At 59.5% G+C, this 115,343-nt stretch carries 98 protein-coding genes and 4 pseudogenes (2 of these 102 cut by a window edge); 39 read left to right on the top strand and 63 right to left on the bottom strand.

What is annotated here, in order from left to right:
- On the top strand, positions 1 to 1,278 hold the end of the coding sequence (locus ACZRN6_RS20930) for a DUF8038 domain-containing protein (RefSeq protein WP_464008756.1). Its footprint begins 2,490 nt before the window's first position; 1,278 of the gene's 3,768 nt are visible here — the last part of the coding sequence; the start codon falls outside the window, past its left edge; the stop codon is at positions 1,276 to 1,278.
- 97 nt (positions 1,279 to 1,375) lie between these two features.
- Positions 1,376 to 2,722: a cation:proton antiporter gene (locus ACZRN6_RS20925; protein WP_322145092.1), complete on the top strand. Its 1,347-nt coding sequence runs from the start codon at positions 1,376 to 1,378 to the stop codon at positions 2,720 to 2,722.
- 3 nt (positions 2,723 to 2,725) lie between these two features.
- Here the strand turns inward: ACZRN6_RS20925 and ACZRN6_RS20920 are convergent, their stop codons facing one another.
- From ACZRN6_RS20920 to ACZRN6_RS20910, 3 genes are all read right to left on the bottom strand, one after another.
- Positions 2,726 to 2,866 carry a hypothetical protein gene (locus tag ACZRN6_RS20920; protein WP_464008755.1) on the bottom strand — a complete coding sequence of 47 codons (141 nt, stop codon included), beginning with the start codon at positions 2,864 to 2,866 and terminating at the stop codon, positions 2,726 to 2,728.
- Between the two features lie 11 nt (positions 2,867 to 2,877).
- Positions 2,878 to 3,090, bottom strand: a complete 213-nt coding sequence (locus tag ACZRN6_RS20915; protein WP_464008754.1) for a hypothetical protein — start codon at positions 3,088 to 3,090, stop codon at positions 2,878 to 2,880.
- A 74-nt stretch (positions 3,091 to 3,164) separates the two neighbouring features.
- Positions 3,165 to 3,710 (bottom strand): hypothetical protein, encoded by a 546-nt coding sequence (locus tag ACZRN6_RS20910; protein WP_322145089.1) that lies wholly within the window; start codon positions 3,708 to 3,710, stop codon positions 3,165 to 3,167.
- 425 nt (positions 3,711 to 4,135) lie between these two features.
- On the opposite strand from ACZRN6_RS20910, the gene ACZRN6_RS20905 reads away from it, so the two are divergent.
- On the top strand, positions 4,136 to 5,545 hold the full coding sequence (locus tag ACZRN6_RS20905; RefSeq protein WP_464008753.1) for a circularly permuted type 2 ATP-grasp protein: 1,410 nt from the start codon (positions 4,136 to 4,138) through the stop codon (positions 5,543 to 5,545).
- 2 nt (positions 5,546 to 5,547) lie between these two features.
- Complete coding sequence (locus ACZRN6_RS20900) at positions 5,548 to 6,498, top strand: alpha-E domain-containing protein (RefSeq protein WP_322145087.1); 951 nt, start codon at positions 5,548 to 5,550, stop codon at positions 6,496 to 6,498.
- A 67-nt stretch (positions 6,499 to 6,565) separates the two neighbouring features.
- On the opposite strand, the gene msrA is transcribed toward ACZRN6_RS20900, so the two are convergent.
- The 3 genes from msrA to msrB form a co-directional block, all read right to left on the bottom strand.
- Positions 6,566 to 7,261, bottom strand: a complete 696-nt coding sequence (gene msrA / locus ACZRN6_RS20895; protein ID WP_464008752.1) for a peptide-methionine (S)-S-oxide reductase MsrA — start codon at positions 7,259 to 7,261, stop codon at positions 6,566 to 6,568.
- Between the two features lie 160 nt (positions 7,262 to 7,421).
- Positions 7,422 to 9,179, bottom strand: coding sequence for a cytochrome c biogenesis protein DipZ (locus ACZRN6_RS20890; RefSeq protein WP_464008751.1), 1,758 nt, complete (start codon positions 9,177 to 9,179; stop codon positions 7,422 to 7,424).
- A 29-nt stretch (positions 9,180 to 9,208) separates the two neighbouring features.
- Positions 9,209 to 9,721: a peptide-methionine (R)-S-oxide reductase MsrB gene (gene msrB, locus ACZRN6_RS20885; protein ID WP_464008750.1), complete on the bottom strand. Its 513-nt coding sequence runs from the start codon at positions 9,719 to 9,721 to the stop codon at positions 9,209 to 9,211.
- A gap of 301 nt (positions 9,722 to 10,022) precedes the next feature.
- Here msrB and ACZRN6_RS20880 point away from each other — a divergent pair, with 301 nt between their 5' ends.
- A complete protein-coding gene (locus tag ACZRN6_RS20880) occupies positions 10,023 to 10,733 on the top strand; it encodes a response regulator transcription factor (RefSeq protein WP_322145083.1) in 711 nt (236 codons plus the stop codon).
- Positions 10,730 to 12,196, top strand: coding sequence for a sensor histidine kinase (locus ACZRN6_RS20875; RefSeq protein WP_464008749.1), 1,467 nt, complete (start codon positions 10,730 to 10,732; stop codon positions 12,194 to 12,196). Before ACZRN6_RS20880 ends, ACZRN6_RS20875 begins: the two co-directional genes overlap by 4 nt.
- Here the strand turns inward: ACZRN6_RS20875 and ACZRN6_RS20870 are convergent.
- Both ACZRN6_RS20870 and ACZRN6_RS20865 read right to left on the bottom strand, forming a co-directional pair.
- Entirely contained in the window at positions 12,159 to 13,100 is a 942-nt protein-coding gene (locus tag ACZRN6_RS20870; RefSeq protein ID WP_464008748.1) for an alpha/beta fold hydrolase, read from the bottom strand. The genes ACZRN6_RS20875 and ACZRN6_RS20870 overlap by 38 nt on opposite strands.
- Positions 13,057 to 14,019: an AraC family transcriptional regulator gene (locus tag ACZRN6_RS20865; RefSeq protein WP_464008747.1), complete on the bottom strand. Its 963-nt coding sequence runs from the start codon at positions 14,017 to 14,019 to the stop codon at positions 13,057 to 13,059. The genes ACZRN6_RS20870 and ACZRN6_RS20865 overlap by 44 nt, the downstream gene beginning before the upstream one ends.
- Positions 14,020 to 14,116: 97 nt before the next feature.
- Here ACZRN6_RS20865 and ACZRN6_RS20860 point away from each other — a divergent pair, with 97 nt between their 5' ends.
- A complete protein-coding gene (locus ACZRN6_RS20860; protein ID WP_464008746.1) occupies positions 14,117 to 15,076 on the top strand; it encodes an oxidoreductase in 960 nt (319 codons plus the stop codon).
- 160 nt (positions 15,077 to 15,236) lie between these two features.
- Here ACZRN6_RS20860 and ACZRN6_RS20855 read toward each other — a convergent pair whose 3' ends face one another.
- On the bottom strand, positions 15,237 to 17,525 hold the full coding sequence (locus ACZRN6_RS20855) for an ATP-dependent DNA helicase (RefSeq protein ID WP_464008745.1): 2,289 nt from the start codon (positions 17,523 to 17,525) through the stop codon (positions 15,237 to 15,239).
- Positions 17,522 to 19,171, bottom strand: coding sequence for a VRR-NUC domain-containing protein (locus ACZRN6_RS20850; RefSeq protein WP_464008744.1), 1,650 nt, complete (start codon positions 19,169 to 19,171; stop codon positions 17,522 to 17,524). Before ACZRN6_RS20850 ends, ACZRN6_RS20855 begins: the two co-directional genes overlap by 4 nt.
- Before the next feature lie 188 nt (positions 19,172 to 19,359).
- On the opposite strand from ACZRN6_RS20850, the gene ACZRN6_RS20845 reads away from it, so the two are divergent.
- Both ACZRN6_RS20845 and ACZRN6_RS20840 read left to right on the top strand, forming a co-directional pair.
- Positions 19,360 to 19,584, top strand: a complete 225-nt coding sequence (locus ACZRN6_RS20845; RefSeq protein WP_322145076.1) for a YgdI/YgdR family lipoprotein — start codon at positions 19,360 to 19,362, stop codon at positions 19,582 to 19,584.
- 119 nt (positions 19,585 to 19,703) lie between these two features.
- Entirely contained in the window at positions 19,704 to 19,979 is a 276-nt protein-coding gene (locus tag ACZRN6_RS20840) for a hypothetical protein (RefSeq protein ID WP_464008743.1), read from the top strand.
- Positions 19,980 to 20,054: 75 nt separating this feature from the next.
- Here the strand turns inward: ACZRN6_RS20840 and ACZRN6_RS20835 are convergent.
- The 8 genes and pseudogenes from ACZRN6_RS20835 to ACZRN6_RS20800 all read right to left on the bottom strand — a co-directional run.
- Positions 20,055 to 20,354: pseudogene (locus ACZRN6_RS20835) on the bottom strand (hypothetical protein); the annotation flags it as partial.
- 67 nt (positions 20,355 to 20,421) lie between these two features.
- On the bottom strand, positions 20,422 to 21,759 hold the full coding sequence (locus ACZRN6_RS20830) for a TolC family outer membrane protein (protein WP_464008742.1): 1,338 nt from the start codon (positions 21,757 to 21,759) through the stop codon (positions 20,422 to 20,424).
- Between the two features lie 2 nt (positions 21,760 to 21,761).
- Complete coding sequence (locus ACZRN6_RS20825; protein ID WP_464008741.1) at positions 21,762 to 23,096, bottom strand: HlyD family type I secretion periplasmic adaptor subunit; 1,335 nt, start codon at positions 23,094 to 23,096, stop codon at positions 21,762 to 21,764.
- A gap of 97 nt (positions 23,097 to 23,193) precedes the next feature.
- Positions 23,194 to 24,942: a type I secretion system permease/ATPase gene (locus ACZRN6_RS20820; protein ID WP_464008740.1), complete on the bottom strand. Its 1,749-nt coding sequence runs from the start codon at positions 24,940 to 24,942 to the stop codon at positions 23,194 to 23,196.
- Positions 24,943 to 25,043: 101 nt separating this feature from the next.
- Complete coding sequence (locus ACZRN6_RS20815) at positions 25,044 to 25,415, bottom strand: AprI/Inh family metalloprotease inhibitor (RefSeq protein ID WP_464008739.1); 372 nt, start codon at positions 25,413 to 25,415, stop codon at positions 25,044 to 25,046.
- 74 nt (positions 25,416 to 25,489) lie between these two features.
- Positions 25,490 to 26,923 carry a serralysin family metalloprotease gene (locus ACZRN6_RS20810; protein ID WP_464008738.1) on the bottom strand — a complete coding sequence of 478 codons (1,434 nt, stop codon included), beginning with the start codon at positions 26,921 to 26,923 and terminating at the stop codon, positions 25,490 to 25,492.
- Between the two features lie 364 nt (positions 26,924 to 27,287).
- Entirely contained in the window at positions 27,288 to 28,388 is a 1,101-nt protein-coding gene (locus ACZRN6_RS20805; RefSeq protein ID WP_322145069.1) for a DmpA family aminopeptidase, read from the bottom strand.
- Positions 28,389 to 28,397: 9 nt separating this feature from the next.
- A complete protein-coding gene (locus ACZRN6_RS20800; RefSeq protein WP_322145068.1) occupies positions 28,398 to 29,762 on the bottom strand; it encodes an APC family permease in 1,365 nt (454 codons plus the stop codon).
- A 196-nt stretch (positions 29,763 to 29,958) separates the two neighbouring features.
- Here ACZRN6_RS20800 and ACZRN6_RS20795 point away from each other — a divergent pair, with 196 nt between their 5' ends.
- On the top strand, positions 29,959 to 30,753 hold the full coding sequence (locus tag ACZRN6_RS20795) for a helix-turn-helix transcriptional regulator (RefSeq protein WP_464008737.1): 795 nt from the start codon (positions 29,959 to 29,961) through the stop codon (positions 30,751 to 30,753).
- 204 nt (positions 30,754 to 30,957) lie between these two features.
- Here the strand turns inward: ACZRN6_RS20795 and ACZRN6_RS20790 are convergent, their stop codons facing one another.
- The 5 genes from ACZRN6_RS20790 to ACZRN6_RS20770 all read right to left on the bottom strand — a co-directional run bounded on the left by ACZRN6_RS20790 (position 30,958) and on the right by ACZRN6_RS20770 (position 35,287).
- Positions 30,958 to 31,416: an REP-associated tyrosine transposase gene (locus tag ACZRN6_RS20790; protein WP_464008736.1), complete on the bottom strand. Its 459-nt coding sequence runs from the start codon at positions 31,414 to 31,416 to the stop codon at positions 30,958 to 30,960.
- A 90-nt stretch (positions 31,417 to 31,506) separates the two neighbouring features.
- A complete protein-coding gene (locus ACZRN6_RS20785; RefSeq protein WP_464008735.1) occupies positions 31,507 to 32,586 on the bottom strand; it encodes a polyamine ABC transporter substrate-binding protein in 1,080 nt (359 codons plus the stop codon).
- 60 nt (positions 32,587 to 32,646) lie between these two features.
- Positions 32,647 to 32,988 carry a cupin domain-containing protein gene (locus tag ACZRN6_RS20780; RefSeq protein WP_177045246.1) on the bottom strand — a complete coding sequence of 114 codons (342 nt, stop codon included), beginning with the start codon at positions 32,986 to 32,988 and terminating at the stop codon, positions 32,647 to 32,649.
- A 27-nt stretch (positions 32,989 to 33,015) separates the two neighbouring features.
- Complete coding sequence (locus ACZRN6_RS20775; RefSeq protein WP_464008734.1) at positions 33,016 to 34,422, bottom strand: NAD(P)/FAD-dependent oxidoreductase; 1,407 nt, start codon at positions 34,420 to 34,422, stop codon at positions 33,016 to 33,018.
- A 49-nt stretch (positions 34,423 to 34,471) separates the two neighbouring features.
- Positions 34,472 to 35,287 carry a helix-turn-helix transcriptional regulator gene (locus ACZRN6_RS20770; protein ID WP_464008733.1) on the bottom strand — a complete coding sequence of 272 codons (816 nt, stop codon included), beginning with the start codon at positions 35,285 to 35,287 and terminating at the stop codon, positions 34,472 to 34,474.
- 260 nt (positions 35,288 to 35,547) lie between these two features.
- Here ACZRN6_RS20770 and ACZRN6_RS20765 point away from each other — a divergent pair, with 260 nt between their 5' ends.
- Positions 35,548 to 35,820 carry a DUF1652 domain-containing protein gene (locus ACZRN6_RS20765; protein ID WP_322145063.1) on the top strand — a complete coding sequence of 91 codons (273 nt, stop codon included), beginning with the start codon at positions 35,548 to 35,550 and terminating at the stop codon, positions 35,818 to 35,820.
- Positions 35,821 to 35,950: 130 nt separating this feature from the next.
- On the opposite strand, the gene ACZRN6_RS20760 is transcribed toward ACZRN6_RS20765, so the two are convergent.
- Complete coding sequence (locus ACZRN6_RS20760) at positions 35,951 to 38,419, bottom strand: UvrD-helicase domain-containing protein (protein WP_464008732.1); 2,469 nt, start codon at positions 38,417 to 38,419, stop codon at positions 35,951 to 35,953.
- 218 nt (positions 38,420 to 38,637) lie between these two features.
- Here ACZRN6_RS20760 and ACZRN6_RS20755 point away from each other — a divergent pair, with 218 nt between their 5' ends.
- Positions 38,638 to 39,333: a pirin family protein gene (locus ACZRN6_RS20755; protein WP_464008731.1), complete on the top strand. Its 696-nt coding sequence runs from the start codon at positions 38,638 to 38,640 to the stop codon at positions 39,331 to 39,333.
- A gap of 127 nt (positions 39,334 to 39,460) precedes the next feature.
- Here ACZRN6_RS20755 and pgm read toward each other — a convergent pair whose 3' ends face one another.
- The 4 genes from pgm to ACZRN6_RS20735 form a co-directional block, all read right to left on the bottom strand.
- Positions 39,461 to 41,107 carry a phosphoglucomutase (alpha-D-glucose-1,6-bisphosphate-dependent) gene (gene pgm / locus ACZRN6_RS20750; protein WP_322145060.1) on the bottom strand — a complete coding sequence of 549 codons (1,647 nt, stop codon included), beginning with the start codon at positions 41,105 to 41,107 and terminating at the stop codon, positions 39,461 to 39,463.
- Positions 41,108 to 41,208: 101 nt separating this feature from the next.
- Complete coding sequence (locus ACZRN6_RS20745) at positions 41,209 to 42,621, bottom strand: aminotransferase-like domain-containing protein (protein WP_464008730.1); 1,413 nt, start codon at positions 42,619 to 42,621, stop codon at positions 41,209 to 41,211.
- Between the two features lie 24 nt (positions 42,622 to 42,645).
- Positions 42,646 to 44,064, bottom strand: coding sequence for a hypothetical protein (locus ACZRN6_RS20740; protein ID WP_464008729.1), 1,419 nt, complete (start codon positions 44,062 to 44,064; stop codon positions 42,646 to 42,648).
- 649 nt (positions 44,065 to 44,713) lie between these two features.
- A complete protein-coding gene (locus tag ACZRN6_RS20735; protein ID WP_322145057.1) occupies positions 44,714 to 45,736 on the bottom strand; it encodes a zinc-dependent alcohol dehydrogenase family protein in 1,023 nt (340 codons plus the stop codon).
- 248 nt (positions 45,737 to 45,984) lie between these two features.
- Between ACZRN6_RS20735 and ACZRN6_RS20730 the strand changes: the two genes are divergently transcribed.
- Both ACZRN6_RS20730 and ACZRN6_RS20725 read left to right on the top strand, forming a co-directional pair.
- Positions 45,985 to 46,899: a LysR family transcriptional regulator gene (locus ACZRN6_RS20730; protein WP_003217142.1), complete on the top strand. Its 915-nt coding sequence runs from the start codon at positions 45,985 to 45,987 to the stop codon at positions 46,897 to 46,899.
- Positions 46,900 to 47,052: 153 nt separating this feature from the next.
- Positions 47,053 to 48,321: a tyrosine-type recombinase/integrase gene (locus tag ACZRN6_RS20725; protein WP_464008728.1), complete on the top strand. Its 1,269-nt coding sequence runs from the start codon at positions 47,053 to 47,055 to the stop codon at positions 48,319 to 48,321.
- 846 nt (positions 48,322 to 49,167) lie between these two features.
- Here ACZRN6_RS20725 and ACZRN6_RS20720 read toward each other — a convergent pair.
- From ACZRN6_RS20720 to ACZRN6_RS20710, 3 genes are all read right to left on the bottom strand, one after another.
- Entirely contained in the window at positions 49,168 to 50,943 is a 1,776-nt protein-coding gene (locus ACZRN6_RS20720; RefSeq protein WP_464008727.1) for an acyl-CoA dehydrogenase C-terminal domain-containing protein, read from the bottom strand.
- A gap of 194 nt (positions 50,944 to 51,137) precedes the next feature.
- Positions 51,138 to 52,079 carry an electron transfer flavoprotein subunit alpha/FixB family protein gene (locus ACZRN6_RS20715; RefSeq protein WP_464008726.1) on the bottom strand — a complete coding sequence of 314 codons (942 nt, stop codon included), beginning with the start codon at positions 52,077 to 52,079 and terminating at the stop codon, positions 51,138 to 51,140.
- A 1-nt stretch (position 52,080) separates the two neighbouring features.
- Complete coding sequence (locus ACZRN6_RS20710) at positions 52,081 to 52,830, bottom strand: electron transfer flavoprotein subunit beta/FixA family protein (RefSeq protein ID WP_464008725.1); 750 nt, start codon at positions 52,828 to 52,830, stop codon at positions 52,081 to 52,083.
- Positions 52,831 to 53,061: 231 nt separating this feature from the next.
- On the opposite strand from ACZRN6_RS20710, the gene ACZRN6_RS20705 reads away from it, so the two are divergent.
- Genes ACZRN6_RS20705 through ACZRN6_RS20695 form a run of 3 tightly spaced genes read left to right on the top strand, consistent with a single transcriptional unit; the run spans position 53,062 to position 55,514 of the window.
- Positions 53,062 to 54,204: a CaiB/BaiF CoA transferase family protein gene (locus ACZRN6_RS20705; RefSeq protein WP_464008724.1), complete on the top strand. Its 1,143-nt coding sequence runs from the start codon at positions 53,062 to 53,064 to the stop codon at positions 54,202 to 54,204.
- A gap of 26 nt (positions 54,205 to 54,230) precedes the next feature.
- Positions 54,231 to 54,614 carry an aspartate 1-decarboxylase gene (gene panD / locus ACZRN6_RS20700; RefSeq protein ID WP_464008723.1) on the top strand — a complete coding sequence of 128 codons (384 nt, stop codon included), beginning with the start codon at positions 54,231 to 54,233 and terminating at the stop codon, positions 54,612 to 54,614.
- Positions 54,615 to 54,641: 27 nt separating this feature from the next.
- Positions 54,642 to 55,514, top strand: a complete 873-nt coding sequence (locus ACZRN6_RS20695; RefSeq protein ID WP_464008722.1) for an SDR family NAD(P)-dependent oxidoreductase — start codon at positions 54,642 to 54,644, stop codon at positions 55,512 to 55,514.
- A 192-nt stretch (positions 55,515 to 55,706) separates the two neighbouring features.
- Here ACZRN6_RS20695 and ACZRN6_RS20690 read toward each other — a convergent pair whose 3' ends face one another.
- Positions 55,707 to 58,463 carry a LuxR C-terminal-related transcriptional regulator gene (locus tag ACZRN6_RS20690; protein ID WP_464008721.1) on the bottom strand — a complete coding sequence of 919 codons (2,757 nt, stop codon included), beginning with the start codon at positions 58,461 to 58,463 and terminating at the stop codon, positions 55,707 to 55,709.
- A gap of 367 nt (positions 58,464 to 58,830) precedes the next feature.
- Here ACZRN6_RS20690 and ACZRN6_RS20685 point away from each other — a divergent pair, with 367 nt between their 5' ends.
- The 14 genes from ACZRN6_RS20685 to ACZRN6_RS20620 all read left to right on the top strand — a co-directional run bounded on the left by ACZRN6_RS20685 (position 58,831) and on the right by ACZRN6_RS20620 (position 73,342).
- A complete protein-coding gene (locus ACZRN6_RS20685; RefSeq protein WP_464008720.1) occupies positions 58,831 to 59,571 on the top strand; it encodes an SDR family NAD(P)-dependent oxidoreductase in 741 nt (246 codons plus the stop codon).
- A gap of 14 nt (positions 59,572 to 59,585) precedes the next feature.
- Positions 59,586 to 60,638: a phosphotransferase family protein gene (locus tag ACZRN6_RS20680; RefSeq protein ID WP_464008719.1), complete on the top strand. Its 1,053-nt coding sequence runs from the start codon at positions 59,586 to 59,588 to the stop codon at positions 60,636 to 60,638.
- A 55-nt stretch (positions 60,639 to 60,693) separates the two neighbouring features.
- Positions 60,694 to 61,737: an alcohol dehydrogenase catalytic domain-containing protein gene (locus ACZRN6_RS20675; RefSeq protein WP_464008718.1), complete on the top strand. Its 1,044-nt coding sequence runs from the start codon at positions 60,694 to 60,696 to the stop codon at positions 61,735 to 61,737.
- Between the two features lie 46 nt (positions 61,738 to 61,783).
- Entirely contained in the window at positions 61,784 to 63,004 is a 1,221-nt protein-coding gene (locus ACZRN6_RS20670) for an acyl-CoA dehydrogenase family protein (protein WP_464008717.1), read from the top strand.
- 78 nt (positions 63,005 to 63,082) lie between these two features.
- The gene (locus ACZRN6_RS20665) at positions 63,083 to 63,856 is read left to right on the top strand and encodes an enoyl-CoA hydratase/isomerase family protein (RefSeq protein ID WP_464008716.1); all 774 of its coding nucleotides are present in this window, start codon (positions 63,083 to 63,085) and stop codon (positions 63,854 to 63,856) included.
- Positions 63,857 to 63,952: 96 nt separating this feature from the next.
- On the top strand, positions 63,953 to 65,260 hold the full coding sequence (locus ACZRN6_RS20660; protein WP_464008715.1) for an MFS transporter: 1,308 nt from the start codon (positions 63,953 to 63,955) through the stop codon (positions 65,258 to 65,260).
- Positions 65,261 to 65,269: 9 nt separating this feature from the next.
- Positions 65,270 to 66,550 (top strand): MFS transporter, encoded by a 1,281-nt coding sequence (locus ACZRN6_RS20655; protein WP_464008714.1) that lies wholly within the window; start codon positions 65,270 to 65,272, stop codon positions 66,548 to 66,550.
- Positions 66,551 to 66,562: 12 nt separating this feature from the next.
- Entirely contained in the window at positions 66,563 to 67,333 is a 771-nt protein-coding gene (locus ACZRN6_RS20650) for an SDR family NAD(P)-dependent oxidoreductase (protein ID WP_464008713.1), read from the top strand.
- A 34-nt stretch (positions 67,334 to 67,367) separates the two neighbouring features.
- Positions 67,368 to 68,153, top strand: a complete 786-nt coding sequence (locus ACZRN6_RS20645) for an SDR family NAD(P)-dependent oxidoreductase (protein ID WP_464008712.1) — start codon at positions 67,368 to 67,370, stop codon at positions 68,151 to 68,153.
- A 70-nt stretch (positions 68,154 to 68,223) separates the two neighbouring features.
- On the top strand, positions 68,224 to 69,492 hold the full coding sequence (locus tag ACZRN6_RS20640; protein ID WP_464008711.1) for an acyl-CoA dehydrogenase family protein: 1,269 nt from the start codon (positions 68,224 to 68,226) through the stop codon (positions 69,490 to 69,492).
- Positions 69,489 to 70,649, top strand: coding sequence for a CaiB/BaiF CoA transferase family protein (locus tag ACZRN6_RS20635; protein ID WP_464008710.1), 1,161 nt, complete (start codon positions 69,489 to 69,491; stop codon positions 70,647 to 70,649). The genes ACZRN6_RS20640 and ACZRN6_RS20635 overlap by 4 nt, the downstream gene beginning before the upstream one ends.
- A 47-nt stretch (positions 70,650 to 70,696) precedes the next feature.
- Positions 70,697 to 71,755 (top strand): phosphotransferase family protein, encoded by a 1,059-nt coding sequence (locus ACZRN6_RS20630; RefSeq protein ID WP_464008709.1) that lies wholly within the window; start codon positions 70,697 to 70,699, stop codon positions 71,753 to 71,755.
- Between the two features lie 41 nt (positions 71,756 to 71,796).
- Positions 71,797 to 72,495, top strand: a complete 699-nt coding sequence (locus tag ACZRN6_RS20625) for a nitroreductase (protein WP_464008708.1) — start codon at positions 71,797 to 71,799, stop codon at positions 72,493 to 72,495.
- A 133-nt stretch (positions 72,496 to 72,628) separates the two neighbouring features.
- Positions 72,629 to 73,342 (top strand): hypothetical protein, encoded by a 714-nt coding sequence (locus tag ACZRN6_RS20620; protein ID WP_464008707.1) that lies wholly within the window; start codon positions 72,629 to 72,631, stop codon positions 73,340 to 73,342.
- Positions 73,343 to 73,345: 3 nt separating this feature from the next.
- Here the strand turns inward: ACZRN6_RS20620 and ACZRN6_RS20615 are convergent, their stop codons facing one another.
- The 26 genes and pseudogenes from ACZRN6_RS20615 to ACZRN6_RS20490 all read right to left on the bottom strand — a co-directional run.
- Positions 73,346 to 73,771 (bottom strand): MaoC/PaaZ C-terminal domain-containing protein, encoded by a 426-nt coding sequence (locus tag ACZRN6_RS20615; RefSeq protein ID WP_464008706.1) that lies wholly within the window; start codon positions 73,769 to 73,771, stop codon positions 73,346 to 73,348.
- Entirely contained in the window at positions 73,768 to 74,223 is a 456-nt protein-coding gene (locus ACZRN6_RS20610; RefSeq protein WP_464008705.1) for a MaoC family dehydratase N-terminal domain-containing protein, read from the bottom strand. The genes ACZRN6_RS20615 and ACZRN6_RS20610 overlap by 4 nt, the downstream gene beginning before the upstream one ends.
- A gap of 13 nt (positions 74,224 to 74,236) precedes the next feature.
- A complete protein-coding gene (locus ACZRN6_RS20605) occupies positions 74,237 to 75,232 on the bottom strand; it encodes a VOC family protein (protein ID WP_464008704.1) in 996 nt (331 codons plus the stop codon).
- A 30-nt stretch (positions 75,233 to 75,262) separates the two neighbouring features.
- On the bottom strand, positions 75,263 to 76,063 hold the full coding sequence (locus ACZRN6_RS20600; protein ID WP_464008703.1) for an enoyl-CoA hydratase/isomerase family protein: 801 nt from the start codon (positions 76,061 to 76,063) through the stop codon (positions 75,263 to 75,265).
- A 29-nt stretch (positions 76,064 to 76,092) separates the two neighbouring features.
- Entirely contained in the window at positions 76,093 to 76,983 is an 891-nt protein-coding gene (locus ACZRN6_RS20595) for an SDR family oxidoreductase (protein ID WP_464008702.1), read from the bottom strand.
- 34 nt (positions 76,984 to 77,017) lie between these two features.
- On the bottom strand, positions 77,018 to 77,818 hold the full coding sequence (locus tag ACZRN6_RS20590; RefSeq protein WP_464008701.1) for an enoyl-CoA hydratase-related protein: 801 nt from the start codon (positions 77,816 to 77,818) through the stop codon (positions 77,018 to 77,020).
- 28 nt (positions 77,819 to 77,846) lie between these two features.
- Positions 77,847 to 79,259, bottom strand: coding sequence for an MmgE/PrpD family protein (locus tag ACZRN6_RS20585; RefSeq protein WP_464008700.1), 1,413 nt, complete (start codon positions 79,257 to 79,259; stop codon positions 77,847 to 77,849).
- Between the two features lie 67 nt (positions 79,260 to 79,326).
- Positions 79,327 to 79,602: a hypothetical protein gene (locus ACZRN6_RS20580; protein ID WP_464008699.1), complete on the bottom strand. Its 276-nt coding sequence runs from the start codon at positions 79,600 to 79,602 to the stop codon at positions 79,327 to 79,329.
- A 248-nt stretch (positions 79,603 to 79,850) separates the two neighbouring features.
- A pseudogene (locus tag ACZRN6_RS20575) lies at positions 79,851 to 80,102 on the bottom strand (NADP-dependent oxidoreductase); the annotation flags it as partial.
- 71 nt (positions 80,103 to 80,173) lie between these two features.
- Positions 80,174 to 81,181 (bottom strand): NADP-dependent oxidoreductase, encoded by a 1,008-nt coding sequence (locus ACZRN6_RS20570; protein ID WP_464008698.1) that lies wholly within the window; start codon positions 81,179 to 81,181, stop codon positions 80,174 to 80,176.
- Positions 81,182 to 81,230: 49 nt separating this feature from the next.
- Positions 81,231 to 82,409, bottom strand: coding sequence for an acyl-CoA dehydrogenase family protein (locus tag ACZRN6_RS20565; RefSeq protein ID WP_464008697.1), 1,179 nt, complete (start codon positions 82,407 to 82,409; stop codon positions 81,231 to 81,233).
- The gene (locus ACZRN6_RS20560; protein ID WP_464008696.1) at positions 82,410 to 84,233 is read right to left on the bottom strand and encodes an AMP-dependent synthetase/ligase; all 1,824 of its coding nucleotides are present in this window, start codon (positions 84,231 to 84,233) and stop codon (positions 82,410 to 82,412) included.
- 173 nt (positions 84,234 to 84,406) lie between these two features.
- Positions 84,407 to 85,207, bottom strand: a complete 801-nt coding sequence (locus ACZRN6_RS20555) for an enoyl-CoA hydratase-related protein (RefSeq protein ID WP_464008695.1) — start codon at positions 85,205 to 85,207, stop codon at positions 84,407 to 84,409.
- Between the two features lie 71 nt (positions 85,208 to 85,278).
- Positions 85,279 to 86,361 (bottom strand): acyl-CoA dehydrogenase family protein, encoded by a 1,083-nt coding sequence (locus tag ACZRN6_RS20550; protein ID WP_464008694.1) that lies wholly within the window; start codon positions 86,359 to 86,361, stop codon positions 85,279 to 85,281.
- A gap of 12 nt (positions 86,362 to 86,373) precedes the next feature.
- Entirely contained in the window at positions 86,374 to 87,546 is a 1,173-nt protein-coding gene (locus tag ACZRN6_RS20545) for an acyl-CoA dehydrogenase family protein (protein ID WP_464008693.1), read from the bottom strand.
- 2 nt (positions 87,547 to 87,548) lie between these two features.
- Positions 87,549 to 88,328 (bottom strand): crotonase/enoyl-CoA hydratase family protein, encoded by a 780-nt coding sequence (locus tag ACZRN6_RS20540; RefSeq protein ID WP_464008692.1) that lies wholly within the window; start codon positions 88,326 to 88,328, stop codon positions 87,549 to 87,551.
- Positions 88,329 to 88,459: 131 nt separating this feature from the next.
- The gene (locus tag ACZRN6_RS20535; RefSeq protein ID WP_464008691.1) at positions 88,460 to 89,026 is read right to left on the bottom strand and encodes a DUF2889 domain-containing protein; all 567 of its coding nucleotides are present in this window, start codon (positions 89,024 to 89,026) and stop codon (positions 88,460 to 88,462) included.
- 42 nt (positions 89,027 to 89,068) lie between these two features.
- Positions 89,069 to 90,229 (bottom strand): acyl-CoA dehydrogenase family protein, encoded by a 1,161-nt coding sequence (locus ACZRN6_RS20530; RefSeq protein ID WP_464008690.1) that lies wholly within the window; start codon positions 90,227 to 90,229, stop codon positions 89,069 to 89,071.
- 44 nt (positions 90,230 to 90,273) lie between these two features.
- The gene (locus ACZRN6_RS20525; protein ID WP_464008689.1) at positions 90,274 to 92,079 is read right to left on the bottom strand and encodes an acyclic terpene utilization AtuA family protein; all 1,806 of its coding nucleotides are present in this window, start codon (positions 92,077 to 92,079) and stop codon (positions 90,274 to 90,276) included.
- Between the two features lie 40 nt (positions 92,080 to 92,119).
- A complete protein-coding gene (locus ACZRN6_RS20520) occupies positions 92,120 to 92,971 on the bottom strand; it encodes a MaoC/PaaZ C-terminal domain-containing protein (RefSeq protein WP_464008688.1) in 852 nt (283 codons plus the stop codon).
- Positions 92,972 to 92,987: 16 nt separating this feature from the next.
- On the bottom strand, positions 92,988 to 93,764 hold the full coding sequence (locus ACZRN6_RS20515) for an SDR family NAD(P)-dependent oxidoreductase (protein ID WP_464008687.1): 777 nt from the start codon (positions 93,762 to 93,764) through the stop codon (positions 92,988 to 92,990).
- Positions 93,765 to 93,803: 39 nt separating this feature from the next.
- On the bottom strand, positions 93,804 to 94,679 hold the full coding sequence (locus tag ACZRN6_RS20510) for an SDR family oxidoreductase (protein ID WP_464008686.1): 876 nt from the start codon (positions 94,677 to 94,679) through the stop codon (positions 93,804 to 93,806).
- Between the two features lie 150 nt (positions 94,680 to 94,829).
- Entirely contained in the window at positions 94,830 to 95,639 is an 810-nt protein-coding gene (locus tag ACZRN6_RS20505) for an enoyl-CoA hydratase/isomerase family protein (protein WP_464008685.1), read from the bottom strand.
- A 19-nt stretch (positions 95,640 to 95,658) separates the two neighbouring features.
- On the bottom strand, positions 95,659 to 96,477 hold the full coding sequence (locus tag ACZRN6_RS20500; protein ID WP_464008684.1) for an SDR family NAD(P)-dependent oxidoreductase: 819 nt from the start codon (positions 96,475 to 96,477) through the stop codon (positions 95,659 to 95,661).
- Between the two features lie 254 nt (positions 96,478 to 96,731).
- On the bottom strand, positions 96,732 to 97,937 hold the full coding sequence (locus ACZRN6_RS20495; protein WP_464008769.1) for a methyl-accepting chemotaxis protein: 1,206 nt from the start codon (positions 97,935 to 97,937) through the stop codon (positions 96,732 to 96,734).
- 129 nt (positions 97,938 to 98,066) lie between these two features.
- Positions 98,067 to 98,378, bottom strand: a pseudogene (locus ACZRN6_RS20490) (hypothetical protein); the annotation flags it as partial.
- A 52-nt stretch (positions 98,379 to 98,430) separates the two neighbouring features.
- Between ACZRN6_RS20490 and ACZRN6_RS20485 the strand changes: the two are divergent.
- From ACZRN6_RS20485 to ACZRN6_RS20450, 8 genes and pseudogenes are all read left to right on the top strand, one after another.
- A complete protein-coding gene (locus ACZRN6_RS20485; protein WP_464008683.1) occupies positions 98,431 to 100,248 on the top strand; it encodes a hydroxymethylglutaryl-CoA synthase family protein in 1,818 nt (605 codons plus the stop codon).
- A 13-nt stretch (positions 100,249 to 100,261) separates the two neighbouring features.
- A complete protein-coding gene (locus ACZRN6_RS20480; RefSeq protein WP_464008682.1) occupies positions 100,262 to 101,467 on the top strand; it encodes an acetyl-CoA acetyltransferase in 1,206 nt (401 codons plus the stop codon).
- Positions 101,464 to 102,720 carry an acetyl-CoA hydrolase/transferase family protein gene (locus ACZRN6_RS20475; RefSeq protein WP_464008681.1) on the top strand — a complete coding sequence of 419 codons (1,257 nt, stop codon included), beginning with the start codon at positions 101,464 to 101,466 and terminating at the stop codon, positions 102,718 to 102,720. The genes ACZRN6_RS20480 and ACZRN6_RS20475 overlap by 4 nt, the downstream gene beginning before the upstream one ends.
- 95 nt (positions 102,721 to 102,815) lie before the next feature.
- Complete coding sequence (fadB, locus tag ACZRN6_RS20470) at positions 102,816 to 104,966, top strand: fatty acid oxidation complex subunit alpha FadB (protein WP_464008680.1); 2,151 nt, start codon at positions 102,816 to 102,818, stop codon at positions 104,964 to 104,966.
- Between the two features lie 41 nt (positions 104,967 to 105,007).
- Complete coding sequence (locus ACZRN6_RS20465) at positions 105,008 to 105,790, top strand: SDR family NAD(P)-dependent oxidoreductase (RefSeq protein ID WP_464008679.1); 783 nt, start codon at positions 105,008 to 105,010, stop codon at positions 105,788 to 105,790.
- Between the two features lie 44 nt (positions 105,791 to 105,834).
- A complete protein-coding gene (locus ACZRN6_RS20460) occupies positions 105,835 to 107,013 on the top strand; it encodes an acetyl-CoA C-acetyltransferase (protein ID WP_464008678.1) in 1,179 nt (392 codons plus the stop codon).
- Between the two features lie 24 nt (positions 107,014 to 107,037).
- A complete protein-coding gene (locus ACZRN6_RS20455; RefSeq protein WP_464008677.1) occupies positions 107,038 to 107,487 on the top strand; it encodes a DUF3237 domain-containing protein in 450 nt (149 codons plus the stop codon).
- 170 nt (positions 107,488 to 107,657) lie between these two features.
- Positions 107,658 to 109,080 (top strand): annotated as a pseudogene (locus ACZRN6_RS20450) (IS1182 family transposase).
- Positions 109,081 to 109,287: 207 nt separating this feature from the next.
- Here ACZRN6_RS20450 and ACZRN6_RS20445 read toward each other — a convergent pair.
- The 5 genes from ACZRN6_RS20445 to ACZRN6_RS20425 form a co-directional block, all read right to left on the bottom strand.
- On the bottom strand, positions 109,288 to 109,752 hold the full coding sequence (locus tag ACZRN6_RS20445) for a VOC family protein (protein WP_464008676.1): 465 nt from the start codon (positions 109,750 to 109,752) through the stop codon (positions 109,288 to 109,290).
- A gap of 90 nt (positions 109,753 to 109,842) precedes the next feature.
- On the bottom strand, positions 109,843 to 112,242 hold the full coding sequence (locus ACZRN6_RS20440; protein WP_464008675.1) for an efflux RND transporter permease subunit: 2,400 nt from the start codon (positions 112,240 to 112,242) through the stop codon (positions 109,843 to 109,845).
- 13 nt (positions 112,243 to 112,255) lie between these two features.
- The gene (locus tag ACZRN6_RS20435; RefSeq protein ID WP_464008674.1) at positions 112,256 to 113,410 is read right to left on the bottom strand and encodes a WD40/YVTN/BNR-like repeat-containing protein; all 1,155 of its coding nucleotides are present in this window, start codon (positions 113,408 to 113,410) and stop codon (positions 112,256 to 112,258) included.
- Between the two features lie 147 nt (positions 113,411 to 113,557).
- Complete coding sequence (locus tag ACZRN6_RS20430; protein WP_464008673.1) at positions 113,558 to 114,898, bottom strand: DUF1329 domain-containing protein; 1,341 nt, start codon at positions 114,896 to 114,898, stop codon at positions 113,558 to 113,560.
- Positions 114,899 to 114,952: 54 nt separating this feature from the next.
- Positions 114,953 to 115,343 carry the 3' portion of a DUF1302 domain-containing protein gene (locus ACZRN6_RS20425; RefSeq protein WP_464008672.1) on the bottom strand. 1,448 nt of this gene lie beyond the right edge of the window, so only the last 391 of its 1,839 coding nucleotides appear in the window; its start codon lies beyond the right edge, outside the window — the gene reads right to left on this strand; it ends in the stop codon at positions 114,953 to 114,955.

Below are 115,343 nucleotides of genomic sequence, written 5' to 3'. Positions count from 1 at the left end.
ACACGCAGGGACTTTGATGAAGTGCAGCCCAAGGGTGACTACACCCCCGGGCTGACCGATGAAAAACCGAACAGCTACGCGACTCCCAACAGTTTCAACAGCGAGAGAACTTCATACATCGCCGACGCCTTGGTGCAAGACGCCGATATACAGTCGTTGAGAAACGAAGCCCATGGGGTGACCACCTTTGCTACCGAAGTGCCCTTCTACAAAAAAACCAAAGAGTTTTTGCTTAACCTCATTCCGTTAAGATCGGCGATTGTCAATTTTCAGAACGGTGAATTAGGGGCTGGCGTGCGGGACCTGGTCATGGATGTATTTGGTTTCGCCGCCGGTATTGGCACGACGGCAAGAGCCGGCAAGGCATTGCAGGCCGGCGCGTCAGCCTTCAGCACGTTCGTTCACGCATCAAAGATTGTCGGGCGGGCGGCCCTGGGCAGCCTTAATCCAATCAGTGGCCTGGATGACATTGCCAAGGGTGCATTGAAGCTGGGCCGCAAGACGCTGACCGCCGGACGTAATGGCCTCCATCATGTGCGTGGCACCTTGCGCAGTGTCGACGTGACCTCACTGGTTAAAAAGCCCGGAATCAGTGAAGGCGTCATCAAGGCAGCCAACACAGCAGATGAGGTCAAGGTGTTTGCAAAATTCGATGACGCCACGGGCAATTGGCATGCCCTGAACTTGAAAACAAAGCAGCCTTATGGAGCGCCCCTGGAGAACTTCAAACCCAATAAAGTGCCGATGGAGACACTTCATAACAACACCGATTTACTGCATAAAAAACTGGGGGCGCCTTCTCAGATCTGCTATGAAAAATCATTGCTGGTGGGCCAGGCAGAAAACGCACTGCCGCTTAAAACGCGCCAAACAGTGCTGGCCAGCATGAACCGGTCGGCAGGTTCCACTTCAAATTACACCCCTCGCTATAACGAGCTTATGGGTATTACGCCCGGTAACACCGGCAACGTATTTAATCCGGCGGACTTTACCGAATCGGGCATTATCAACTTCATGGACAAAAATAGAGGTGGGGTGATCGTTCATACCGCTTATGTACAAAAAACCAGCGACGGAAAGTTATTCCTCTACAACACCAACCAAACCACGCTGGATGGCGCGATGGTCAAAGCCACCGGAACCATAGATCAATCTGCCGGGGCATTGGTGCACAACCTCGATAACCAGGGTTTGCAGAGTTGGCTCGACACGGGATACGACTTCGCTTTCACCCCCAACAGCACCCTCAACGCCAACATAAAACGCCTTGCGGCCTGATAGACCGTGCATTGCCCGGGCACGCATGCGCGTTTTTTGAACCTCTGTGTCCCGGCAAACCTCCAACGTTCACACAGACCAGGCCCGGGACTAATCAATGACGTTCATTCTATGGATGGCCGTACTGGGCGCGGTGCTGCTCACCCTCGCCCTCACCTCCTCCTACCTGCGCTGGATGCCGGTCACCACGTCGGCCGTTTGCCTGCTGCTGGGTATCGGCATTGGCCCGTTGGGCATGGACCTGCTGCACCTGGACATCAAGGGTTCAGCCCGCTGGATGGAACACCTGACGGAAGTCGCGGTGCTGTTTTCGCTGTTTGTCAGTGGGTTGAAGCTGCGCCTGCCACTCAAGCATCGCACCTGGCGCATCGCGTTTGGCATGGCGGGCCCGGTGATGCTGCTGACGATCGTGGGCACCTGCGCAGTGCTGCATTGGGTGTTCGACCTGTCGTGGGGCGTTTCGCTGTTGGTGGGGGCGATTCTTGCACCCACCGACCCGGTGCTGGCGGGTTTGGTACAGGTCAACAATGCGCAAGACTATGATCGGTTGCGCTTCGGCTTGTCCGGCGAGGCGGGTTTAAACGACGGTACGGCGTTCCCGTTCGTGATCTTCGCGTTGATCTTCATGCAGCACGGCGGTTTCGACGGTGACTGGCTGGGCGGCTGGGTCCTGAAAAACCTGCTGTGGGCGGTCCCGGTTGGGCTGTTGACGGGGTACTGGATGGGCCGGGGTATCGGCCGCGTCACCCTCAAGATGCGTATCACCAATGCTGACAGCACCCTCTCACCCAATGATTACCTGACCCTGGCCTTGATCGCCTTGGCCTATGTAGTGGCCGAAGCCATTGGCGGTTATGGCTTCCTGTCGGTATTTGCCGCCGGCCTCGGGCTGCGCCAGGCAGAGTTCAAATCTACCGGCAACTCCAAGACCCCCGCCGAGCATTTGGCCCAGCCGGTAGTCGGCCATATGGAAGTAGAGCCGGCAAAGGCGCTGCATGGCAATGTGGGGCAGTTGCAAGACACGCAGATCGCCGCCGGGGTGATGATGGGCGACATGCTCGCCTTCGGCGGCCTGGTGGAGCGCTCGATGGAGGTATTTTTGGTCACCCTGTTGGGCGTGGTGCTGGTCAGCCACTGGGACTGGCGGGCGCTGGCGGTAGGCGCATTGCTGTTCTGCGTGATTCGCCCATTAAGCGTGCTGTCCATGCCCTGGGGCACGCTGCTGGATCGCAATCAACGCGGGCTGATGGGGTGGTTCGGGATTCGCGGGATCGGCAGCATCTACTACCTGTTCTATGCCATCAACCATGGGTTGGTGGGCACCAGCAGCGTGGTGGCGGTGAACCTCACGCTGTCGGTGATTGCCCTGAGCATCGTCGTTCATGGCCTCAGCACCCAACCGATGCTGGCGTGGTATGAACGGCGTGCCCAGGCACAACAATGACGCTTATTCCTGGCTCTCGGTGTGGCCGACGTCAGCGGCATCATCCAAATCGTTAAGCGGCACTTCGGCATCATCCATCAAGGAGCCCGGGTCTTCGTTGCCCGGGTCATTGAGTTCATCGTCTACTTCTATGTCAACTGACATGACCGTCTCCTCTAACCGCCTTGGGTATCGATATCGGCATCGGTTTCAGGCTTGGGCTCGCGCTCGGGCTTGAAGTCTGGACTGTAGTCGTTTTCTTTGGCTTTTGGGTCGGCGGCAGGTTTGGGATCCTTGGGTGCCGCAGCACCTGTGCCCGGTGCCGGTTCGCCGCGGTCAATGGCGGGGTCGTTACGGTTGCTGGTTTGCGGGTCGTTGTCTGTGCTCATGGCTCACCTCTGTTGGAAAAACGCAGACTGCGTAAAGTGTAAGGTCGTGTGCGGGTCGGTGAAGTTCCAATTGCTTATGAGCCAGGATTGTCCACCTGGATATAAAACGCGTAGGCACCCAGCAGCACCCAGAACACCATGAACAACCAGGGCGCGCGCATCGAGAACAACAAGGATTTGCGATAGCCCTTGTGGGACGACTCCGTTTCGCTGAACAGCGGCGATTCGTCGTAGGCCATGCCCATCACCGGTTCACTGCGCAGCAGTTCGCTTTGCTTGTAGTGCCAGTGATCGATGATTTCGTAGGCCGCCCGAATGCCCGGCCAGGCATTCAGGGAACTGAGGATGCCGAGCATCGCCAGGAATACCGGCACCACCAGGGTGAACAGCTTGCCCCACTCAGGGTTGAGGTTGCCCATGCCGGAAACGAAGGCAATCACCAGGAACGACTGCGCCGTGAGGTAGGCGTCGGTGCGGTTCGCCAGGATGCTGGTTTCGTATTGGATCTCGCGCCGGTAGAAGTCGAGCCGGTCCTTGGGGGAGCCGAAAATCTTCGCGGAGTGCTCGCTGTGGTCAGTCAGGCTCGATTCCGGGGTGTCGGGTGAGATGATTCTGGGCACGTCCGTGCTCCGTGCTGGCATATGAAGCCCTTTAGAAGAACTGGCCTGATGCAAAGTTCAAGTAATCAGTGCACCGTTTTGGAGCGGCCGGTTCTATATATGGCGAGGCCGCTTGCCCCCGCCGGACCGGGCTGGCGCTGCACACGTGGCGCTCTTATTCTTTTTTGGGGCCGCTGCGCAGCCCAGCGGGAGCAAGCTCCCTCGCCACAAGGTGTGGTGGCACAGGCATTGCTTTAATCCTTCAATCACCCACCTGCCCCGCCTGAATACAGGAGCAATCGTTACCTCCCGACCCAGAGCCCAGCCCAAAAGAAAGTAAGGACCAGACCCGCTGGCACCATCAGCCACGGGCCCATAAAAAAATGCGTTTTATAAAGCGGCAGTGCCCCCCAAAGCATATTCCCGGGCACTGACAAGGTATTGGAATGGCTCGATCTTTCTTTGATGAAATGAATGACGCACAAGGCGTTTGTCGTGCGCACTATCAGGAATTCTCCCGCTGGCTGGCCAATACGCCGCCAGAGCTGCTGGCCCAGCGCCGACGTGAAGCCGACCTGCTGTTTCACCGCGCCGGGATCACCTTCACCCTGTATGGCGACGAGCAAGACACCGAGCGCCTGATCCCCTTCGACATCATCCCCCGCAGCATCCCCGCCAGTGAATGGAGCATCATCGAGCGCGGCTGTATCCAGCGGGTGAATGCACTGAACATGTTCCTCGCCGACATCTACCACGACCAGCGCATCATCAAGGCCGGGATCATTCCTGCCGAGCAGGTGCTGGGCAACGAGGGTTACCAGAAGGCGATGGTCGGCCTGGACCTGCACCGCGATATCTACTCGCACATCTCCGGGGTCGACCTGGTACGCGATGGCGACGGCACCTACTACGTGCTCGAAGACAACCTGCGCACCCCCAGCGGCGTGAGCTACATGCTCGAAGACCGCAAGATGATGATGCGCCTGTTCCCGGAGGTGTTTGCCAAGCAGCGCATTGCCCCGGTGGACCACTACCCCAACCTGCTGCTCAAGACCCTCAAAAGCTCCAGCCGCCTGGACAACCCCAACGTGGTGGTGCTGACGCCTGGGCGCTTTAACAGCGCATTCTTCGAACACGCGTTCCTGGCCCGGGAAATGGGCGTGGAACTGGTGGAAGGTGCCGACCTGTTCGTGCACGACCTCAAGGTGTTCATGCGTACCACCGATGGCCCTAAAGCCGTCGATGTGATCTACCGTCGCATCGACGATGCATTCCTCGACCCGCAGGCCTTCAATCCCGACTCGATGCTCGGCGTACCCGGCCTGGTCGCGGCCTACTGCGCGGGCAATGTGGTGCTGGCAAATGCCATCGGCACCGGCGTGGCGGATGACAAATCCATCTACCCGTACGTGCCGGAGATGATCCGTTTCTACCTGGACGAAGAGCCGGTCCTGCAAAACGTGCCGACCTTCCAGTGCCGCAAACCCGACGAGCTGTCCCACGTACTCGCCCATCTGCCAGAGCTGGTGGTGAAGGAAACCCAGGGCTCCGGCGGCTACGGCATGCTGGTGGGTCCGGCTTCCAGCGCTGCCGAGATCGAGGATTTCCGCCAGCGCATCAAGGCCCGGCCCCACGCCTACATCGCCCAACCAACCTTGAGCCTGTCCACCTGCCCGACCTTTGTCGAAAATGGCATTGCGCCGCGGCATATCGACCTGCGGCCCTTCGTGCTCTCGGGCAAGGAAACCCGCCTGGTGCCCGGTGGCTTGACCCGTGTGGCACTGCGTGAAGGTTCATTGATCGTCAACTCGTCGCAAGGCGGCGGAACCAAGGACACCTGGGTGGTGGAGGGCTGAGTATGCTGAGTAGAACCGCCGCAGATTTGTATTGGATGTCGCGTTACCTGGAGCGTGCCGAGAACCTGGCGCGCATGCTGGAAGTCAGTTATTCGCTGTCGTTGATGCCCCAGGCCGGGCGCAGTGACGGGCTGGACGAGCTGGCCATGTCGTTGCTCTGCAGCGGTACCCTGGAAAGTTACCTCGAGCGCCATAAGCAGTTGGACGCCGAGCGCATGTTGCACTTCTTCGCCCTCGATGAGGAAAACCCGGCGAGCATCTATAACTGTTTGCGGGCTGCTCGCGGGAATGCCCACGCGGTACGCGGGCGGATCACCGCCGACATGTGGGAGAACCTCAACGCCACCTGGCTGGAGATGCGCAGCATTGCGGCCGGTGGGTTGGCGCGCCATGGCATCAGCCACTTTTGTGACTGGGTAAAGCAGCGTTCGCACCTGTTTCGCGGGGCCACGTCCGGGACGATCATGCGTAATGACGCGTATCGGTTTATTCGGTTGGGCACGTTTGTCGAACGGGCGGATAACACGTTGCGCCTGCTGGATGCGCGGTATGAGATGTTTGGCGAGGAGTCCGAAGAGGTCAGCGACTTGTCGGCACGCGGGTATTACCAGTGGAGTGCACTGCTGCGGGCGTTGTCGTCGTTTGAGGCGTATACCGAGCTGTATCCGAATGCGTTGAATGCGCGGTCTGTGTCAGAGCTGTTGCTGTTGCGCAGTGACGTGCCCCGCTCGCTGCATGCATGCATTGAGGAGTTGAGCCATATTTTGGCGGACTTGCCCGGGAGTTATGGGCGTACGGCGCAGCGTTTGGCGGCGGAGTTTGAGGCGCGGCTGCGGTATACCGGGATTGATGAGATTCTGGAGGATGGGCTGCATAGCCGGTTGACGGAGTTTATCGATACCGTGCGGCAGTTGGCGCGGGCGATTCATAGCTCGTACCTGGAGGTGGTCTGAACACCGCTGCAAACCCATGTGGGAGCTGGCTTGCCTGCTCCCACCTTTGAAGTGTGCAGGGGTTGGGTTATTGGTTTTTCACCAATACGGGCTCGGCGCGGTATTGGTCGGGAAACAGTTTTTTCAGCTGTGCCACCTTGGGCAGGTCGTTGATTACGATGTAGGGGTACGAGGGGTTTTCGGTCAGGAAGTCCTGGTGGTAGGACTCTGCCGGGTAGAACGCTTTGCCCGTTTCAACTTTGGTCACGATCGGTTTGTCGAAGGCTTTGGCGCCGTCGAGTTGGTCGATGTAGGCCTGGGCGACTTTTTGCTGGTCGGCGTTCTGGGCAAAGATCGTCGAACGGTACTGGGTGCCGCTGTCCGGGCCCTGGCGGTTGAGTTCCGTGGGGTTGTGGGCCACCGAAAAGTAGATCTGCAGCAGCTTGCCGTAGCTGACCTTGCTCGGGTCGTAGGTCACGGAGACGGACTCGGCGTGGCCGGTATCACCGCCGCTGACGCTTTCGTATTGGGCGGTGCTGGCCGCGCCGCCGTCATAGCCAGAGACGGCGTTTTTCACCCCTTGCACGTGCTGGAACACACCCTGCACACCCCAGAAGCAACCGCCGGCGAACACGACGGTTTGCTGGGTGCTACCGTTTGCCGGCAGGTCCATGGCCGGTGGCGCAATGGCCACGGCGTCGTCGGACGGGCCGAAGGAGAAGGCCGAGCTGTGGCCGACGAAGGCAGCGAACGCCAGGGCCGGTAAGTACTTAAGCAGTTTCATCTCATTCACTCCGAAACATCAGAATAAACACGGTCAATTGTGGGAGCTGGCTTGTCGGGTCGCCGCATCGCTGCGATGGCGGTGGTGAATTCAACATCGCCATCGCAGGCAAGCCAGCTCCCACATTGATCGGGTTAACCATTCAAAATTTCGCTATGGGTTAGCCGAAGGTGAAGGCGTAGGCCGCCACTTGTGGGTCCAGAAACTCGATGGTGAAGGTCCGATCCTTGACCGCGCCAGGCTGGCGCACCAGTTGGTACAAGCGTTGTTCGGTCACCGTACCGCTGCCATCCGGGGCGACGTCGGTGCCGTGGGAATCCCCGGGCGCCTGGCCGTCGACGCTGACTTTGAAGCGCGCCGGCTTGCCGTCGGCGCCAGGGCCCAGCACCAGGTGCAGGTCACGGGCGTGGAAGCGGTAGACGATCTTGCCGTTGGCCGCCGCAAGGGTGGCTTGCTGGCCGCCGACGTTCCATTGGCCTTCGAGGGTCCAGTTGTTCAGCGCGAGATTGCCGGCCGCCGGGTAGTTGGCGACCTTGTCGGTGGCCAACGTGCCGGTGGAGACGAAGTTCTCGGCGCGCTGGAAGCCCAGGTAGGTTTCCGGCGACTGCACTTCGTTCATGTCCGGTGCAGCCTGGATACCCTTGGCATCGGCTTCGATCAAGCCGCCTGCGACTTTGGTGGCGCCCGCCTCACGCAGCAGTTGCTGGATAACCCGCTCGGACTCGGCGTAATCACCCTCGCCAAAGTGGTGGTAGCGAATCTGGCCCTTGGCATCGGCAAAGTAATGCGCCGGCCAGTACTGGTTGTTGAAGGCACGCCAGATCTTGTAGTCGTTGTCGATGGCCACCGGGTAGGTGATGCCCAGGTCCTTCATGGCCTTGGTGACGTTATTCACGTCGCGCTCAAAGGCGAATTCCGGGGCGTGCACGCCAATCACCACCAGGCCCTGGTCGCGGTACTTCTCGGCCCAGGCCTTGACGTACGGCAAGGTGCGCAGGCAGTTGATGCAGGAGTAGGTCCAGAAATCCACCAGCACCACCTTGCCTTTCAAGGCCTCGGCGGTCAGCGGTTCAGAGTTGAGCCATTGCACGGCGCCGTCCAGCGCCGGCAACTGGCCTTCCACGGGCAGTGTGTCGCTGTGGTTGGCGGCCATCATCGCGCCACCGGCCATCATCGCCCCGCTCTTCTGTTCAGGCTTGGCGCTGAGTTTTTCCACCAGGCTTTGTTCCAGGCCGCCAGTGGAGGCCGTCGACAAGCGCGCCAGAATCCCGGTGTCCAGGCCCAGGGCAATGGCTGCCACACCGGCCAGCATCAGCGCACCAAGACCACGACGCAGCCATTCACCGGCACCGAGCGAGCGCTTCATGAAGCCAAAGACTTTACCGCCGACCAGCAGCGCCAAGGCCAGGGAGGTGGCAGCGCCGGCCGCGTAGGCCAGCAAGAGCAAGGTAGTACCGATACTGGCGCCCTGCAGCGCGGCGCCCGTCAGCACCAGCCCCAGGATTGGCCCGGCGCACGGCGCCCATAGCAGCCCGGTGGCCACGCCGATCAGGAACGAGGCGCCCGGACGCGGCCGCGAATCGGCCCCGGCGGCTTGCGACAGGCGACTGCCCGCCGCCACCAATGGCCGGGTCAGGCGCTCGGACAGGCTTGGCAGCAGCAGCGTCAGCCCGAATAGCGCAACAAACAGCAACGCGAGCCAGCGACCGTACTGATTGACTTGCACCACCCAACCGCCGCCCACCGCCGCGAGTGAGGCGACCAGAGCGAAGGTCATCGCCATCCCCAGCAGCAGCGGCAAGCCACTGCGCAAAAACGGCTGCCCGGTGCGAGCGAAGACAAAAGGCAGGACCGGCAGGATGCATGGGCTGACAATCGTCAACACGCCGCCCAGATAAGCGAGAACCAAAAGCCACATGGGGTATTCCCTTATAAGAAGACATCGAATTAAGCCGCAGTGAACGTCATGGCTGCGCCGTTCATGCAGTAGCGCAGGCCGGTGGGTGCGGGGCCGTCATCGAACACATGGCCCTGGTGACCGCCGCAGCGCTTGCAATGGATTTCGTGGCGTTCCACACCGAAGGAGGTATCGACGTGGCTGGCCACGGCGTTTTCCAGGGGTTTCCAGAAACTCGGCCAGCCGGTGTGGCTGTCGAATTTGGTGGCTGAGGAGTACAGGGGCAGCGCGCAACCGGCGCAGGCGAAGGTGCCGCTGCGGTGTTCGTCATTGAGGGCGCTGCTGTAGGGGCGTTCGGTGCCCTCTTCCCGCAGGATCGCGTATTGCTCGGCGGTCAGCAGGGTGCGCCATTGCGCATCGGTGTGGCTGACTTCGAAATTTTCGGCGGCTTCGGCTTCGGCGATCAGGGTGGGACCGGCGTTGATTTTCTGCAGCAGGCCACCGGCGATTACCGCAAGCCCCAGGCCGCCGCCGGCGAGCAGGATCTGTCGACGTGAATACATGAGTTTCTCCTCACACAAATGCTTATAGCCGGCAAATAACCCTGTGGCTGACAAATAACCTGTGGCGAGGGAGCTTGCTCCCGCTGGAGTGCGCAGCGCTCCCGATTTTTTGGGGCCGCTGCGCGACCCAGCGGGAGCGAGCTCCCTCGCCACAATGGGGATGCGTACGTATGCCATTGCGATGAGTGAAGGTTAGGCCTTGGCTGGTCGCGAAATCCTCACGCAGAGTTAAACAATTCGTGATAACTACACTGGTGCAAAAGCCGCACAATGCGCGAATCACGAAGACAGGTTTCTATCAATGGATCAGCCCAAACGTGTCCTGGTGGTCGAGGACGATGCCCATATTGCCGATTTGATCTGCCTGCATCTGCGGGACGAGCTGTTCGAGGTGGTCCACAGCGCCGACGGTAACGAAGGCCTGCGCCTGCTGGAGCAAGGTGGCTGGGATGCGCTGATCCTCGACCTGATGTTGCCTGGCGTCGATGGTCTGGAAATTTGCCGGCGCGCCCGGGCGATGACGCGCTATACGCCGATCATCATCACCAGCGCCCGCTCCAGCGAGCTGCACCGCATCCTCGGCCTGGAGCTGGGGGCCGATGACTACCTGGCCAAGCCGTTTTCCATGCCCGAACTGGTGGCGCGGGTCAAGGCGCTGCTGCGCCGGGTCGACGCCATGGCGCGTAACTTGAAGATGGACGCCGGCAGCCTCGACCTGGGCCAGTTGTTCATCAACCCGTTGACTCGCGATGCCACCCTGCAAGGCCAGCGGCTGGACCTTACGCCCCGGGAATTCGACCTGCTGTACTTTTTCGCCCGCCAGCCAGGCAAGGTGTTTTCGCGCATGGACCTGCTTAACGCGGTATGGGGTTACAGCCACGAAGGCTATGAACACACGGTCAACACCCATATCAACCGCCTGCGGGCCAAGGTCGAGGCCGACCCGGCCAACCCTGCGCGCATTCTCACGGTGTGGGGCCGTGGCTACAAATTTGCCGAGCAATCGACATGAGGCTGACCCTTACCCAACGCCTTTCCCTGGTGTTCGCCTTGTTGCTGCTGATTTGCAGCGGCACCTCGGCCTGGCTGCAAGTGCGCTCCAATCACATGCACGAACTGGAAGTGGTGCAAGGCCTGTCCCGCGACCTGGCCGCGCACATCGCCCGTGATACCCAACTGATGGATGCCGACGGCCTCAAGCCAGATGCCGTGCGCAACCTGTTCAGCCAGTTGATGCTGGTGAACCCGAGTGTCGAGGTGTACCTGCTGGATATTAACGGCCGTGTGGTCGGCAACGCGGCGCCGAGCGGCCATCTGCGCCGGGACCAGGTCAACCTGGAACCGGTGCGTCGCTTTCTCAGCGGTGCGATGCTGCCGATCCTCGGCGACGACCCGCGCAGCGTCGATGGCCTCAAGGTATTCAGCGCCGCGCCGCTGCGGGTCAACGGCCAGCAGGCCGGCTACTTGTATGTGGTCCTGTTGGGCGAGGCCCATGATGTGTTCGACGCCCGGGATGCCACCGGCATGGCGCTGAACATCGCCCTGTGGTCTATCGCCCTGGTGGCATTGCTGTGCCTGTTGGCGGGCTTCGCCGCCTTTGCCTGGATCACCCGGCCCCTGCGGCAGTTGACCGAAAAGGTCGGCCAGTTCGATATCAACGGCGCACCGAAAGTGCCACAGGCCGTGGCGCCCGGGGTCGCCAGCCAGGATGAAATCGCGGTGCTCGACCACGCCTTCGTGCAGATGGAGAACCGCTTGGGCGAACAGTGGCGGGCCATTACTCATCAAGAGCAGGAACGCCGGGAGATGGTCGCGAATATTTCCCATGACCTGCGCACGCCGCTGGCCTCACTGCATGGCTACCTGGAAACCCTGTCCCTGAAAGACGCCAGCCTTACGCCGCAGGAACGCCGGCGCTACCTGGGCATCGCCCTGGACCAGAGCCGCAAGGTCGGTGGGCTCGCCCAGTCGCTGTTGGAACTGGTTCGCCTGGAACACGGGTTTGTGCAGCCGGTCATCGAAGGTTTTTCGTTACCCGACCTGGTGCAGGACATCTTCCAGAAGTTCGAACTGACCGCCGAAGCCCGCGCGATTACCCTCACCGCCAGCCTGCCGCCGGTGGTGCCCACGGTATTGGCAGATCTGGGCCTGATCGAACGGGTGCTCACCAACTTGCTGGACAACGCCTTGCGCCACACGCCACTCAATGGCGAAGTGGAAGTGACGCTGATGCCCAAGGCCGGCTTTGTCGAAGTGACTGTGAGCGACAGCGGGCCTGGGATTGCCGCTGATCTGCGCGAAGGCCTGTTCCTGCGCGCGTTCACCATTGGCGGCGCCCGTCGCGATGGCGGTCTGGGCTTGCGCATCGTGCACCGCATCCTGCAGTTGCACGGTCGGGAAATCCGCCTGATCGATGTGCCCGGACGCGGCGCAACGTTTACGTTCGCCCTAGAAACCCGAGCAGCAGTTCGTTGACCTTGGCCGCCTGCTCGTTCTGAATCCAGTGGCCGCAGTTGGCCAGGACGGCCTGTTGCAGGTTCGGCACCGATTCGGGCATGCGCTTGAGGGTGTGGGCTTCGAAGACGCCAACCGGGTCGCGGTCGCCGATCAGGAACAGCGTCGGTTGCAGCACCTGCCTGCCGGCGAGGAACTCGGTACGCTGCCAGTTGCGCTCAAAGTTGCGATACCAGTTCAGCGGGCCGCGAAAGCCGTTACCGGCAAAGGTGTGCACATACACCTGGAGGTCCTGTTGGCTGCACCAGGCCGGTAGCTCGCCTGGCAGGGCAACACCGTCGAGCAGTGTGGCGTTGGCGGGTTTTTTCTGCAGGAACACGTCCTGGTCCTGCATGAACAGGCGCAAGGTGCGCTCGATATCCGCGTCCAGTTCCTTTTCGGCGACCCCTGGCGCCTGGAAGTACAGGATGTAATTGAAGCGATCGGCGTACAGCTCGCGCATGATCTCGATCACCGGCCTGCGGGCGCGCCCGGCAAAAGGCACCGACATCGCCACCAGCCGGGTGACTCGCTCAGGCTCCAGCAACGCCAGGTGCCAGGCCACCACAGCGCCCCAGTCATGCCCGACCATGACGACCTGGCGATGACCGAACAGGTCCATGGCGCCCTGGATATCGGCACACAGGGTCAGCAGGTCATAGTCGGCCACTTCCGGCGGCGCGCTGGATTCTCCATAACCGCGCATTTGCGGTACAAACACCCGAAAACCCTGGGCCACCAGCGCCGGAATCTGCTCGCGCCAGGAGTGCCAGCACTCGGGAAACCCATGCAGCAACCACACCGGCGGGCCGCTCTCGGGGCCGGCGATGTGTATGTTCAGTTCAATGCCGTTGACCTTGACCTTCTGCTGCTGGATTTCGCTCATCACTGGGTTCCTTGTGTGGGGTTCGCTCGCGGTATTCCCGGGGAGAACAAGCCATCACGCGCTTGAAAGCACTGCTGAAAGCGCTGTCTGACTGATAACCCAGGGACTGGCCGATCGTGGACACGCTGTTGTCGCTGGCTTTCAGGGCCTGTACCGCCAGATGCATGCGCCAGCGGGTCAGGTATTCCTGTGGTGCCAGCCCTACCCGTTGCTTGAAGTGCAAGGCAAAGGTGGAGCGGGATTGATTCGCCACATCGGCCATTTCACTCAATGTCCAGCGCCGGGCTGGCGCGGCGTGAATTTCCCGCAACACCGGGGCCAGCCTCGGGTCGGTCAACGCACCCAGCCAACCAGTGGTGCTGGTGCCCATGGAAGATTGATAGAGCCGCAGGATTTGCACCAGCATCATTTGCGCCAAATGCTCGGTCATCAATGCCGCACCTTGCAACGGGCTGGCGTATTCGCGGGCCAGGCGATCCAGGCACCAGCGCAATACGGCGGCCTGTTCGGAGTTGGCACTCACGCGCACCACCGGCGGCAGGTTGTCCAGCAGCAACCGGGCGTCATCCCCATAGATAAAACGCCCGGCGATCAGAAACAGCTCCTCAGTGTCCCCCACTGTGGCGATGCCGCCCACCGCATCGGCGTACACCTCGCGTGCATCAATACCTTCAGGCGACAGATTGCTCGACAGCCGCCACGGACGCGCCTGGGTCAATAGAAAACAATCGCCCTCATACAAACGTATGGGTACCGCCAGCCCTTCCACTTCCAACCAGCAACTGCCCTCTACGACGGCGTTGAACTTGATCCCATCCGGCGCCGTAAAGTTAATGGCCCAGGTGCCGCCCGCCTTCAGGCCCGCGAAGGTCGAACGGTGGCTTTTTAACAGTGCCAGCACATCGGAAAGCGTATCCATAAAAGCTCCGGACGATCGCGACAGAAACACAGACGTTAGGGTATTCCGCGTCCGGGCGCCAGCGAGGGAAGCTAGGCCTCCCACAAGGAGATCTTTTATGACTGACGCACAAACCTCGATCGACAGCGGCTTCGACGCCAGCACTACGGCCCTGCAAGCCTTGGCAGGCTGCGACCTGCGTGGCAAGACAGTGATTGTAACCGGCGGCTATTCCGGCATTGGCCTGGAAACTGTGCGCGTGCTGGCGGGTTCCGGTGCGCAGGTGATCGTTCCTGCGCGCGACCCTCAAAAGGCCGAACGTAACCTGTCGGCAATTGCCGGTGTTGAACATGCCAGCCTCGACTTACTCGACCCGGTTTCCATTGACCGTTTTGCCGAAAATTTCCTCGCAAGCGGACGGGCCTTGAACCTGCTGATCAATAGCGCCGGCATCATGGCCACGCCACTGCAACGGGATGCGCGCGGCCTCGAAGCGCAGTTTGCCACCAACCACCTGGGCCACTTCCAGCTCACCGTGCGGCTCTGGCCCGCACTGTGCCAGGCCAACGGGGCACGGGTAGTTTCGGTGTCGTCCCTCGGCCATCGCCTCAGCCCTGTGCATTTCGATGATCCGCAATTTGAGCGCCGCGCCTATGACAAGTGGCTCGCCTACGGCCAGTCAAAAACTGCCAACGCGCTGTTCGCTGTGGCGCTGGACCGACGCGGTAAAGCACAGGGTGTGCGCGCATTCTCCGTGCATCCTGGGGAAATTCTCACCGACTTGATCCGTTATCTGGATAAGGACGACCTGGCCTTCGTCGGTGCCCTCGATGATCAGGGTAATATCCGCCGCGCCAGTCACTACAAGAGCCCCGAGCAAGGCGCCGCAACCTCGGTATGGTGTGCGGTCAGCCCGCAGCTGGAGGGTGTGGGCGGACTCTACTGCGAAGATTGCGATGTGGCCGCGCCGTCGCAGGATGACACCCGGCGCAACGGAGTACGACCCTGGGCTGTCGACCCGGAGCAAGCCGAACGTTTGTGGATCTTGAGCCAGCAACTGTGCAGTGTCTCGTTGTAGATTGCAGCCCTCTACCAGACGCCTTGTGGCCTTCGCCGCCTCGCTTTGTACCTCCCTCGCCTGCGCCGATAGCCACGCCCCGCTGCTCGCCCAGCGGGTGGACGCGGTGGTCGACAGCGCCATTGCCGACAAGCGTCTGGTGCGCACAGTGGTGCTGGTCTCAGCCGCCAGTTGCGGGGTGCGGTGTATCCGCCGCAGTGATCGACCACCAGCGCGGCAGCAACTGGCGCACCCGTGCTTCGCCAAAGCGATCATCAATCAACATCACCACGCCCCGGTCCTGCTGGCTGCGGATCACCCGGCCTGCGGCCTGCACCACCTTCTGGATGCCGGGGTACAAATAGGTGTAGTCGTAACCGGCACCGAAAATCGCGCCCATCCGCAGTTTGAGTTGCTCATTCACCGGGTTCAGTTGCGCCAGGCCCAGGGTCGCGATAAACGCACCGATCAGCCGGGTTCCCGGCAGGTCGATACCTTCGCCGAATGCGCCGCCAAGCACGGCAAAACCAATGCCCTGGCTGTGCTGGGTGAACTGGTCGAGAAACGCCTGGCGCTCGGCCTCGGCCATTCCCCGCGACTGGTGCCACAGCGGAATGTGCGGGTGGCGCTCGGCCAACAATTGCGCCACTTGTTGTAAATAATCAAAGCTGCTGAAAAACGCCAGGTAGTTGCCCGGTGCCTTTGCAAACTGGGCGGCAATCAGCTCCACGATGGGCTCCAGGGACGCGTGTCGATGAACAAACCGGGTGGAGATCCGGTCGACGATATGCACCTGCAACTGCTCGGCCTTGAACGGCGACTCCACATCGACCCAGGCTGTGTCGGGCGGCATTCCCAGCAAGTCCGCGTAGTAATGCCGCGGGCTCAAGGTCGCGGAAAACAGCACGCTGCTGCGGGCCGCTGTCAGCCGGGGCCGAATGAACTCGGCGGGCACCACGTTGCGCAGGCACAGGCTTGATGAGCTGCGCTTGCCGCTGAGTTCGCGCTTGCTGATATCGAAGATGAAGTGTTCGTTGAACAGTTCGGCGACCTTGGCAAACTGCAAGGCTTCGAAGTAGAAGGCTTGCAGCTCGCCATTGAGCGCTTCGGGGTGATCGTTGAAATATTCGCCCATGGCGCTGGTGCACAGGCTCAGGGCTTGCAAAAGTTTGTCGGGTTTCTGGGCGTAGGCCTGATACGGCGCCACTTGCTCCTTGTGCAGAGCGTTCCACTCTCGGTTCAGGCGCAGCAAGGATTTCTTCAGCGGTTCGGGTGCGATCTCGCGCAGGGCCTTGAGCGTGTACTGGTCGAGGGCCGCGCTGTACATCGAACGGCCGCGTTCCACCAGGTTATGGGCTTCGTCCACCAGTACCGCGACCCGCCATTGGTTGAGCTGCGCCAGGCCGAACAGCATGGCGCCGAAGTCAAAGTAGTAGTTGTAGTCGGCGACCACCACGTCGGCCCAACGCGCCATTTCCTGGCTCAGGTAATAGGGACACACCTCATGGGCCAGGGCCACTTCCCGCAGGTTGCGCTGGTCCAGCAGGCGCACGCGGGAAGCGGCCTCGCGGGCTGCCGGCAAGCGGTCATAAAAGCCCTTGGCCAGCGGGCACGAATCACCGTGACAGGCTTTGTCCAGATGCTCGCAGGCCTTGTCTCGCGCCACCAGTTCCAGCACCCGCAGTGGCAGCTCCGGGCTGCTGTCATACAGCACCTGCGCCGCATCCAGTGCCAGCTTTCGGCCCGGGGTCTTGGCGGTAAGAAAGAACACCTTGTCCAGTTGCTGGGGCGCCAGGGCCTTGAGCATCGGGAAAATCGTGCCGACGGTCTTGCCGATACCGGTGGGTGCCTGGGCCATGAGGCAGCGGCCGGTGCTGACGGCTTTGTATACCGTTTCCGCGAGGGAGCGCTGGCCCGGGCGAAACGCTGCATGCGGAAAGCCCAGGGCAGTTGCTGCAGCATTACGGGCTTGGCGCTGGTGCATTTCCTGCTCCGCCCAACCGAGGAACAGAGCGCATTGCTGATTGAAGAACTGCTGCAGATCGGCGGCCTGGAAAGACTGGTTCAAGACAGTTTCGTGCTCACCCACAATGTCGAAATACACCAGTGCCAGGACAATCTCCGACATCCCCAGTTTCTGGCACATCAGCCAGCCGTAAACCTTGACCTGGGCCCAGTGCAGTTGCCGGTGGTTGGCTGGCTGCTTGTTCAGGTCGCCGCGATAGGTTTTCACCTCTTCCAGCTGGTTGCGGTCCGGGTCGTAGCCATCCGCCCTGCCCCGCACTTTCAACTGCTGGTATTCGCCCTCCAGTGCGACTTCGTTCTGGTAGTGGGCGCTGCGCCGCGACGCCACCGTGCGATGGCCGACAATCCCTTCCTGGGCACTGGGAGACGGAGTAAAACGCAGGTCGAGGTCGCCGACCTTCGCGGTGAACTCACACAGCGCACGCACCGCAACGCTGTAGCTCAAGCCTCCTGCCCTGCCCAGCGCACATAACATACGGTGACCGGCATCTGGTGCTCGCCGCAGAACTCCAGCCAGCGCAGTTGGTTGTCTTGCAGGCGATCACCGGGACCTTTGACTTCGATCATGCGGTAGGTTTTTTCCTCGGGCCAGAACTGGATCAGGTCGGGCATGCCGGTGCGATTGGCGCGGATATCCAGCAGCAGGCGCTCGAACCAACGCCGCAGATGCGCGGCGGGCAGGCAATCGAGGGCTTGGTCGAGCAGGTCTTCGCTCAGGACGTTCCAGAACACGAAGGGCGACTGAATGCCCCATTTGTCCACGTACCGCTGGCGGATGGTGTGTTTGTAGCGCTCGTCACCCAGTTGGTCCAGGCACTCGGCAAATAATTCGGCACGTCGCTGATGAAAGTCCTCGCTGTGCAGGTCCACCGGCCCTCGCTGGAACGGGTGGAAAAACGATCCCGGCAACGGTGCAAAAATCGCCGGCCAGCACAATAGGCCAAACAGTGAGTTGATCAGGCCGTTCTCGACGTAATGCACCGGCGCGCCGTGATCGCTCAAGTGTGCCTGCACGCAGTACTCCACCGACATCAGCGGCTCCGGGGACGGCAGTTCAAGGTCCAGGCGCACGATGTCGCGGGGTTTTACCTTGGGCAGCGCCGGTTCCCCCAGTTTGCGCCGCAACCTGGGTATCGCGCGTAACAGATGCTGCTGTTCGGCGGCACTTTGCGGTGCCAGTTGCGCTTCACGGGCCAGCAGCATCGCTTGGGCAAAGTCTTCCTGGCGCTCCAGTACCCGGATCAATCGCGCCCGCGCACCGGGATAGGTGCAGCTTCGGTAAATCGTCTCGGCCAGGGCCAACTCTGCGCTGCGCTCGCAATATTGGCCCACTTGAAACAACAGTTTGGCCCGACGCTTTTCCAGCCAGGGGTTGTCGGTGCGCAGGGTGGCGATGTGTTCCAGTACCCCTTCCAGGGCATCGCCTGCTTCAAAAGCCTGCTGGCACTGGTGCAGGAACAAAAACCCGAGCACATCGTCACGGCTGCGCAAACCCCGGGACTCGGCACAGAACTCGACTTTCTCGTAGGTAAAAATCCCCAGGTCAGCCAGCACAAACTCCGACCAGTCCTGATAGAGATTGCCGAAAAACATCAGCCGCAAGCGGTCGCACAGGTCCATAACGGTCAGGCTGTAAAGCTGATCGGACAGGTCCGGGCACCAGTGTTGGAAGCGGCGCAGTTCGCCGAACTGCACCGATAACGCCGCCAGCCAGTCACTCTTTTTAGCCTTGGGCTGCTCGATCCAGGGTTTGAACGCCGCGAGGATTTCGGCTTTCTGCAACAGGCCAAATAGCTCCTCAAACGACAACAGGCACTGGTCGCTCACCCAACCCTGCTGCAGCAAAGGCACCACCGCCTCCTGCACCGCACCGATCTCGCCATAGTTGAGCTTGCCCGCCCTGAAATGCGCGCCCTTGCGCATCACCATGCGCACCAGCAAGGCCTGGGACGCCTGCGGCAAGCTGTCAAATTGCTGAATGAAATGCGCTTCGTCCGGGGCCAGTAAATCGGCATAGCGCTGCCCCAGCCAGTCGAGCACTTGGCGGAAGTTATGCAGGTAATAGAGCGGGTCTTCAAGGGGATTGGACATGTCAGGCACTGGATCAAACACTGTTTATGCATACAGAGTGCCGTCCCTGACCGGCTGTTGCAATCAGTAATAGATCAAAGGCACACGCAACTTTTTGCGTAATAATGATCAGATGGCTGTCAGCCACATTAATCAGGTTTCCTCCGATCGCTCAGGCTCGGGGTTTTTGAAGGGTCAAGGCAAGGGTTATGAGTATGAAGAATTTGGGTCTTGCACTGGGCATGTTCACGTTGCTGATAGTGGCCGGTTGCTCCACGCAGACCGTGGTGACGTTGCAAAACGGCACCCAATATTTGACCAGGGACGTACCGAACGCGAAGACGGCCGATGGGTTCTATGAATTCACCGACATCGCGGGCAAGCATGTTCGGATCAAGGCCGCCGACGTTGCGACCGTGATCAAGGAGAAATAGAAACCGATCATCGGGGTGCACAAAATAAACAATATTTTACCGAAGGATTTGCCCCGTTCCTGCGTTTAACCGTTCAACCGCCTTCAACTTCGAAAGCGGTACGACGGAGAACCATGGCCATGGCATTCATGTCCCGAGCGGTGCGCGCTCTGCTACTTATTCCCGTGATGTGGGCTGCGCTGGCGAGTACGCCGGCGTTTGCCGACACCCTCATCATCCGCCAGGCGCCATCGCGTGTGGTGATCGTGCAACCCCCTCCTCCCGGCCCGCGTTACTACGGCCACTGGGGTTACGGCTACGGCCCACGAGGCTACTGGCCACGCGACCATTACTATGGCTACGGCTACGGCCAACCCCATCGCCCGTACTGGAACCACGGCCATTACTGGAGATGACCCGTCCGCCCAATGCTGACTAACCTTGTGGTGAGGGAGCTTGCTCCCTCACCACAAAAGCGGCGCTCTACTTAGATGCTGGGCGTACACCGGCTGGTCGAAGATCCCCAGCTTCACGCCCTTGCCGGTGTAGCCGGCGGCGTAGGCAGCGTCTGCATGCACGGCGCCCAGGCCCCAGTCGGCCTTGAACTCATTGCTGCGCCAGCTGGCAGCGTCCCCCAATTTGCCGGTTTCGACGTAGGGTGCGGCCTGGGCGGTACCCAGGCTGGCCAGGCAACACAGCAACGCGCCGTATGGCACGCCGCTCAAGGTCTTGAGCGGGTAGCCCGAGCCTGTTGGGATGGCGGATTGAAACCCTCGTTTTGTTGTTTTCACGGTGACCTTCCTTAGTTTTTATTGCACTTGTGTAAATCACATTCCCCCAAGCGGCGCTGCACCAGCATCAGCGGCTCATAGGGCCAAACGCCTCATCCACCTTGGCCAGGTCGGTGTCGCGCAAGTTGCCCGCGTAGTAATGCAATTTGGTCCAGGCCATCAGGTAGTCGTACCGCGCCTGGGCCAGGTCGCGACGGGTGCTGTATAGCTGCTGCTCGGCGTTCAGTGCGTCGAGGTTGACCCGCTCGCCGCCAAGGATGCTTTGCTTGGTCGACACCACCAGTGCCTTGGCCGAAGTCAGCGCCTTTTGGTAGGCGCGCAGCTTGCTGACCCCCGACAGGCACGCACTGAACTGGCGACGCAGTTCGATCAGGGTTTCGCGGGTCTTGCCTTCCAACTCGTACTCGGCCTGCTCCATGGCGCGACTGGCCTGGCGGGTGGACGCCGAGACGCCCCCACCGGCATACAGCGGCATGCTGATTTCAACGCCGATGGTGTTGGTGTCGTAGCGCTGGTTGTAGGTGTTGCCGCTGTCGGACTCCTGCTGCCGCGAGCTGGCGTACGCCGTGACCCGTGGCAGGTACCCGGCGCGGTTGCGCTCTATTTCATAACGCGCCACCTCCACGGACTGGCGTTGCGAGGCCAGGTTCGGGTTGTTGGTCAGCGCCAGTTCATGCCAGGTGTCGTAGTTGGCCGGGGCCAGGGTGAACGCCGTAAACCCCGGGTTCAGCGGCGCCAGGTCGTTGATGTTGACGCTCTGTACACCGATCAGCGCCCCCAACTCTCGCAGCGAGGCATCTTGCTCGTCCAGCGCCTGGATTTCCTCGGCCGTGGCCAACTCGTAGCGCGACTCGGCTTCCAGGATATCGGTGCGGGTGCCTTCGCCCTGCTGGAACAAGTGCTGGTTCTGCTGGAACTGCTGCTCGTAAGCCTTCTTCTTGGCGCGGGCAATGTCGATCTGGTCCTGGGCAAACAACGCCTGGGTGTAATAGGTCAGTACCCGCACCAGCAGCGCCTGGCTCTTGTCGCGAAAACTCTCGTCGGCAAACAGCGCCTGGGCCACACCCTTGCGGTAGTTGGCATAGGCTTCGTAATCAAACAGCGGCTGTTGCAGGCTGAAGGTGGAGCCGTAGCTGTTGTAGTTGCGGTCATCGTGATAATTGCCGCCGCGCCCGTCGGGCAAGGTGGCCTGGGAGTTGTTGCGGCCCTTGTTGTAGTTGTACGACAGCTTGGGCAGCAGGCCGGCGCGGCCGATGGTGCGGTTTTCCAGGCCGGCGTCACGCTCCTTGATGGCCCCGAGAAATACCGGATCGTTGCGCAGGGCCTGTTCGTAGACATCAAACGGGCCCATCGCGGCCTGGGCGCTGCTGCAGGCGAGGAACAAGGCGAGGAACATCGGCTTCATGCTCATTCCTCGGTCAACGCCGAGCCGGCGCGGTCCAGCAGCGGCTTGAACAGGTAGTTGAGCAAGGAGCGCTCGCCGGTACGGATGAACATCTCGGCGGGCATGCCCGGCTTGATCACCAGGCCATGGAGTTTTTCCAGGGCATTGCTGCTGACGACGGTGCGCAGCACGTAGTAAGGCATGCCGGTTTTTTCGTCGAGCATCTGGTCGGCGGAAATCAGGCTCACCTCTCCCGGCACCCGCGGCGTACGGCTCTGGTTGAAGGCGGTGAACAGGATATCCACCGGCAGATGGGCACCGACCTTGTCCACCAGGTGCACCGGCAGGCGCCCTTCCACTTCCAGGCGGGTGTCCTGGGGCACGATTTCCAGCAAGGTTTCACCGGCGCGCACCACGGCGCCTTCGGTGTGCACGCCCAGGTTGACCGCGATGCCATCGGCCGGTGCGTTGATCTCGCTGTGCTGCAGGTCGAAACCGGCGGAGGTCAGTTGCTGCTCCAGGGTCAAGCTGCGCAGTTGCGCGTCGGCCAGTTGGCTGCGGACTTCCTTTTGATACTCCTCGCTGTGCTGCTGCAACTTGAGGCGCGACTCAAGGATGCCCTGCTCCACCCGGCCACTTTCACCGGTGTTCTGCGCCAGGTCCTGCTGCACCTGGGACAGTTGCCGCTGGTATTCCATCAGCCGGTTGCGTGGGATGTAGCCGTTGTCGGCCAACGGTTGCAGGTTGCTCAGTTGGTCGCGCAGGGATTGCGCCTGCGCGGTCAAGTCACTGCGGGCGCGGCGCATGCCATTGAGCTGCGCCGTGGCGCCTTCGATGTTCGCGCGAATCCCGGCCTGTTCCCGGGCAAAGGCTTCACGGCGGCTGCTGAACAGTTGGCGTTGGCCTTCCAAAACCAATGCCAGGGCTTGATCCGGGTTACCGCTCAGTTCCGCTGGAAAGGTAATCGTCGATTGGTTATCGCGCTCGCTCTGCCACCGCGCCACGCTGGCCCAGGCCATACGGTATTGGGCTTGCAGGGAATGCACGTCGGCCTGGTTTTGCGTCTGGTCGAGCCGGAACAGCGGCTGGCCCTGCTTCACCACCTCGCCTTCACGCACCAGAATCCGGCTGACCACACCGGGGCTCAGGGTTTGCACGGCCTTGCGCTTGCCCGAGACCACCACCGTGCCCTGCACCGCAATGCCCTGGTCCAGCGGCGCCAGGCTGGCCCACAGGAAAAAGCCGCCGGCGCCGATCACGGTCAGCAGCCAGCCCATGCGGGCAAAGAAACGCGCGTCGTGTTCGGGGTGCGTCTGTTCGTAATCGCGGTTGATTTGAATGCTGCTGTCGCTGCTCATGCGCCTGATCCTTGCGGCTTGATGAAAAACTGTAGGAGCGAGCTTGCTCGCGAAGAACCTGAGAGCACTGCTGGGTGTCAGGTTTCAAACGTCATCGTTAACGACCATCGCGAGCAAGCTCGCTCCTACAGCTGAGGCTGACCCCGGCCTTTTCTCGCGGTGCTTCCTGCTGGCCGGAAAGTGCCCGCAGCACATCCTGGCTTGGGCCAAACGCCTGCAAGCGGCCTTCGTTAAGCACCAGCAGCTTGTCGGCCTGGGCCAATGCCGAGGAACGGTGAGTCACCAGCACCACCGTGCTGCCCTGGGCCTTCATCTGCATGATCGCGCTGGCCAGGGCGGCCTCGCCCACGGTGTCGAGGTTGGAGTTGGGCTCGTCGAGCACGATCAGGCGCGGCCCGCCGTACAGCGCGCGGGCCAGGGCCACCCGTTGTTTCTGGCCACCGGACAGGCCGCTGCCTTCGTCGCCGAGCACGGTGTCGTAGCCGTGGGGCAAACGCAGGATCAGTTCGTGCACGCCGGCTTGTTGGGCCGCCTGCACCACCCACTGCGGGTCGGCTTCGCGAAAGCGTGCGATGTTGTCGGCGATGCTGCCGCTGAACAGCTCGATGTCCTGAGGCAGATAACCGATATGCGGGCCGAGGTCATCGCGGTCCCAGCGGTGGATGTCGGCGCCATCCAGGCGCACGGTGCCGGCCAGGGTTGGCCAAACACCCACCAGCACCCGGGCCAGGGTCGACTTGCCGGAGCCCGACGCGCCCAGCACACCGAGCACTTCACCGCCAGCCAGGTTGAAACTGACCTGATGCAAGGTCGGCACACGCCGCCCCGGCGGCCCTGCACTGACCTGCTCGAAACTCACGTGGCCCTTGGGCGCCGGCAACGCCATCTGCTCGCCCTGCGGCGGGAACTCACGCATCAGGTTGTCCAGGCGCTGATAGGCCAGCTTGGCCGAGCTCCATTGCTTCCACACGGCAATCAATTGGTCGATGGGGCTCAACACCCGGCCCATCAGGATTGAGCCGGCGATCATCATCCCCGCCGTCATGTCGCCCTTGATCACCAGCAACGCGCCCAGGCCCAGCACCAACGATTGCAGGCACAGGCGCAGGGATTTACTCAAGGAACTGATGATCGAACCGATGTCGCTGGCCTTGTTCTGTAACCCCAGGAACTGCGAATGCACCTTGAACCAGCGCTTGCGCAATGCACCGAGCATGCCCATGGCCTGGATGGTTTCGGCGTTGTGCAAATGGCTGGTGGCCAGTTGGGTGGACTGCTGGGAATAGCCGCTGGCTTCACCCAAGGGCTTTTTGGTCAGGTATTCGTTGAGGCACGCCAGCCCGATCAGCAGCACGGCCCCTGCGCTGGCCAACACGCCGAGCCAGACGTTAAACACAAAGATCACAAACAGATAAATCGGAAACCACGGCGCGTCGAAAAACGCGAACAGCGCAGGCCCGGTGATGAATTGGCGGATGTGGGTCAAATCCCCCAACGATTGCCCGCCGTGACCTTCGCCCCGTTGCAGGTTGCGTTCGAAAGCGGCCTTGTACACCCGCAGGTTGAAGCGCCGCTCCAACTGGCTGCCGATGCGGATCACGATAAAACTGCGGATTACTTCCAGCACACCGATAAACGCAAAGAACCCCACCACCATCAACGTCAACATCACCAAGGTGGTTTCGTTCTGCGAAGACAGCACGCGGTCGTAGACTTGCAACATATAAATCGACGGCACCAACATCAACACGTTAATCAATGCCGTGAAGCAGCCAATACTGATCAAAACACTTTTGTAGTCGCCAAGCGTTTTAAACAATGGTGCAGCGGGAGTGGTCTTCGCCATGTTGCCTGATCTTCCCTGAGCCGAATGACGCGCACTAGTTTGCCGGGCGCCCCATTCAGGGGCGGGCAAACATTAAAATCGGGTTATATCGTTATAACGAGCTATTGGGGGGCACGTTTCAATATCACTACCGCGCCGGCGTGTGTGCGGCCTTGATATTCGCCCTCTTTCTGGCGATTCAAATGGGTTATTCCGCTGCCATCGGCATTCATCAACCAAATACCATCGGGTGTCGGTGCCCAACTAACGGGGGCTTCACCCAGCCATTGTCTGGCGCACTCGATATCGCCTTTCAACGCGTTGGCCTGTTCAATCAAATCCAGCGCGCATACCTGTTCTTGCTGGTGCAACGCCCAATGCCCGGCCAACTGCGCGGACGTGGGTAAAACCAGACTGCTCGCCATTGCTGTGGCTCCTGCCGACATAAGCAACGCCTGGACACACCAGGCAACTGTACTGCGAAATAGCGTCATCACCTTCGCCCGTTCAGGGGGTGGATGCAAGGGCAGAGGGCGGCGCGTGCGCGCCACCCTCCTTTACGCCTTAGTCAGGCCACGATGTCGCTGACCGCTGCCTGGCCGACGGTGGTGACGAGGAAATCCGCCACGCCGTGCCCGGAGAAGTCCACTGCCAATGTGCCCAGGTTGGTGCCCGAAGCGTAGGACAGCACCGCGTCGCCGGCGTGACCGGTGAACGCGTTGACGAAGGTCAGGCCTGCACCCTTGGTGATGCCGGTGAGGTCGATCTTGTCCGAACCCGAGGTGAAGTCGAAGATCTTGCCGGCCGCACCGGGCTTGGAGTCCGAGCTGGCACCGAACACGAAGGTGTCGTTGCCGGCACCGCCCCACAGTTGGTCTGCACCGCCGCCGCCGTAGAGGATGTCGTTGCCGGCACCGCCCTTGAGGACGTTGGCAGCGGCGTTACCGATCAGCAGGTCGTTGCCCGAGCCGCCGAACGCGTTCTCGACGGTCACGCCCTTGGCAATGGAAACGTTGCCCACCAGGCCGCCAACGTCGGAGAACGAGGCTTCATTGAGGTTGATCTTCTGGTTTTGGGTAAAACCGGAGAAATCCAGGGTGTCGTTGCCGCCACCGTCCCACACCGAGAACACCAGCTTGTCGGCCGATGAGGTGGCGCTGAGGAAATCACGCCCGGTGTTGGAGTTGAAGCCGTAGGTGGTGTCGCCGGCGCGGGTGTTGTAGTTGGCGCCGTAGAGCTTCTGGATCGCGGCGATGTCGTCGATCAGCGGGCCGGACGCATAGGCCTCCACCCCGCCTTTGCTGAAGTTCTGGTTGGTGTTGCTCTCGCTCCAGTAACTCATGACGCTGTAGCCGCGCGTGTCCTGTCCATAGGTCGCGTCGTTGTAGGTCGGGTTGCCGTTCCCGGCGTTGTAGTCGCCAGGGTGAGCCAGGCCCAGGGTGTGGCCGATCTCGTGCGTCAGGGTCTGCCGGCCGTAGTTGTTCAGGTCCGGGGTCTTGTTCGGCGTGTAGCTGCTGTTGGTCAGGTACCACGAGGTGCCGTCGTAGCCAGCGCCGGTGCCTGGCAGGTAAGCGAACGCCGCCGCGCCATCCTGGCCGCCGCTGTAGTTGCCGAACGTCATGTGGGCGTCGCCGCCGCTGGCCTTCTCGGTAAAGGTGACATTCGCCACGTCCGACCAGGATTGCATGGCCAGTGCGGCCTGGGCTTTCTGCTGGGCGTTGAACTGGCTGAACCCGGAGATACCATGTTTGTTCATGGTGCTCGAGGAGGCCGAGGTCAGGAAGGTGTAGGTCAGGTCGATCTTGCCGTTGCCGTCGAAGTCCCGGTAGGCGGCGCCGTCACGCAGCAACTGGGTAGCTGCCTGGTCAACGGAGTAGGAGGGTTTGCCATTGACCGTGAGGTTGCCGCCGCGGTCATATTGATGGCTAAAGCTATCGATTTGCGTATAGGCAGTACTTGCTTGAGCCGCCGATACAATAGCTTTGTCTTTTACTTTTGACATAAACGTACTTCCTTGTTTGCAAGTGGAACAGTTTTTGTCCGACAGGACCCACTCTGGCGAGTAAGTCCGATCACTCGCCCCTTTTGAAGGCGAAAGAAAACTGACACAACCTGAAATCATTCGTCCAGCGGTTTTTATCCAAGGGATAAGTTAGGCGGACGAACGAAACCTGCAAACATTGGCAAATAGCGCTTTGTAAAAACCCAGCTATTTAAATATTAAATACTCCTAAAGGCCTTTCGTTAAAATGGATCCAAATTATTGGTTGAGGTGCACTAAGAAAGTGTCACGGTGTCATTCCCAGTGTTGAATGGCCACCATTCTAAGCACTTGTCCCGTATTACCGGGACAAGCATTAAAGTGTTTATTGATTGCGCCAGCCGGTATGGCGCAATGCCTGCATCAGTGTATTTGAATCCAGTCCCGGCACTCGCACACCGTCGTCGGTGACCATGTCTTCCCCAGCCACTATCGCATTAATGATCGCTTCCTCTACTGCCTCCGCCGCCGCGCTGAACAACGGCGAAATATGCTCGTTATTGACCATCTGCAGGTGCGTGCTGAGGGGCACGCCCTTGCGCCCGTAATCGGCCACGGGTAAATCCTGATTGCCGGTGGCGAACGCCAGGAACAGGTCCCCGCTGGAGTCCTCGGTACCGCCACCTGTGCGCGCAATGCCGATGGAAGCGCGTTGCGCCAGACGCTGGCATTGATGGGGCAGCAACGGCGCATCGGTGGCGATGATCACCACGATGGAGCCCATGCCGGGCGTGCCACGGGCGGCAAACGGGGACGGGATATCCATCAATTGTCGACCTACCGGGTAACCATCCACCCGCAATTCCTGGCGTTTGCCATGGTTGGCCTGCACCAGCACGCCGACGGTCCAGCCGCCCTGCTCCGCCGACAAGCGCCGCGACGCCGTGCCGATGCCGCCCTTGAACTCATGGCAGATCATCCCGGTACCGCCGCCCACGGCGCCCTCCGCCACCGGGCCGGATTGCGCGTTGGCCAGCGCCTCGCGCACATGCTCCGGGCCGACGTGCTGGCCCCAGATATCGTTAAGCAAGCCGTCGTAGGTTTCCATCACCACCGGCATGCACCAGTACACCGCCGGGTCTGCCAGGCTTTCGCGCTCCAGGGCAATCAGCGTGTCGCGCACAATCCCGATGCTGTGGGTATTGGTGATTGCCAGCGGCGTGGTCAGCAACCCCGACTCGCTTATCCACTCAAGCCCTGTGGCATCACCATTGCCGTTGAGCACGTGATAGCCGGCAAAGCACGGCTGGTACCGCGCGGTACCGGCCCGCGGCTGGATCGCCGTGACGCCGGTACGCACCTGTTTGCCATTGATGCGGGTGTTGATTGTGCTGTGGCCAACCCGCACCCCTGGAACGTCGGTGATGGCATTCAACTCACCGGGTGTGCCCAGTCCCAATGTGATGCCCAATTGCCGTGCGCGCATAACCACTCCTTACAATTTCTGAAACGCCGGACTCAACCGGCCACTGATGCAATACAGGATCACCGACAGTGCCAGCAGGCCGATGATAATCATGATGTCCCGAACCGAGGCGGCCAGCGCCAGGGTGACCAACAGGTAACCGGCGCCCAGTACCGCCAGCAACGCCGGCACCGGCCACAACGGCATGCGATACGGGTGCTCGCGGTCACGCAGCAATACCCGGCTCATCAACGCGCTCAACGCGACGATCAGGTACACCAGCATGATCAGCAGCACGCTGAAAGATGTCAGGTCTGCCAGGTTGGAGCTGAAACTGAGCAACGCCGAAGGGATCGCCAGGAACAGCGTAGCCAACCACGGGGAGTCCCAGCGCGGATGAATCCGGGTAAACAGTTTGTTGATGGTTGGCGTCCACAGCGCATCGCGGCCGCTGCTGAACACCACCCGGCCAATCTGGATGACGATGGCGACGATGGCGTTGAACACCGACAGGAAGATCCCGGCGCTTACCAGCCGCGACAGGGTTTCATTGCCGTGGCTGGTCAGCAGGTAGCCGATTGGGTCGGGGCTGCTGATCATCGCGCTGAGGGATGGCGCACCGATCAACAATGCGGTGATCGGTACCAGCTCGATCACCACCACCAGGCCCAGGGACCACAACACCGCCTTGTGCACGCCCTTGCCGCCGCACTTCATGTCTTCGGCCAGCAATACCGCCGGGCCGTAGCCATTGAACGAGAACAAGCCAATGCCCACCGCACCGATCACCAAGGCCCAGGGCGCCAGGTGCAGCACGCCGTTCTCGACGATCTGCGGTTGCAACAGCACACTGACCGGCTGCACCGGGTTGCCGAAGCCGATAAACACGATCACCAGCAACGCCGCCACTTCCAGCAGCAGGCAGGTGCCGGTGATCCAGGCATTCAGCTTGATATTGAGGATGCCCAGCGCGTAGCTGCACACCACGATGACCAGCGCGACGGTTTGTGAGTCGAATTTTGTACCCAGGGCGTTATTCAGGTAAGTCGCCGCCCCGGTGGCCAACACCGGCGGGATAAACAGCAACATCACCAATACCGTGAGGAACGTCGCGTAACCGGCCATGCCGCCGAACACCCGCTTGGCGTACACGTACTCGCCGCCGGCGCTGTTGTGGGCGCGGCCGAGTTCGGCGTAGCAAAAGGCAAACATCAACGCGAGCAGCGCGGCCATCACAAAAGCCAGGAACACCCCGCTGCCGGCCTGCTGGATCGCAAACGGGGCGATCACGAACACAGAACTGGCCGGGGTCACCGCCGAGACGGTGATGGCCACCACGTCGAACACGCTCAGGGTGGGTTTCAGCACGCCGTCGGGCGTGGAAGGAGCACTCATATCGTTATCCTCTTGATTGTTCTTGGTTTGAGGCAGAAACGAAAAGGTGAAGCGGCGCGGGGTATGTTCCCCACTGACTGACGGCAAACTTAAACATTCTGTATAGATAGGCCAATGCCCCTATTGGAGTACTCCCCTTGACGGCACCGGGCAAAAGTCGAACCCTTGCGCCATTATCCTATGCGTGGAGCTGCACATGAGCCTGTTCAGGGAAGCCGGCATGCACGCGGGGCTGGGCCGTACCGTAGAGCAGATCGGCACCGAGCGTTTCTGGAAGCAACTGGTGCTGTTGTTGCACCAATGCGTGCCTTTCGACAATGCCCTGGCGATTTTCTACCCCACCGATGGGCCGCCCCAGGCGCTGGAAGAATACGACGCTCAACCGAGCAGCAAACCGGCCTCGATGCTGGTGTACCTCAATGGTTTGTACTTGCTGGACCCGTTTTTCCAGGCGTGTCGCGAGGGCTATGCCAGTGGTGTGTACCGCCTTGAAGAAGTTGCCCCGGACCACTTTCGCCAGAGTGAGTACTTCCTCAATTACTTCCACGACAATGTGCTGGAAGACGAGGTGCAGTTCATCCTGCAACTGCCGGGTGCGGGGACGTTATCGCTGTCGTTGGGGATGCAGCGTTTGTTTACCAGTGAACAATCCGGGCTGATGACCACGCTGGCGGCCTGGGTGTTGCCGTTGATGCAGCAGCATTGGCAGCAAAGTACCCAGCGCGTGACGGCACCCGTGGAAATGGCCAGCCAGATTCGCGATGCGTTGAGTCATTTTGGCTGTGGGGTGTTGTCGGAGCGGGAGTTGGAAATTGCCCGGTTGGTGCTGCGTGGGTTTTCGTCAAAAGCCATGGCCGAACGGCTGAGTATCTCGCCGGATACGGTCAAGGTTCATCGTCGGCACCTGTATGCCAAGCTGGATATCTCGTCGCAGCCGGAACTGTTTTCATTGTTTATCCAGTCGTTGGGGCATGACCTGGAGAATCCTTAATTCCGCGGTGTGGCTACGCAGCCTCGCTAAGGCTCGACAGCTGCTACGGGGTAAGTTTGGGGTATTTCACATCACCCGTAGCAGCTGTCGAGCCTAAGCGAGGCTGCGTGAGGCCCTCAAAGCCACCAAACATCCCAAAGCGAACCACGCCCCCCACCTCACGACGTAGCAGCTGTCGAGCCTTAGCGAGGCTGCGTGAGGCCCTCAAAGCCACCAAACATCCCAAAGCGGATAATCATGCACGCGCCTCACCAACCCCGCGCGAATCGGGTTACACACCACGTAACGGGCAAAGTCCTTCAGATCCTCCTCACGCCGAACACCCCTATCGTGATACCCCTTCTGCCAAAGCCGGCCCCTGCGCCCAAGCGCACGATTGACCGTCAAACTGCTGCGCGATTTTATTCGGCACATCAACTCGGTCAACGACTTGTCACGCAGTTGAACCAACCAGTGAAGATGATCCGGCATCACCACAAACGCGAGTGAGTTCGCCCACTGATCCTCATGCGCCTGCCGAAACTCCTTTACGAGCAGCCGCCCGAGCCGCCAATCACTGAAGATCGGCAAACGCCGGTCGACCACAGCGGTCAACAGGTACACCCCACCAACCTCTGAGGCCCTTCCAATCCGCAATCGTCCAGACTTGTTTGATACAGGCATTCCTTGCCTCCAAATCAACATTAGGAGGCGAGGAATTTAGAAGGCGCAGGACCTAAAAGCAGTCATTGATGAGCGACCAAATATTGCCAGTCAACGTCCGGTACGAATGGTGTTCCACACCCGTGTACGAATCCGGTCGATGTTCAGCGGCATCGCCTCCAGCGCGAACAACTTGCCCATCATTTCCGGGCTTGGGTACACCTTGGTGTCGCTCTTGATCGCCGGGTCCACCAGGCTGTCCGCTGCAGCATTGCCGTTGGCGTAATGCACGTAGTTGGTAATGCTGGCCATCACTTCCGGGCGCAGCAGGTAGTTCATGAACGCATAACCGGCTTTTTCATCCGGAGCATCGGCGGGCATGGCGACCATGTCGAACCAGATGGCGGCGCCTTCCTTGGGAATGTTGTAGCCGATGTTCACGCCGTTCTTGGCTTCCTTGGCACGGCTTTCGGCCTGCAGGATGTCGCCGGAGAAGCCCACCGCCACGCAGATGTCGCCATTGGCCAGGTCGGCGGTGTATTTGGAGGAATGAAAGTACGCCACGTACGGCCGCACTTTCATCAGCAGGTCCTCGGCTTTCTTGTAGTCTTCAGGCTTTTTGCTGTGGTGCGGCAAGCCCAGGTAGTTGAGCGCCGCCGGCAGCAGTTCCGGGCCGTTGTCGAGGATTGCCACGCCGCATTTTTGCAGCTTTTGCATGTTCTCGGGCTTGAAGATCAGGTCCCAGGAATCCACCGGGGCGTTGTCCCCCAATACGGCCTTGACCTTGTCGATGTTGTAGCCGATGCCGGTGCTGCCCCACAGGTACGGGAAGCCGTGGGCGTTGCCAGGGTCGTTGTTTTCCAACGCCTTGAGCAGCACCGGGTTGAGGTTCTTCCAGTTGGGCAACTGGCTCTTGTCGAGCTTCTTCAGTGCCCCGCCCTGGATCTGCCGGGCCATGAAATGGTTGGAGGGGAACACCACGTCGTAGCCGGATTTGCCGGTCATCAACTTGCCGTCGAGGGTTTCGTTGCTGTCGTACACGTCGTAGGTGAAACCGATGCCGGTTTCTTTCTGGAAGTTCTTGGTGGTGTCGGGGGCGATGTAATCCGACCAGTTGTAGATCTTTACCGTCTCGGCGGCTTGGCTGAGGGTGGCGACGAATACCAGCGGCAACAGGGCAATGGGTCTCATGGTTCGATTTCCTGGCGGTTTTAGGGCTGTTTTTATGGCAGGCGATCAAAGATCAAAGAATCAGAGGATCAATACATAGGTCTTGCGCACGGTTTCCTGGATGTCCCAGATACCGGTGCTGTTGGCCGGCAACATCAGTGCATCACCGGCTTCTATGTGGAGCATTTCCCCGTTGTCGGGGGTGAAGGTGCAACGTCCCTGGATAAAGTGGCAAAACTCCTGGGCTACGATCTGCCGGCGCCAGCGCCCCGGCGTGCATTCCCAGATGCCGGTTTCGACCCCGTCGCTGCGCTCCACGCTCAAGGTCGAGGCCACCGCTACCGGCGTGCCCAACGGCACGGCAACCGGGGAAGAGTCCGGCAAATGGGCGCTGAGTGTGTCTTTGAACTGGGTAATGCTCATGTTCATACCTGTGGTGATTGAAACGACTTAATGCATGAAACCTTCCATGAACCCGGCAACCCCACTGGCCAGCTTGCGGCGCCACGGCGCGGTATTGGGGTTGGCCAGCACCTGGTCTTCGTGGACAAAGCTGCGAATGATCGCGTTGTAGCCCAGCCAGCGGCAGGGTTCCGGCTCCCAGGCCTTGAGCCCGTCCAGCCGGCCCGGCTGGATTACCCACGGCTGCCGGACCAGCGGCGTGTCGCGCCCCAGGATCAAGTCCGCCAGGGTGCGGCCACCCAGGTTGCTGGCCCCGACGCCCTCGCCGCCGTAACCACCGGCCAGGGCGATGCCTGCCGCGTGGTCGCACAGCATGTGCGGCTTGAAACGCCGGGACATGCCGAGGTTGCCGCCCCAGGCGTGGGTGATCCGCACCTTCTTGAGCTGTGGGAACAGTTCACCGAACAGGTAGCGGCGCAGTTCGACTTCGCTGTCGGTCAGGTCGAAGTTGTGCCGCAACTTGCCGGCAAACTGATAGCCGCCACGGGCGCCGAACACCAAACGGTTATCCGCCGAGCGCTGGCCGTAAGTGACCTGGCGGCTGCTTTCGCCGAATGCCTGGCCACGGTTCAGGCCGATTTCGTCCCAAGTGCTGGCCGGCAACGGCTCGGTGGCGACGATCAGGCTTTGCACCGGCAACTGGTAGCGGCCCAGCGGCGCCAGCGTGGTGGCATAGCCTTCAACCGCCGGCACTACCCAGGAGGCGCGCACCGCGGCTTTAGCGGTGCGCAGGCTGCCGGACTGCCAGTGGGTGACGGGGCTGTTTTCGTAAATCGTGACGCCCATCTGCTCGACCACCCGCGCCAGGCCGCGCACCAGCTTGGCCGGGTGAATCGTGGCGACGTGGGGTGCATAGATGCCGCCATAGGGCTTGGCGATGCGGATCTGTTCGGCCAATTGCTGCGGGCCGAGCCAACGGTAATCGTCGTCGGTCAGGCCCTGGCTGTGGAGTTTGGCCAGGTATGCACGCAGGGTGGCCTCCTGTTCGGGATAGCGCGCGGCGCAATACAGCACGCCGCCCTTGCGGTAGTCGCAGTCGATGCCTTCGCGCTCGATCACCTGCGCCACTTCATCGGGAATCCCGTGCAGCAAGTCGAACGAGGCGCGGCGCGGCGCTGCGGACAATCCCGCCAGCAGGCGGTCTTCCCCCAGCAGGTTGCCCATCAGCCAGCCGCCGTTGCGGCCAGAGGCGCCGAACCCGGCGGTTTGCGCTTCAATGATCGCGATCTTCAGCTCAGGCGCTTGGCGTTTCAGGTAATACGCGGTCCAGAGCCCGGTATAGCCGGCGCCGATAATGGCCACGTTGACGTCCAGGTCGTGCTCAAGCGAGGCACGTGCCACCAGCGGCTCGTCCAACTGGTCCATCCATAAACTGATATTGCGCCATGCAGGCATGCCAAGCTCCACCACCACACTTCGATGGCAGTGATCCTAGAGCCTGGCCTCAGGGGCTGTCTTGCGCGCGTGCACGCAGGGAAATTTGTTTGACGTAGGCCTTGGGCGACTGGCCGGTGTGCTGGCGAAAGCAGCTGTAGAACGCCGACGTCGAATTGAAGCCGGCGGCAAATGCCAGTTCGTCGATACGGATCGGCGGCGTGGCATTGTCCAGTGCCGCCAGCAAATGCTGCAGGCGCGCCTGGTTGACGTAGCGGTAAAAGCTTTGGCCCAGCACCTGGTTCAACAGATAAGAAATCTGGTTGCGGCTGTACCCGCACTCTTTCGCCACCCGTTGCAGGTCCAGCTCGGGGTCCAGGTAGGGTTGCTGGCGCTCGAAGTAGTGTTGCAGGTCGTTGGCCATGTAGCTCAGTTGCTGGGGCGACAGGCCCAGGCGGCTGACGGTGGGGCGCGTGGTCTCGCTGCGGCTGGCGGACTGCTCGTGCACCAGGGACGCGTATTCGTTGACCCGCCAGATCAGGCCATCGCGCACGGTGATGGCTTCGCTGGTGCGAAACGACACCAGGCCCTGGCCGCCGCGCAAGGTGATGCGGTACTGGATGAACGCAGTGTCGCCGTCGGCGCGGATGCGGTCGGCGTGCTCAATCGCCTCGTCTGCGCCCCGGGGCATGCTCGCTTGCAGGTACGCGCGCAGATCGCTCGCACCAACTACCCGGTTCTGGAAGAAATCGTGGTACTGGATGTCCGGATGGTAGTACGACATCACACCGTCCAGGTCGCGGTGCTTCCAGCACAGGTGGTGACGTAACACCAATTCGCCGGTGGCCTGGGTTTGCTGGGAATCATCCGGGGTGAACTCGGGCATGGAGCGCTCTGCGGCTGGGATGACCTGCGAGCTTGCCCAACTTTTCGGGCGGGTTCAATGGCCATTTGACAGTTCTGAATAATGGCCATTTGCCCAATACTGCGTAGGACATGACCCACGTCAAATTTCCTGAAAACAACTGCCGAATGGAGCTAAAAAACTTCCATGGCCGATGGGAACGAATGCTATTTTTAGAGCTCAAGACGGCCAGGACCAGTGACGGTCATGGCGCCCCTGCAGCGAGCTAAAGGAAGCGCTCAATGAACAAGGTGGGCAACATGAACAAAGTAACGTTCCCCAACGCCTGCCAGCTGATGCGCTGGCATTTTCATCCCATGGGCTTTGAGGCGAGCATGGATGCTCCCGGCAGTATGATCGCGCGCCTGTTCGACCGTGCCAGCGGAGAAACCCTGATTGCGATTGCTGGCATTCCCTGCTCCACAGTGATGAACGCCGCCGACGTAGAGCGGATCATCGAAGCCGTAGAGGACGAATTGGAGTCGTTTGTGCCGCCGCTGTCGCTAAGGGCTTGATCGGGCGGCGCAGGTATCTTGTGGCGAGGGAGCTTGCTCCCGCTGGGTTGCGTAGCAGCCCCAAAATCCTGGGAGCGCTGCGCACTCCAGCGGGAGCAAGCTCCCTCGCCACAGGATTCAACGTCACCCCTTATGATTTGCTGATGCGCTGATCATCAAAAAACGGCTTGTCCCCGGCAACTCGATCCGACGCCTTCGGCACATTCAACCCTTGGCCATCCTGGCTTTCGACATACCAATAGCAATGGCTCACTGCGCGGGTAATCCCCACATAGGCCAGGCGCAGTACTTCGTCTTTTTGCGCACTGTCGTAGGCTTCGGTATCGCCGTCCTTGCCCAGGCCCGCCATGCGGTAGACCTGATTCTTGTACGGCGAACTGGTCAGGTGCTGGCAATCTCCCAGCAGGAATACCGCATCCGCCTGCAAACCCTTGGCGCTGTGATAGGTCAGTTGCTTGAGCCGACGGCTGCCATACGGCAAGTTAGAATCCACATTAACTACCGACTGAATATGCTCCTGTATCAATAGCTTATCGTTACTTTTTCGATACAGCATCAAGATCGAATCACCCTTTTGATAGTGTGCCAGCAGTTGCTGGCCCAGGGCAGCGTCATCCCGATCACGCACGGTAACCGGCACCAACGCCTTGGGTGTGCCGCTCGCCTTGGCTTTCTTGCCGCTGATGGCCGGTGCAGCCCGCACGATATGTTCGGCGGCATCGATAACGTGCTGATGGCTGCGGTAGTTCTCGCCCAGCATCACCCGTGTGGTGGTGGGTGACGGGAACTCCTTGCCGAACTCCATGAAATACTTGGGAGAACTGCCCCGCCAGCCATAGATCGACTGCCAATCGTCCCCCACGCACAACAGCGACGAGCGCTGGGCGCCACGGCCCACGTGCATGGCGGGGCCGCGGCTGCGAATCTCGCGCAGGCTGGCACGCAGCCACGAAACGATCTGCGGCGAGACGTCCTGGAATTCGTCGATCATCAGATGCGACATGGGGCGCAACAGCCCGTCGTTGAGCAGCTTGAGGTTTTCCGGAGTGTTTTCGCCAAACAGTGAAAACATCCGGTTGTAGGTCATCACGGGTGGCGACTGGTCCAGCAGGTGGTCTTCCAGGGCTCTCCAGAAAATACTCAGCGCTTCGAAATAAAACCGGTCCGGGTCGTCCTTGGCGAAACTCATCTTGCCCACGGCAGTGGGCACATCCAGCCCGAGGTTCTCGATGAACCCCGCGGCGGCGACAAAGCTGTCCAGCAGCGGTGCCGAACCCAGCTCGCCCTTGACCTTGTAATCGAAGCCCGGGCCCGCGGTGGCATCGCCGGCCAAGCTGCTCAAAACACGTTTGGATGAGTCATAACTTTCTAGCCATATCAGCGGTTTACGGCAGAAAGCTTGAAACAAGGTGCGTTTTACTGCCCACTCAGCGCGCACCGACAACTTGGCGCCGGGCCGGCTGACCTGGGCGTTTTCCCGAGGGTCGAAGCCCAGTACGACCCAGGCATCGAGCTCGGCAATGTAGCCATGGCAATGAAACTGCGCGCCATTGATATCGAAGGTCTGGCGGTTGGGCTCGATGCCCTTGATCGGCCAGGCGCCGGCGCGAAACCACAGGTCTTCGATCACATCGCAAAGTTCTTCATCACGCTTGGCGGCCAATTCAGTCACCGCCACGCGCTTCTGCACGTCTGGATGGTCGCGCTCCAGCTCCTTGAGTTGCAGTGCATGGCGCGCCAACGGGGCAATCAGCTCGCGAAAGCGCGCGTGACGACGATGCAACTGGTGATAGCAGGCATTCAATTGCTGACGCTGGGCGTCGTTAATCCGCAGCTCGAAGGGATTGCTGTCGGCTTCATCAAAGCCGGCCTCGGTGCGGGTGTTGAGGTTCTCGAACGCCTGCAGGCGCTCAAGCCCCGGCAGGCTGCGCACCATTGGCAAAATGCGTGAATGAAAGGTACGCACCACGGCCTGGGCTTCTTTCATGCCAAGGGGTTGGCCCCACAAGGCGAGAATTTCCATGAGTTTTTTGATGAAGTCCTTGCGCGACTCGCGGGTGAAGGTCACCACAGTCATCGAACTGAGTTCAAAGCCCAGGTAATGGGTCAGCAGCAGGATACGCAGCACCAGCGAGGTGGATTTGCCGGCGCCGGCGCCGGCGATCACCGAGGTGGAGGGTGTGTCGCTGAAGATCATCTTCCATTGCGCGGCACTCGGTTGGGCATGCGCCGGCAGCAGGCGCGCCACGTCGGCCTTGATGCGCTTTTTCAACTCGGCGGTCAGCGGCAGGCGCCAGTCATCGAACAGGCTGTCATCAACGCCCGGTGCCGTGTGTTCATCCGGGCGGAAGTCGCGAATCAGCAGGACCTGGCGGCCTTCTTCGATGCCGTCTGCCTTGCCTTCCTGATAGCCATACTCCACACCGGCGGTGTGGCCACTGCGAAATCCGTCGGCCTGGCCGTGCAGCCAGGAGAAACGGTGCTGGGCGCGCAGCCGCGTCAGGCCGTGGCCAAACAATCGGGCAGCAAGCCGTTTCAACAGAGGCATTTCGGCCAGCGGCCGCAGTTCGGGAGGCAGATCGGGGGTGTGTTGCGGCACGCGGACTCCTGCGATGCTTTAACTCGGACAAGAGCCCTATGTTCGCCGCAAATGCCCCACAGTTCCAGCCAATTGCTTTGCGCTCATGCAGTTAGGCGATGAAGTGAAGATAACCCCTGAGCATAGGCATCGAATTATTCGATAGGAATCCGGCAGTTTTTACGCTTTTTATCGATCTAGCGCTATTGGATCATGGCTCCCATCCACAGGAGACGATCATGCTTGAACTTCGACCTTTCAATACGCTGGGCGGCGCCAATCACGGTTGGCTGGACGCACACCACCACTTTTCCTTCGCCGAATACCACGACCCCAAGCGCATGCACTGGGGCAACCTGCGGGTATGGAACGACGACCTCATCGCACCGGGCACCGGCTTCCCGCAACACCCGCACCGGGACATGGAAATCATCACCTATGTGCGCGAAGGCGCCATCAGCCATGCCGACAACTTGGGCAACAAGGGCCGTACCGAGGCTGGCGACGTGCAAGTGATGAGCGCCGGCACCGGGATCGCCCACAGTGAATACAACCTGGAAGCCACGCCCACCAAGATTTTCCAGATCTGGATTATTCCCAACGAAGCCGGTTTGCCACCATCGTGGGGTGCCAAGCCATTTCCCAAGGGCGACCGCGAAGGGTTTGTAACCCTGGCCAGTGGCAAGGCTGGAGACAGCGAAAGCCTGCGCATTCGTGCCGATGCACGTTTGGTGGCGGCCAACCTGAAAGCCGGTGAAAGTGCCGAGTATCGGCTGGACAGCGGGCGCCGCGCCTACCTGGTGCCCGCCACCGGGGTGATTGAAGTCAATGGCTTGCGTGCACAAGCTCGGGACGGCGTGGCGGTTGAGGATGAACAGCTGTTGCGGGTGACGGCGATTGAAGACAGCGAGATCGTGTTGGTCGACCTCGCCTGACCGAGGTTGAATGTGGCGAGGGAGCTTGCTCCCGCTGGGGTGCGAAGCGCCCCCAAAAACGGGACGGCTACGCAGTCCAGCGGGAGCAAGTCCCCTCGCCACAGGTCAATCAGTCACAGGTTGGGTATCAGTTAGCCGAGATCGCCCCGTCCACCAACACCTGCGCTTCTTCCACCAGTTGCTTGAGGTGATCCTCACCGATAAAACTCTCGGCGTAGATCTTGTAGATGTCTTCGGTACCCGATGGCCGCGCGGCGAACCAGCCGTTTTCGGTCATGACTTTCAGCCCGCCGATTGCCTGGTCGTTACCCGGTGCATGGCTGAGGATCTGCTGAATGCTTTCCCCGGCCAACTGCGTGGACGTCACCTGGTCCGGCGACAGCTTGCCCAGCAGGGCTTTCTGCGCCGGCGTGGCCTTGGCATCCACACGAATGGCGAACGGCTCACCCAACGCATCCGTCAGCCCACGGTAGATCTGGCTCGGGTCCTGGCCTTTGCGCGAGGTCATCTCCGCCGCCAGCAGCGCCGGGATCAAGCCATCCTTGTCAGTGCTCCAGACGCTGCCGTCCTTGCGCAGGAACGAGGCACCGGCGCTTTCTTCGCCGCCAAACCCCAGTGAGCCTTCGAACAGGCCGTCGGCAAACCACTTGAAGCCCACTGGCACTTCGTACAGGCGACGGCCAATACGTTTGGCCACTCGGTCAATCAAGCCGCTGCTGACCACGGTTTTGCCCACCGCAGCATCGGCGCGCCATTGCGGGCGGTTTTGGAACAGGTAATCGATAGACACTGCAAGGTAGTTGTTCGGCGCCAGCAAGCCACCGGATGGCGTCACGATGCCGTGGCGGTCGTGGTCCGGGTCGCAGGCGAACGCCACGTCGTAGCGGTCCTTGAGGCCGATCAAGCCCTGCATGGCGTAGCTGGAGGATGGGTCCATGCGGATCTGGCCGTCCCAGTCGACGCTCATGAAGCGGAAGGTGGCGTCGACTTGCGTGTTCACCACGTCAAGGTTAAGGCGATGGTGTTCGGCGATGGCCGACCAGTAGCGCACCCCTGCTCCGCCCAGCGGGTCGACGCCCAGGCGCAAGCCGGCGTTGCGGATGGCATCAAAATCGATGACGTTGACCAGATCGGCCACGTAGGTGTTGAGGTAGTCGTGGCGATGAGTGGTGTCGGCCTTGAGCGCCTGGGCGTGAGTAATGCGCTTGACCCCGGCCAGCTTGTTGGCCAGCAGTTCGTTGGCCTTGGCTTCGATCCACTTGGTGACGTGGGTATCGGCCGGGCCGCCATTAGGCGGGTTGTACTTGTAGCCGCCGCTTTGTGGCGGGTTGTGGGACGGCGTGATAACGATGCCGTCGGCCAGGCCACTGGTGCGACCACGGTTGTAGCAAATAATGGCGTGGGAAATCGCCGGTGTCGGGGTGTACTCATCGCCTTCGGCCAACATCACGTGCACGCCATTGGCCGCCAGCACTTCCAGGGCGCTGGCGCCGGCTGGGGTAGACAGTGCGTGGGTGTCCAGGCCGACAAACAAAGGGCCGTTGATGCCCTGGGCTTCACGGTAGAGGCAAATTGCCTGGCTGATGGCGAGCACGTGCCATTCATTGAAGCTCAGGTCGAACGAACTGCCACGATGCCCGGAGGTACCAAAGGCGACGCGCTGGGTGGAGATCGCTGCATCAGGTTGGCCGGTGTAATAGGCCGTTACCAGTCGCGGGATGTCTACCAGCAGTTGAGCTGGTGCCGGCTTGCCCGCAAAAGGACTGAGAGTCATGCATAAACCTCTGAAAGAGTAAGGATTCGGAAAAAGAATGCAGTTTACTGAGAGTTGGACTGCTCCGCGACGTTATAAATCCTACAACAATCAGCGAAATTTCATTCAGTACCGGTCTGTGCCTGCCTCAACGCCAGGGCCAGTTCAACCAAGGCATTCTCCAGGTGATGGGGACCCTCAACGGTGTGGCTCAGTCGCAGATGCTGGCAATGCAGGCCGCTGATGCTGAACAACTCTCCTGGCGCTATCACCACCTGCCGGGCGAGCAGGCGCTGGAACACCTGGCGCATGTCCACCGGCGCGGTTGAGCGTAACCAGAAGGTAGCGCCAGCAACCGGCATTCGGTAACTCACTTGTTGCCCCAGGTGCTCATCCAGGTACCGGCCCATTACCCGGGCCTGTTCTTTGAGCCTGGGTCGCAACTCCCGCAGATGCTGGTCGACTCTGCCGCTTTGGTAGAGCCGCGCAATCGCCCGCTGGCGAATGGATGACAACCGGAATGCGCGCAGCAAAAATTGGCGTTGCAGCTCACCGCTGAAGTGGCGCGACAGCAAATAGCCAAACGGCGCTTCAGGCCCGAGCGCTTTCTCGAAGGTGGAAAACACCATCAGCCGTTCAGGGTTGGCCAGGTCCCGCAACGCCGTGATGGGCTGCTCGAAGGCCAGGTCGCCATGGCTGTCATTTTCTAACAACCAACAACCATGCTGGTTCAGCAACCGAACCAACTCAGTGCGGTCATGGTTGGGCAGGACGATGCCTGACGGCAGGCTGACGCTGGAGGACAGCAACGCCAGTTGAACCGGCTCTGTACCGAGTAATTGCTCCAGCGCCGCCAGGTCCAGGCCATCCTGCGCGGTGAAAGGCAATTCAACAATCTTCACCCCCGCGCCCTGCAACAATCGCAGAATCAGCCAGTCGCAGGGTGACTCCACGATGATTGCGGCGCCTTTGAGCCCAAGCACCTCGATCAGAATTTCCAGCACCCCACGCAGATCGGCGCCGATATAAACCTCATCCGCCTGCCAGCAGCGGGTCGGCGACGAGGTGTAGCGCGCCGCGAGCGCCGCGCGCAATTCCCAGACGCCGCACGGCTGCGACCATGGCTGCAGGTGACTTGGGTAGTGCCGCAAAAGTTCGCGCTCGAGCAGCAACAGTGCCCCGTCCAGAGACGCCCCAAGTGCTGGCTCATCGGCACTGAGTACCAACATCCCCGGGCGCCGTGCACTGGCGTAGAGGCGCTCCAGCAGGTCGCCCCCGCTGCTGCCTGGCGGTTTGTTCAACACCGGCCAGGCGTAGTAGCCTGACTTGGCCACCGAATACACCCGGCCTTCCTTCTCCAGCAGCGAGTAGGCGTATTGAATGGTCGAGATCGAGACGTTCAGGCGCTCCGATAACTGCCGCAGTGACGGCAATTTTACCCGGGCATCGGTACCCACCTCGTTGATGAGGTTGATCATGTAGCGATACACCGCCTGGTAGGCAAACTCCGTTTGCCGGTCATCCTTGCGCCTCATCGCGGGTCACCCGCTACCACCCCGTTAACGCCCGGCCAATTGGCGGGTTGCCATGGCGGCGGTAGCGTGCTGCGGCGGTGCCATGCACGGCACCGCTGCGGCAGGTCGCTTGCGGTAGAGGTGTTGCAGCAGGTGAAGCGGTAACCCACTGATGTCGATGGCCCATTGCACGAGCATCTCGGCCACCGGCTTGCCTTGCAGTGCCTTGTGCAGCTCCGCAAGTGCCACCAGCATGCCGGGGTGGCATTCGCGCAAAAAGCTTTCGAGGCGCTCGCCGTGGCCGATAAACGGCGAAAACATCAGGCAATTCAATTGATTGTCATCCAGGCCAAACATTGCCTGGGCGTAGCCGGCCGACAACGCGCGGCCATCCGGGGTCGCTGCCTGGGCTATCAGATGTTCGGGAATCTGCTTGTGCCGCATGAACAGCGCGGCCTGCTGCATAAAGCCCTGTGCGCCCTCCTCGTAGTCCAGTTCCCGCATGCACTCGGCTTGCAAGCCTCGTAGATGGGCCATCAGCAAAGGGTTCGCGCAACTCGCGTGGCTGAAATGAAAGCCAAACTCGTCCGGTTGATAGGCCATAAACTGCCGCAACAGCGAACCCCCCGGGTAGTCGACCTCCTCCATCAAGTCGGCAACGCTGACATAGGCCAGGTGGCGGGGGGCATCTGTGTCGCACGTGTCGACTTTTTCGTAGTGCTCGCCATACAGGTCGCCGTAATACGCGTTACTCCATTCGTCCATACGTGCGAACAGGCCGTTGAGCACCAGGGGCTCTTGCTCCGGGAGCGTTGCACCGGCCAACAGTGCGGCCCTTTTCAACCACGCCAGGTATTCGCGTTGCTTGCGAGCAGAATCACCGCTGACCAATGCATGCACGCCGCCATTGCACGTGGTGACGCGCTGGTAAAAGTCGCCGAGGGCCAGGTAGGCGTCGTTGCACAGGGTTTGACGAAGATCACCCGAGGTCTGGTGCCCCACCATCAGCACATTGCGCCGACTGTTATCGCGCGCGGTTGCCGATGCCGGACGCAGGTGGTTGAACGGCAACACTTCGCGGTTCTCCACCATCAGTAGTTCGACACGCGGGTCGTCATGCAAAAACAACGCGCTATAGCCGCGATGCAGCGTGTCCAGCGCGGTTTGCGTCATGCCGGCATGGCGCAAGGTGGCCACGCGCAACTGGAACGTGCCCGGCGCCCGGCCCGCAAGCGTCAACTGGGCTGCGCGCAACAACGTCAAGACATAGCTGCTGCCAGCACCCGCACCATGCGCCAACAGCACTTTATATTCACCGATCCGCTCCATGCCGCCTGCTGCTACCACAATGCGTTGAATCAATAACTGAAGCGAGGTGCGTTCTGTTCGAGAGAAATGCCCAACCAAGCGTTGTAATACTTGTTGATAGACATAGTTCATGGCTTGTTCGTGAATAGCGCTCATAGTTCTACTACCTGAGTTGAAATATCAGTTTCGGGCAACCGTTAACGGCAGTTGCCTGACCTGTTGTTTCTGAGGGGCGTTACAACATGTGACATTCAATGGAGATTAGCACCGGGCCCGGTTTGCGAGCGGGCGCTTCGAGGCTTCCAGCCTGCAAGCGCGCCACCCAACCGGGGTGCGCAGTCAAAAAGGGCGGTCTTAGGAATGGTCCGACAAGCTCCTACCCTGTTTTAACTTAAAAATTAAAGAACCATCCGACAAAACCAACTTAATTAATAGTGTTTCGCCTGAACGGGTATACCGGGCGTTATTGAACGTAACGGGTGCACGGGGCGACTTCAGATATTCAATCATTGCTCAATCCTTGAGATGAAAGTTGAGGGGCAATTATCAGCGCTTGAATAATGATTAACAGATACAGAACCTGGACTAAAACCAGTTCAGACGGCGGCGCGCCCTGAATATCGAATGCCCGGACACGACAACGCCGCGCTGGAATTCAGGGCGGCGTCCGGGGTAAACAGGTGATTTATCGGGCTGAAACCTAGAAATCCCGGTTCCAGCGATGAGCAGGTTAAATCCTGTCAAATGGCGCATTTGCCCCATGCGCCCGGGGGAAGGAATACTCGCTTGAGAATATTCCCACAGATCAAACAGCTTCTACCTGCAAGGCAACACGTTCTCGGCACGGACATTCGTCCATATAACGATGCGCTTCCACGAATTGGCTGAACGGAAACACCGTGGTTTTCAGCGGCACCAGTACTTTGTCAGCCGTCAGTTGGTTGATGTCACGCAAGGCACGCTGCAGGGCTACATGGTCCTGGATGATGCCCAGTTCCGGTTTGCCGGTGAAGTTGCCGATGCAGTGCACAAAGAACTGAATATTCTTCTGGAACGCTGCGCAGGCCGGGAATGGTGTCTGGTTGCCACCTTGCAGGCCATACAGCACCAGGCTGCCACGGGGCGCCAGTACGTCGCCCAGCAACGACATCTGCGGGCCACCCAAGCCATCGAACACCACGTCCACGCCGCGGTTGTCGGTGAACTTGTTGACTTGCATCAGCAGGTCCTGTTCTTCGGTGACGATGACCTTTTCCGCCCCGAGGGACAGCAGGTATTCGCGCTCGTCACTGGTCTTGGTCGCAGCGATCACCCGCACACCCAGGGCCTTACCCAGTTGCACAAAGGAAGGGCCGGCACAGTGGCTGGCGTCCGTCACCAGGGCGAATTGCCCGGGTTTGACCCGCGCCAGGTCCATGTACGCAAAGTAGGCAATCAGCAGCGGCGTGTAGTGCACGCTGGCTTCAATCGGGCTCAAGACGTCCGGGTAACGCGTCAGCGCCGAACGCGGCAGCACGATCTGTTCGCCGTACACCGGGTAATCATTGGGGCTCTCGGCAGGGAAGCTGGCGACCTTGTCACCCACCGCCAGGTCATCGACGCCTTCGCCCACGGCCACAACCACGCCGGCCATCTCATGGCCCAGGCCTGATGGCAGGCGGGCATGGGACGACGCAAGGTTCTGGCGCCAGAGAATGTCGTACCAGCTGATGCCAATCGCTTCGACGCGCACCTGCACTTCGCCCGGTGCGGGCTTAGCGGCTGCATGCTCTTCGCATTTGAGCACCTCGGCCGGACCAAACTTGTGAAAACGGATCGTGCGGGACATCGCAAACCTCGTCAAAGTAACCTCTATTGCCATGAACTCTATCTGGGCTTTCGGAGCAAGACCACCGGTCGCCGTTAATAGTCGACATGCCTGTCATTGATTCCGCATATACGGAAAACGTACCAAGTCACGTAGGAAAACTGAATTAGCCGGTGCAGAGTACCAGCCTTTCCCCGTAAGATTCATGCCGGCCATTGTTCTTATATGGTCGCTCCCGTCAAGTTTACTGACGCTGCCTGGGACACAAGATGAACCGTAACGACCTGCGTCGTGTCGACCTCAACCTGTTGATCGTATTCGAAACCTTGATGCATGAACGCAGTGTGACCCGTGCTGCCGAGAAATTGTTCCTGGGCCAGCCGGCCATCAGCGCGGCGTTATCACGCCTGCGTGGCCTGTTCGACGACCCACTGTTCGTGCGTACCGGGCGCAGCATGGAGCCTTCGGCCCGTGCGGTAGAGATCTTCGCCCTGCTCTCCCCGGCCCTGGACTCGATTTCCACGGCCGTCAGCCGCGCATCCGAGTTTGACCCGGCCACCAGCACCGCCGTGTTCCGCATCGGCCTGTCGGACGACGTCGAGTTCGCCCTGCTGCCGCTACTGCTCAAGCGCCTGCGCGCCGAAGCCCCCGGCATCGTACTGGTGGTGCGCCGCGTCAACTACATCCTGATGCCGGGCCTGCTGGCCTCCGGGGAAATCTCGATTGGCGTGAGCTACACCACCGACCTGCCGGCCAACGCCAAGCGCAAAGTATTGCGCCGCAGCAAACCGATGCTGCTGCGGGCCGACAGCATGCCCGGCTCCATGAGCCTGGATGACTTCTGCGCGCGGCCCCATGCACTGGTGTCGTTTGCCGGGGACTTGAGTGGGTTTCTCGATGAAGAACTGGAGAAACTGGGCCGCAAGCGTCACGTGGTGCTGGCTGTGCCGCAGTTCAACGGGTTGGGAACGTTGCTGGCGGGTACCGATATCGTCGCGACCGTGCCGGATTATGCCGCTGAGGCGCTGACGTCTGCGGGCGGCTTGCGAGCTGAAGAGCCGCCGTTGCCGGTGCGTACGTTTGAATTGCACATGGCGTGGCGTGGGTCGCAGGACAATGATCCGGGGGAGCGTTGGTTGCGGTCGCGAATTCAGATGTTCTTTGGGGACCCCGATAGCTTGTAATGGAGTTCCAGTAAATTCCATAAAACTGTTTTATAACAGGTGCTTATTGGTAATTTCAGTCCATTGCCGCCTGTCTAAATCCAATGAATTCCACGACTCATGGGGGCATAATTGGGGGCAAATTTCGGTTCCTTAAAAAGGATGCCCCCACCGATGCCCCCAGATAATGCGGTTGTTTTCAAACGAAAACTCAGCGATGCCTTGATCCGCTCGCTGACCGAACCCGGCAAACACGCCGATGGCGAAGTTCCTGGCCTCTACTTGGAGGTAAGGGCGTCGAGCAATGTCGGCAAATCCCCTTCCAAGTTCTGGCGCTTGAAGTATCGGCTGCATGGCAAGGAAAACCGCTTCTCAATCGGCGCTTACCCCGAAATCGGCCTGAAAGAAGCGCGGGACATTGCCCGCGGTGCACGCCGCGACGTGGCTAACCACACCGCTCCGCTCAAAGCTAAGACTGCCAAAATCGAGGCGCAACTCCTCAACGAGGTGCGCACCTTCGAGTATGTAGCCAAGCAATGGTTGGCATTCAAATCTGCCGAACTGGTGACTAAATCCATCTCAGGGTTTAGCGGAGCGCTGAACAACCACATCTTGCCTGCCATTGGTAAAAAACCGGTCACCGAGATCAAGCTTGAGCACATCACCACGATCATTACCGAGCTGCGCCGCCAGCGCACAATGGCGATGGCCCGGCGCGTGCGCACCATCATCCGTGCCGTCCTGGGGTTTGCTGAAGGGCGCGGCTGGGTTGAACGCAACGTAGCGCTCAGCAACATTGAGGAATTGAAGATCCGGCATGTCGTCACCAGCAATCCGGCGATCGAAAGGCCAGCCGATCTAGGCAGGTTTCTTCTGCGTCTGGATGACTGCAACGACGGCAGCGTTGCCTCCGCGATGCGCCTGCTGATTATGTTGCCGGTCCGCCCAGGCGAACTGGTGCAAATGCGCTGGGAAGATGTCGACTTGGTGGGTGCCGATTGGCGTTATGTGGTGAGCAAGACCAAGCACCTGGACAAGAGCAAACACATCGTGCCGTTGCCTGAGCAAGCCTTGGTTCTGTTACGCGAGCTACATAAAACCCGCGTGGTGGATGAAGAAGGCACAGGCTGGGTGTTCGTCTCGCCAGTCTATCTGGGACGCCCCATAAATCCGACCTCCATGCTCAAGTCCTTTCAGCGCATCTGGCCAGAGTATGACATCACAGCCCACGGCTTTCGCGCGACCTACAGAACCATTGCCCACGAGCACTTGGGTATTGATCCAATTGTGCTCGAACTGTCGTTATCCCACCGGATGCCGGGGGCGCTAGGGGCTGTATACGCGCGCGCCCAACTGCTGGTACAACGCCGGGAAGCGGCTCAACAATGGGCTGACTATTTAGATCAGTTGCGGCAAAACGCTGCGCGAATAACCACAGATTGACGATACAGCGAATACAAATCAGGAGATTGGAGCTGGAAACGAGACTCGCATCTAGCGTCCGACCCATTGAAATCTAAGGGGTTTCTTTTCTTGCCGAAGCAGGAAAAGACTCAATTCTGGACTTGTTTTTGGGGTGTTTCAAGAGCGAAAAAGGGGTAATTCTAAGCAAGGCTATTGGATTCTACCTATAGCCAATCGGCAGATTGATCGCCATGGCGGACGCTGTGTCCTGGCCGCCAGTTCACTGCTGCTGGCTCTCGGCATGCTATTGATGGGACTGGCGGACAATACTGCCACTTACTATGTCGCCTGGACGCTGATCGGTGTTGGGCGATCAGGCTGGTGTCTCAGGGAGTATGCAATAGCTGCATCCATCCTTTGATGCTTCTGCAGGGAAAACCTTCTCGACTTAGCACATGCAGCTGCCATCCTTCGGTAGAATTTTGGCAAGCCAGTGTTAAAAACGTTGATCCCTCCCAGCTCGCTACCCCATCGAGTGGCGATAAATACCACGACATATCCCATCACACGCCCTCGTCCTGTTAATGATCAAGATCTTACACGTTGTTCATTTTCAGAACTCCACTCTTGGAGATCAGGCCGAACGTATGGGAGTTGGAGTGAGTTCCAGGCGCCGCAACTACCGGAAGCATGCGCCATTGGCTGCCAGTGCTAGGTATCCATTGGACGACCTCGACAACTAGGCGGCAACTTGGGACTTTTAGCAATCAAGCCCTTCGTGGTACTCAGCGGACTCCATATATGCACCCAGTCGATGTCGCCCAGTTGGCTTCTGTCGGTCATGGCAAAAGCACAACCCTAGCGCTAGGCTAACGTCAACGGAACCTAGAACTGTGCGGATTCCAACAAGTACAGCGACAGGCTGCCTGCCTTCACTGAAGCGCTTAGTGAGTGAATGCGCGGCAGCAGGCGCGCGAAGTAGAAGCGTGCAGTGCCTAGCTTGCTGGCATAGAAGTCTTCCTGGCTCTCCTTGCCCAGCGCGGCCCGTGCCATCTGTGCCCACATGTAGGCGTAGGCGGTGTAACCGAATACATGCAGGTACTCGACCGAGGCCGCGCCGATCTCGTTGGGGTTGTTCTTGGCGCTATCAATAACCCAGGTGCTCAGCTCGTCTAGATTATCCAGCGCAGCTTTCAATGGCGTGACGAACTCGCTCAGCTCAAAGCCGGCAGCCCCGCAGAATGTCCTGATCTCGTCGGCGAAGCTCTGGTACAGCGCCCCACCACTGCCGACCACCTTGCGTCCAAGCAGATCAAGCGCTTGAATACCGTTGGTGCCTTCGTAGATCTGGGTGATGCGCACGTCGCGTACCAGTTGCTCCTGGCCCCACTCGCGAATAAAGCCGTGCCCCCCGAATACTTGTTGGCCGTGCACGGTGGTTTCCAGGCCCATGTCGGTAAGAAAGGCCTTGGCCACCGGCGTCAGCAGGGCGACCTGCGCCTCGGCGCGCCGGCGCGCCTCCACATCCTCGCTAAACTTCGCGATATCCAGTTGCAACGCCACATAGCTGGAGAAAGCACGGCCGCCCTCGTTCAGCGCTTTCATGGTCAGCAACATTCGGCGCACATCCGGGTGCACGATGATCGGGTCGGCGCTTTTGTCCTTGGACGCTGGACCGGTTGGTGCGCGGCTTTGGATACGTTCCCGAGCGTACTCGATAGCGTTCTGGTAGGAACGCTCGCCGGCTGCCAGCCCCTGGATGCCAACCCCCAGGCGCTCGTAGTTCATCATCGTGAACATCGCTGCTAATCCCTTGTTTGGCTCGCCGACCAGCCAGCCAATGGCACTGTCAAAATTCATCACGCAGGTGGCCGAGGCCTTGATACCCATCTTGTGCTCAATCGAACCGCAGGACAGGCTGTTGCGCTTTCCTAACGAGCCATCCCCGTTGATCATCACCTTGGGCACAAGAAACAACGAAATACCCCGAGAGCCGGCAGGTGCACCCGGTAGCTTGGCCAACACCAGATGGATGATGTTCTCGGTCAGGTCGTGTTCACCGCCGGTGATGAAGATTTTGGTGCCGATTACCTTGAAGGAGCCGTCCGCCTGTGGTTCGGCGCGGGTTCTAATAATGCCCAGATCAGAGCCGGCATGCGGTTCGGTCAGGCACATGGAGCCGGCCCAAATACCGGCATACAAGTTTGGCAGGTACTTTCCCTTTAGCTCTTCACTAGCATGAGCATTGATTGCCAGGCAGGCGCCGGCAGTCAGCATCGGGTATAGGCCGAAGGAGAGACTGGAGGCGTGCATCATCTCTTCAACCTGTGCAGAAATGACTTTGGGCATTCCCATACCGCCATATGCGGGATCCCCACCGACGCCGACCCAACCATCTTCGGCGTATGCCTTGTAGGCCTCAACGAAACCGGTCGGCGTGATTACTGCGCCATTGCTCCATTGGCAGCCTTCCTCATCGCCGCTGCGATTTAGCGGGGCGATTCTGGTGCCGATTAGCTTGCCGGCCTCCTGGAGAATAGCTTCGGCGGTCTGCGCGTCGACTTCTGCAAGCGAAGGCAAGGTTTGCCAGAGCTTCGGTGCATCGAAGACTTCATTCAGGACAAAACGCATGTCGCGCAGGGGCGCTTGGTAGTCAGCCATGGGAAAGACCTCGCAGGGAAGTTAGGCCGTCACGGTTTTGCGAGCCAACCGCTCGCTTTAGCAAAGAGTTTCAACTGTGCGAAACACGCAACTTGGCCATAGCTTAAAAAACGGCCCATCGAACCTGTCAATGAGCCGGATAACTCCAGAGGAATACCTCGGAGAAAAGAATGCACAGGCGGAGACAATAAAGATTAGATACTGCTACGAAGCGCCTCGGTCAAAGCGGGCACCGCCTCGAACAGATCTGCTACCAGTCCGTAATCTGCCACCTGGAAAATTGGTGCGTCCGGATCCTTATTGATCGCCACGATAACTTTTGAGTCTTTCATTCCAGCCAAGTGCTGGATTGCCCCAGACACCCCCACAGCTACATAGAGTTGAGGAGCAACTATTTTACCGGTCTGACCGACCTGGTAATCATTGGGAGCGTAGCCGGCATCCACTGCAGCCCGGCTCGCGCCCAGCGCCGCGCCGAGTTGATCAGCCAAAGGTTCGAGCAAGCGACAATAGCTTTCATTGCTACCCAAACCCCGACCACCGGATACCACCACTTTGGCAGCACTGAGCTCTGGCCGTTCGGACTTGCTTAACTCCCGCTTAATCACTCTCGACAATCCGGCATCACTGCCGACGGGTATCATTTCCACCTGCGCCGCGCCTGAAATATCTAAGGGGTCGAATGCAGTCGTACGGACGGTGATGACCTTCAAGGGGTCGGCTGAGCGAAGGGTGACCAGCACATTGCCTGCATAAGTCGGCCGAACAAAGGTGTCGACCGATTCGATGCCCACAATTTCCGAAATCTGGGCGACGTCCAACAGGGCTGCGACGCGCGGCAATGTGCTTTTGCCCAAGGAAGTGGCGGGCGCAAGGATGTGGGTATAACAGAGCGCCATTGACACGATGAGCGCCGCCAGATTCTCGGGAAGTTGAGCCTCATAGTGGGCCGCCTGGGCGACCAGGACCTTTTGTACCCCTCCAAGCCTAGCTGCAGCCGTAGCAACTGCCGAACAATCGTTCCCAGCTACAAGCACATGAATATCTCCACCAAGTTTGGCAGCTGCCGCGACCGTGTTAAGGGTAGAGGCCTTGAGAGTTGCATTGTCGTGTTCAGCAATTACCAGAATGGCCATTTCAAATCACCTTGGCTTCGTTCTTTAGCTTATCAAGCAACTGAGCCACATCAGCGACGAGGATACCCGCCTTGCGCTTAGCTGGTTCAGTCACCTTGAGTACTGTCAGACGTGGAGAAATGTCCACCCCCAGATCGGCAGACGTGAGCACCTCCAACGGCTTTTTCTTGGCTTTCATGATATTGGGAAGCGTGGCGTAGCGTGGTTCATTGAGCCGGAGATCGGTGGTGACAAGCGCTGGAAGCCTCATCTCGATGGTCTCGACACCACCGTCAACCTCACGCGTGACCGTGGCACTCCCATCGGCAATTGCGACCTTGGAAGCAAATGTGGCCTGGGGCCAGCCCAACAATGCAGCCAGCATCTGTCCGACCTGACTGGCGTCGTCATCAATGGCCTGCTTGCCGCAAATCACCAGTGACGCAGTCTCCTTGTCCACCACGGCCTTGAGCAACTTAGCCACCGCCAGGGGCTGTAAATCGCCATCGACGTCAACCAGCACGGCACGATCCGCGCCTAACGCCAGCGCAGTACGCAACGTCTCTTGAGAAAGACGGTCACCGCAAGAAACAGCAATCACCTCGCTTGCCACACCGGCTTCCTTGAGGCGTACCGCCTCTTCGACTGCGATCTCGTCGAAGGGATTGATGCTCATCTTGACGTTATCCAGATCAACGCCGGAACCGTCACTTCTGACACGCACGTTGACGCTGGCATCAACCACGCGCTTTACGGGAACAAGAATTTTCATTTTCACTCCGAGGACTATAAATCAGAGGCCCTTTGGACCGGCATCGCTGCTGCTTGTTGCCAACAAACTAACCGAAGTGACTCCCTGCCTAATCGTCGGAACGGACAAGTTTCCGCAGCGAAGCCAGTTTCGACGGCCGACAGCCGTCTCAAAAAATCGTCGCATCCGCCGATGCTGCGGTTTGGTAGCCATCATACAAAGGCAATTATCAAGTAATCGAGGCAAGCACACATGGCTGGACCCCTACACGGAATTCGCGTCATCGAGATGGCAGGACTGGGCCCTGGACCTTTTTGCGGCATGATGCTAGCGGATATGGGCGCCGAGGTTATTTGTATCGAACGCAAGCCCTCGACCACCCAAAGCGACTTCGACCGAATGAAAAGAACCGTTACCGACAGAGGACGTCGGTCCGTCGCTTTGGATATGAAACAAGACGGCGCCTCTGACTTGGTGCTACGCCTGATAGGCACTGCCGATGTCCTGATCGAGGGTTTTCGCCCCGGCGTAATGGAGCGCCTCGGGTTGGGGCCGGACATATGCCTGGCACATAACCCGCGCCTCATCTATGGGCGCATGACGGGCTGGGGCCAACACGGCCCTCTATCCCATACCGCTGGACACGACATCAACTACATCGCAATCAGCGGCGTCCTCGGCGCCATGGGTTATGCTGACCGTCCTCCCACCCCTCCCTTGCATCTAGTCGGAGATATGGGGGGCGGCGGCATGATGCTCGCATTTGGTATCGTCTGCGCACTGCTTGAAGCGAAGAACTCGGGCCAGGGACAAGTGATCGATGCCGCTATCTCAGACGGTACCGCCAGTCTTGCAAGCATGTACTACGGCATGCGTTCCAAGGAGCAATGGAGCGAGCAGCGTGTTGACAACCTTCTGGACGGAGGGGCGCCGTTCTACGGTTGTTATGAATGCTCCGATGGCCGTCATATAGCCATCGGCTCAATCGAACCGCAGTTTTATCGTCTTCTTCTCGATCTGTGCGGAGTGGATGATCCGGCGTTTGCCGATCAATGGAACAAGCGGGCCTGGTCAGAACTGCGGGAAAAACTTCGCAAAGTATTCCTTCTCCGAAGCCAGGACGAATGGCGCGCTCTGCTGGAAGGGACGGACGCCTGCTTTGCCCCCGTTCTGGACTTCGATCAGGCCTTGGAGCACCCACATCACCAAGCACGCAATACCTTCATCCACATTGACGGCATACCGCAGCCTGCACCAGCACCACGGTTCAGTCGCACCCCCGGCAACGCGGGCCATCTGCCAGAAAGTGTCGGACAGCACACACAGGAGGTTTTGCTCGAGGCAGGCTTCTCGTCGGCTGAGTTGGCTGGTTTTGCCGCCGCAAGCATCATTTAAAGCGCTCTCAAAAACAAGGGGGGGACATGACTAGAACATTGCTTCGAGGAAAGCTACACCGAGTGACGACAACGCATGCCGAACTGAACTATGAGGGCTCCTGCGCTATTGATGAAAACCTATTGATCGCTGCCGACATCTGTGAATACGAACAGATAGATATTTACAATATCAACAATGGCGAGCGTTTTACGACATATGCCATCAAGGCGGAGTTCGGATCCGGCATCATTTCAGTCAACGGCGCCGCGGCACGTAAGGCGGCTCCAGGCGATCTGCTCATCATAGCCAGCTTTGGTGCGTGTGCACAAAGCGCTCTTGCCGACTGGAAACCCCGTTTGGTCTACGTCGACTCCAAGAATTGCATCGTGCGTCAAAGTGACAACATCCCCACACAGTTGGCCAATTAAACAACCTTCAATTCAAGGAATGCCAATATGGATACCAACATCGAAGCAGCAGTAGGCGCGCGGCGTCGCCTGGAGGGCAAGGTCGCAATTATCACTGGCGGCGCGAGCGGTATAGGGCGTGCGTCGGCATTAGTCTTTCTCGATCAGGGGGCAAAGGTCGTTATCGCCGACCTCAACACCGGCACAGCCAATGAGACATTGGCTTTGGCTGCACAAAAAGGTCATTCCGCGTCGATACGTTTCCTGCGCACTGATGCCTCTAACGAAGAAGACATCGAAGCAGTGATTGCCTTAACTCTAAGCGATTTTGGCCGTCTCGATTGCCTCTTCAACAACGCCGGTGTCGGCGGTGCCATGGGTCCAATCACTCAAACTTCGGTCGAGGATTGGGATCGGACCAACGCATTACTTTTGCGTTCGGTCTTTCTTGGCATCAAGCACGGCGGTAATGCGATGAGACAGCAGGGATGTGGCGGCTCGATCATCAACACTTCATCCACTGCAGGGCTCAATGCCGGCAGCGGACCAGCAGCCTATTCGGCAGCGAAAGCGGGCGTTATAAACCTGACCCAGAGCGCTGCCGTCGAACTTGCACACGCCCACATCCGCGTCAACAACATCGCGCCCGGCGGAATCTACACGCCACTGATTCGTGGCGCGAAAAACGAGCAGGAGATGCATGCTTTCATGAAAGGCCGTCTACCGTGGCCCGCAGTCGGTCTGCCCGACGACATCGCCAATGCCGCTTTATTTCTGGCCAGCGACGAATCGCGCTTCTGCACAGGAACAACCCTGCTTATCGATGGCGGCCTGCTGGCATGGGGACCCGGTCTGTTTCCCTTTGGCGGAATCTATAGCGAGGAACAAAACTTCAGTACCGGCAACACCGGCCAGAGTTAAGGGCATTGATTTGTCCCGTCATCGCTTGCGCTGCCCCGCTGGTGCGCGGATAAAAGCTAACGCCTGCCAGTTAAGAAAAACGCCTCCTATCTCTTGTATGGAAGCCGCGTTTTTCACTCGTCTGTGCTGCATCGGCGGAAGTTAAAAATCGCCGATTACAGACTTAACCGAACGGCACTACCGACAATGAGATCAACGGATCCAACCCAGGCGTCTGGCCATATTCACCGCCTGTGTACGGTTGCCCGCACCAAGCTTGGCATTTATCTTGCGAAGATGCGATCTGACCGTGCTCTCCGTGACGAAGAGCTTTTCAGCAATGGCATTATTTGACAAACCAAAGGACACGAATTCGAGAATATTCAATTCACGCGCGGAAAGTGAAACCGTCGCGTCCAAAATTTCTCCTTCGGAGTTTTCCAGGTCCAGGCTGCATCCCGCCCGCAACAAAACGCGATCAATGAATAAGGTCAGTTCGTCCCCTTGATCCTTGCCTTCCACCTGCCTGGCCAACCGCAGTTCACGTATGAGCTCGATAGTAGGGGTTCCTTCTTCCAGAAAGATACGAATCAACCCTTCGTGGCAAGCAGTCTCCGCACACTCCTGAATCAACCGCATGGCCAGCCTCAATTGGCCAGACATATGCAACGCCTTGGCGAGTAAAATTTTGAGTTTCAAGACACGGCGGTTACGAGATTTGTTTTGGGCAGATCGGATTTCAGCCTTGATCAAATCGATGATCTCAACATCTCCATAACCATGCACGAACAGGCGAAAACGACAGAGTTCTGTGGTTTCCAGATCGTTGGCCGGCATGATCATTCCGCGCAAACTCGCCCACGCAGCTGGGTGTTCAGCTCGTTCGCATTGATTCTTCGCCTCCATAAGGTCTCCTCTCAACATGGCCATTCTGGCTCTTTCCAGTTGGGCGGAAGCAATTACGCGCGGCAAGTTGTTCTGCCGGCCAAAGTATTCCAGTTCGCTCAAGTTGTGATAACAGTGATCGAGATCGCCGCGATCATGTGCAATGCGTGCGTAGATGACATGGCTGATAATCAGTTGATCTGGCAGAACGTACTCCCTCACTATAGGAAAATAAAGCGCCAGTAACTGCTCAGCTTCTTCCAACTCATCAATATTGTACAAGGCCTCGGCAAGATATACCGCCGCAATCGATCGGCCGACGCTACGACTGCCAAAAGCGACTTCAGCCTCGCCTAGCGCCACACGGAAATGTGCAATAGCTTCTCTAACACGCCCTTGTGCCAGGCTCACAAGCCCTTGCAGACACATCGTATAAACGGTAGGGAAAGTTGTACATTGACTCTCCCCCCCAGGATTCGAATGGGTGAGTAACTCAATCGCGTCAGAATAACGGTTGGCCGCAACCCGCCAGGTTGCCAACGTCGTGGAGAGAATGGCATAGCAAAAGCTGTCCCGCTGGACTACGGTATGGATAGCCTCCTCCGCCAGCCAAAAACCTTCCTCATGACGATCGAGAATCGCAAGAATGTATGGTCTCAGAGCGTCGATTTCGTTGGACACCTCATCGTTGTCCGCAAACCCCACCTTATCACTGTTGAGCTCCTCCAGGCGTCGCAGCGCCTCAGTACCTCGCCGAGTAAAGGTTAGTGCCCATATATGAGCAAGTCGCAATCGCGGCTTAAGTCGAAGCGCCTCACTGGGCAAAGCATCGAGCCAACGCGCCAACAGTCGAAAGCGTCCGTCAAAAAGCAGACTGTTGCTACGGGAGGCAATAAGAGACAAAGCATATTCGGTCACGCCCGAAGCCAAAGCATGTTCAATTGCCGGAATAGGCCGCCCCTCAGCTTCATACCACTTGGCGGCGGTCAAATGAAGGCCAGGGATCTTCTGGGGATAAAGTCGCTCAAGCTGACCTCGCAGGAATGCGGCAAAAAGACCATGGTAGCGATAGAGATTCCTCTCGCCACCATCCAAGGTCGTGACGCAGACATTGGAGTGTTCCAAGCGCTTTAACACTGCGTCGCTGTCATTTCGGCAGCAAACAGCATCGCACAGGGACTTGCTGAGTTCGCCGAGGATGCTGCTCTTGAGTAGAAAATTCTGTACGTCTTCCGGTTGATTCGAGAGAACAGCCTCGACAAGGTATTCAGCCATGGCCGAATTCGAGCCCGAGAACGTGGAAATAAAGGCTTCCGGGTCTTTCCGAATTTCCAGCGCCATGGAGACCAACCAGAGTGCCGCTGGCCAACCTTCTGTATCTCCGTACAGTTTGGAAATGCCCGCTTCGGAGAGTTTCAACCCTCTTTGCGTCCGCAAGAAGAATTCGGTTTCCACGCGGGAAAAGCGAAGCCACATTTGATCCACTTCCACCAGTTGCCCTTGAGCACGAAGGCGGCCAAGTTGAAGGTTGGGCGTCTCGCGAGAAGCGATTGCCAGTTGTCCCCCGGCTGGTAAGTGACTGATAATCACTCTTAGCAGATCATCGATAGACCGGTTGGAAACCGACTCGAACTCGTCGATGAAAAGCGTGAATGGATGTTCACAATCGGCCACACTATCCACCAACTTCAGCGCTAACTGATCGATGCCGGGCGTTACTCCAGCAGAGGTCCAGTACTCCTCATCGAACCCCTCCGGCCTCAATACCAGGTTGAAAGCATCAATAAGGTAGGTCAGGAAACGGCGAAAGTCGTCGTCGCCGGGATCAAGTGTCAACCAGGCTACCCGCCGGCCATCGACCTGAAGGTGATCAAGGTATTGGCGCATTGCAGTGGTCTTGCCGAAACCAGCGGGCGCACGGAACAAAATCAGCTTGGCATCGGCGGATCGCTTCACGAACTCGGCAATATCTTTCCTCACGACAGATCGAGATGCCGCCGCTGGCGCGGCAAGTTTGGCTCGCCGGACATAATTGGGCAATTGCACCTGCAAGCCGACTGAATCGATCGATGGATTGCTCGGCATACGTTTTCTCCCTTCTATTATTCTGAATAACCGTCGTTCTCGTCAGGCACCCAAGCGTGATACGCCGGATTAAGGGTATTCGAGCCATTAACGGAGCAAGCAAGACAAGCATGCCGAAAATCACTTAGGAAGCACAAGGCGGCCCTAGGCAGAGAAATCGGCAACAACCATTTCAAGACAGAGAAACCTTTATCTTCTTCTGGATAGTCCCACAGATACCGGTAAAAGAAACTGTCTGATACGACGATGCCCCCCTTCCCTTTTCTGTCCAGACTAGACACCGCTGAACAACCAAACAGCATGACTCTTGGGCGATCCACCTCTGAATCATGGCTAACAGACTGACGCAATTTGGAAGATCTTTTAGATGACACAGGAACTCGACTTTTCCGGGAAGACGGTGCTGGTTGTAGGGGGGTCGAGCGGTATCGGAAACGCCATCGCCCAGGCGTTCCGGGCAAAAGGGGCAAACGTCCATGTGTGGGGCACCCGGGCCAATACCGACGCCTACACAGACTCTCCGGATTCGGATCTAGCCGGTCTGCACTATACGCAGGTAGATGTGTCTGCCCCCCGTGTGATCCAGAACTACAGCCCAGATTTCGAGCGCCTCGACGTGCTGGTGCTTAGCCAGGGTATCGTTCTCTATGACAGGGCCGAGTTCCAGCCCGAGAACTTCCGTAAAGTGATAGACGTGAACTTGAACAGCCTGATGGATTGTTGCGCACTCTTTCACGACATGCTCAAGGCGAGTGCCGGATCGGTCATTGTCATTAGTTCTTCGTCCGCCTTCCACTCCACTCGCGGGAACCCAGCCTACGGTGCCTCCAAGACAGGCGCCATGGGCTTGACGCGCAACCTGGCCGATGCCTGGGCACCGGACAACATCCGAGTCAATGGCATCGCCCCCGGCATGGTGCCCACCAAGATGACCAAGGCCACTACTGACCACCCGAAGCGCATCGCAACGATGTGCTCGCAAATCCCCTTGGGTCGCCTCGGTAGGACGGAGGAAGTCGCCGGAGTCGCTTTATTCCTCGCCTCCCCCCTCGCCTCGTATGTGATCGGCCAGACCATTCCGGTCGACGGCGGTCTAACCTTGCGCTGATCCGGGAGATTGAGATGATGAACGAAGCCTGGCGAAAACTCGTGGATGTTGGTCGGCTTGCCACGTGGATGGATAGTCGAGGCCTGGAGCAAGGGCCGATTGAAAATGCCAGTCCCCTAACCGGCGGCACCCAGAATCTGTTGCTGCGCTTTCGGCGGGGCGATCGGCAATTCGTTCTGCGACGCCCTCCGCAGCATCCGCGAATGGATGGTACGGCAACAATGCAGCGCGAAGCCAAGGTGCTGGGTGCCCTAGCCGATACTCAGGTTCCCCATGCGCGCTTGATCGCCAGTTGCGACGACAAAGCGGTACTCGGTGCCGGCTTTTACTTGATGGAGCCGGTGGAGGGTTTTACCCCCACGGGGCCGTTGCCTGCGCTCTTCGTCGAACATACCGGTTACCAACAGCGGATCGGGATGGCCATGGCGGAAGCCATCGCCGAACTCGGTACCGTCGACTACGTGGCAGTAGGCCTTGCCGATTTCGGCAGAATCGAGGGATACCTTGAACGCCAGGTAGGTCGCTGGTTATCCCAGCTCGAAGGCTATCGCGAATATCCGGGCTGGCCCGGACCGGCAAGCATTCCGGGCATCGAGTCTGTAGGTGCTTGGCTGGAAGCCAGCAAACCGGCCCGTTTCCAACCGGGCATCGTGCACGGCGACTATCACCTGGCCAACGTAATGTTCCAGCATGACCGTCCAGAGCTGGCGGCAATAGTCGACTGGGAACTGGCCACCATAGGCGACCCACTGATCGATCTTGGCTGGCTGATCGCCACCTGGCCCGACGAGGATGGCTCCGGCATCGTACCCAAGCTTGAAGCGTCGCCCTGGGATCATTTTGTTCGGGCCGACGAACTGATCGACCGTTACGCGCAAACCAGCCAACGGGATCTGTCGGACCTGCGCTGGTACACGGTACTGGCCTGTTACAAGCTCGGCATATTGCTGGAAGGCAGCTATGCCCGCGCCTGCGCCGGCAAGGCGTCAATGGATGTCGGCCTGTCGCTGCATGCCGCCACGCTCCGCTTGTTCGAACGCGCCCAGAATTGGCTGGAGAGACGTTAGGCATCTTGCCCCCCAGAAAAACCGAAATTCGCTACACCTTTGACGAGGACGATCGATGAAAGCGCTCTGCTACCGGGGTCCGCAAACTATCCGCTACGAGACGGTGGCGGATGCCAAGCTGGAAGATGATGGCGATATCGTGTTGCGCATGGAAGCATGCGGAATATGCGGCAGCGATCTGCATATCTACCACGGCCTTCCCTTTCCCGGCACCAAAACTCCCTGCTTCAGTGTCGGCCACGAAGCCATCGGCGAAGTCATGGAGGTCGGCAAGGCAGTGCGCCGCTTCAGACCGGGTGACCGGGTCATGCTCTCCGCCTCGGTGGGATGTGGCGCCTGCCGGAACTGCCTGATGGGCAATGTCCAGGCATGCACGACTGCAGCGATGCGCATCTACGGCATCGGGCGCGAACTGGCTGGCTGTCAGGCCGAGGCCATTCGGGTTCCGGCTGCCGACTTCAATGTAAGCCTGATTCCAGAGGGAATCAGCATCGAGCAAGCCATCATGCTGACTGACAACCTCCCCACCGCCTGGTTCGGATGCATAAATGCCGGGATTCGTCCGGGGGATACAGTGGCGGTCGTCGGTCTCGGCCCGATCGGCCTGATGGCAGTGGAAAGCGCCTTCGCACTCGGTGCAAGCCGTGTCTTTGCGGTTGATCTGTTGGCAGAGCGGCGTCAGATCGCGGCGAGCCTGGGCGCAACTCCACTGGAACCCACCACCGCCCTCACCGAAATCCACGACGCCACTAGTGGTCGCATGGCGCATTGCGCCGTGGAAGCCGTCGGTCTTGATGCGACGATTCAGCTCGCCATAGGGCTAGTCGCGAAGCAGGGAACTATTTCAGTGGTCGGTGCCGGCACCGCTACTAGCAAAGACTTTCCCATCCGCGAGCTATTGATCCGCAATCTCACTTTTCGCGCTGGAGTGTGTTCGGTGCAAGAGCACTGGGAATTACTGATCCAGCTCATTCAGCAAGGCAGATTGCACCCTGAACGTTTCGTCACCCACTCTTTCCCCTTGAACCAAGGCGAAGAAGCCTATCGGATGTTCGATGCGCGCACCGATGGTGCGCTAAAGATGGTCATGACGCCGTAGCCTTAGCCATGCCCTGCGCAATGCAAATCACAGCGAGAGACTCACCATGAACTTCGATTTCAGCCCCAAGTCAAAAGAGCTACAACAGCGACTGCTACGTTTTTTCGACGAACACATCTACCCCAACGAGCACCGTTTTACCGAAGAAGTGGAATCCAATCGTCATGCTGGCAACGCCTGGCTAGCGACCGGCGTAATAGAGGAACTCAAGACCAAGGCAAAAGCGGCGGGCTTGTGGAACCTGTTCCTGCCTCACTCCGCGCGAGCGCCGGAAGGTCTATCCAATCTGGACTATGCCCCTCTTTGCGAAATCATGGGGAAAGTGCATTGGGCCCCCGAGGTATTCAATTGTTCAGCGCCGGACACCGGCAATATGGAAACCCTGGAACTCTACGGTACCGAAGCCCAGAAGGACACCTGGCTCGATCCGCTGTTACGCGGTGAAATCCGTTCCAGCTTCGTCATGACCGAACCGGATGTGGCCAGCTCGGATGCCACCAACGTGCAGACCCGAATCGAGCGTGAAGGCGACCACTATGTTATCAACGGCAGTAAATCCTGGATTTCCGGTGCTGGCGATCCACGCACAAAGATATTCATCATCATGGGCAAGACCGATCCGGCGGCCGCCCGTCATCTGCAGCAATCGATGATACTGGTCCCAGCAGATGCCCCCGGCGTAACGGTGGTACGCCCACTGCGCGTACTCGGGTTCGACCACGCCCCCTCGGGCCACATGGCCGTCGAGTTGGTCAACGTCAGGGTGTCAGTCGACAATCTGCTCCTCGGCGAAGGCCGCGGCTTCGAGATCGCCCAGGGCCGCCTGGGGCCAGGGCGCATCCATCACTGCATGCGCTGCATCGGAGTCGCCGAGCGCGCTCTGGAACTCCTGGTGCGGCGAGCCAAGAGCCGAGTGGCGTTCGGTCGCCCCCTATCCGAACAAGGCGTCTGGCGCGAGCGTATCGCCGAGGCCCGCATCATGATCGAACAGGCCCGCCTGCTGGTGCTCAAGACCGCCTACCTGATGGACACCGTAGGCAACAAGCAGGCGCGCGGCGAAATCGCCATGATCAAGGTGCTGGCGCCCAACGTCTCCAGCCGGATCGTCGACTGGGCCATCCAGATGTTTGGCGCTACCGGCCTGTGCGATGACACGCCGCTGGCCGAAATGTACGCCCTGCAACGCGCGATTCGTTTCACCGACGGGCCGGACGAAGTGCATCGCAACGCCATCGCCAAACTGGAGCTAGCGCGCTACGACGCCTAGAACAGCTCACGTAGTGTCTCATACACCCGTAAACATGCTTGAGCCCATGCTGGCATATGGGCTCTTCTGGGGGTTCTGGTGACTTACCGCTTCGATACGATAACCGGCACGCTCGATCGTGGCGTCTTGTTCGCCACCATCGATAACCCGCCCTGCAACGTCATGTCGGTACAGATGATGGCCGACCTGACCGAACTGGGCCAACGGATCCCCACAGACGACAGCGTGCGGGTGCTGGTACTGCAAAGCCAGGCTCCGGATTTCTTCGTCGCCCATTTCGATACCTCCGTCGTCATCCAGAAACCCATCGAGGGACTGCCCAAACGGTCGAGGGAATTGAGCCCGCTGCAAGCCATGTGCGCAGGACTTCGGGACAATCCGAAACCCAGCCTGGTGAAAATTGCCGGTCGCGCTGGCGGCGGCGGCGCGTCGGGATCGCAGAATCTGCCCCGGCTCATGGGCCGCGGGCGAGCGCTCGAAGTCATCCTCGGCGGTGACGATCTGGATGCCGAGACGGCAGAACGATGGGGTTATCTCAACCGCATCTTCGACACCGTTGAGGAAATGAACAGATTCGTCGATGCCCTGGCGTTGCGTATCGCGAAATGGCCACCCCATGCGGTGGCGCTGGCAAAGGAATCGGTAGGCAACATCGACCTGCCCTGGCGGCAGGGCCTGCTGGAAGAACAGTTGCTCGCCACCCACGCCATACGCGACCCCGCGACCAAACGCCTGCTGCGCATATTCATGCAATTGGGCGCGCATACCCATGACGGAGAGACGCGCATGGGGCAATTGCTCATCGAGGTTGCAAACGCGCTGGCCGCCGAATCGGAGACCACCACACCCTGACCCACCACCGACCACACCTATTCACCGTGGGTTGTCCGAGCTGCAGGCCCGGCTTCTCGATCGAGAACAGCCACAATAATAAATAGAGGCTTTCACATGTTGATGAAGAAGACTCACCGCGCCTGGCTTTTGCTGGCCTTCTGTTGCCTGCTGGTGGCAACCATGGGTACCACTACCCTGCTGTCTTTTTTTACTTTGCCGGTATCCACCGCACTGGAGGTTCCACGGGCTGCCTTTACCCTCTATACCAGCATCATGTCCCTGATGGTCATCGTGTCCATGCCGTTCTGGGGCAGGATGCTACCCAGGATCGGCATCCGGGCGATGGTCGCCATCTCAGGTGCGGGCGCCGGCCTTTCCTACATAGCGATGTCCTATTTCACCAGTCTGTGGCAATTCTATGTCGCCGGCATCGTCGTCGGTTTTACCTTGCCGGCCTGCTCGTTCCTGCCAGCATCAGTGATCATCACCAACTGGTTCGAGCATCGTCGAGGAATGTCCATGGGCATTGCCATGGCCTTTACCGGAGTCTATGCCGCGATTGGCAGCACCTTCCTGCCCAGCATGATCATCGAAGCCGGCTGGGAGTCAGCCTACAGACTGCTGGGAGCCGTTATTTTGGTGCTGACGCTTCCGGTGGTGCCGTTCCTGTACAGCCATCCGGCGAAGATCGGCCTGCAACCCTATGGTGCTAAGGAGGACAGCGACCCATCTGGATCGGCTGACACCCCAGCGGGCATATGCGCGCGGGCGGTCTACCGCTCGCCGGCGTTCTGGCTCATGTGCATGGCGCTGTTCTTCGGGCATGCCTCCATCATCGGTTTCATCCAGCACGCTCCAGCCCATTTGACCAGCAAGGGCATCAGCCCGGTCGAGGCTGGGACCTTCATGGGCCTGTGCATGCTTTCCCTGATCGGCGCCAAGGTGACCCTGGGCTGGCTGAACGATCGTATCGGGACGGTCAACGCCAATCTCGTCTGCCTGTTCTTCGGCGCCATCGCACTGTTCCTGTTCACCCGAATGAGCGGGCAGGCAGTCTTCTCCACCATCGGCGTGGCGCTGTTCGTCGCCTATGCCTTCGGCTACGCCTACAACAGCATCTTCCCACCACTTTTGATATCGCGGATGTTCGGCGCGACAAAGGACTTCGCCTCCATATATGGCGTCGCCTATGCCCTCGCCTGTGTTGGTGTCGCCATAGGTCCACCCTTATTCGGCACTTCCTACGACCTGACCGGTTCCTACGACACCATGCTGATCATCAGCCTCTGCTTTGTCGCCATCTCCGCTGTGCTGACCGTTCTTGCCGTGCGGCTGAGCGACCGCATTCCCAAGACGGTACGGTGTAGGCCGGCCAGGCTCCACGTCCGGTGCACCCGCCGAGAGCAGTCCAATAATAAATAGAGGCTTTCCATGAAGATAAAAGAAAAGGTTCACAGAGCATGGTTGTTGCTGGCCTGCAGTTGCCTGCTGGCTGCGCCGCTGGGAACGATAACCCTACTGTCCTTCTTTACCTTGCCCGTCTCCACGGCCCTGGAGGTTCCGCGGGCGGCATTCACCCTCTATACCAGCATCATGTCGCTCATGCCTCTGGTTTCCATGCCTTTCTGGGGCCGGATGCTGCCCAGGATAGGTATCAGGGCCACGGTCGCCATCTCCGGGGCGGGCGCAGGCCTGGCATTCATCGCCATGTCATACTTCACCAGCCTGTGGCAATTCTATGTTGCCGGTATCGTCATCGGCCTCACATTGCCCGGGTGCTCGCTGCTGTCCGTGTCGGTCATCATCACCAACTGGTTCGAGCACCGCAGGGGAATGGCCATGGGTATTGCTGTTGCCTTTACCGGGGTGTATTCCGCCATCGCCAGCACATTCATTCCCGGCATGATCATGACAGCCGGCTGGGAGTCGGCCTACCTGTTCCTCGGGATAGCAGTGCTGGCATTGACTATTCCAACCATACCCTTCCTGCACAGCCAGCCGTCGGAGATGGGCCTGAAACCCTATGCCGACGAAGAAGAAACCGCGTCAGCCGGACCGCTCGATACGCCTGCCGGTATCGCTGCCGGGGCAGCTTACCGGTCGATACCGTTCTGGCTCATCTGTGCGGCAATGTTTTTCGCGAATGCGGCCATCACCGGATTCATGCAGCACGCCCCAGCTCACCTGGTAAGCAAAGGCATCAGCCCGGTCGAAGTCGGAACATTCATCAGCCTGTGCATGCTTTGCATGATAGGCGCCAAAATACTCCTGGGCTGGCTGAATGATCGTATCGGGACAGTCAACGCCAATCTCGTCTGCCTGTTCTTCGGAGCGGTGGCTTTGTTGCTGTTTACCCGGATAGACGGGCAGCCGGTCATATCGGTCATCGTCATTGCACTGCTCGTTGCCTATGCCTTTGGCTACGCCTACCAGACCATTTTTCCGGCGCTGCTAATATCCAGAATGTTCGGCGCGAATGACTTCACCGCCATCTACGGCACGGCGTTTGCCCTGGCCTGTGTCGGGCTTGCCTCGGGGCCGCCGCTGTTCGGGACGTCCTACGACCTGACCGGTTCCTACGACACCATGCTGATCATCAGCCTCTGCTTTGTCGCCATCTCCGTTGTGCTGACCATTCTTGCCGTGCGCATGAGCGATCGCATGCCCAAGGCCAACCAGACAACAGACGCAATCGCACCCATCAATTGCTGAAGGAGCTCTCGCATGGCGAACAACAAGAGAGGACTGGAGGGAACCGTCGCGGTCGTGACCGGAGCGGCTCGGGGAATCGGCCGCGCCATCGCCGAACGCCTTGCCGGCGAAGGCGCCCGTGTTGCCTGCCTCGACGTCAGCCCAGCGCGCCTCGAGGCGTCCGTCGCGGAAATGCGCGCCGACGGCCTGGACGTTCACGCTTATGTGGTCGATGTCGCTCGGCGCAGCGAGGTGCATGAAGTATTCCAGCACATCGAAGCCGACCTTGGCGGGCCGCTGACGACGCTCGTAAACAGCGCCGTCTGGGCGCGCTATCAATCAATCGAAGAGATCGACGAAGAGACCCTGGAGAAGATGCTCGCCGTGGGCCTGAAAAGCATCATCTGGGCAACCCAGGCCGCGACGGCGCAGATGAAGCGACGCGGCTCCGGGACAGTCATCAACCTCAGCTCTGCGGCCGCCGTTCTGGCGCTCAAGAACTCCGTCGCCTACTGCGCCATCAAGGCGGCGGTAGCGGGCCTGACGCGAGCCGCGGCACTCGATCTCGGCCCCTATGGCATCAGGGTGAACGCCATCGCGCCCGGCATGATCGGCACACCGGCCTCGCTGGGAAAATTCGACCAGGCCACCCTGCACGCCAGAGAGCAGAACGTACCCATCGGCCGCTTTGGCGACGCCAGCGAAATTGCCGCGGCGGTGGCCTTCCTCGCCTCGGCGGACAGCAGCTACATCAACGGTGCCCTGATCATGGCCGATGGCGGCCTGACCATCGCAGGCACCTGAGTTCGTGTCTTTATCGGCCCACGAGGACAAGGTTATGCAACGGTTACAGAACAAACGCGTAATCATCACCGGCGCAGGCAGTGGCATCGGCCGGGCCAGCGCGCTGCGCTTCGCCCAGGAAGGTGCCCAGGTGCTGGTCACCGGCCGCACCGCGACCAGGGTCGAGGAAACCGCTGACCTGATCCGTGCCGCCGGCGGCAGCGCCTTCGCGATGGCGGCGGATGCGGCAGTCGAAGCCGATGTCGAAGCCATGGTCTCTCGCTGCATCGCCGAATTCGGCGGCCTGGAGGTTTTCTTTGCCAATGCGGCAACCTGGGTCGGCAACGTCTCCCTGTTCGACCAGACCGTCGCCCAATGGCAGGAGGTGCTGCGGGTCAATCTCATCGGTGCCTTTCTCGCCACCAAGCACGCCGGCCGCCATATGCGGGCGCAGGGCACCGGGTCGATCATCTTCACCTCATCGGTGGCGTCCTTGCGCGCCAATGCCGGAGACGCGGCTTACAGCGCCAGCAAAGCCGCCATCAACTCCCTTGCGCAAGTGGCTGCCAACGAACTGTCCGGCAGCGGCGTGCGGGTCAACGCCATTCTTCCGGGACTCATCGAGACGGAAGGAACCAAGGCGCTGTTCGACGCGGCCAAAGCACGCGGCGCGGCATCCAAACTCGGGCAGGTCAATCCGCTCAAGCGACCCGGACAACCCGAGGAAATCGCCGCCATGGCGGCATTCCTCGCCAGCGAGGATGCGTCCTATGTAAACGGCCAGGCCATCGCGGTCGATGGTGGTGTATCGAGCACGCACCCGTTCGGCCGCCTCAATTGATCTAACGCCAACCCAAGACGCCTGCCTTTGGTGTCAGTCGAAGCCAACCCCATCAAGCAGGAGCTATCCCGTGGATCTGGAACTGCCAAAGAAGCTTACCGACTACCTCGCCGAGCTGGATGATTTCATCGAGCGCGAAATCAAGCCGCTGGAAAACGATAACGACAACATCCGCTTTTTCGATCACCGACGCGAGAACTCGCGGACCGATTGGGAAAATGGCGGCCAGCACGCCAAAGACTGGAAGGCGTTGTTGGCCGAAGCGGTGCGCCGCGCCGACGCGGCGGGCCATTACCGCTACGCCTTGCCCAAGGCCTATGGCGGCCAGGATGGCAGCAACCTGGAAATGGCGGTGATTCGCGAGCACCTGAACACCAAGGGTCTGGGCCTGCACAACGACGCCGCCACCGAGCACGCCATTGTTTCCGTGCAGGTGCTCACAGCTCAATTGCTGATTGAGTTCGGCAGCGAAGCGCAAAAGCGCAAGTACCTGCCACCGCTCCTCGACAGTTCCGCGGCGATGGCCATGGCGATCACCGAGCCCGATCACGGATCGGACGCCACCCATATGGAAACCGTCGCCCGGCGCCAAGGCGAGCACTGGATCATCAACGGCAGCAAAACCTGGAACTCGGGCGCCAATTGGGCCGACATCAACATGGTGTTCGCCCGCACCAGCGGCAAGGCCGGCGACGCCACAGGCATCACCGCCTTCCTGGTGCCGCTCAAACCCGAGGGCACACCGGGGCATGTGGTGGAGGAGCTGTTGTGGACCTTCGTCATGCCCACCGATCACGCCACCGTCAGCCTCACCGACGTCAAGGTTCACAACGACGATATCGTCGGCCGTGAAGGCCAGGGCCTGGCGATCGCCCAGCGCTTCTTCAACGAAAACCGCATCCGCCAGGCTGCGGCGAGCCTTGGCGCGGCGCAATACTGCATCAACGAGTCGATCAGCTACGCCAAGCAACGGGCGCCCTTCGGCAAGCCACTGGCGAGCAACCAGGGCATCCAGTTCCCGCTCGTCGAGTTGCAAACGCAGTGCGAAATGGTCCGTGCCCTGCTCCACAAGACCGCCTGGCTGATGGACAAGTACGGAGCAGCAGCGCAAGGCGACAAGGTATCCATGCTCAACTTCTGGGCTAACCGGCTCTGTTGCGAAGCGGCCGACCGGGCCATGCAGGTTCACGGCGGCCAGGGCTATTCCCGGCACAAGCCTTTCGAACACATCTACCGCCACCACCGCCGTTACCGCATCACCGAAGGCACCGAGGAAATCCAGATGCGCCGTGTCGCCGGCTACCTGTTCGGCTTTATGAAACTGGGTGGCGAAGCATGAGCGGGCCACTGGCAGGGGTGAAGGTCGTCGAGATCGTCGGCTTGGGGGCCGCGCCGTTTTGCGCCATGATGCTGGCCGATATGGGCGCGGAGGTAATCCGCATCGACCGGCCGGGCGGTGGCGAGATCATGAAACTGGTCGAACCGCGTTTCGACGTCATGGCCCGCGGGCGGCGCTCGGTGGCCATCAACCTGAAAAAACCGGGCGCTACCGAAGCCGTGCTCGACCTGGTGGCGCAAGCCGATATCCTGCTGGAAGGCTTCCGCCCCGGTGTGATGGAACGCATGGGGCTGGGCCCGGACGCCTGCCTCGCGCGCAATCCCAAACTGGTCTACGGGCGCATGACCGGCTGGGGCCAAGACGGCCCGCTGGCGCAGGCTGCCGGCCACGACATCAACTACATCGCCCTGGCCGGTGTGCTGCATACCATAGGCACGCCGGACGAACCGCCCTTGCCGCCCATGAACCTGATCGGCGACTTCGGTGGCGGTGGCATGCTGCTGGCCTTCGGCATCCTCTGCGCCCTGCATGAAACGGGGCGATCCGGCCACGGCCAGGTGGTCGACGCGGCCATGGCCGAAGGCTCGGCGCTGCTCGCCGTCATGAATTGGGGCTTCAAGGCCGCCGGGCTGTGGCGCAACGAGCGCAGCAGCAACGTCAATGATGGCGGCGCCCACTTTTACGCTGCCTACACCTGCGCCGATGGTCACTGCATTTCGATCGCCTCGGCAGAGCCGCAGTTCTATGCCCTGCTGCGCCAGAAACTGGGGCTGGACGACCCGGTTTTCGATGCGCAACACGACCACCGGCGCTGGCCGGAACTCAAGGAGCGGCTCGCCGGGATCTTCAAGACCAGGACCCGCGCCGAATGGTGTGCGTTGCTGGAAGGCACTGATGTCTGCTTCGCTCCGGTACTTGACTGGGATGAAGCGCCCGGGCATCCGCACAACCGTGCACGCGGCATGTTCATCGACATCGATGGCGTCACCCAGCCGGCCCCGGCGCCGCGTTTCAGCCGTACCTCACCGCAACCGCCTAAGCCCCCCTCCGCTCCTGGTGCCGATACCGAAACGGCATTGCGCGACTGGGGGTTCGATCCCGGTCAGATCGACCAGCTGCGCGCCACGGGAGCGATCCCGCCGAAGCCGGGCACATAAGGCCGCACAGGCCCTTACTCATAGACTACGACGAGGCAAGCACAACCATGTTCATCGACAAGAGCCGCGAGGCGATACAGGACTGGGACGCCATCTCCCGCTACCTCGCCGGTCAGGGCATGACCCTCGACCGAGACATAGAGATTCGCCAGTTCGCCTCTGGCATCGCCAATATGAACTATCTCGTTTCGCTCGACGGCAAGCCCGCGGTGTTCCGGCGCCCGCCCAACAACGACGCGCCTCCCGGTGCCTACGACTTCGCCCGCCAGTACAAGATCCTCTCGCGGCTTGGCAAATGCCTGCCGACCATACCGCTGGGGCTGGCGTATTGCGACGACCCCAGGGTGATCGGCGTGCCTTTTCTGATCAGCGAGTTCCGCCAGGGCCTAGCGATCTCCCGCGAGCTGCCAGCGCAACTCGCCGCTGTGGACGACATCGGCGGCAAACTTGGCGCGCTGATCGTCGACGCCCTGGCGCAACTGCACCGCATCGACCCCGCCGAGGCCGGTCTCGCCGACCTGGGCAGAGCCGAAGGTTTCATCGCTCGGCAAATCCACGGCTGGCACAAACGCGCCTCGCGAGTCATGTCGGGCGAGTCGATGCGCAAGGTCGAGCAACTGCGCGACTGGCTGGTGGCCCACCAGCCTGCCGAACGACCGGCCACCCTGGTGCATCTGGACTTCAAGCTGGACAACGTGCTGGTCGATGCGGACAGCCTGACCGTACAGGGTATCGTCGATTGGGAAATGGCGACCATCGGCGACCCCTGCTACGACCTGATGCTGATGCTCGTCGTCTGGGGCGAGCCGAACGACAGCCCGGTCTATGCACAGCAGTGCTGCATGCCCTGCGGTGCCCCCGGATGGTGGACCCGGCGGCAGACGCTGCAGGCCTATCAACGACAAACCGGCATCCAGCTGTCCGAGGCGGAGGTGAAGTTCTACTGGCTGCTGGCGATGCTGCGCAACGTCGGCGCGCTGGCCCAACTGATCGCCCTCTACCAGCGGCGGGCCATGCCCAATGCCAGCACCCTCGACATGCCCACCGTCCTCGCCACCACCCTGGACCACGCCGTCGTCCTGACCGTCCGGCCACTCGACTGGTAACAGACGCACAACGACACCCGACAGTAAACATGGGAAGACAAATGGAAAAGCACTCCCGGCTCCCTGAGCAACACACCTGCTCGTTCGATGAAGTCATCTTCAGGAGACGTTCGGTTCGCGGCTTCCTTGACGATGAAGTGCCCGACGACATGTTGAAGGAAGTCTTCAGCCTCGCCCAGCGAACGCCGTCCAACTGCAACGTACAACCCTGGATCATCCATGTGCTGTCGGGCCAGGCCCGCAATACCTTGCGGGAAAAGCTGCTCGCGGCGGCGAAGTTTCCCGAAAACATGCACCCGGACTGGCCCGTCGATACCCGCTACGAAGGCGTTTTCCGCGAGCGGCAATTCGACGCCGCCGCCCAGCTCTACGGTGCCATGGGGGTGGAAAGGCAGGACAAGGCAGGACGCAACGACGTCTACCTGCGCAACTTCACTTTTTTCGATGCGCCCCATGTGGCCTTCATTTTCCTGCCGTTGCCCTTCGACGTCCGCCAGGCAGCGGACTGCGGCATGTATGCCCAGACCCTGTTGCTGGCGATGACCTCACGCGGGATCGACTCCTGCACCCAGGGCGCCCTGACCCTGTATCCCGACCTGGTGCGCGAACAGCTCGGCATTTCAGCGCAGCATCGCTTGCTGCTGGGCATTTCCTTCGGCTACGAGGATGCCGAAGTGAAGGCGAACGCCGCCCGTGTCGGCCGGGGCGCGCTGTCCCAGGCCGTCCAGTTTCACCGATGAATTACCAGGCTTCATACGATTGCTCTGGAACATCGATTTCTTATGGATGAACACCCACGATGGAACCCTGATGACATACCACAAGAAAAATGGATGGCATCGACTGCCTGGCTGCCTATACCTGGCCCTGCTCATGTCCTCTGCACTGGCCATGGCCGAAGGCGAGGCAAGTCGCCAGGATGACATCCAGGCGATGCGAACGCTGGCCAGTTCGGTGACGGCGAACGTGCTGATCTATTACAACCTCAATGGCACTCCCTACGACATCAGCAATGGCGAAGCCTACAGAAACGACATGGCGCATCTGCAAAGACTGGCCAGGCAGTTCGGCCACGGCATCATCATCGAGCAGGTGCAGAATCTGGATGCCACCACCGCCGGGCTGAAGAACCTGCCGCAGTCCGGCGCTGCGGCGCGTTCGACCCTATCGGCCTACGCCCGCTGGCGCCCTCCCCTCATCGATGCGCATGCCCACCTCGACAGTGTGCTCGGCGCACTCCATGACGAGCTGCCGCCGGCATCGGGAACCCGCTGCGTGCTGCATGATCTCAGCCATGAGATCGGCCAACTGCTGCTGGAATATCAGCAGGCGTCCTTCCCCTACCTGGCCTCCGTCTGGCTTCCGGACAGCCAGGCCATGATCAGGCTGGATACGTCGGTAGCACACCGCTTCACTACACTATCCGCGCAGGATGTCGATCTGGCTCAATCCCTGAAGGCACCAATCCAGGATTATCGCTTCGTGCGCCAGCCCCTGCCCACCTCGGGACAGTGGGCGCCCAATGCGGTTGGGCGCTACCTGATACAGTCCATGCAGGCACTGGATACGCAAGCCCGCGGGCGCTGAACCTCATCGCAGGCGGGTGTCGGCCTTCGGCGCGAGTGCCACGCAGGCCTCGCCTATCACTTTCAGCTCCCCGGCCTCGCAGGTCACGCGCACCGCGACGCGCGTCAGGTGTTCCCCGTCATACTCGCTCATATCGAGGATCTCGCCACTGCATATCAAAGCCGTACCCAGTTCCACCCGGCTGACGAATCGCACGTCAAACCGGCGAATCTGCGACTGCGGTATCCAGTCAGTGAGAAAACGGCCAAGGTAGGCCATCGACAGCATGCCGTGGGCAAATACGTCAGGCAGGCCAGCCCGCCGAGCGAAGTCGCTGTCGATATGCACCGGGTTGTGGTCACTGGACGCCCCCGCGTAGAGCGCCAGCGTGGTCCGCTCAATGGGTGTCAAGCGCAGCGGTTGCGGACCAGGATTATCGACGTCCCTCATACCAGCCTCCCGTCATGCTGCTGCACACCCACACAGCGCAGATCGGCAATGTGCTCGCCCATGGAATTGGTGACTCGCGTTTCACGCACGAAGAACTCCAGGGCCCCATCACGGCGGCTATAAATGTCGCTCAGCCGCGGTTCGAAGGTAAGCACATCACCGGCACAGGCCATCCGGTGATAGACGAACGACTGTTCGCCATGCAGCAAATGCCTCAGGTCCAGATCGAGCAGCCGTTGCAGTTCCCAGGGATCGGGAGAGTCGTTCTCCAGGCAGAACAAAAATGTCGGCGGCACCGGAATGTTGTGGTAGCCGGATTGCCGCGCGGCAGCCTCATCCAGATAGACCGGATCGAGTTGCCCGGTGGCCTTGGCGAAAAATCGCAAACGGCCCTTTTCCACCTCGACGCTGTGCGGCGTCAGGCAATGGCCAATCAGAGTCCTGTCCAGCATGCTGCGCTCCCCATCATGAAAGCTGCGGACGCGCTTTCCAGTTGGCGAAGGGGTTGAAAATGAAGTCGTCGATATTGTTTACAAAAGCTTCGGTCAACTCCATATGAAAGCCGAGCCTCGGCATTAGATCGACGATCCGCTGCGGAGCGAGATGTTCCGGCAGGTTCTCGCGACCGACCAGTTGGCCGAAATCGAGGGAGAAGCTGCGTAGATCCTGCACATCCTGTTGCGCCAGCGCCGCCACGGTCTCGGACATGTCGCGCACCAACCAGGTAATGTTGTGAATGGCGCGGCCTCTGCGTGCAAGCAGTTGCGCCCATGGGGAGTCTTCGGTTTTCGGGAGGCAATACTGAAGAACCACATTACCCAAATTCACATGGACGATATCGAGAGAACCCAGACTACTGAGAAACTCAGCAAAGCCACTCTCGACCTTCTCCGAGCCGAACAGCCGCTGTAACAGAGCACAAGGGTCGTCCAGGTCATCAACGGCGAGTTCGACATGCAGAAGGGGAGACAAATTGCCGAACAGCGCGTCTCCCGGCGGTTCATCGTCGCCCGCTACCCTCGAACTACCGATGGCCCCGATCAGCTCGATGTTAAAACCGAGACGCGCCATCGCCGCAAACACACAGACCGGTGCCTCAACGAGGCCCGCGGCGGTCTGCAGGTCGATGTTCGAGCGATCGAGAACGGCAATCCCCTCCTGCGCGAATGCAGCCTCCGTGGAGATCAGGTCCGCGACGAAAAACGCCAGGCTATGAACCTGCGGCCCATGTTCCCTGAGTTGCCGGTGAAGCCGTCCATCCACCGAGCCCGGCTGGATGAATTGCAGCCGGACGTCACCGAGCCCCGCATGCACTATCCGCGTCGCACTCTCCTGTTGCGAAGACGAAGAGGCCCGCTGCAACAGCGGGGCGTCGAAAACATCGCCGAGCAAACGCCCCGCCGCAGCGGCATCATCCACGATCGCGCTGATATGGCTCAGGACTGATAGTTGTATCGACATACATCCTCCTCTCTCGGTCCAGGCATTCGCCTACCCTGCCGTAGGGTAGTGGGGCTGGCGTTTTTCGATGAACGCTGCCATCGCTTCGCGGAAACCCTCACCATGGGCGCACAGGGTCTGGTTGCGGTCTTCCATGGCGATCACCGCTTCCAGGCTCTGGCCATCGATGGCATGACCCAGCGCCTCCTTGGTCAGGCGCAGCCCCAAAGGCGCTGTTCTGAGCATATCTTCCACCAGGGCACCGGCTTCCTCATCGAGCCGTTCCGGCGCGACCACGCGACTGACCAGCCCCAGTTCGTAAGCGCATTGCGCATCGATGAAGCGCCCAGTCAGCATGTATTCCGCTGCGGCCGAGCTGCCCACCATGCGCGGCAGGAAATAGCTGAGGCCCATATCGCAGGCACTGAAGCCGATACGGATGAACGCGGCGTTCATGCGCAGGGTCGATGTGGCGATACGCACGTCCGTCGCCAGGGCCAGGGCAATGCCGCCGCCGCAGGCGGGTCCGTTGAGCAGGCCGATGATCGGTTGCGGGCAACGGCGCATGGCGATGACGATATCGCGGTAGCGGCGGGTAGACGCCAACCCCTCCGACACCGAAAGCGTCGTGGTCTGCGCAGCGTGTTGCGTGAGATCGAGTCCGGCACAGAAAGCCCGGCCTGCGCCGCGCATGACCACGACCCGGATATCCTCGCGCACATACAAGCCGGTGAAGAGGCGTCCCAACTCGTCGACCAGTTCGAGGTCGAGCGCATTCAGGGCTTGCGGTCGGTTCAGCGTGACCCAGAGTACGGGTCCCCGCTCGTCCAGTTCGAGACAGTTGTATGTCATATTTGCAGTCTCCATACCCTGTTTGCTGCTCAAGTCGTGCGCTTGGCCTTGTCGGCGGCATTGCGTTCGTCGATCAGTTGGCGGGTGCGACGCCAGTCTTCGTCGGTCAAGTTGGTCAGCTTGGCGAAGTTGCCGCCGGTCGCCGGGTACAGCCCGCCGTCGATCACGATGGTTTCGCCATTGATGTAGTCGGAGCCCGGCGCCATCAGGTAGACCGCCAGGTTCGCCAGCTCGGACATCTCCCCGGCGCGTTGCATGGGCACATCGTCGCCGGGTTTGGCGGCCCCAGTGGGATCCAACCTGGCGGCAGCGCTCTCGGTTGGAAAGACCCCCGGCGCGATGGCGTTGACGCGGATACCGCGCCCACCCCACTCCACCGCCAGGGATTGCGTCATCGCATTCAGACCCGCTTTCGACATGGCGGAGGGCACGGTGAACGCCGAGCCGTTCCAAACCCAGGTGACCAGCGTGGACAGGACGTTGGCTCTCTGACCCGCCGCCAGCCAACGTTTTCCGCATTCCAGGGTGATGTAGAAGGAGCCGTGGAAGACGGTGCTGGCAATCGCATCGAAGGCCCGGGGCGACAAGTCCTCGGTGCGGCTGATGAAGTTCCCGGCGGCATTGTTGATCAGACCGGTCAGCGCGCCACCATCGTCCCAGATGCGGTCGAGCATGGTGGCGATGGCCTCGGGCTGGCGGATGTCGCAGGTCAGTGCCACGACCTTACCGCCATGCTGTGCCATCAACTCGGCGGCGGCCAGTTCCACCACGGCAGCACGCCGTCCGCAGATATAGACCTCGCTGCCCAACATTAGAAAGGCTTCGGCCATGACCCGTCCCAGTCCCGTCCCGCCACCGGTAATCAGGATGCGCTGCCCGCGCATCAGACCCGGTTTGAACATCAAGTCGTCAAGCTGCATCGGTGTTTCCTCTCATATATGCAGGCATTCAGGATCAACGCTCGAAGACCGGCGCGCGCTTCTCGAAGAATGCCTTCACACCCTCCCTGAAGGCAGGTGAGTCCAGCAGTTCGCGTTGCCGATCGCGCTCATAGCCGAGCTGGGCCAACAGGTCTTGGCTGCCCGCCGCATTCAGCGCGCGACGCGCTTCGAGGGCGCTATGCGGCGGTATCTGGGCCAGCCGTCCGGCGATATTTCTCGCCTCGTCCAACAGCGCATCATCCTCGACACAAGCCCAGATCAATCCCCACTCCAGCGCCTTCTCCGCCGACAGGCGATCGCCCAGCAGCAGCAACCCCAGGCTCCGTGCGCGCCCTATCCGTTGCGGCAGAAACCAGGTTGCACCCATATCCGGCACAATACCCAAACGTGGTAGAAACGGCGTGAGGAAATAGGCCGAGCGTGCGGCAATCACAATGTCCGCCGCCAACGCCAGCGCCACGCCCCCACCCGCTGCAACGCCATTCACGGCAGCCACCACCGGCAGAGGAAACTGCTGCAATGCCAAAATGAGCGGATTAGCGAGTGCATCCATGGTCGCCGCAGCCCGCTCACCGATGGACAAGCCATTGATATCGACGGCATCCATTTTCCCGAGATCAGCACCGGAGCAGAACGCCTGCCCCGCGCCGGTGAGAATCAATGCCCGCACCTCATCCCGTGTGCGCAGCCAATCCAGCGCCTCGATCATTTCCCGCAGGCTAGTCTCCGAGATACTGTTTCGGCTGCGGGGCTGGCTCAGTGTAAGCGTGGCGATGTGATCCGAAATATCCATATGGATCGTCGAAAAGCGCATAGCGGCATCTCCTCAATCAGGACAGCGTTCAGGGTGTGAGCGCACCGAGCAGTTCCGATACGTCCTCAACCTTGTCGAGGTCCTTACACAGCCCGACGAGCCTGCTCAGCTTCGATTGCGCCAGGGGCACGGCGGCATAGGCGGCGCACTTGTCGAGTTTCTGCTGCAGATCGTCCCAGCTCATCGGGTTGCGGGTGTGCCCCAGGACATAGGGCGTGCACTGCCGAAACACACGGCCGTCCTGCAGTTTGATCTCGACGCTGAAGCCTTCGAACTGGTCCGTTATCGCCGGATCGGTTTCCACACTGATTTTCTGCATCAGCTCGCGCTTGTCAGCCCGGTTGACTTCCTCGACAGTGAAGTCGCCGAGGAAAACATCGCCGCCGATGATCGCAGTCGCCACCGTGTAGGGTGTGCTGTACAACGCCTCACCCACGGTCTTCGGTTTCCATTTCGCTTCTTTCGGCTCGATGGTCATCCGCGCCCCCTCGCTGCCGATGCAGCGCACGCTGGCGATATCCCGGTAATCGAGCCGATCGCGCCGCATGATCTCGATGGCGCCGGCGATGAACGAATGGGTGAACTTGCAAGCCGAATAGGGTTTTAGCGACAGCCCCTCGGCATAGATCCAGCGCTTGCCCAGATCCTCGGTCAAGATTTCCGGGCGGATACCGTCCCAGCCGATATGCCGGAACGAGCCTCCTGGCACGCCGAGGAAAATCCCTTTCGGGCCAGTAATACCTTTTTTCGACAACAGGGCCGCCTTGATCGCGGTCTCGCCGGCAAAGGAATGCTGGACCCGCGCCATCTGCGTGCCCTCGGCGTACTTTTGCATTTCCGACATTCCGTGGACCGAGTAGGCGATCCCCAAGGCATTCCAGGTTTCCTCGACACTCAGGCCAAGCAGCCGTGACACCGATGCCGTGGCACAGAGGGGACCGTTGTACTCACCGGGAACGCCCACCGAGGCGTGGGAGCAGCCATTCATTGCCGTATTGACCCTGACGCTCAGCTCACCGCCAGTAACGTAAGCGGCAAGAAACTCCTTTCCGGTGACCGGCTTACTGGAAATACTGACTGCGGCTAGCATGGCGGGAATATTCCATTCGGTGACATGCCCGCCGGTTTCATGCACATCGCCCATGTCGATGCCACGTGCCATGACGCCGTTGGCGAACGCCGCCAGCGGCGCCGGCACCCGGTCGCCGTAGATGAGGATTGGGCTTTCCGGCGCGCCGCCCCACTCCGTCACCTGTTGCACGATCTGCGGGCTGACTTCCCATTTGGAGCCAGCAATAATGACGGCAAGGGTGTCGAGAATCGCCTTTTTGGCGATTTCGATCACCTCGGCGGGAATATCCTCGAACGCTGTTGTAACAACCATCTCCGCCATCTTTCCAGCAGGATCCTGTTCCGGTTTGATCGGTTCAAATACGTTCATCGGGCTCTCCACAAGTGCGCTTGAAGTAAAGTCAGTTCCGGTATGCGGCATCCGTCGACTACCGGGCCTACTGCAGGGATCTGACACTGACCACCATTTTTCCGCGATTGCATCCCTCGAGCAGATCGATCAAGGTTTGGGGAACATGTTCCAATCCCTTCACCACCTGCACCGGTGCCTTCAACTTGCCGGAGCGGCGCAGTTCCAAGAGAACGAACTCCACGTTCGGGCGCCGGTGAAGAGGATCGAAAACGACGAATCCCTGCATGGGGATGCGCTTAGCCCCCTGCAACTGCCCGACCAGATCGCCCGACTTGTAATCGACCGCGACGTCCGCGCCCAACTCATCGACCAGCCATCAGCGCTTGGCAGCGCCACCAACGATTGCCACGACGCGACATCCGGTGAGCCGTGCCAGTTGCACGGCGACGCAGCCTGTTGCCCCCCGGCCCCGGACACGACCACGGTATCACCGGGCCGCGGTCGCGCCACCTCGAACAAGCCCACATGCGCTGCGAAACCCATCAGATTCAGGACACCCGACAACCACTCCAGCGGTATCCCGGGTTGCCGCCGACGGACAGCCTCGGCATCGACGATGGCATAATCCTGCCAGCCGAAATTGCCGTCCACTATGTCGCCGGGCGCGAAGTCGTCGCTATGCGACTCGAGCACCTCTGCAAGACCGTAGGAGGCCATCACCTCGCCCGGCTGCAAGCACGGCCGGTAGGTATCCGTCCTCATCCAGGCGCGTTGCCTCGGCGAGACCGAAGCGACCAGCACGCGCACCAGAAGCTGGCCGCCCCCCCGCTTTGGGCACGGCGCCCTCGCGCATTTCGAAATGCTCGAGACCCACGGCGTTTTGTGGACGCTGCTTGTAGATCCACTGCCGGTTGACTCTGGTCTGGGTCATCTCAGTTCACCCTCACCATCATCTTTCCCCAGTTTTTCCCCTGGAGCAGATCGATCAGGGCCTGGGGTGCATTCTCGAGTCCCTCGACAACATCCATGGGGGTCTTGAGCTGACCATTGCGAATCCAGTTCGACAGAATTTTCTCGGCGGCTTTACGCTGCTTGTAGAAATCCATCACCAGAAACCCTTCCATGCGGATGCGCTTGGCCACAAGCACACCAGGCAAGCCGCGCGGGCCAGCACTCCAATCCGACTGATTGTATTGCGACACAGCGCCGCAACAGGCCACGCGGCCATGGAGATTCATCAGGGCCAGCGCGACTTCGAGAATTTCACCGCCAGTGTTGTCGAAGTACACGTCCACGCCGTTCGGGCAAGCCGCCTTCAATGCCTCTCGCAAATTACCGGCCTTGTAGTCGACGGCGGCGTCGACACCCAGTTCTTCCTCAAGCCAACGGCACTTCTCCGCGCCACCGGCAATGCCAACCACCCGGCAACCGGCGATCTTGGCAAGCTGCACCGCGATACAGCCCACCGCTCCCGCAGCACCCGAAACCACTACGGTTTCTCCCGGCCGCGGATTGCCCACATCGAGCAGCCCGAAGTAAGCGGTGAGACCAGTGATACCGAGAACACCAATCAAATGCTCCAGCGACTCGCTCTTGCTCCTCAGCCTGACGCTATCCGAAGTCACGATCGCAAAATCCTGCCATCCCAGATCGCCGTCCACCCAGTCGCCAGGCGCCAGCCCAGGAACGTTGGACTCCACAACCTCGGCAATCCCGAAGGAAGCCATTACCTCGCCGGGTTGCAATTGCGGCCGGTAAGTCCGGGTCATCATCCAAGCGCGCTGCGCTGGATCGACAGACAGCCCACGCACGCGAACCAGCGCCTGACCGGGCCCTGGGGAGGGGACTGCCGCCTCGTTCAACTTGAAGTGTTCAAGTCCGACAGCCCCGCTCGGGCGCTGCGCGTAGATCCATTGACGATTGACATTCGTAGCGGGCATCTGCTGCCTCCTTCTTATTTATTTTTTGGGGAAACCATCAGCAGCTAGTTCAGCCAGACAAACCTTCCGCCTTGCCGATGATCTCCTTCATGATCTCGTTGGTACCACCGAATATCCGCATGATCCGGGCATCCGCCCAGGCCCGTGCGATGGGGAACTCGGTCATGTAGCCGTAGCCGCCAAACAGTTGCAGGCACTGATCCATGACGCGTCCCTGCAGGTCGGTACACCACCATTTCGCCATGGCCGCTTGCTCGGCGGTCAGTTCGTGCGTCAGATGAACCGCCACGCACTTATCAATGAATACCTGCGCGATTTCGATTTCCGTGCGAATCCCAGCCAGCACCTGGCGCGAGAGCTGGAAAGTACCGATTGGCTTGCCAAAGGCGGTACGTTCCTTGACATAGCTGAGCGTCCAATCCAGCGCGGCACGGGATGAAGCCACCGCGGAATTGGCGATGCTCAACCGTTCCTGGGGCAGGTTCGTCATCATGTGCACGAACCCCTGGTTTTCCGTACCGATCAGGTTGGCGCACGGCACCCGTACATCGTTGAAAAACAGCTCGGCAGTGTCCTGGGAATGTTGGCCCAGCTTTTCGAGATTCCGCCCGCGCTCGAATCCCAGCATGCCACGCTCGATGCCGAGGAGGCTGATACCGCCGTGACGATTGGAGGGATCGGTCTTGACCGCGGTCAGCACCAGATCGGCATTGATGCCGTTGGTGATGAAGGTCTTCGAACCGTTCACCACATAGGCGTCTCCGTCGAGGCGCGCCGTCGTGCGCAGCGCCGCCAGGTCGGAACCACCGCTGGGCTCGGTCATGGCGATAGCGGTGACGAGCTTGCCGGCAACCATATCGGGAAACCAGCGCTGCTTCTGCTCTTCGCTGGAGTAGTCCAAGAAGTAAGGCAAGGCGACGTCATTCACCAAGGCGATTCCTGAAGCCAGGGAGGTCATCCCCAGGGCAAGGCATTCTTCAGTCAGGACAATGCTGAAGCGAAAGTCGGTTAGCCCCTGGCCGCCATATTCCTCCGGCACTGCCAAGCAAAGATAGCCGCCGTCGCCTAGTGCCTCGAACACCGCATGGGGGATAATGCCATCGCGCTCCCACTGGGCATAATGCGGCTGAACTTCCTTGCTGAGAAAGCGGCGGAAACTGTCGCGAGCCGCATCATGATCCTCGTCGAAAAGATCTCGCGTGAAGCGGTTGTTAGCTTCCCGTGACATTTAATTTCTCCCCTGGTCTGTGTACAAGGCGTCAATCTCATCGGCATATTTTTTTAAAATGGCCTGGCGCTTAAGTTTCATGGTCGCCGTCACGGCATCGGACCCTGGCAACCACTCGCCACCGGCGATATGAAACTTCTTGATCTGCTCGACCCGGCTCAATTGCTGATTAGCCCGCGCCACTTCTGCCTCCACCGCCTCATGTACTTCCGGGATCAGACACAAGGATGCCAATGACACGTGCTCCATGGCCCAGGCCCATACATGTACGGAGTCAAGGGTGAGCAAAGCGACGTTATAGTTACGGCCATCTCCCGCGACTACGGCTTGAGAAATTAAGCTGCCCGCACCGGTCAGAGTCCCTTCGATACTGGACGGCGACATGTTTTTGCCGAAAGAGTTGATAATGATGTCCTTCTTGCGGTCAACGATACGGAAATAACCATCGGCATCTATGGTTCCGATATCTCCGGTATGCAGCCAACCATCGGTGTCCTTAATCTCGGCGGTAGCCTCCGGTTGCTTGCGATAACCGCGCATGACCCCGTTGTGACGAATGAGGATTTCGCCGTCCTCAGCCAGTTTTACCTCCACGCCCGGCTGGGCCTTGCCCACCGTGCCGATGCGAATCTTGCCTTTTGGGCTGCGCGTACCAAGTGCCGCCGACTCGGTCATCCCGTACGCTTCATCCAGAGGCAAGCCAATGGCGTGAAAAAACTCTACCAAGGCAATCGGCGCCATGGCCCCACCAGAACCCACAAACAGTCCCTCCGCGTCCAAGCCCAAAGCCTTGCGCACGGGGGCGAAATATTTGGCGTCGTCCTCTGCACAAGCCTCTGCCAACTTTGCCGGCACAGATTGTTCCTTCTGCTCAAGGCGTACCTTCTCGATTGCCCGTTGCAGAGCCTGACGTACCGCCTGCTGGATATCCTCGGGCAGAGCGGCCCACTGCTTCTCTATGCCGAATTTGACCTTTTCCCAGAGTCGCGGCGGGGAAAAGAAAATATGGGGGTGAACCTGCTTGACAGCGTCCATGATGCTCATGGGGTTATCGCAATAGGTGATCGTGCAACCATTAAGGAGAGGCAGGTAATGCCCGGCGACCCGTTCGGTTGTATGAGCCGTCGGCAACCACGACAGTATTCTTTGTCCAGGGAAGAAGCGCAGCCAGTGTTCGACGATTGTGGCGAACGCAATGACGCTCGAATGGGGCAACTCCACGCCTTTGGCTGGCCCGGTGGTGCCCGAGGTATACACGATAGTTGCCAAGTCGTCGGGTAGAACCTCCGCTACCGCCGCCTCAAAATCGAATCCCTCTGCACCGTTTTTCTCCAATTCGGCCCAATCAATTGTTCCAGCCCCCCCGCCACCTTCGAGCAGCACGACGGTCGCAAGCGCCGGCCATGCCTGCTGGGCGCCCTGTATCTGGGCGAGAAAGGTGCGTTCACACAAAACAATAGTGGCATCCGAATTGTCCAGTAATGGCACGATCTGTACTGCAGGCAACGTGGCGTAAATCGAAAAAGGAGTCGCGCCAAGAGACATGATGGCGAGATCGGCAAAAAGGAACTCGGGGCGATTTTTCAACATCAGCGCCACCGTATCGCCTCGGCGAACGCCAAGGAGGCTTAAGCCCGCCGCCAGTACCTCAACACGCTGGCGCACCTGCCGCCAAGTCAATCGGGTCTTCCCGTCGAGACTGTCGATGGCCACTAGGTCTCCGTGTTGCTCTACGGTACGAAGAAAGCCCTTCACTACCGTGTCCGGATGTCGGGATAAAACGGGTGCAGCGACCATCTCACGCTGCGCGATGGTGGATTGCATGACGTATCCTCTTGTTTTTATTGGCCGCCACTCAGCCAAGGCTGAACGACAAAATACCTGTCACAGTCGTGCCGATAGGGCTGGGATCGCTTCCTGAACGAGCACGAAAATCCCAGCCACCAGCGCCTCGTTTAAGCCCTCTTGCCCAAGGTACTCCTGGTTGTTGGTGCTTATTAAACCGACACTCGGCTCCGGTAGTTGCTAAAGGCCGGGGCGCGCTTCTCGACGAATGCTGTCACCCCCTCCTTAGCTTCCGGTGTGTCGCCGAAATTGATCAAACCGGTCGAAGCGAGGCTCCCGGTAGCGACGAAGTGCTCGGTGTCGGTATTCAGCGATTGTTTGAGGAAGCGCAACGCTGTGGGCGACATCACCAACATTTCGTCCGCCCACTTCCGCACCTCTGCCTTCAGTTGTGCCGCAGGAACCACGGCATTGACCAAGCCCCAGCGTTCCGCAGTGGCTGCATCGTATTGGCGGCACATGAACCAGATTTCCCGTGCGCGTTTCTCTCCGACGATACGCGCTAACAGCCCGGTGCCCCAGCCAGCGTCGAAAGACCCAACGCGCGGCCCATTTTGGCCAAAACGTGCATGATCTGCGGAGATTGACATGTCGCACAGCACGTGCAGTACATGGCCGCCGCCGATGGCGAGCCCATTGACCGCTGCAATCACCGGTTTGGGAATGTCGCGGATGACCCGTTGTAAGGCCAGGATTTCGAACAACCCGCTCTCCGATTTGCCATAGCTTCCTGTTTCGGCCCTTTCCTTCTGGTCGCCGCCGGCGCAAAAGGCGCGATCGCCGGCACCGGTAAGACAGACAACACCGACTTCCGGATCTGCCCAAGCGCGTTTAAAGCACTTGATCAATTCATCCACCGTTTCAGCTCGAAACGCATTCATGCGTTTTTCGCGGCAAATGGTGATGGTGGCCAAACCGTTATCGACTTCGTAGCTGATATCCTGGAGTTCCATGGTATTTCCTCTAATCATTGGAGAAATAAAATGCCGGACAGCATGGGTGGGACGAATTGATGAAAAGTCGCTTAGTGCAGTTCCAATGCATCAGCCATCCGCTCCCGATAACTGCGGACAGAGCCAAACAGTTCAAGATTTAGCTTGGCCCGCTTGTAGAACAGTTGCAGGTCATGCTCCCAGGTGTAGCCAATGGCTCCGTGAAGCAACAACGCCCGATCTGCTGTCCGTGCAGCGACTTCAGTGGTGAACGCCTTGGCGATCCAGGCATTGAGCACACCGTCCGCTTGACCTTCCTGCAGTGCCCAGGCGGCGTAATAGACGCCGGAATGAGCAGCTTCGATGTCAACCAAGACTTCGGCCGCCGCATGCTTGACCGCCTGAAAGGAGCCGACTGGCACGCCGAACTGAACCCGCTGACCGACGTACTCCACGGTCATTTCGAGCATGCGCCTGGCCAGCCCCAGGGACTCGGCCGCGACCAGTAGCGCCATGACCGCATTGGCCTCGCGCGCGGCGCTTTGGGTCAGATGGCCGATGCGAATGCCCTTTGCACCTTGCAGATGCACGTCGCCGAAGCGCCGGGTGCGATCGATCATCCGCCGAGGCTTGATATCGACTCCCGCCTCTCCGGCCTGCAGCAGCCAGAGATCCAGCCCGTCATCGGCGGGCACGGGGAGCAACAGGTGGCTGGCTTGAGGTGCCTCCAGGACCATGGGCACAAGGCCGGACAAACGCTCCCCGGTGACCTGCACCCGGAGCGCGCCCTGGTCGGCGGACCGACCAGCGCTGACGCACAGGGCACCAGTGCCCTTGCCCTCGAGCAGATCGCGCAGGTGTTCGGCGCCACCTGCAACCCGCGCGGCAAAACCCAGGACTCCGCTCGAGCCGGCCAGCAAGACTCCGCTCGGCACGGCACCGCGCCCCAGCTCCTCGAACATCAGTGCCTGCTCGATTACTCCGCCGCCCTGGCCGCCGAGCTCTTCCGCAACGCCGATACCCAACCAGGCGTTACGGGTCACGAACTCGTCGAAAGGCGACAAGTCCTCCGCATCGATCCAGCGCCGGATCTTGTCTAGCCCTACTTCACGCTGCAAGGCGGAATGCATCATGTCGCGCAGCATTTCTTGTTCTTCGTTGAAGGCAAATCGCATTACTTGCTCCCCTCAGTCGCGCTTCATTCCAAGGACACGTTCAGCCACGATGTTGCGCTGGATGAACGTGGTTCCGCCGGCAATGCTGGTGCCTCGAGCCTGATAGGCCAGCCGCAGCCACTTGGCCCTGGCTGGGTCCATGTCGGCAGGCTCCTCCTGCCCCTCGAGTCCGATCACCGAAAGGGCGAAATCGCAGATTTCCTCCACCAGGGGCGTGGTGAACAACTTGGCGGTGGACGCTTCCGGGCCGGGTGATCCCCCCGCCGCGAGGGTGCTCAAAATGCGTTTCCCGGTGAGGCGTTGAAGGGTCATCCGCGTATAGAGTTCGGCCACTCGTTGCCGCACGAAGGCATCGCGACCCAATGGAAGACCGTCAGCGCCTTTGCTGTCCTTGACCAGCGCGATCAACTCCTCGAGCAGGCGCAACGTATTGACCCGCCCGGTAGCGATGGCCACACGCTCATAGCCCAACGTGGACATGGCGACTTTCCAGCCGCTGCCCAACTGGCCGACTAGGAGGTCGTCCGGCACATAGGCACCATCGAGAAACACTTCATTGAACTCGGCCCCGCCCAGCATCTGGCGTAGCGGGCGCACCTCCACGCCGGACTGACGCATGGGTAGAATGAAAAAGCTGATCCCGCGATGACGCTCGCCTTCGCCGGTACGGGCCAGCAGGATGGCGTACTCGGCCACCTGTGCGGCACTCGTCCAGACTTTCTGCCCATGAATGCGCCAGCCGTCGCCATCGCGTGTCGCGCGGGTAGTCAGAGCGGCAAGATCTGAACCGGCCCCAGGTTCAGAAAATAGCTGGCACCAAAGGTCCTGTCCGGTAAGGATGCGATCGAGAAAACGAGTCTTCTGAGAAGCCGTACCATGTTCGATCAAAGTCGGTCCGGCAAAGCCGGCACCGATCACGTCGAGCCGATCAGGCGCACCGACCCGGTCGCATTCTTCATAAAAGATGGCTTGCTGCAGGACGCTCGCACCGCGCCCCCCGTACTCGCACGGCCAGGCCAAGCCAGCAAAACCGGTCTTGTGTAGACGACGCTGCCAAGGTCGCCACCATGCGACACGCTCCTCCAGTTTGTCAGGTACCGGCCCCAGACGAGGCACCTCGTTTTCCAACCAGGTACGCACTGTCTCGCGGAAAGCGGCGTCCTCCGCCGCATCACGGAAATCCATGCTTAACGTCCTCCCCAGACCGGCGCACGTTTTTCGGCGAAAGCACGGGCACCTTCGTGCGCGTCCTCGGTATTGAGGGCGGGCAACCCGAGGCGATCCTGCAATTCCCAGCCACCTTCTTCATCCAGATCCAGGGCGCCACGTATGATCGCCTTGGATGCCTGAACTGCCAGCGGAGCGTTACTCACCACCCGGCGAGCTAGGATCAGCGCTCGGTCCAACGCTTGGCCTGGCTCGCACAACTCGTTCACCAGGCCGATTTCATAGGCACGTTCGGCATCGATGTAGTCGCCGGTAATCGCCAGTTGCATCGCAATCTGGTAGGGAATGCGTTTGGGTAACCGGATCAGTCCACCAGCCGCCGCCACTAGGCCTCGCTTCGGCTCCGGCACTCCCAGCTTGGCGCCGCGTGCAGCCACAATCAGATCGCAGGACAAGGCAATTTCAAGCCCGCCGGCGACCGCAAAACCTTCGATCGCTGCGATAAGCGGCTTTTCCGGTGGTTTGCGCGTAACACCGGCAAAGCCACGCTCCGTAGCGGGCATATCACCCTGCAAGTAGGCCTTGAGGTCCATCCCAGCGCAGAACGCTTTGTGGCTCCCTGTAATAACGCCAATGCGCAGCGTTGGATCGTTATCGAGCTCGTCCATGGCAGCGGAGACACCGCGCGCAAGCGCCTGGTTCACCGCGTTACTTTCAGCCGGCCGGTTTAGGCGGATGATAAGAACACCGTCGTCACGCGTCACGCAGACCGGAGAATCATCAAGTACAGGAGCATCCATCTTCGGCATTTCCTCTCAGTAATATTCGAATCAAGCTCTGAACAAGTCCGGGCCACCGACTCGATAATTATTCTGCTTCACGGTCCACTGTTCGCAATCGTCCAAAGAGACACACTTGTTGCTGACAGAGCTCATTTGTCGCCGGTGTAGGAGTCAGGCCAGTGAACGCGTGTAATTTCGCCATCACTGCGAAAGGCATGACAGCTATTAATCAGTTTTTCCGGGCTTCCTATGCGGATTGACACATCAACACCGCATGCGGCATTGCGAATCTGCGCAGCCCACAAAGTCTGCATCGCCGTCGTCGCTAAAGGGCCAATCAGATCGGTCAGGTGAGTGCAGCCAAACCGTCCGCCGAACAACCTTTTTACTTCAGAGGAAAAGCCCGCGGTGATACGTAGGCCTAGCAACTGCCTGTAGGTGTCGGCGATGTCCTTGCATTCCGGCGACGGGCCATGGGCAGTCAGCGCTTCGACTTCTCGGATGATCAAATCCCGATTAACCGTAATGCGCAGCCCCATCTGGTGTAAAGGCTCGGTGGGCCCTAGAACGACTCCGAATGGTAGCGGTAGCTCAAAGGACCGGGTGTCGAGCAAGCTCGCCTCTATATCCCACTGGCCGTCTTCCCGTTCATAGCCCTCGCAACGGATGCTGCGGGTATGCAGCAGCATCCTCTTCACTGGCTGACTGAAGTCCATGTATTCCCCCGTCGTACGACTGCTGCTCAAGTTCTTCAGGGATCAATAGGATTTCGGCAAGCCTAACGCCCGCTCGGCGATATAGCACAGCACCAGTTCGTGGCTGACCGGACCGATCAACCCCATGATTGCCTCGCGATAATAGCGCTCGACATGGAACTCTTTGGCGTAGCCGAACCCCCCGTGGGTGCGCACCGCGCGCGCCGCCGCCTCGAAATAAGCATCACCTCCCAGAAACTTAGCCATATTGGCTTCAAGGCCACATGGTTTGCCCTGGTCATACAGAGTCGCTGCCTTGAACATCATGGTTTCCGCGGCCTGTAGGCGCATCCAACAATCCGCCAGCGGATGCTGGATGCCCTGATTCTTGCCTATCGGCCGACCGAACACGATGCGCTCCTTTGCGTACTTCGCCGCTTTGTCGATCACTGCCTGGCCGGCACCAATGTTGGTACCAGCAATGAGTACCCGCTCCGGATTCAGGCCATGCAACAAATACTCGAAGCCCTTTCCCTCCTCACCTATCCGGTCCTCGACGGGAATTTCCAGGCCATCAATAAAGATCTCGTTGGAATCAACAGCATTGCGGCCCATCTTTGGAATTTCCCGCACTGTAATTTTGCTGCGGTCGAAGTCCGTATAAAACAGGGTCAGACCATCGGTCGGACGCGCCGCATCCTCGTACTTGGTAGTACGGGTGATCAGCAGAATCTTGTTCGCGATCTGGGCGGTAGAGGTCCAAACTTTGGAACCGTTGACCACGTAATGGTCGCCCTTACGCTCGGCGAAGGTCTTAATGTGTGTGGTATCGAGACCAACGTTGGCCTCGGTGACGCCGAAGCATGTCCGATCCTTACCCTCAATCAGCGGTGGCAGGAAGCGCGCTTTCTGCTCGGGAGTGCCGAACACCACCACCGGATGTGGTCCGAACATATTAATGTGAACCGCCGATGAAGCATTGGCGCCGAGCCGGGAAATGCGCTTGATGATGATCGCTGCCTCAGTGATACCCAAGCCCGCCCCGCCATATTCTTGGGGCATGGTCACGCCCATCCAGCCAGCCTTCACTAGGTCGTCGACGAACTCCTGCGGAAAACGCTTTTCTTCTTCGGCACGAAGCCAATAATTGTCGTCATAGGCATCGCAGATATCTCCGATGGCTTCTTCGATCGCCCGCTGGTCTTCATTCAACGAAAAATCCATTGTGTGTTCCTCTATAAGAAGTGATTTTGTTTTTCCAGCTGTCGTCATGCAACCGCCGGCAGTTGGTCCAGAAGTTCCTCCGGGACACGAACCGGCATATCCAGCAGCATCTGGGCGAAGGCTTTACCCAATGGATCGCTGCGCGGCGAAGCCATTCCACCGCCGGCCAATGCACCGTGCAGGAGGAAGTTGAACGCGTCGACACCCGGCACATCAAATCGGCTGACCGGACCTTCGACCAAATGGCCGAAATACTCGCGCACTCGCTCCGCCGTGAGTTCCGCGCGCAATACCCCAATCCACTTCGGGTCGCGGGCGATGACACCGATATTCACGCTATTGCCCTTGTCGCCGCTGCGGCCGTGCGCAATGCGCAACAGGGGTACCTCGACCATGGCCTCGACACTCGCCGACTGCAGGGGTTCTGAATACGTTGCTGCCACATGAACCTTTGTCGGCGCCTGCTGCACCGAGGGAATTGAAACTGGCCAATGTTCACCGTCTATCCTTACGCTTGCCTGGAATTGCGTTTTCGGCGCAAAGAAGGAGAACAGCTTGACGATGGGCGAGGGGCGCGGACGGCCGCCACCGATGCTGGTCATACCCGGTGCCCAGGAGACGCCACCTGGGGCCAGCTCGGAGGCGAACAGTTCCAGCGCGTCGCGACGCTTGTGCTCCACCACCAGCCGTAATACCACTTCACGATTGACGGCCACCCGTGAATGCCGCCCGAATGTGGCTTCAGTACCGAGCACTTCGCTATACACCAGGCTGTAATCGCCCATCCCACGCTCGCCGAGCATGCGCCGCGTACGAGCCAGAATCGCCTCGCGGACCCGTCGCGCTTTGAGTTCAGCGCGCCCGCCGATCAGGGTAATATTCGCAACGCAGCGCCAGCCGTCAGCATAGGTCGCGGAGACCTTGTAATAGGGGCCGGGCGCATAGCCCCGGGCGCCCTGCACCAGCACCCGCTCAGGGCCGTCCGAAATCATGCGCACGGCCGTGAAGTCGCAGCATGCATCCGGCAGCAGATAGGCTGCCGGATCGCCAATTTCATAGAGCATCTGCTCAACCACCGTGGCCGGAGTGACCAGTCCGCCAGTTCCGGCTGGCTTGGTGAGCACGAAACTGCCATCGGCCCGGCACTCAACAATCGGATAGCCAATGTTGTCCCAGCCCTCCACCGTCTCCCAATCGGTAAACAAGCCCCCGGTAGCCTGCGGGCCACACTCAATCAAATGCCCAGCCAGGCTGCCAGCGGCGATAAGGTCGTAGTCCTGCTCGGACCAACCGAACTCATACATCAATGCCGCCAGCGGCAGGGCGCTATCCACGCAACGGCCGGTGATCACCACTTGAGCGCCATGCTTGAGAGCCTCGACAATCGGCAGGGCTCCCAAATAGGCATTGGTACTCATCACCTTGGCCGGCAATGGCTGTCCCGAGTGCGTATCCCTGACATCCTCGGCGCGGAAATCTTCGATTCTGGACAAGGCATCATCACCCTCGACCACCGCGATCCTGAGTTCAAGTCCTTCCGCTTCCGCTAGTCGTTGCAGAGCCTCGGCACAGGCAATGGGATTGACCCCTCCCGCGTTACTCAAAACCTTGATGCCTTTGTCAACCACCTCGCGCAATACGCTGCGCATAGCCACCTCGACAAAATCCCGGGCATAGCCTGCCGCCGGATCCTGCTCACGTGCGCGGGACAGAATCGACATAGTGAGTTCGGCCAGATAATCGAACGTCAGGTAATCCAGATTGCCGCCCTTCACCAACTGCGGCGCAGCCTCAGCGCTATCGCCCCAGAAACCCGAGGCACCACCGATACGCACAACGCGATCATTCATCAATCAGTTCTCCATGAATTCTGTTCAGCGCGACCCGTTGTCAGCGCAAGAGAGCACAACCGTTATCCAGAACTTTCACGCCCCGCTCCTTACTCCAGGCACGGAAAGATAAAGTCTGTCCGTCGCGCCAGGTCTCGAAGGTCAGCGTCTCTCCCGGATAGACAGGAGCCGAGAAACGGCTGCGGACGCTGGAAATTCGCGTAGCGTCGTATTCACACCAGGTCTTGAGTAAGGCATTAACCGCAAGGCCATAACTGCACAGCCCGTGCAGAATGGGCCGATCGAAACCGGCCCGACGGGCCAGTTCGGGGTCGGCATGCAGCGGATTGGTGTCGCCGTTGAGGCGATAGAGCAGGGCCGCCTGGGGCAGTATCGAGACCTCGACCGTTCGCTGCGGTTCGCTATTTGGCAACATGTGAACCGGGCTGGCTTCGCCGTAAGACGCACCACTGCCTCCGTCGCCGCGACACATCAGGGTGGCGGTCAGGATCGCCAAGAATTCGCCGGTCGAGTCGTCGACAATGCGTCGTTCAGTGCGCAACAGCGTTCCCTTTTCGCGGCCTTTGTCCAGAACCGCTATGACACGTTCCCGCGCACGCACGGTCGCCGCTGCCGGCAGAGGCCGAAGCAACTCCATCGTTTGCTCACCGTAGACAATCTTGCGGAAGTCGATACCCGCAGTGGGATCGGTCACGTAGGGACCAGGATGACCCAGCACGACAGCCATGCTGGGGACCACCGTCAGATCCTTTTCGAATACATAGCGCAATTGATCCGCGTCGGTCGGATCGCTACCGAAGCCCACGCTGAGGGCATACAGCAAGGTATCCCGTACCGTATAAGTCTGAACCACATCCTGAAACGGCCATTCGAGCAGGCGATCGACGTTCATTCCAATCCCCTTCCATTCAGGCGCTCATGAATCCGCCACCATCGGCGGAGATCACTTGACCGGTGATGTATGACGATGCCTGGGACAGGAAGAAACAGATCGGCTGTGCAGCTTCCTCCACGGACGACCAACGGCCCATAGGGATACGCGCCAGCAAGCCCTCCCGGAACTTCTCTCCACGCACCGTCTCGGTCATCGCCGTTTCGACCACACCGAAGCAAATGGCGTTGGAGCGAATGTCATGTCTGGCCCACTCACGGGCAGTACTCATGGTGATGCCGAACAAACCTGACTTGGCAGCGCTGTAGTTGATTTGCCCTATGGTTCCCATGCGCCCGGCGTCAGAGGAGATATTGACGATAGAACGTCGCGCCTGATTGCCAGCCTTTATCTGCTCCAGCGCCGCGCGCCCAAAAGCCCGAACGCTGTAGTAACTACCAGTGAGGTTGACGTCGATTACTTGCCGCCATTGATCGTCAGACATTTTTTCTATCATCGCGGGGCGGATGATGCCTGCGCTGTTGACCAAACCATGCAAGGTGCCAAAACGCCTCGCACCCAGATCGAAAGCGTCATTAATAAAGTCAGCGTCGCTGACGCTGCCAGCGCAAGTCATTACCCTATCAGGCGAGTAGTCGCGTGCCGCCAGCTGTAGGAGGTCATCTTGCAGGTCGATCAGCATGATCGAAGCTCCCAGATCATATGCCAAATCTGCGACCGCCTTGCCGATGCCTTGGGCTGCACCGGTAATTACGATGGTTTCGCCTTCTAACCTCATGGGGTTAACAATCATAATCGTTCCTCAACTTGGAGTGATATGAGCCGTTGAACATCAATCCCTCACCAACTTGGGCGGAGTGGACAGATGGAAGCCGTCGTATACGGGCGACTCAGACTTTCGCGTCGGCAGCGTAAAATTGGGCGTGGCCATAGCGAAGGCGCCATCGATGCAAATTGTGGCTCCGGAGATATATGCTGCTCCCTCGGATAGCAGGAAGACGATGGCTGACGACACCTCCGCTTCCGTACCAGTGCGTCCCAAGGGTACGTCGTTCTTGAAACGCAGCAGCCGCGCCTGGATTTCCGGTGGATAGCTATCCACACCGGACGAGAACACCAACCCCGGAGCAACCGCATTGACGCGCACGTTGGCAGAGCCCCACTCCAACGCGGCGGACATAGTAAAGTTGACCATGCCGGCACGTGCAGCTCCCGAATGAGCCATCTCAGGCATACCGTTCCACATGTCGGCAGCCATATTCACGATTGCCCCGCCATGGTCTCGCATCCACTGCAGATAGCATTCACGAGCCATCAGAAACCCACCGGTCAGGTTGGAGCCAATTACCGCCTCCCAACCATTTTTCGAGATTCTTTCCAGTGGCGTCGCATATTGCCCGCCTGCATTGTTGACCAGATGGTCGATGCGCCCGAAGCGCGCGATGACATTGCCTACCAACCCGCGAACACCCTCCTCGTTGCGGATATCGCAGATATAGCTTTCCGCCTCTGCTCCTCCATCCAGTAGTTCACTCTTGACCTTCTGCAGCTTCTCCTTGTCGCGCCCGACGATGACGACTTTCGCCCCAAGAGACGCTAATTCATGAGCTGTGCAGCGGCCAATTCCGCTGCCCCCCCCGGTGACGATGGCCACTTGACCATCGAACAGGCCTGAGCGAAAAACCGAACGATATGAATTCGTACTCATCTAACCTTCCTCAATTGAGCCACTTGACGGTGGCAGCCGCATCGATGGTTCGGTTGCGATATGAACCGCAGCAGCGCCTTGACCTCGAAACATCTTGCCGACAAGCACCAATGATTTCGTCGTCGAAAGCGACACTCTTCAGCACTGAATTCATGCACCACGCCAGACCGGTGGGCGCTTTTCTATAAATGCAGCCACACCTTCCTTCACGTCGTCTGTGCTCTGAGCCAGCGTCAGGTAGTTCTGCAACAAGACCAGTGCGCTCTCAAGAGACAGATCTTGGGTCTCGAACAAGGCCCGCTTGCCAAGCTTGAGCATCAACGGCGATTTGCTGGCCAGCCGTTGCGACCAGTCGGCAACCGTCTCGGTAAACTGTTCGGCGGCAATCACCCGATTGACGATGCCAAGTTTCAGCGCCTCCTCAGCAGTCAATTGCTCACCCATGAAAACCATCTCGGATACCCGTTTGCGTGGGATATTGCGCAGCATCAATGTGGAAATCATGAAGGGAAAGACGCCAATATTAATTTCCGGCGTGCCTACGCGAACACCTTCCTTGGCCAGCACCAGATCGCAAGCCATCACCAGACCCAGGCCACCCGCCAAGGCATGGCCATTCAAGGCGCACAATACCGGCACCTTGAGTTTCATCATGGCTTCGATGACGCCGGGGAAGCGTCCGTTACGAGCATGCTTGGTGAGGAGGCTCTCCGCAGCGGCGAAACCCTTAAGATTACCACCGGCAGAAAAGACGCTCTCGTGGGTCGAGGTAAGCACGACGCAACGAGCCTTCGGCTCGTTCTCAACCCGTTCCAATGCAGCAAGGAGACCATCGACCATCTCATCGTCGATGGCATTACGTGACTCCGGGCGGTTTAGGGAAACCGTAACCACGCCATGGCTATCCAGAGCGCACAGAACTGCGTTCGTACTGGACTGGGAAATATGTTGCTCAGACATTGACGATCTCCTTCGATAATCAGGCCATCGTCAGTCCGCCACTGACGGACAGTGTCTGCCCCGTCACGTAACCAGCCCGATCCGAAGCTAGGTAGGCCACGGCGGCGGCAATGTCTTCCGGCTCGCCCAGACGCCCGACGGGAACAGCCTTGAGCATGGCATCGAGAACCTTGACGTTAGTGGGGTCCATTACCGACTCAAAACCTGGCGTGCGCGTCGGGCCTGGGCAGACTGAGTTGGCGGTTACGCCCTTGCGCGCTACTTCGCGCGCCAGCGTCTTGGTAAAGGAAATGATCGCGCCTTTCGCACCGGAATAGACTGCTTCCAGGGAAGAACCCACGCGGGCGGCATCCGAACTGATGCTGATTATCCGCCCCCATTTACGCTCCAGCATTCCGGGCAGCACAGCATGGATCAGACGCAACGTGCCCAAATAGTTGATATCAACTACTTTGTGCCAGAAAGCCTCGTCGGTCGCGATAAAGGGTTTCAATTCATCCCAACCGGCATTGTTCACCAGCACATCGACTGGCCCAAGCTCAGCCACCGCACGGCCAACCGCTGCATTCACCGAAGCCGTATCAGCTACATCCAGTTGCACGAACAGCGCCTTACCGCCAGCGCTGCGGATCAGCTCGACTGTTTCGTTACCTTCAGGCTCGCGCAGATCACCCACTGCGACGGCATAACCACTCTCCGCAAGTGCAATGGCAATCGCCCGACCAATGCCACGCCCCGACCCGCTTACAAAAGCTATCTTTTGAGTCATATCAATCTGTATCCCGTAGTTGATGGTACGAAAGCCGCTGCGGGTCCAGAGTAAGTAATTGTCAGACACTTGGAATCGTCCAAAACGACAAGAAGAACCAAGCGAAACCACCCCGGCATAGCACGTATCTCAGATACTCGCTCACCGATCGGAGTGCGAAAAAGCAAGCTGGATATTGGCGGCGATACGACACATGTCACTGGTGTGCGACTGATGTCTTATTACCCAAGTACAATGCGGATGCGTCCGATCAAATGTGCGCCAATTGTTCGACGAACTTGTCCAAGCCCTTCCCGGCGAGTCCCGCGGGCGTTTCGTAAACCTCAAAGTCTGAAGCGATTCACCACCCCGTGCAGGGTACTGGTGGCGCTATTGAGGGTGCCGGAGAGAACTGCAACGCGACAGGCGGCTGCATTGTTCTGTTCACCGAGCCGCGCCACCAGATGAACGCGAGAGGCGATTTCCTGAGCAGCCTGCTCTTGGTGGCCAAGGGCGATAGTGACTTCGGTAATAGCCGCAGATACCTCATTAGCGCTGGAACGTATCTCGATCATGCATTGAGCGGCCTCATCCGAGGTGGCCTTGCTTTGGTCGGTATGGGCCGCAACGCTTTTCATGTCGCGCATTGAATTGGCCACCGAGGTCTGAATCGCGGTAATCATCGCGCCTATCTCTTGCACCGAGCCAGTGGTGCGCTCAGCCAACCTACGTACCTCATCCGCCACCACGGCGAAGCCGCGGCCCTGTTCTCCGGCACGGGCTGCCTCAATAGTCGCATTGAGTGCCAACAAGTTAGTTTGATTAGCCACCTCGCGGATCACCGCGACAATGCTGGAAATTCGGTCGGACTCCATCCCTAGAGCAACAATAGTTTCCCCGGTACGCCCAACCTGGAGGCTGATCCCTTCCATGGCCTGAGCGGCACGTTCGATGGCGACTGCACCGGAGTTCGCGGTCGAGCTCGCTTCTTGCGCTTGACCCAGCACGTCCCGAGCCTTGCCCGCTATATGAGCGATGTTCGCGATCATATGCTCGATGGCCAAAGCCATGGATATCGAGGCTTCAACCTGGGCGCTGGCGGTATCGGTAACCTCGGATCCCACTGAGAAAATCTGTCTCGAGGCTTCGCCGATCCCCCCAGCTCCCGCCATAACCTCAAGCAAGGAAGTCTGCATGCTCTCCAGCAGAAGGTTGAACGACCGGGTAGTCTCGGCCGCTTCATCCGTACCCTGCACTCCAGCGCGAATGGTGAAGTCCTTCGAGTCCGCAACCCTCAGGATGAGTTCCCGAATACCATGCAGGGAACCGACCACGCTGCGCATCACGGCCCAGGCAAAACCGAAGGCCAGCAACGTCGCAACGATGAAGATACCTGCCATACCGGTGCCGGCACGGTTGACCAGATCATCACCAGTCGCCGTCGATTTCTGAGCAGCGAGCTGATTCAACTCCACTAGCCGGTCCAGAGGCGCATCGACCTTGTAGAGACTATTGGACCAGCGGCCGGTCGCCACGAGGAACTGATGCATTCGTAGTTCGAGCTCACTCCAGTCAGCGGCTCCAACAATGTCATTGGCAAGCTTGGCCTGATACAAATCGAGTCGGTAGAAACCATCCCAAAGCGTTTTGAATTCATTCCACAATATCTCCTCCTCAACCGATCTAGGGAGTACGTCAAAAGCCCGGAATGCAGACTCACCCAACGCCTGGAACGCATGCTGCCGCTCCTGCAGGCTCTCAAAAACCTCCCTGGCCTCGAGCAGTGCATCCACTTTGTCGGCCTCGGCTTCGAATGCCTCAAGGCGCCAACTCGCTGCGCTCTGCATCGCTTCGGCGACCCTCAGGCGAGCCAGACGTACATCGCCCAATGCCGTCATCGCCGGCAGGTTGTGATTACCCAGGTCACGCAAGGCATGGCCAACCGTCCATGTGGCGAACCAGCCCGCCAGACCGACCAAAGCAATGGTCATGAGAAAGAAAAAGACCAACAGGTTGAGCTTGGTCTTGATCGACAGATTATTCATGGCAAAACGTTTTTTCATCTTCAGCATGGCCATTCCAATCCTTGAGCACATGATCGCCCGACAACGCGCCAGGCACGAGCCGGCTCGAGTCCTGCAGAAGTCGGTGGTTGCCCGCCCCCCCCCTTTTTCGACTCTTTACCCACGCCGCCGCAAACATCAATCATCGAGTGGCGCCGCACACCCGCCATCGTCGGAAAAGACATTTCCAGCAACCAGCAACGAGATCTTCCCGAATGACGCGAACACATCACCGCCCGACAACCGCCCCCTAAATGTCGGATTGGACGATGCGCATGAGCGAAACGAAAGGCGAAACTGGAAAACAACGACGGCAAGCAATAAGACGAATAGGCACACGATGACCACAATCCGACCATTCGGCATTACCGGCTTTGGCGGCTACATTCCGCGATTGCGTATGCAGCGCACGACAATCGCCGCTGCACACCAATGGATGGCTCCAGGCCTGCGCTCTCAGGCCAAGGGTCGGCGAGCCTTCTGCAGCTGGGATGAAGACAGCATCACCCTAGCTGTCGAAGCAGCCCGCGACGCACTGGCAAATCGCGCTCGCGATGCCATCACGTCGGTTACGCTGGCCTCGACCACACTGCCATTTGCTGACCTACAAAACAGCACCATCGTGGCGGGAGCCTTAGGACTAGTGCCTTCGGTCCGCACTCTCGATGTAGGGCACTCGCAGCGCGCGGCCACCAGCGGCCTGATCGCAGCCCTCCGCCAAGGTGACGCTCCAGCTCTGTTCATCGCCAGCGATCGCCCTCGCGGCAAACCAGCCAGTAGCCAAGAGATCGGCTTCGGTGCAGGCGCCGCCGCATTTACGCTCGGCAACGACGAGGTCATCGCCACCCTACTCGCCTCCACCAGCCGGACGGCATTATTCGTCGACCACTTCCGGAGCGAGGGCGCCCATTACGATTATTACTGGGAAGAACGCTGGGTCCGCGACGAGGGCTATTTGAAGTTGGTAGTCGAGGGAGTTGAGGCCGCGTTACAACAAGCAGGGGTTTCCGCAGTCGATGTCAGCCATTTCATCCTCGCTGCGCCGTTCAAGGGCGTAGCTACGGCGGTCATCAAAAAACTCGGTATTACCGCGGAAGCGGAAGCTGATGGACTGGAAGCCGACTGTGGCTACAGTGGCGCGGCTCACGGTCTGCTTATGCTCGCCCATGTGCTGGAGCGTGCTGCACCAAACCAGACCATCGTCTTGGCTGGTTTCGGCCAGGGGGTCGACGTGCTGGTGCTGCGCACCACCGACGCCCTCAAGTCATTCACACCACGCCACGGTGTCAGTGGCGCACTAGCCGATGCGCAAAATAACGACACCTATCTACGCCTCGCTTCTTATGAAAACGCGATCGATCTGGAATGGGGTATGCGCGGCGAAAAATCGATAAAAACCGCACTTACCGAACAATATCGCTCCAGCGATCAGTTGCCCGGCTTCGTCGCCGGCCGCTGCAGCGCTTGCGACACTATACAGTTCCCGCAACTGCCTTACTGCGTGAACCCGGTGTGCAATGCGCCACGGGAGAATTTCGATGCGCATCCGCTATTCGACGAACCCGCCCTGGTACTAACCCACACCGGCGACTGGCTCAGCTACTACCCGGCACCTCCGCTGTACGTGGGTTTCGTGCAATTCAAAAAGGGCGCGCGCCTGCTCATGGAAATAGTCGATGTCGGTGCCGCAGGCCTAGACGTTGGAACGCCATTACGCATGGTGTTCCGCATCAAGGACGTGGACAAGGCACGCGGCTATCCGCGCTATTTCTGGAAGGCCACGCCGCTTCAGGCTTGAGGAGACATTATTTATGGCTACGGGAATCAAGGACAAAGTCGCCATCATCGGCATGGGCTGCTCCAAATTTGGCGAACGCTGGGATATCGGGCCATCCGAATTACTGGCGGAGGCCTTCGAGGAGGCCTTGCTCGATGCGGGAATCGAACGCAAACAGATCGAAGCCGCCTGGTATGGCTCCTGCTCCGATACGATCAGTGTTGGCAACTCAGCAATCCCCGCTTCCATGGCGCTGCGCCTAGATGGTATCCCGGTGAGCCATATGGAGAACATGTGCGCCACCGGCACCGAAGTGCTGCGTGCCGCAGTCTATGCGGTGGCCAGTGGCGCAGTAGACTTCGCCCTGGCAATCGGTGCGGAGAAGCTGAAGGATACCGGCTATGGCGGTCTGCCTTTCGTCTACAAGGGAACCTTCAACGACCTGTGGCTCCCCCTAGGGTCGACACCGGCAGGCTTTGCTCAGTTGGCTGCCGGTTACCGAGCCAAGCATGGCACCACCAAGGAAGATCTGAAACGCGCGATGGCGCACGTTTCATGGAAAAGCCACCAGAATGGGCTGCTCAGCCCAAAGGCTCATCTACGCAAAGCAATCAGCATGGAGCAGATTCTTAATGCACCCATGATCGCGGACCCTCTCGGCCTCTACGACTGTTGCGGAGTCAGCGACGGTGCAGCGGCGGCCATCGTCACCACGCCCGAAATCGCCCGCGCCTTGGGGCGCAATGACATGGTCACAATCAAGTCTATTCAACTTGCGATCAGTTCTGGCGTCGAATCCGGCACTTCGCAGTGGGACGGCAGTTACGTGCGAACCACTAAAGCTGCGGCACAAAAAGCCTATGCCGAAGCCGGTATCAAAAATCCACGCTCGGAGCTAGACCTGATGGAAGTGCATGACTGCTTCTCGATCACCGAACTGTCGACGATGGAGGATCTGTTTATTTCCAGTGATGGCCGCGCGGTGCATGACATCCTCGATGGCTTTTTCGACCGGGATGGCGGCCTGCCCTGCCAGATGGACGGCGGACTAAAATGCTTCGGCCATCCAATTGCAGCTTCGGGCTTGCGTATGGCCTATGAAGTCTATAACCAGTTGCAAGGGCGGGCCGGTGAGCGGCAACTGGCCAATCCGAGCATTGGCCTGACGCATAACCTTGGCGGGGTGCCCTATCTCGGCATCGCGGCTGTTTCCATTCTCGGCCTGTACGCCGGCAAATGAATCGTAATATCCCCATTGATCGGGTGGCCGACATCCTGGCACCCGGCGAATCCGTGTATGTGCCGGGTGGAATTGCGGTACCTCTGGCATTTCTCACCGTCTTGCAGAACCGGCCGGAACGCAGCCGCGACCTGCGCATTCTGACCAGCATCGCACCTGGTATTGACACCCCATTCGATGTGGAATGCCTCCACCCCAGCGCCATCGTCAGCGGACTATTTATGCAGCCGTCATTGCGCAACGCGCAGCGCGAAGGTCGCTATCGCCTGCTGCCCATGAGCTACGGCGGTTTCGTGCGCCATCTGCTGGACACAGAGGACTTCAATCTAACAGTACTCCAGGTAACCCCACCGGACGACGCCGGCTATTGCTCCCTGGGGCCATCCGTGGAATTCCTGCCGGTGGCCATACGCAAGAGTCGGCGTTTGCTGGCATTAATCAACCCGCGCCTGCCGCGCATCCCAGGCGCCGTCACCCTTTCATACGATCGCTTCGATTACGTATGCGAAATCGACTCAACGTTGCCCGAATACCGCACCGAGACCGACGAACCCACCCGCACCATTGCCCGCCATATCGCGGAGCTCGTCGCTGATGGCAGCACCCTGCAGATGGGACTGGGCAAGGTCCCCACTGCGCTTGCCAATGCCTTGCGCGACCATCGGCAGTTGAAGCTGTTTTCCGGTTTACTCTCCGACGGCATGCAGGAACTCGCCGAGGCCGGGGCGCTGGATCTCGACTTCGCCCACACTAGTTGCGTCGTCGCCGGCAGCAGCGAGCTGTACGCCTGGTCCCGCGAGTTCGCGCCGCTGCGGGTGCTCGGCTGCGAGGTCACCCACGATACGCGCACGCTGGTCAACCTAAACCGCTTCGTCGCCGTCAACTCGGCCCTTGAAGTGGACTTGTTTGGCCAATGCAACCTGGAGCACGCCGAAGGCCGAGCGGTCAGCGGTGCCGGCGGCGCCCCGGACTTCGCCCGGGCGGCCCGCCTAACGCCAGAAGGTCGCAGTATCATCGCCCTCAACGCCACGTATAAGCGCGGCACCGTCTCCCGCATCGTGCCCTGCCTGGGAGACCTGTCCATTTCATCCCTGTCGCGCATCGACGTCGATCAGGTAGTCACGGAATTCGGTGTCGCCGATCTGCGCGGCGCCAGCGTCCACCAAAGGGCGCAGGCTCTGATCGGCGTTGCGGCGCCGGAGTTTCGTCAGTCCCTGCAGGAAGCCTGGGAAAACTTCGCGCGGCGTCTCTGAATCGTCGTTTTCGACGGTGAAAATCCACGGCCGACCATACTAAATTTATCGCTTGTCCCAGCGCCGGACCATCGCCCTCAACAAGGAGAATCGCTGTGTTTCAGGGAAACAGTATCAACGTGCAGCGGATCGAAGAAGGCTTTGTCGAGCTTTGCTTTGACCGTCGCGAGGATTCCATCAACAAGTTTGACGAACGCACCCTGCATGAGTTGGCAGACGCGGTCGGATCGATCGCGGGTGACGGAACCGTCAGGGGCGTTCTGATCACCAGCGCAAAGAAGACGTTCGTAGTCGGTGCCGATATAAATGAACTCTCTACGGCGTTCCGCCTTTCGGAGGCCGACTTGGCCTTGCGAAACCTCAAACTCAATCAGGGCTTTATCGACCTTGAGGACCTACCTGTCCCTAGCGTAGTGGCAATCAACGGCCTTGCTCTTGGTAGTGGAATGGAACTCACGTTGGCGGCCGCGCTGCGGGCAATGTCTATTGGGGCTCGGATCGGTCTACCAGAAGTCAAACTAGGGTTGATCCCCGGGATGGGTGGAACAGTACGCACCCCTCGTGTTGCCGGGGCTGACGTGGCGCTGAACCTGATCGCCAGCGGCAAGCTGATCACAGCCCCAGAAGCAAAGTCCCTAGGTCTGGTCGACGCAGTCTGCGTTGCGGAGGAATTGCGTGCAACCGCTCTCGACCTTCTGCGCCAGGCCTGCAACGGCGGAATCGACTGGCGTCACCGCCAGTCTCGCAAGCGATGCCTAACAATCAATGAAGCCACCGACCAACAGGCTGTGCTCAATGCTCGCTGGAAAGAAGTCTCCGCGCGCAGCCCGAAACACCAACCAGCGACCCTTGTCGCACTCGAACTGATGACGCGGGCGGCGACAAAAACCCGCGAAGTCGCACTGGCCATGGAAGCCGAGAGCTTCGCACAGGTAGCAAAAACCCACGCCGCGGATTCGCTGATTCAGACCTTTCGCAACGGCCAAGCGCTGAAGAAACTGTTCCGCAAACATGACCACGACGGGCGCGTGGTGAAGCAAGCGGCGGTGCTGGGAGCCGGCATCATGGGCGGTGGTATTGCCGTCACGAGCGCCTTGCACGGCTTCCCTACCCGGCTGAAAGATCTAGCCCAATCCCAGCTCGATCTTGGAGTGACCGAGGTCGACAGGCAATTGGCGCGGCAAATCAAAAACGGCCGACTCAACGCGGAGCGTGCCGGAATCGTTCGCGACAGTCTTACCCCACAACTGGACAACAGAGGGTTCGATGCCGTGGACATGGTCGTCGAAGCCATCGTCGAGCGGCTCGAAACCAAACGTGTAGTGCTATCTACTCTAGAAACCCATCTGCACCGTGACGCCATCATTGCCAGCAATACCTCAAGCCTGCTCATCGACGACATCGCACAGGCACTAGCGCGTCCGGAGAACTTTGTCGGTATGCATTTTTTCAATCCGGTGCCGGTCATGGCTCTGGTCGAAGTCGTACGGGGTAGTCGGACCCAAGCCGAGACAGTATCAACAGCGGTTGCTTACGCCTTGGCGATGGGCAAGACGCCTATTGTGGTCAAGGATTGCCCGGGCTTTCTGGTCAACCGTATTCTGACCACCTATGTCATCGCCTTCTTGCAATTAGTCGCCGAAGGAGCCGACTTTGCCCAGATCGACCGGGTGATGGAGGACTTCGGATGGCCAATGGGGCCGGCCTATCTGCAGGATGTGATTGGCATGGATACAGGCGCCCGCGTCTGGCGGGTCATCAGCGCCGGTTATCCGCATCGGATGGTCCTACCGAAGCGCGACGCGGTGTGCTTGTTAGTCGAGCACAAACGCTACGGCCAGAAAAACGGCGCCGGCTTTTACTGCTACGACTTGGACTCAACCGGCAAAACGCATAAATACACATCGGATGAGACCTATGCGTTGCTCTCGGCGATTCAACCCGAAGGCACCCGCTTTTTCGCAGACGCCGAAATCATAGAACGCATGATGCTGCCAATGATCGTCGAGGCCGCCCATGCCCTGGAAGATGACGTAGTGGCTAGCGCCGCAGAGCTGGACATGGCCCTGCTCCTCGGGCTGGGCTTTCCCGCGTATCTCGGCGGCCCCTTGAAATATGCTGATTGGCTCGGTCTCGACAATGTGGTTCGTCAGTGCGACCGCTACGCGAAGCTAGGGAACCACTATGTGCCCACTGGACCTATGCGCGCATTGGCCGCCGCCCGGCAGTCATTCCATAACGCCTAACTTCTGCGGCAGAAGAGGCACCTACCAGAGAGGATCCCCACATGAAACTCGATTCCACCTTATCGGCCATTGTCACCGGCGGCGCCTCCGGCCTCGGTGCGGCCGTCGCGCGTCGACTCGCCGCGCAGGGCGTCAAAGTCGCGCTGTTCGATCTCAACGAGTCTCTCGGCGAAGCCTTGGCCTGGGAGATTGGCGGCGTATTCTGCATGGTAAATATCACCGAGGACGCGCAGGTGGATGCGGCCTTTGCAATGGCTCGCGCGGCTCACGGGCAAGAGCGAATCCTAGTCAACTGCGCGGGCATCGGTGGCGCCGCGAAGACGGCCAGCCGCGACAGAACCAGTGGCGAAGGCAGGCACTTCCCCCTAGATATTTTTGAACGGGTGATTCAAGTCAACCTCATCGGAGCGTTCCGCTGCATCGCGAAATCCTCAGCCGGTATGCTCCAGCTGGAACCTCTTGAGGACGGTGAGCGGGGCGTGATCATCAATACCTCCTCCATCGCAGCCCAGGACGGACAGATGGGTCAGGCCGCCTATGCGGCCTCGAAGGCCGCGATCGTCGGTATCACCCTGCCGATCGCCCGCGACCTGATGGGCGAGGGTATTCGCGTCAATACCATCATGCCTGGGATTTTCGACACACCACTGATGCAAGGCACCCCGGACAACGTGAAGGAAGCACTGGCGGCATCGGTACCCTTCCCCAAGCGCTTTGGTCACCCTGACGAATTTGCGGCAGTCGCCGAAACGATGATCACCACCACCTACTTCAACGGTGAGTCTGTGCGCCTCGACGGCGCGATTCGCATGTCGCCTCGCTGAGTCGGCCCTTGCTCCCCTTCTTTCCACCCACAGGAGAAACACACATGGCTGAAGCATATATCGTCGCCGCGGTACGCACCGCCGGCGGCCGCCGCGGAGGACGCCTGTCAGGATGGCACCCGGTCGAACTGGCGGCACAGGTTCTCGATGCGCTGCTCGAGCGCAGTGGCATCGACCCGGCCGTCGTCGAAGACGTCATCATGGGCTGCGTGCAACAGGTCGGCGAACAGTCCAATAACATCGGCCGCAACGCGGTACTCGCTTCGCGCCTGCCGGAGTCGGTGCCCGGCACGACCCTGGACCGGCAGTGCGGGTCGTCGCAGCAGGCCCTGCATTTCGCCGCCCAGGCGGTGATGTCCGGCAGCATGGACGTGGTGATCGCTGCTGGCGTGGAGGCCATGAGCCGCGTACCGATGTTCATGCCGCAGAAACTCGCCCAGGAGAATGGGCTTGGCGAGTACATGAGTCCGGAAATCCGTCGTCGCTATCCTGCCGGTGACTTCAGCCAGTTCGTCGGTGCGGAACTCATCGCCCAGCGCTTCGGTTTCTCCCGTGCGGATCTGGAACGCTTTGCCCTCGCCACCACCCAACGGGCAATCGAAGCCACTCAAGCGGGGCGCTTCACCAAAGAAATCCTTCCCGTCGAAGTGCGCCTCGCCGATGGCACGCGCCCCGGAGAGATGCATATCGTGGACGAAGGCATCCGTTTCGACGCGACGCTGGAAAGCATCCAGGCGGTCAAACTGCTGAACGAAGGTGGCAGCATTTCCGCCGCCACCGCCAGCCAGATCTGCGACGGCGCCAGCGGCGTCATGGTGGTCAGCGAACGTGCCCTCAAGACCCTGGGCCTGACTCCTCTGGCCCGGGTGCACCACATGAGCGTGCTGGGTGGCGATCCCTGGGTAATGCTCGACGTGCCGCTGGCGGCTACCGAGGCGGCGCTGCGCAAGGCCGGTATGAAGATCGACGACATCGACCTGTACGAAGTTAATGAGGCCTTCGCGCCGGTACCCCTGGCCTGGCTCAGGGCGACCGGAGCTGACCCCGAGCGGCTGAACGTGAACGGCGGGGCAATCGCCCTGGGCCATCCCCTCGGCGCCTCCGGTACCAAGCTGATGACCACCCTGATCAGCGCCCTCGAGCAGCGAGGCAAACGTTATGGCCTGCAGACGATGTGCGAAGGCGGCGGCATGGCCAACGTCACCATCATCGAGCGCTGCTGATTGCCATCAGGGAGAACGGCCACAATGGATCTCGAATATGTCTTCGGCTACAGCGCTCCGATAATCGACGTTTATGCCGTGGGCGGCCCCTTCGGCAAGCGCAGGATCGCCCGCTGCGGAGCCGGCACGATCACCGGCCCCAAGCTCAACGGCGAGGTGCTGGACGGCGCGCATGACTGGATACTCGACGGCCCCGACGGCTGGGGCCGGATCGACGTGCGCGCACAGTTCCGCACCCACGACGGCAGCGTGATTTACGCTCAGTATCTGGGGGTCCTCGAATACAACGAGAAATACCAGGTGGCGGTTCGCAATGGCGGCGAGACCACCTTCGAGGACCACTACTTCCGTAGCACTCCCCGCTTTGAAACGGACGCCCCCCAATATGCCTGGCTGACCCAATCAGTCTTCGTCGGACGGGGTCGCCTCCTGCCCGGATTTTCCATCTGCTGGGAAATCTACCGGGTCACCTAAACCACTGGGAACTTGGATTGGTGGAGTTGCCGAAGGTGCGTCCACCACTTACCACAAAACGACAACCCCATCATCATCAAACACCTGGCCTTATCAGACTGTGTGAAAACCTAGCAATCTGTTGGCCGGTTAAAGAAAATGCCCGTATCGCAAGATACGGGCATTTTTTTATGCGCTATATCCAAGGTAAAAACCGCTCCCAGAGCGCGCTGTTCCCACTCTCGCTGGACGAGCTCATCCCCAATGACCATCTGGTCCGGGTCATTGAGGCTTATGTTTCGCTTCTGGACTTTGAGCAGTTGGATTTCGACAAAGCCAGACCCAAAGCCACGGATCGCCCTTCATACGATCCCGCCGACCTGCGCAAACTCTACCTGTACGGGTATTTCCAGCGCATTCGCTCCTCGCGGCGGCTCGAGGCCGAGTGTCAGCGCAACGTCGAAGTCATGTGGTTGCTAGGCCGGCTGGCCCCAGACTTCAAAACCATCGCCGACTTTCGGTGCGATAACAGCGCGGCGTTCACTGCGACGTGCCGCGCCTTCGTCCGGTTTTCCCGAAATGCCGGGTTGATTGCCGGTGAACTGGTGGCCATTGATGGCAGCAAGTTTCAGGCGGTGACCTCAAGTCGCAAACACCTGACCCCGAAAAAACTCAAGCACCGGGAAGCCATGCTCGACAAGCGCATTGCGCGCTATCTGGCGCAGCTCGATGAAGCGGATTGCAGCGAGGAAGGGCAATCGATTGACCGCTCGGCCGTGCAAGCAGCGCTTCGAGAGTTGCAGGTAAAAAAGGCCAATAACCAGACCTGCCAAGGGCTGATGCAAGCTCAAGGTCTGGTTCAGCACATTGTGGGCGAGCCCGATGCGAAAAATGCGAACGGTGTCCGGGCCGCTCGTGGCGTACAACATTCAAAGCGCTGTCGATACGAAGTACTGCCTGATTTTGCATCACGAAGTCACCCAGGAAGGCTCCGACAACCGTCAGCTCGAACCCATGGCCAAGGCGGCTAAAGCAGAGCTGCAGCAATCCGAACTCTGCGTCACGGCGGATGCGGGTTATTCCAATGGTGCTCAGTTCCAGGCGTGTCAGGACGCCCGTATCACGGCGTTTGTACCACCGAATAGAGCCGTCAATACGACCGGTGTCGAAGAGCATTATTTTGACCGGACAGACTTCAACTACGACAAAGACAACTATCAATATCAATACCCCGCCGGTAAACAACTGACGCTCAAGAAACTCAGCAAGGGCGATCGAATCTACCAGGCCAGCATCAGCGACTGTCAAAGTTGCCCGCTGAAAAGCCGTTGCACCAAAGCTGAACGTCGGTATCTGATGCGCCACACCCACGAAGCGACGTTTGAGCGAATGGAACGGCGAATGAAGGCTCATCCCGAGATGATGGTCAGTCGCCGCTCCATCGTCGAACATCCTTTCGACACTCTGAAGCAGTGGATGTTTGGTAATGGCCGGTTCTTGCTGCATCAGTTGAAAGGCGCTCGTGCAGAAATGGTACTGGCGGTGCAGGCCTACAACTTGAAAAGGGGGATTAAGGTACGGGGAGAGCAAAGGCTGATGGTGTTGATGGGCTGAAAGGCTCTTATTTTTCTAATTTCAGAAAAACAAATGCCCCGACAAGTCGGGGCATTTGTTTTAAACCGCGGCAGACTGGGTTTTCACACAGTCTGCTTGTGCCGGGTGTTGTTTTTTGTTCGGAGGGATGACGGATTACGCAGCTGCGCGACTGATCCATTCTACGACTGAACCAGGGAGCGCCCCTGGGCGGCTCCCGCTTCGTCCTTACAGCGTAAATTCCTCGACCAGTTGCACCAGATTGCCATCATGATCATGGAACAGGAACGACTTCAGCCGCCCACCACCCACAGCCCATACATAATCGGTCTGTGTTTGATAACCTGCCGCGCGAATGGTCTGGAACCATTCGTCGATACCACTCACACGCAAGGCCAGTTCGGTAATGCCGGTATGGGCGTAGCCGAGAAACTCCCTCGGCGTCTGTTGCACCCGCGGATTCTCCGGCTGCTGCAGTTCGAGCTTGGCCCCCGTGGTGGAAGCCAGCATGACCATGCGCGACTTCGCGCCGCGCACGTGGAAAATGTCATCCAAAGTGCCCGGGGCGAAAAACGCTCCCTCCTCGTCCGGGATCAGCATATCGATATAGACCGAAAACCCCAGGGTGTCCCGGTAAAGCCTGAGCGCCAGTTCCATGTCACTGACCACCAGGCACATGTGATGGAAGTCCATTGCAGTGCTCCTCGTGCTTGTTGGGTTTTGTCGTCAGAGTTTGGCGTAACGGACGCCGGGGTATCGCCCCCGACGCCACGTTTTCAGCACTCAACCATGCGCATTCAGCTTGGGCGGTAGCAGGCTCAACACGGCGGGGATGATCAGGATGGCGCCCACCATGTTCCACAGGAACATGATCGCCAGCAGCATGCCCATGTCGGCCTGGAACTTGATGTCAGAGAGCAGCCATGTAGCCACGCCCAAGGCCAGGGTCACGGCGGTCATTGCAATGGCTGCCCCTGTGGTCTTGAGCGTTTCGCCATAGGCCTCCTTGAGACTCATCCCCATCCGCAGGTAGTTCTCGAGTCGGTTATAGAGATAGATGCCGTAATCGACACCTATGCCCACACCCAGCACTATCACCGGCAACGTCGCCACTTTGACGCCGAGCCCGAGCCTGGCCATGATCGCCTCGCACAGTATCGAAGTGATGAGCAGTGGCAGGATTAGGGCAACGGTCACCCGCCACGACTTGAATTCCCAGAACACCAGCAGCGCGACGACGGCGTAGACCAGCAGCAGCATCAGGCGCTCGGCCTGCTTGACCACGATATTGGTCACTGCCTCTATACCAGCATTGCCAGCGGCGAGGAGGAATTCGGCATGTTCGTTGTTGTTCTCAGCAGCGAAGCCCTCCGCCGCCGACACCACTCGCGCCAGGGTGTCGGCTTTGTGGTCTTTGAGGAACAGTAGGATCGATAACATCGAACAGTCGTATTTGTAGAAGTCCTGCCGTGTCATGCGCATAATATTGCTGGAAACGTACTCGTCTCGGGATAGCCCGTACCATTTCAGATTACCGCCTTGGGTCGCGGCGATCAGGGTTTTCATATCCATGGCCAGCGACTGGATGCCAACCACGCCATCGACGTCGCTCATCACAGCCTGGAAGCGATCCACCACCGAGGTCACCGGATAGGTACCGCAACTACCCGGCTGGGTCTTGACCATGACCACGAAAAGATCGGCGCTGTTGGCGTAATTGGCGCTCAGGAAAGCAACGTCCCTGTTGTAGCGCGAATCCGCCCGCAGCTCCGGAGCCCCGGGGTCGAGATCGCCGATACGCAGATCCCGCGCCATGTACAGTGACACGCCGAGCACCGCCAGGCCGACCACCACAACCCCGACCGCCCAGCGCCGCTCGGTTAGCCGTGACAGGAAGGCGCCCGTTACTCGACGCACCAGGGATTTGTTCTGCTCGCTCACCTTGAGCGCACGGTGACGCAATCCCCGCACCGAAATATCGGTGTAGGACATGATCACTGGCAGCAAGAAAATCTTGGTGAAGATGATCACCAGCACGCCAACACAGGCACTGATTGCCAGTTCCCGAATGACACCAATATCGATCACCAGCAAGGTGGAGAAACCGACCACGTTGCACAGCAAGGCGATGGAGCCGGGCACGAACAGCAGGCGGAAGGTCGCCTTCGCAGCCTCAATGCTGGAAAGCCCCTGAAGACGTTCCGCCACCATGGTATTGATGTTTTGTATCGCATGGCTGACGCCGATGGCGAAGGTCAGGAACGGCACCAGGGTCGAATAGGGATCGAGCGCATACCCCATCAAGCGTACGACGCCCAGTTGCCACAGCACCGCCAGGCTGCAGCAGAAGATCACCGATAATGTGCTACGCCAGCAGCGCGAGTAGAAATACAGCAGGCCGATCGTCAGTACAAAGGTAATGACGAAGAACAACACCATGTTGCGCACGCCCTCGATCAGGTCACCCATGATCTTGGCGAAGCCGGTGATGTGGACGCGTACCCCTTCGGCTGCATACTTGTCGCGCACCAGATGTTCCAGGCGCTCGGACAACAGGCCGTAGTCGAGTTGGTCGCCGGTTTGCGGGTCTATCTCCAGCAGGGGTACCAGAATCACGGTGGAACGGTAGTCGTTGGACACCAGGCTACCGACGGTGCCTGATCGGACCACATTGTGTCTGAGTCGCTCGACTTTCTCGGAAGATCCGTCGAAGTCGTCGGGAATCACCAGGCCGCCGACGATGCCATCCTCGGTCACTTCGCGCCAGAACACGTTGGGCGTCCACAGGGATTTCATGTTGCCTCGGTCTACGCCGGGTATGTAGAACACCTCGTCGTTGATCTTCTTAAGCGTAAACAGGAAATCCTTGTCGTAGATGTCGCCTCCGGTGTTTTCGACGACGATCCGCAGCACGTTGCCCATCTTGCGCAGATCGTCCTCGTAGGCCAGGTAGTTTTCGATATACGGATGGCTGGACGGGATCATTTTCTGAAAGCTCGCCTCCATGTCGATCTTCGATGCATGCCAGCCGAGGAATATCGACAGGAGGCAGAAAACCGCCAAAACCCAGCCGCGGTGATGGAACAGCACGCCCTCAGCAAAATCCACGAGGGTGCGCACGCCCTTGTGCGTCTCGATATCGACGTCGGATAGTGGCAGTACTTCCTTGTCTTTTTGAGTCATCAGGTCTGTCATTTCACTTCCCATTCCCGGTAAGGAGCTGGACGCCCCCGCTTCCTGTCAGCACTACTGAGCCGTCGGCAAGTGGGATGGCGGCGGCGATGCGCCCCGGCGCGGCGGCAACCATGGATACGAAACGCATGCCTTCGTCATCGCTACGCAGGAGCTGGCCACCAGCATCGATCAGGCGCAACGAACCATCGGAGGCCACGAACCCGGCCACGATATTTGTCTTCACTCCACTGTTGCCCTCGGTCCAGCTAGTACCGCCATCCCGCGAAACGAAGACGCGGCCGCCGAAACCGTAGACGAGCAGAATCTCCTCGCCCCCCGTGTCGTGAAAAGCCAGCAGCCCGTATAACTGGCCTTTGTAGCCGGTCTCCTGACGTTGCCAGCTATCCCCGCCATCGGCCGAGATATGCATCGCTCCCCCCTCGCCAACCACCACCAGTTTGCCCGAGGGCGTATGGGCGATGGCGTTGTAATGGAAGCCTTCCGGGTTATCCAGGCGGTCGCCGATATAGCGCCAGGTGGCACCGGCATCGTCGGTACGGAACAATTGGCCGAAGGAGCCGACGGCAAACCCCTGCCGGACATCCTTGAACCAGAGGCCGAACAAGGGCCGGGATGGCCCAAATCGAGAACCAGCCTCGGCATCCGTCAATGCCTCCTCGGCCTGCTCCAGTTCGTCCTGCAGCGAATCCGCCAGCGCATCATCCATGCCTTGATCGCGGCCCCGTACTTTCTTGAGTCGACTCTGGGCAGCCGCCAGAATCTGCGCGTTGGCCGCATTGCCGTCGAACAGCCTGCTCCAGGTCTGCCCACCGTCCCGCGTGCCGAGAATCGCCCCGCCATGGCCTGCTGCCCAGCCAATCTTGGTATCGAAAAAAAACACAGCGGTCAGATTGACCGAAACGGGCACTTTGGCCTGCTGCCAGCTATGGCCTCTGTCATCGGACAGGATGATGGTGCCCTGCTCGCCAACCGCCACCAGGCGCCCATTGCCCAAGGCTGCAACATCCACCAGCAACTTCTCTGTCGGCCTGTCCGACAAACGGGCTGGCAAAAGCAGCGGGTCAACAAAAGTCTGATCCTGCCCCCAGGCACAAGTTGCCGCCAGCAACATTGCCAACATCCAAGTATGTTTGAAATACGACGAAAAAAAGATCACTGGTATCCCTCTAGTATGAGCGCTGAGGGGAACCGCCAGCATTGCTTTCCAGTTCCCCCCAACGGTCTGCCGCCACGCCGATCAGCACTAGTACCAGATGTCATCGACGCACTGACGCTGCTGAATCGGCATAGGGAATTTCTGGAACTAGCGCGCCAATCGCTTCATGTTGGAGGGGTCAAAATATCCAGTCCTGTAAATTTGGTTGAATACCACTGGCTGCTCCTGATTGGCCAGGCCCGCAACAAAGTAGCGTCCGGACTGGAGATCGTACGACACTTCAGCAGCAGTCCAAGTGCAGGGGCAATCGTAGTAATAGGAGGGGAAAATCTCCTGGATACGCCAGAGATCACCACGCCCATCATAATTATCCACATGTACAGGTTGGAAACTGTCCTCATCTACCAGAAGTACGCGCTTGTTGTAGATATGCCGCGCACCCGGTTTCAACGTACCTTCAAGTACATAGACGCGATGCAACTCATAGCGCACCAGATTCTGGTTAAGGGTTTTCTTGCCGACAATATCGGTATATTTCAAACTCTTGTCCGTCAGTTTGAAATTATTGTACGGAATGATCATCTCCCGCTTGCCAACCAACTTCCACTCGAAGCGCTCCGGCGAGCCATTGATGCCATCGAAACTGTCTTGAGTGAGCAGGCCATCGGTTCCCGTAACAGGGCTGTCGTACCCGACTTCCGGAGCACGGAGCACACGCCTGGTTCCTGGGTTGTATGCCCAGGCCTTGCGCGACTCGGCGCTCTTATCGATCGGCTCACGTACTAATGTCACACCTCCCGCAATACTGGAAGGCGACAGATAGTTGTAGGTAGCCTCGTACAATAAGTTCGCCGGTGGATTGTCCATATTCCAGTAGAACTGCAAGTCTTCCTGCCAGACGGAAGGGGTAAAATTACCATCGGCCTGCACCGGAAAGCTCGCCAGGCGCCGCTTGTAGCTACCACCCCGGGAACGCACCAGGACGTTATGGTAGATTTCCAGACCAACTTTTGGCAGCGGGAAAGGCACAACAGACTTCGTCGTACCACTATAACCATTTCCATCTTGAGTTAATTTTACTCCAGGCGCTTCCTTGGCAATTGCATCGTATTGAGCCTGGGTCAATGCATGGGTACGATGACTGGGATACACATCAATCTTGTAATCGGCATAGCGCTTCAACAGTGCGATATTGCCTTCGGTCAGGCGCGAGGCATATTGGCTGTAATTGCTCGCCGTGATGGTATACAGCGGTTTTTCATCAGGGAACGGCGATATATAACCGTTTTTCGGGTCAAAACCTGGAGGCTGGGCCGTGATGCCGCCATTCCAGGCGGGAATGCTACCGTCAACATTCCCGGCCTTGGGAGCGCCCCAAGGGGTAAGTTCCTTGCCAAGTTGTGAAAAGTCATCGGCAACAGCCACCGCTCCGGTTAGACCTAAGACAATGAACAATTCACACATCATGATGGATTTAGTAAGTTTCATGAATTTCCCTCGAATTTTTATTCAAAAAATGCATCTGGCTTTTAACCTGTTGCATTACAGGTTCATACCGATGACCAAGGAAATGAAGTCACGATCGCGAAATGAGTCGTATTTGGTGTCGTGATCGTAGGTCGTGTAGCTGAGATCCGCGTAATAGCGTTGCCGATAGTCGGCGCGTAAACCCAGGCCCAGGCTCTTGCGCCCTTCGAGGAAAATGCTGTCGGCAGAGTAGCCCTTCACGTCATGGGAGAAGAATGCCCGTGGGGTCAGGTTGACGCCGATGACATTGTTGTATTGCAGAGTTGCCTGTGCCCGATAGCCCCAGGCATTGCTAGTCGCGAAACCATCGGTATCACAGCCGGCGTTTTGCGAGGAAGAACCATTGGAGACACAGTTGCCTGCCCGTCCATTGGCCGCCCAGCTCGCTGACCCATACTCGAAGCCT

The sequence above is a fragment of the Pseudomonas sp. A125 genome (assembly GCF_055409485.1).
Note: the sequence above shows the minus strand (reverse complement) of the source record. Positions and strands in the feature narration are given on the sequence as shown.

Bases quoted from the DNA above. Each gene is read 5' to 3' on its own strand.
- ACZRN6_RS20810 (WP_464008738.1), bottom strand. From the start codon at position 26,923: ATGTCAAAAGTAAAAGACAAAGCTATTGTATCGGCGGCTCAAGCAAGT.
- ACZRN6_RS20725 (WP_464008728.1), top strand. From the start codon at position 47,053: ATGCCCCCAGATAATGCGGTTGTTTTCAAACGAAAACTCAGCGATGCC.
- ACZRN6_RS20625 (WP_464008708.1), top strand. From the start codon at position 71,797: ATGGAAAAGCACTCCCGGCTCCCTGAGCAACACACCTGCTCGTTCGAT.
- pgm (WP_322145060.1), bottom strand. From the start codon at position 41,107: ATGACTCTCAGTCCTTTTGCGGGCAAGCCGGCACCAGCTCAACTGCTG.
- ACZRN6_RS20860 (WP_464008746.1), top strand. From the start codon at position 14,117: ATGACTGACGCACAAACCTCGATCGACAGCGGCTTCGACGCCAGCACT.
- ACZRN6_RS20565 (WP_464008697.1), bottom strand. From the start codon at position 82,409: ATGTCACGGGAAGCTAACAACCGCTTCACGCGAGATCTTTTCGACGAG.
- ACZRN6_RS20710 (WP_464008725.1), bottom strand. From the start codon at position 52,830: ATGAAAATTCTTGTTCCCGTAAAGCGCGTGGTTGATGCCAGCGTCAAC.
- ACZRN6_RS20870 (WP_464008748.1), bottom strand. From the start codon at position 13,100: ATGAGCGAAATCCAGCAGCAGAAGGTCAAGGTCAACGGCATTGAACTG.
- ACZRN6_RS20695 (WP_464008722.1), top strand. From the start codon at position 54,642: ATGGATACCAACATCGAAGCAGCAGTAGGCGCGCGGCGTCGCCTGGAG.
- ACZRN6_RS20865 (WP_464008747.1), bottom strand. From the start codon at position 14,019: ATGGATACGCTTTCCGATGTGCTGGCACTGTTAAAAAGCCACCGTTCG.
- ACZRN6_RS20550 (WP_464008694.1), bottom strand. From the start codon at position 86,361: ATGCGATTTGCCTTCAACGAAGAACAAGAAATGCTGCGCGACATGATG.
- ACZRN6_RS20615 (WP_464008706.1), bottom strand. From the start codon at position 73,771: ATGAGGGACGTCGATAATCCTGGTCCGCAACCGCTGCGCTTGACACCC.
- ACZRN6_RS20595 (WP_464008702.1), bottom strand. From the start codon at position 76,983: ATGCAGCTTGACGACTTGATGTTCAAACCGGGTCTGATGCGCGGGCAG.
- ACZRN6_RS20920 (WP_464008755.1), bottom strand. From the start codon at position 2,866: ATGTCAGTTGACATAGAAGTAGACGATGAACTCAATGACCCGGGCAAC.
- ACZRN6_RS20715 (WP_464008726.1), bottom strand. From the start codon at position 52,079: ATGGCCATTCTGGTAATTGCTGAACACGACAATGCAACTCTCAAGGCC.
- ACZRN6_RS20680 (WP_464008719.1), top strand. From the start codon at position 59,586: ATGATGAACGAAGCCTGGCGAAAACTCGTGGATGTTGGTCGGCTTGCC.
- ACZRN6_RS20685 (WP_464008720.1), top strand. From the start codon at position 58,831: ATGACACAGGAACTCGACTTTTCCGGGAAGACGGTGCTGGTTGTAGGG.
- ACZRN6_RS20765 (WP_322145063.1), top strand. From the start codon at position 35,548: ATGAACAAGGTGGGCAACATGAACAAAGTAACGTTCCCCAACGCCTGC.
- panD (WP_464008723.1), top strand. From the start codon at position 54,231: ATGACTAGAACATTGCTTCGAGGAAAGCTACACCGAGTGACGACAACG.
- ACZRN6_RS20720 (WP_464008727.1), bottom strand. From the start codon at position 50,943: ATGGCTGACTACCAAGCGCCCCTGCGCGACATGCGTTTTGTCCTGAAT.
- ACZRN6_RS20830 (WP_464008742.1), bottom strand. From the start codon at position 21,759: ATGAAGCCGATGTTCCTCGCCTTGTTCCTCGCCTGCAGCAGCGCCCAG.
- ACZRN6_RS20555 (WP_464008695.1), bottom strand. From the start codon at position 85,207: ATGGAACTCCAGGATATCAGCTACGAAGTCGATAACGGTTTGGCCACC.
- ACZRN6_RS20645 (WP_464008712.1), top strand. From the start codon at position 67,368: ATGCAACGGTTACAGAACAAACGCGTAATCATCACCGGCGCAGGCAGT.
- ACZRN6_RS20740 (WP_464008729.1), bottom strand. From the start codon at position 44,064: ATGAGCGCTATTCACGAACAAGCCATGAACTATGTCTATCAACAAGTA.
- ACZRN6_RS20755 (WP_464008731.1), top strand. From the start codon at position 38,638: ATGCTTGAACTTCGACCTTTCAATACGCTGGGCGGCGCCAATCACGGT.
- ACZRN6_RS20875 (WP_464008749.1), top strand. From the start codon at position 10,730: ATGAGGCTGACCCTTACCCAACGCCTTTCCCTGGTGTTCGCCTTGTTG.
- ACZRN6_RS20455 (WP_464008677.1), top strand. From the start codon at position 107,038: ATGGATCTCGAATATGTCTTCGGCTACAGCGCTCCGATAATCGACGTT.
- ACZRN6_RS20505 (WP_464008685.1), bottom strand. From the start codon at position 95,639: ATGTCTGAGCAACATATTTCCCAGTCCAGTACGAACGCAGTTCTGTGC.
- ACZRN6_RS20840 (WP_464008743.1), top strand. From the start codon at position 19,704: ATGGCATTCATGTCCCGAGCGGTGCGCGCTCTGCTACTTATTCCCGTG.
- ACZRN6_RS20675 (WP_464008718.1), top strand. From the start codon at position 60,694: ATGAAAGCGCTCTGCTACCGGGGTCCGCAAACTATCCGCTACGAGACG.
- ACZRN6_RS20745 (WP_464008730.1), bottom strand. From the start codon at position 42,621: ATGAGGCGCAAGGATGACCGGCAAACGGAGTTTGCCTACCAGGCGGTG.
- ACZRN6_RS20525 (WP_464008689.1), bottom strand. From the start codon at position 92,079: ATGAATGATCGCGTTGTGCGTATCGGTGGTGCCTCGGGTTTCTGGGGC.
- ACZRN6_RS20495 (WP_464008769.1), bottom strand. From the start codon at position 97,937: ATGCATCAGTTCCTCGTGGCGACCGGCCGCTGGTCCAATAGTCTCTAC.
- ACZRN6_RS20530 (WP_464008690.1), bottom strand. From the start codon at position 90,229: ATGGATTTTTCGTTGAATGAAGACCAGCGGGCGATCGAAGAAGCCATC.
- ACZRN6_RS20800 (WP_322145068.1), bottom strand. From the start codon at position 29,762: ATGAGTGCTCCTTCCACGCCCGACGGCGTGCTGAAACCCACCCTGAGC.
- ACZRN6_RS20655 (WP_464008714.1), top strand. From the start codon at position 65,270: ATGAAGATAAAAGAAAAGGTTCACAGAGCATGGTTGTTGCTGGCCTGC.
- ACZRN6_RS20705 (WP_464008724.1), top strand. From the start codon at position 53,062: ATGGCTGGACCCCTACACGGAATTCGCGTCATCGAGATGGCAGGACTG.
- ACZRN6_RS20795 (WP_464008737.1), top strand. From the start codon at position 29,959: ATGAGCCTGTTCAGGGAAGCCGGCATGCACGCGGGGCTGGGCCGTACC.
- ACZRN6_RS20560 (WP_464008696.1), bottom strand. From the start codon at position 84,233: ATGCAATCCACCATCGCGCAGCGTGAGATGGTCGCTGCACCCGTTTTA.
- ACZRN6_RS20730 (WP_003217142.1), top strand. From the start codon at position 45,985: ATGAACCGTAACGACCTGCGTCGTGTCGACCTCAACCTGTTGATCGTA.
- ACZRN6_RS20670 (WP_464008717.1), top strand. From the start codon at position 61,784: ATGAACTTCGATTTCAGCCCCAAGTCAAAAGAGCTACAACAGCGACTG.
- ACZRN6_RS20610 (WP_464008705.1), bottom strand. From the start codon at position 74,223: ATGCTGGACAGGACTCTGATTGGCCATTGCCTGACGCCGCACAGCGTC.
- ACZRN6_RS20440 (WP_464008675.1), bottom strand. From the start codon at position 112,242: ATGACTCAAAAAGACAAGGAAGTACTGCCACTATCCGACGTCGATATC.
- ACZRN6_RS20825 (WP_464008741.1), bottom strand. From the start codon at position 23,096: ATGAGCAGCGACAGCAGCATTCAAATCAACCGCGATTACGAACAGACG.
- ACZRN6_RS20900 (WP_322145087.1), top strand. From the start codon at position 5,548: ATGCTGAGTAGAACCGCCGCAGATTTGTATTGGATGTCGCGTTACCTG.
- ACZRN6_RS20480 (WP_464008682.1), top strand. From the start codon at position 100,262: ATGGCTACGGGAATCAAGGACAAAGTCGCCATCATCGGCATGGGCTGC.
- ACZRN6_RS20820 (WP_464008740.1), bottom strand. From the start codon at position 24,942: ATGGCGAAGACCACTCCCGCTGCACCATTGTTTAAAACGCTTGGCGAC.
- ACZRN6_RS20630 (WP_464008709.1), top strand. From the start codon at position 70,697: ATGTTCATCGACAAGAGCCGCGAGGCGATACAGGACTGGGACGCCATC.
- ACZRN6_RS20540 (WP_464008692.1), bottom strand. From the start codon at position 88,328: ATGGATGCTCCTGTACTTGATGATTCTCCGGTCTGCGTGACGCGTGAC.
- msrA (WP_464008752.1), bottom strand. From the start codon at position 7,261: ATGAAACTGCTTAAGTACTTACCGGCCCTGGCGTTCGCTGCCTTCGTC.
- ACZRN6_RS20735 (WP_322145057.1), bottom strand. From the start codon at position 45,736: ATGTCCCGCACGATCCGTTTTCACAAGTTTGGTCCGGCCGAGGTGCTC.
- ACZRN6_RS20605 (WP_464008704.1), bottom strand. From the start codon at position 75,232: ATGTCGATACAACTATCAGTCCTGAGCCATATCAGCGCGATCGTGGAT.
- ACZRN6_RS20845 (WP_322145076.1), top strand. From the start codon at position 19,360: ATGAGTATGAAGAATTTGGGTCTTGCACTGGGCATGTTCACGTTGCTG.
- ACZRN6_RS20445 (WP_464008676.1), bottom strand. From the start codon at position 109,752: ATGGACTTCCATCACATGTGCCTGGTGGTCAGTGACATGGAACTGGCG.
- ACZRN6_RS20485 (WP_464008683.1), top strand. From the start codon at position 98,431: ATGGCAAAACGTTTTTTCATCTTCAGCATGGCCATTCCAATCCTTGAG.
- ACZRN6_RS20690 (WP_464008721.1), bottom strand. From the start codon at position 58,463: ATGCCGAGCAATCCATCGATCGATTCAGTCGGCTTGCAGGTGCAATTG.
- ACZRN6_RS20805 (WP_322145069.1), bottom strand. From the start codon at position 28,388: ATGCGCGCACGGCAATTGGGCATCACATTGGGACTGGGCACACCCGGT.
- ACZRN6_RS20535 (WP_464008691.1), bottom strand. From the start codon at position 89,026: ATGGACTTCAGTCAGCCAGTGAAGAGGATGCTGCTGCATACCCGCAGC.
- ACZRN6_RS20880 (WP_322145083.1), top strand. From the start codon at position 10,023: ATGGATCAGCCCAAACGTGTCCTGGTGGTCGAGGACGATGCCCATATT.
- ACZRN6_RS20890 (WP_464008751.1), bottom strand. From the start codon at position 9,179: ATGTGGCTTTTGGTTCTCGCTTATCTGGGCGGCGTGTTGACGATTGTC.
- ACZRN6_RS20635 (WP_464008710.1), top strand. From the start codon at position 69,489: ATGAGCGGGCCACTGGCAGGGGTGAAGGTCGTCGAGATCGTCGGCTTG.
- ACZRN6_RS20785 (WP_464008735.1), bottom strand. From the start codon at position 32,586: ATGAGACCCATTGCCCTGTTGCCGCTGGTATTCGTCGCCACCCTCAGC.
- ACZRN6_RS20775 (WP_464008734.1), bottom strand. From the start codon at position 34,422: ATGCCTGCATGGCGCAATATCAGTTTATGGATGGACCAGTTGGACGAG.
- ACZRN6_RS20905 (WP_464008753.1), top strand. From the start codon at position 4,136: ATGGCTCGATCTTTCTTTGATGAAATGAATGACGCACAAGGCGTTTGT.
- ACZRN6_RS20570 (WP_464008698.1), bottom strand. From the start codon at position 81,181: ATGCCCGCTACGAATGTCAATCGTCAATGGATCTACGCGCAGCGCCCG.
- msrB (WP_464008750.1), bottom strand. From the start codon at position 9,721: ATGTATTCACGTCGACAGATCCTGCTCGCCGGCGGCGGCCTGGGGCTT.
- ACZRN6_RS20510 (WP_464008686.1), bottom strand. From the start codon at position 94,679: ATGAGTACGAATTCATATCGTTCGGTTTTTCGCTCAGGCCTGTTCGAT.
- ACZRN6_RS20790 (WP_464008736.1), bottom strand. From the start codon at position 31,416: ATGCCTGTATCAAACAAGTCTGGACGATTGCGGATTGGAAGGGCCTCA.
- ACZRN6_RS20515 (WP_464008687.1), bottom strand. From the start codon at position 93,764: ATGATTGTTAACCCCATGAGGTTAGAAGGCGAAACCATCGTAATTACC.
- ACZRN6_RS20660 (WP_464008715.1), top strand. From the start codon at position 63,953: ATGTTGATGAAGAAGACTCACCGCGCCTGGCTTTTGCTGGCCTTCTGT.
- ACZRN6_RS20585 (WP_464008700.1), bottom strand. From the start codon at position 79,259: ATGAACGTATTTGAACCGATCAAACCGGAACAGGATCCTGCTGGAAAG.
- ACZRN6_RS20600 (WP_464008703.1), bottom strand. From the start codon at position 76,063: ATGACATACAACTGTCTCGAACTGGACGAGCGGGGACCCGTACTCTGG.
- ACZRN6_RS20850 (WP_464008744.1), bottom strand. From the start codon at position 19,171: ATGTCCAATCCCCTTGAAGACCCGCTCTATTACCTGCATAACTTCCGC.
- ACZRN6_RS20520 (WP_464008688.1), bottom strand. From the start codon at position 92,971: ATGAACGTCGATCGCCTGCTCGAATGGCCGTTTCAGGATGTGGTTCAG.
- ACZRN6_RS20475 (WP_464008681.1), top strand. From the start codon at position 101,464: ATGAATCGTAATATCCCCATTGATCGGGTGGCCGACATCCTGGCACCC.
- ACZRN6_RS20770 (WP_464008733.1), bottom strand. From the start codon at position 35,287: ATGCCCGAGTTCACCCCGGATGATTCCCAGCAAACCCAGGCCACCGGC.
- ACZRN6_RS20430 (WP_464008673.1), bottom strand. From the start codon at position 114,898: ATGAAACTTACTAAATCCATCATGATGTGTGAATTGTTCATTGTCTTA.
- ACZRN6_RS20815 (WP_464008739.1), bottom strand. From the start codon at position 25,415: ATGACGCTATTTCGCAGTACAGTTGCCTGGTGTGTCCAGGCGTTGCTT.
- ACZRN6_RS20465 (WP_464008679.1), top strand. From the start codon at position 105,008: ATGAAACTCGATTCCACCTTATCGGCCATTGTCACCGGCGGCGCCTCC.
- ACZRN6_RS20590 (WP_464008701.1), bottom strand. From the start codon at position 77,818: ATGCGCTTTTCGACGATCCATATGGATATTTCGGATCACATCGCCACG.
- ACZRN6_RS20915 (WP_464008754.1), bottom strand. From the start codon at position 3,090: ATGAGCACAGACAACGACCCGCAAACCAGCAACCGTAACGACCCCGCC.
- ACZRN6_RS20460 (WP_464008678.1), top strand. From the start codon at position 105,835: ATGGCTGAAGCATATATCGTCGCCGCGGTACGCACCGCCGGCGGCCGC.
- ACZRN6_RS20780 (WP_177045246.1), bottom strand. From the start codon at position 32,988: ATGAGCATTACCCAGTTCAAAGACACACTCAGCGCCCATTTGCCGGAC.
- ACZRN6_RS20545 (WP_464008693.1), bottom strand. From the start codon at position 87,546: ATGGATTTCCGTGATGCGGCGGAGGACGCCGCTTTCCGCGAGACAGTG.
- ACZRN6_RS20620 (WP_464008707.1), top strand. From the start codon at position 72,629: ATGTCCTCTGCACTGGCCATGGCCGAAGGCGAGGCAAGTCGCCAGGAT.
- ACZRN6_RS20925 (WP_322145092.1), top strand. From the start codon at position 1,376: ATGACGTTCATTCTATGGATGGCCGTACTGGGCGCGGTGCTGCTCACC.
- ACZRN6_RS20650 (WP_464008713.1), top strand. From the start codon at position 66,563: ATGGCGAACAACAAGAGAGGACTGGAGGGAACCGTCGCGGTCGTGACC.